The organism is Rhodoferax ferrireducens (genome assembly GCF_003347515.1).
Taxonomy (GTDB): Bacteria; Pseudomonadota; Gammaproteobacteria; order Burkholderiales; family Burkholderiaceae_C; genus Rhodoferax.
Window position 1 is genome coordinate 110,133 of the sequence record NZ_QEII01000290.1, and the last position, 113,242, is coordinate 223,374.

Here is a 113,242-nt window from a genome sequence, read left to right on the forward strand (position 1 = left end):
AGGTGATGTTCGCGCCGACCACCGAGATCAGCACATAGCTGCCGCCGTGGGCCACGAACTTGAAGCCCCGCTCCATGGCCTGGGGGTTGCCGGTGGCGTCAAACACCACGTCGAAGAACTCGCCGCCTGTCAGTGTGGCGAGCTGCGCTTCGTCGCTTTCGCCGAGCAGCACACCGGCATGAGTGCCCAGGGCGCTGGTGCAAAAGTCGACCCGGTCCTTGCGGCCGTCCAGCGCGGTGACCGACGCGCCGCGCAGTTGTGCAAAGATCATCGCGGCCATGCCGATGGGGCCGGCCCCCACCACCAGCACGCGTTGCCCTGAGCGCAGGTCCGAGCGCCGCACGGCGTGGGCACCGATCGCCAGGAATTCCACCATAGCGGCCTGATCGAGAGACACGCCTTCTGCCTTGTGCACGAACTGCTGGGGCACGGTGAGGTATTCGGTGAACGCGCCGTCGCGGTGCACGCCGAGCACCTGGATGCTCACGCAGCAATTCGTCTTGCCCGCGCGGCAGGCGACGCAGATGCCGCACGACAGGTAGGGCATGACGTAGACCGTGTCGCCGGGGCGCAGGGCGCCGTCCGCCGGGGCGCCTTCGACGATGCCCGAGAGCTCATGGCCCATCACGCGCGGGTAGCTCAGGTAGGGCTGCTTGCCGGTGAAGATGTGCAGGTCGGTGCCGCATACGCCCACGCGCTTGACACGCAGCAGCACGTCGTTGGCGCCGCGTTCGGGCATGGGGCGGTCTTGGGCCAGCAGGGTGCCGGGGGTTTCGCAGACTACGGTCAGCATGGAAAGTCCTTAAGTTCAAACAATGTTGTGTTCCGCCAGCTCGCTGCGGGTGGGCAGGCCTTCCATGTCGCCGATGACCTGCAGTGCCCGCGAGGCGATCCAGTTGGCGCGCCGCAGGGCCTGTGGCCAGGTCAGGCCCTCCAGTTGGGCGCTGATGATGCCCACGGCAAAAGCGTCGCCAGCGCCCACGGTGTCCACCACCACGGGCACGGGCACGCCGGGCACATGGCCGTGTTCGCCGCTGGCGGCGCGGAAGTAGGCGCCGTCGGCACCGAGCTTCACCACCACTGCCTTCGCGCCCCGGTCGATGTACCAGGCGGCGATGTCGGCGGGGGTGGTCTGGCCGGTCAGCAGCTTGCCTTCGTCGTGGCCGGGCAGAACCCAGTCGGCGTGGCGGGCAAGTTCGTTCAGGGTGTCGCGCATGGTGGCCGTGTCGGGCCACAGGCTGGGCCGCAGGTTGGGGTCGAACGAGACGCTGCGGCCCGCGCCGCGCAGGGTCTGCATGGCGTGGGCCACCAGCTCGCGGGCCGCGGGCGACAGGGCGGGGGTGATGCCGGTGGTGTGCAGATGCCGGGCCTTGAGCGCGTAGTCGGGCTTCAGGTGCGCCACGCCGAGCTGGCTGGCCGCCGAGCCGCGGCGGTAGTACTCGATGGCCGGGTCGCTGCCGTCCACGCTGCGCGACTTGAGCATGAAGCCGGTCGAGCGGTTCGGGTCCACTTCGACCTGCGAGGTGTCCACGCCTTCGGCTTCGATGGTCTGGCGCACATAGCTGCCAAACGAGTCGGCCCCCACGCGGCTGATCCAGCCCACCTTGAAACCAAGGCGCGCCAGGCCGATGGCGACGTTGCTGTCCGCACCGGCCAGCCGTTTGCTGAAGGTTTGCACCTGCGCCAGCAGCCCGGGCTCCTGCGCCACCAGCAGCGCCATGGTTTCACCCAGCGACAAGACATCGAGTTGATCGGGAGATGTGTTCACTCGGCCAGCTCCCCATGGTTCACGGCCACCAGCGTGGCCAGTACGCCGCGTGTCTGCAGCGATTGCAGGGCGCTCAGCAGGGCCGTCGCCAGCGGCGCATTGCCCGCCAGATCGCCAAACACCGGCGCGTAGGACAACATGGCCTGCACGGCTTCGATGCTGGCCCCCCGGCCCAGCGAGCGCTGGTACAGCGCCGTCAGTTCGGTGGCGTGGGGGTCGTCGATGGGGTAGGGCTGGCCCTGCTCGTCCACGCCGCGCAGGTAGTGCATCCAGGCCGCAATGCCCAGCGCCATGCGGGGCACCGGCAACCCGGTGGCCAGCCGGTCGCGCACGGTGCCGAGCAGGCGCTGGGGCAGCTTCTGCGAGCCGTCCATGGCAATCTGCTGCGTGCGGTGCGCCAGCGCGGGGTTGGCGTAGCGGGCGAGCAGGTTGGCGCGGTAGCCGGGCAGGTCCAGGCCGGGAAGCTCGGCCAGGGTGGGTTCGATCTCATCGCGCATCAGGGCTTCGATGTGCTCGCGCAGCGGCGCCTGGGCAATGGCTTTGTCCACCGTCTGCCAGCCCGCCATGGCGCCCAGGTAGGCGATGCTGGAGTGCGTGCCGTTGACCATGCGCAGCTTGAGCCGCTCAAAGGGTTCGGCGTCGGCCACGAAACGCGCGCCGCCCAGCGTCCAGTCAGGTCGGCCGGCCGCGAAGTCGTCTTCCACCGCCCAGTCAAAAAAGGGCTCGCCCAGCACCGGCCAGCGGTCTTCGATGCCCAGCGCCTGGCTCACGGCGGCGCGGTCGGCGTCGGTGGTGCGGGGCACGATGCGGTCCACCATGGAGCAGGGGAAGCGGCATTCGGCGGCGATGCGCTGGGCCAGCGCCGGGTCCACCGCTTCGGCACAGCGCAGCACGGCGCCGCGCAGCACGCGGCCATTGGCCGGCAGGTTGTCCAGCGACATCAGCGTGAGCGGCCCGTGGCCGCGCGCGTGGCGCAGCCGCAGCCCGTACACCAGCATGCCGATGGCCGAGCGCGGCGCCGCGGGGTGGGCCAGATCGTGGGCGATGTCCGGGTGGTCCAGCCGCAGCGCGCCGGTGGCCGGGTCGTGGCAGTAGCCTTTTTCCGTCACCGTCAGGCTCACGATGCGGGTGTCTGCCGCCGCGATGGCGTCCAGCACCGCTTGCGGGTTTTCGGGGGCCACCAGCAGGCTGCGCACGGCGCCAATCACCTGCAGGCGCTGGCGCGGTTGGCCCTGGGCGTCCGCGTCGCGGATCGCCAGCGTGTACAGGCCGTCCTGCGGCGCCAGGGCATCACGCGTGTCGGGCTGGCGCAGCGAGACGCCGACGATGCCCCAGCGCAGGTCGCCCGCGGCCAGGGCCGCCTCGGTGGCGGCGGCCATGTGGGCGCGCATGAAGGCGCCAATGCCCAAATGCACGATGCCACTTTGCAGGCACTGGCGGTCGTAGGCCGGGCGAGCCACCGCGGCCGGCAGTCTGGCCAGGTGTTGGGGGTGAAGACGATTCATAGGTGGTTCATGGGCGGCTCACCAGCTGCACAGCGTGCCGTCGTGCTGCAGGCGGTTCACTGGCAGGTAGGCGCGTTGGTAGGGGTACTTCGCGGCCAGTGCTTCGTCAATCGTCACGCCGTGGCCGGGGGCTTCGCCAGGGTGCATGTAGCCGTCCTTGAAGCTGTAGGCGTGCGGGAACACGGCGTCTGTCTCATCGGTGTGGCGCATGTATTCCTGGATGCCGAAGTTGGGCACCCACAGGTCGAAGTTCAGCGCGGCGCCCATGCACACGGGCGAGAGGTCGGTGGCGCCGTGCGATCCGGTGCGCACCTGGTAGAGCGCGGCCAGGTCGGCAATGCGGCGCAGGTGGGTGATGCCGCCGGCGTGGACCACGGTGGTGCGGATGTAGTCGATCAACTGGTTCTGGATCAGGTCCTTGCAGTCCCAGATGGTGTTGAAGATTTCGCCCACGGCCAGCGGCGTGGTGGTGTGCTGGCGGATCAGGCGAAACGACTCCTGGTTCTCGGCCGGCGTGGTGTCTTCCAGCCAGAACAGGCGGTAGGGCTCCAGGTCCTTGCCCAGGCGGCCGGCCTCGATGGGGGTGAGGCGGTGGTGGGCGTCGTGCAGCAAATGGATGTCGGGGCCGACAGCGGCGCGTACCTTGTCAAACAGCTCAGGTGTGTGGCGCAGGTATTTTTCCGTGGACCAGTCGTGTTCGCTGGGCAGGTCGGCATCGGCCGGCTCATAGAACATGCTGCCGCGGCCCACGCCGTAGACCTTCTCCAGGCCGGGCACGCCGCTTTGCGCGCGGATCGCCTTGTAGCCCATCTCCTTGTAGCGCAGCACTTCTTCCACGGTCTGGGTGATGTCTTTGCCGTTGGCGTGGCCGTACACCATCACGCCGGTGCGGCTCTTGCCGCCCAGTAGCTGGTACAGCGGCATGTTGGCGGCTTTGGCCTTGATGTCCCACAGCGCCGTGTCCACGCCGGCGATGGCGCTCATGGTCACCGGGCCGCGGCGCCAGTAAGCGCCTTTGTAGAGGTACTGCCAGATGTCTTCGATCTGCTGCGGGTCGCGCCCGATCAGGCAGGGAATGACGTGGTCGGTCAGGTAGCTGGCCACGGCCAGTTCGCGGCCGTTGAGCGTGGCGTCGCCGATGCCGGTCAGGCCCTCATCGGTCTCGATCTTCAGGGTCACGAAGTTGCGGCTGGGCGCGCACACGATGACTTTGGCGGCGGTGATCTTCATGGTGTCTTTGAGGGAGTGAGGGGGTTTACATGACGGCGCCCAGCGCCCAGGGCACGAACTCGTTCTGGCCGTAGCCGTGTTGTTCGCTCTTGGTCTTGCGGCCCGAAGCGGCGGCCAGCATTTCCTGGAAGATGCGTTCGCCCAGCTGCTCGACGGACTCCAAGCCGTCGATGACGGTGCCGCAGTTGATGTCCATGTCTTCTTCCTGCTTGGCCCACAGCGCGCTGTTGGTGGCCAGCTTGAGCGAAGGCGAGGGCGCGCAGCCGTAGGCCGAACCGCGCCCGGTGGTGAAGCAGATCAGGTTGGCCCCGCCCGCCACCTGGCCGGTGGCCGACACCGGGTCGTAGCCCGGCGTGTCCATGTAGACAAAGCCTCGTGCCGTGATGGGCTGGGCGTATTCGTACACGTCCACCAGGGGCGTGGTGCCGCCCTTGGCGATGGCGCCCAGCGACTTTTCCAGAATGGTGGTCAGGCCGCCGGCCTTGTTGCCGGCCGAGGGGTTGTTGTCCATCTCGGCGTGGTGGCGCGTGCAGTACTCGGTCCACCACCGCAGGCGGGCTTCAAGCTTGTCGGCCACGGCCTGCGACACCGCGCGCTGCAGCAGCAGGTGTTCACCGCCATAGATTTCGGGCGTCTCGGACAGCACGGCGGTGCCGCCGTGGCGCACCACCAGGTCCACCGCCGCGCCCAGCGCCGGGTTGGCGCTGATGCCGGAGTAGCCGTCCGAGCCGCCGCACTGCAGGCCCACCACCAGGTGGCTGGCGGGCACGGGCTGGCGCTGCACGGCGTTGGCTTCTGGCAGCAAGGCTTGGACGGTCTCGATACCGCGCGCCACGCTCCTGGCGGTGCCGCCCGTGTCCTGGATGCTGAAGGTCACCAGCTTGGCGCCTTCGCGCAGGCCTTCCTGCGCCAGCAGGCCCTGGATCTGATTCGTCTCGCAGCCCAGGCCCACCACGATGACGGCGGCGAAGTTGGCGTGCCGTGCGTAGCCGGCCAGCGTGCGGCGCAGCACGCGCAGGCCTTCACCCTCGCTGTCGGTGGCGCAGCCGGCGCCGTGGGTCAGCGCCACGATGCCGTCCACGTTGGGAAATGCTGCCAGCGCCTCGGGGTGGATATCGCGGCGGAAGTGGTCGGCAATGGCGCGCGCCACGGTGGCCGAGCAGTTCACGCTGGTCAGCACGCCGATGTAGTTGCGCGTGGCCACCCGGCCATCGGAACGCACGATGCCGTCAAAGGTGGCCGGAGTGGCCACATAGGCCACAGGCCGCACATCGCCGCCCACGGTGTGGCCGCGGTCAAAGCGGCTGAAGGCCAGGTTGTGCGTGTGCACATGCTGCCCGGGCGCGATGGCCTGGGTGGCGGTGCCGATGATCTGGTTGTAGCGGCGCACCGGTTCGCCCGCCGCGATGGCGTGCACCGCGATCTTGTGGCCCGGCGGAACCAGGCCCGACACGGTGATGCCTTCGGATTCGATGTGCGTGCCGCCCAGCAGTTGCTGGCGGGCGATGACGACGTCGTCGTTCGGGTGGATGCGGATGACGGGGTTCATGGTGGCCAGTGGGTTGGATGCGGTCTATTTCAGCAAGCCCATTTGCTGCGGCAGCCACAGCGTCAGGGCCGGGATGTAGGTGATGGCGATCAGCGCCAGCATCAGCGGCACCAGCCAGGGCAGGATGGCCATGGTGGTGCGCTCCACCGAGAGCTTGGAGATGCGCGCCAGTACGAACAGCACCATGCCCAGCGGTGGGTGCAGCAGGCCGACCATCAGGTTCAGCGTCATGATCAGACCGAACTGGACCGGGTCGATGCCAAGCTTGATCACGATGGGCAGCAGGATGGGCACCAGAATCGTGATCGCCGCGATGGTGTCGATGAAGCAGCCCACGAACAGGATCAGCAGGTTGGCCAGCAGCAGGAACACCCATTTGTTGCTGGTGATGGAGAGGATCCAGTCGGCCAGGGCCTGCGCGGCCTGCGTGGTGGTGAGCAGCCAGGCAAAGATGGACGCGGCGGTGACGATGAACAGCACCGAGGCGGTGGTCTCGATGGTCTCGAAGGTGGCTTGCGCCAGCGTTCGCAGGGTCATGGAGCGGTAGCGCACCAGGCCCAGGAACAGCGCCCAGATCACTGCGGCCACGGCGGCTTCGGTCGGGGTGAACCAGCCCATGGTCATGCCACCGATCAGGATGACGGGAGCCATCAGTGCCAGCACCGCAGAGAAGTTGTAGCGCCAGTCTAGCGCGATGAGTGCGACAAAGGCCGCACCCGCCGCCAGGTTGACCGACGCACCCGCCTTCACGGCCAGCCACACCGCCATCGGAAAGGCCAGCACCACCAGAATTTCCATGGCGGCGGCGCCCAGGCGACCCCAGTGGAAGGCCACGTCGCCGCCCCAGCCATTGCGGTGGGCAAAGTAAGCCACGGTGACCATCATCAGTACGGTCATGAACAGGCCGGGCAGGATGCCCGCCACGAACAACGCGCCGATCGAGACGTTGGCCATCATCCCGTAGATCACAAAGGGCAGCGACGGCGGAAAGATCGGGCCCAGCGTGGCCGATGCCGCGGTCACGCCCACCGCAAACTCGGTGGAGTAGCCGTGTTCCTTCATGGCCTTGATCTCGATGGAGCCCAGCCCCGCCGCGTCGGCGATGGCCGTGCCCGACATGCCCGAGAAGATCACCGAGCCGATGATGTTGACCTGCCCCAGGCCACCCTTCATCCAGCCGACCAGGGCCACCGCGAAGTTGTAGATGCGCCCGGTGATGCCGGCAATGTTCATCAGGTTGCCGGCCAGGATGAAGAAGGGCACCGCCAGCAGCGGGAAGGACTCGATGCCCGAGATCATGCGCTGCGCCAGCACGATGTCGGGCACGCTGCCCGAGACCAGGATGTAGATCAGCGAGCCGCCCGCCATGGCCACGGCCACCGGCAGGCCGCAGAGCATCAGCCCCAGGAAAGAGACGATCAGGATCAACATGGTGGGGGTTCCGTTCAGTGGGCAGAAGCGTCGAAGAAGCCGGGGTTCTGCAGCGCCGAGAAACCGCGCCGCCAGTTCTCCACGGCCACCTGCACGCCGCGCACGGTCATCAGGGCAAAGCCGGCAAAGGCCAGCCAGTACACATGGCTTTTGTTCCAGTTGATGGTGGTCATGGGTTCGTTGTCCACGGCCAGCGCGTAGCGCGCCACCAGCCAGGCACCGTAGCCATAGAAGACGATGGCCGCCACGTCTACCGCGGTCGACAAGGCCCGGCCCACCGGGGTGGGCAGGTAGCGGTACACCAGGTTGACCTGAATGTGCCGCACCCGCCGCACGCACATGGACGCACCGATGAAGACGACCGGCATCAGGCAGTACACGGCCAGCTCCTCGGTCCAGGCGAACGAGTCGTTCAGCACATAGCGGCTGAAGAACTGCAGGAACACCAGGCCGGCCATGGTCCAGAAGAAGCCGAGGCAGATCCAGTCTTCGATGCCGTAACCCGAGAGATCGACCGTGTGCTGGTCGGCCTCTGCGAAGCTGGCCACCAGCGCTTCCGCGCTGGTCTCGACCGGATGCGACTCCGCTGCACCTCCCGCAGCGGGCAGAGCGTTTTGAAGCAACATGCCGGTTCGCCTTACTTGACGGCCTGGATGCGGTCCCAGTCGGCCTTCTGGTAGCCGAACTGCTCGAAGGCTACGTTCTTCAGCACGGTGTCGCGGAACTCGCCGGTGTTCACCTCGGTCACGCTCACGCCTTTGGTGCGGAACACGGCGGCCAGTTCTTTTTCGCGTGCGGCCACTTCTTTCGATGCCTTGGCGGCGGCCTCCTGCGCCACTTCGGTGAACATCTTCTTGTCGGCGTCAGACAGCTTCTTCCACAGGCCGCCGGCCACCACGGTGTTCAGGTGGTCCACGATGTGGCCGGTCAGCACGATGTGCTTCTGCACCTCGAAGAACTTCTTGGCTTCGATGGTGGGCAGCGGGTTCTCCTGGGCTTCCACGGTGCCGTTCTGCAGCGCCAGGTACACCTCGGCAAACGCGATGGGCGAGGTGTTGGCGCCGCAGGCCCGTGGCATGGCCAGGTAGGCCGGCACATCGGGCACGCGCATCTTCAGGCCCTTCATGTCGGCGCACTTGGTGATGGGCTTGTTGCTCGTGGTGTGGCGGGTGCCGTAGTAGGTGGTGGCGATGATCTCGTTGCCGCTCTTTTGCTCGTAGCCGGCCGTCAGCTCTTTGTAGATGTCGCTCTTGGTGTAGGCCAGCAGGTGGTCCACGTCGCGGAAGGTGTAGGGGTAGTAGGTGACGCCAATGCGCGGGAAGGCCTTGGCCGCAAAGCTGGAGCCCGAGATGATGATGTCCACCGTGCCCAGGGAGAGGCCCTGGTTGATGTCGTTTTCCTTGCCCAGCTGCGAGGCGGGGTACACGTCGATCTGGTAGCGGCCACCGCTGCGCTTCTTGATTTCTTCGGCCGCCCACACGGATGCGGTGTGGAAAGGCTCGGATGTCTCGTACACGTGGGCCCACTTGAGCTTGGTCTGTGCAAAGGCGGGGGCGGCGACCACAAGGCTCGCTGCCAGGGCCAGGGTGATGCGTTGGAATGTCATGGCTTGTCTCCTGTTGTTGTCGATACGGTGTCAGCCGGCGCCTAGCCAGGGATGAGCTGCACCTTGGTGCTGCGGCTACGGTCCAAAGCCAAATCGAAGGCCGCCTTCGATTCGCTGATCGGGATCTGTGCGCTGATGAGCGGGCGCACGTCGGCGCGCCGGCTGCGGATGGCCTGCACGGCCCAGTCGAATTCAATGTCGGCGCGGAACGCACCGACGTAGTTCAGTTCGCGGGTCATGATGTCGTTGGCTGGAAAGGGCAGCTCGGGCGGCAGCGTACCGACCTGCACGATGCGGGCACCGCGACGCACCGCCGCCAGGCAGCCCGCCAGCGCGGCCGGATGTCCTGCCGCTTCGATCGCCACATCGACCTGGCCTTGCCACGCACGGGTGTCGGGCTGCGCATCGTCGGCGCCCACGGTGAGCGCCATCACGCGGGCCCGATCGCTCGGGTCGCTGCACAGCACACGGCCGGCGCCGGCCAGCCGCGCGGCGATCACCGCCATGCAGCCAATGGTGCCGGCGCCCGTCACCAGCACCGTGGCGCCCAGCAGCGAGCCGGCGCGCCGCACCGCGTGCAGCCCGACCGACAGCGGTTCGGCACAGGCGATCTCGCCCAGGCTCACGTCCTCGTCCTCGTCCACGGGCGTGAGTTGCGTGTCGGCGACCACGAACTGCTCTCTGAACAGGCCCGGCAGGTGCGGAAAGATCGCCGCACTGCCCAAGAACACCATCTGCTCGCATAGATTGCTGCGGCCCGCGCGGCAGGCCGGGCACGCGCCGCAAGGATGGGCCGGGTTCACAGCCACCTTCTGGCCCGCTCGCACCCGGGTGACCCCGGCCCCGACGGCCTCCACCACGCCCGAGGCCTCGTGGCCGGGCACGAAGGGCGCCCGGATGGCGAACGCGCCAGCGCGACCGTGCTGGTAGTAGTGCAGGTCCGAGCCGCAGATGCCGCCCGCGCCCAGGCGCAGACGCACCTGGCCCGCAGCCGGTTCGACCGGCGGCAGTTCCTCGACGCTCAGTTGCAGAGGGCCGTGCAGGGTGCAGGCCAGGCTCATGAAGCGCTCCTGTGGGCTTCGGTCTCAGTGGGTGCGGTCCAGCCGGCGGAGAAGCGCTCGTGGGAATGCTCCAGATGGCTGGTCATGGCGGCGCGGGCCGCTTGCGCGTCGTGCCGTGCGATGGCCTTGACCACGGCCCGGTGTTCGGTCACGGCCTGCTTCCAGGTGGTTTCGCGCTCGAAGTGGCTGCCCAGGCGCGCGAACAGCGGTCCGTTGCGTTCATCGAACAGCTGGGTGACGACGTCCAGCAAGGGGCTGTTGTCGCTGGCCTGGGCGATGCGCAGATGGAAATTGCGGTCGCCATGGATCGGCAGCGTCCGTGCGGCGATATCGCTTTCCATCTCGCGCAGGGTCTCTTCCAGATCGGGTACCAGCGTACTGTCTTCGCTGCGCGCGGCCACGGCGGCCAGTTCGCATTCGATCAACTGGCGCGCCCGGATGATTTCCAGCGGACCGTGGGCGTTGTCTAGCAACCGCACCGGCTCGCGGCCGATGACAACGATGCCTGAGCCCACGCGCACCTCGATGAGTCCCTGGACTTCGAGCGCGATCAGGGCTTCTCGCACGGATGGCCTCGACACCCCCATCTTCACCGCCAGATCGCGTTCGGCCGGCAGGCGCGACCCCACAGCGAATTCGCCGCTCTGGATGAGCTGGCGCAACTGATCGGCAATCTGGCGGTAGAGCCGGCGGGGCTCGATGGGTTGGAAGGGCATGGTTGGTAATTTGGTAAATTGGTCAGACCAATTGACCAGAGTATAGGCAGAACCTGTTGGGATGCGTATGGGGGTTTACCTGGGGGTGAGGAAGTTTTTCAGCAGTACTTCCTGCGCTGCGCTCACGCGCGCGCCGCGCTGCACGGCAAAGCTCCAGCCGCTGGGGCTGTTGATCTGGGCACTGATCAGCACGTTGCCGCGGTCATACACCCCCATGTGGCACGACTGCTCGGCCTTGCGGGTGAAGTCGTCCATGATGGGCAGCGCCTGGTTGATCAGGCGGTTCAGCGGGGGGTGCGAAGCCCTGGGAAGATACCCGTCGCAACAGCTAATTCAGACATAGCCTGAAATTGGCCTCTAGCCCTTAAGGAATAAGCGCATACAGCTATTAAAATTAGAGCATCAAGGTCTTGGATGGAATAAGTTGCTGTTTCTCGCCCGCCACGGCTGCTGCGCCCGATCTGTCGGCGTTGCTGACTTCCATCAATTTGCAGCGCTGGATTCGTCGGAACAATCGATGCAAGGCCGTGATGTGGCCCCTCAACCCTGAGCTGGAGGACGATCATGTTCGCTGGTGACCATGACATCGAGCATGCGGTCCTCGAACTGGAGGCCATGCTGCCCGAGCCCTTGCGGCCATTGGCGCGCGTGGCCTACGACTACCGCTGGTCATGGACGGCGGACGGCGCCGACCTGTTCGAGGCGATTGACCCCGAACGCTGGGCGCGTGCCGGACACAACCCCAGGCGCCTGCTGACCGAGACCCACCACGTCATGTTGGCGCGCGCCGCCGCCGATGCCAGCTTCGTCGGCTCGGTGAAGCGCATCGCCGCCGAACTCGCGGCCGACCGCGCCCGGCCCTGGCCCGCCGGGGACGCCAGCCCGCAGCACCCGGTGGCCTTCTTCAGTTGCGAGTTTGGCGTGCACGGCTCGCTGCCCATTTATGCGGGTGGCCTGGGCATCCTCGCCGGTGACATGCTGAAAGAGGCCTCCGACCAGGCGCTGCCGATGGTCGGCGTCGGCCTCATGTACCGCACCGGCTACTTCCACCAGCGCATCGACGTGACCGGTTACCAGCACGAATACTGGCTGGATGCCGACCCCGAACGCCTGCCGTGTGTCAAGGTGACCGGCGCCGACGGTCGCCCGGTTGTCGTCTCGGTGCCGGTCGACGACGAAGAGGTGACCGCGCACATCTGGCGGGTGGACGTGGGGCGCGTGCCGCTGTACCTGCTCGACACCGACCTGCCGCAGAACAGCCAGATGGGCCGCTGGATCACCTCGCGGTTGTACGAGAGCATCCGCGCGATCCGGCTGGCCCAGTACGCCATGCTCGGCGTCGGCGGCGTGCGGGCGCTGCGCGCGCTCGGTATCGAGCCCCGCGTCTACCACTTGAACGAGGGCCATCCCGCGCTCGGCGTGTTCGAGCTGCTGGTCCAGGCGCAAGCCCAGCCGGGTTGCGGGCCGGACGAGGCCTGGCGCCGGGTGCGGGAGCAGGTCGTGTTCACCACCCACACCCCGGTGCCGGCCGGCAACGAGACTTACCAGCGCGACGAGGTGCTGGCGATGCTGGGGCGCATTGCCGATGTGGTGGGTGACCGCGAGCATTTCCTGGCCATGGGTCGCATCGATCCGGCCAACACCGGGCAAGCAACGGGCTTGACGGCGCTGGCGTTGCGGGTCAGCCGCCATGCCAATGCCGTCAGCCGGCGACACGGGCAGGTTGCACGCGCCATGTGGCAGCCGTTGTTCCCCGGCCGCGCGGTGGAGCAGGTGCCGATCAGCCATGTCACCAACGGCGTGCATGTGCCGACCTGGCTGCACGGCCCGATGCGCGAACTGCTCGACCGCCACCTGGGCGAAGGCTGGCTGAGCCGGGCCGACCAGCCCGCCACCTGGGCGCCGGTGCTCAACATTCCGGCGGCGGACTTGTGGGCGGCACGCTGTGCGGCGCGACGCCAGCTGGTGGAGATGATCGCGCGCCGCGCCACCAGCGACCGGCTCAGTCGCGGTGACCCGCTCGACTATGCCGAAGCCCCCAGCAGCGGCTTCGATCCGGACCGGCTCACCATCGGCTTCGCCCGGCGCCTCGCCACCTACAAGCGCCTGCATCTGGTGGGCCTGTTGCCGGAGCGCGCGCTGGCCCTGATCGGCGGCGCCCAGCCGGTGCAATTTGTGTTCGCCGGCAAGGCCCATCCCGACGACAACGCGGCGAAAGACGTGGTACGCCAGATGTTCGCCCTGAAGCGCGCGCCCGGTGTGGCCGGGCGCGCGGCGTTTCTCGAAGACTACGACATTCCCCTGGCCGGTCACCTCGTCGCGGGCTGCGACGTCTGGGTCAACGTGCCGCGCCCGCCCAACGAGGCCAGCGGCACCAGCGGCATGAAGTCCTGCCTGGGCGGCGGCCTGCAACTGTCTGTGCTGGATGGCTGGTGGGCCGAGGCCTGGGATGGCAGCAACGGCTGGGCCATCAACGGCGATGTGGACGCCGATACCTCCGCGCAGGATCTGCGCGATGCGCGCGCCCTGTTCGACCTGCTGGAGCACGAGGTGCTGCCGATGTTCCACGAGCGCGACGCCGATGGCGTGCCGCTGCGCTGGGTGGCCATGATGCGGCGCAGCCTGCTGAGCAACGGCCCGCGCTTTTCGGCGACCAGAATGCTACGCGACTACGCTGATCAGGTGTATCGGCGCGAGGCCTCGTCCCGATGACTCGATGGCCTGTTCTTGTGCAGGCATCTCGTCCAGTTTGAAAACGCTGACCACCTGCGCCAGATGACCGGCCTGCTCCTGCAGGGACTGGGCCGCAGTGGCCGCCTGTTCCACCAGCGCGGCGTTTTGCTGCGTCACCCCATCCATGTGGGCAATCGCCTGGTTGATTTGCTCGATCCCCAAGGTTTGTTCCCGGCTGGCGGTGCTGATCTCGCCGATGATGACGGTCACGCGCCGCACGCTGGCCACCACCTCGCCCATGGTGGTTCCGGCCTGGTTGACCAGTAGCACGCCAGTGCCGACTTTTTCCACGGAGTCGTCGATGAGGTGTTTGATTTCCTGGGCGGCAGCGGCGGAGCGCTTGGCCAGATTGCGCACTTCGGCGGCGACCACGGCAAAGCCCCGGCCTTGCTCGCCGGCGCGGGCCGCTTCCACCGCGGCGTTCAGCGCCAGAATATTGGTTTGAAACGCGATGCTGTCGATGACGCCGATGATGTCAACAATCTTGCGCGACGATTCATTGATGGAGCCCATCGTGTCCACCACTTGCGCCACCACGGCGCCGCCCTTGACCGCAACCTCCGAGGCCGATACCGCCAGCTGATTGGCCTCGCGCGCATTGTCGGCATTGTGTTTGACCGTGGAGGTCAACTCTTCAAGGGAAGCGGCCGTCTGTTCCAGCGATCCCGCTTGTTGTTCGGTGCGGGCCGACAGATCCAAGTTGCCTGACGCGATCTGGCCGGAGGCACTGGCAATGGTGCTGGTGCCGGTGCGCACTTCACCGACGATGGTCAGCAAGCTGTCGTTCATGTCCTTGAGGGCTTGCAGCAGTTCCCCTGTCTCGTCCCTGGCCGTGACCTGAATGTGGCTGGTGAGATTGCCAGTGGCAACGCGCTTGGCGATGGCGACCGCCTCATGCAAGGGGCCAATAATGCTGCGCGTGATCAGGTGCGACAACCCGATGCCAAGCGCCACCGCCATCAGGCCGATCAGTGACAGCAGCACCATCAAATCCTTGCCCGAAGCGACGGCGCTCTCCATCAGTTCGTGCTCTTCGGTTTTTTGAAGATCGACCAGTTTGTTGATTTCCACCAGCACCTCGCGGTAAATCGGATCGATGCGGGTGGAGATGAGCTTGGCAACGGCCTCCGGGTTGAAGGCCAGCGCCTGGGAGATGGCATCGGAGGTCGGACCTTCCAGCGCCTTGTCGAGTCGCGCGATGTTCGCGAAAATCTGCTGGCCGGCCTCGGAGACACCCAGGGCCATCAATTGGTCGCGCGCCTCAACAAAGGTCTTGCGCTGGACCTTGAGCCGATCTTCTTCCTTGTTCATGGCTCCGACGTCCGTGTGCAGGCCGATGCTGCGAATCGCCACCACGCCTTCAAGCTGGGCGCTCTTCATGGTGGTGGTGAGTTCGACCTTGGCGTTGGCGGCCTTGAGACCCTCGAACAGGCTCTCCCGGTTCTTGATGCCAATGACGTTGTCCGTGATCAGCACGGCCACCAGCAGCGCCAGAATGGTGCCGAAACCTATGCGCAAACGGGTGCCGATGCGAAAGCCAGTCAATTTCATCATGTTATGTTTTCTCCCTGCTAACTTTCACTGAAGCGTCTCAAGGGCAAGGGCGTTCCCTTGCCCTTGTGGCTTACTTGTAGATGCCAACACCAATCAACACGTCGTCCACTTTTTCGACATAGGTCGACTTGTTTTCCACCGCCTTGGTGATGGTGTTCGGCCACTTGTAGTCGACCCAGCCCTTGCCTTTGCCTTTGGCAACTTCGATGAAGTTCTTGACGATGAAGACGCCGTTGGCATCCTTGATTTCGAGAAGGTTCTTGCCGATCAATTTGGGGTTGCCGCCGTGGGCTTTGTTGAGGCCTTCCATGTCATAGGCCATCACATACAAATCGCCTTTGATGAATTGCCCGGCGGGGTTGCTGAATTCGGCAAAGGCTTTTTCCTTGCCGTTTGCCTTGATGAATTCAACGCCTTTTTTAACCATGGCGGTGGCTTCCTCCGCCGTTCCCTTATCGGCAGCGAATGCGGCAGCGCCGATAGCCAGGGCGCACAGGCCGAATGTGATTTTCTTAAGAATATTTTTCATGTGAATCCCTTGTGATGCAGTGATAAAGACGGCTTGGCGCCGCATGAACCGAACATGAACCCAACCCCGGTCATGCTGACTCCGCTCTATTGTTGCGCTGCAGCATTACAAATATGTTACATATTTTTTGCGGCGCAACAGTCAAGTGAAATCGTTTGACCTTGTTTTTTGGGCTTCGGAGGGGCCAGGCTGCCCTTCTTTAATCCACTACGCAATATTTGGGCCCATTCATGACCGTGTTACGACTATGTGTGGTCTATCCTTGTCGCGATAGGTGTAACAAGGTGTTCTGACGTCAAGCAGGCCGTTCCTGTCGGGCACAACGCGCAAAAAAACTCAGACCGGCGTGTTAACACGGTGCGGCGCGCCGCACCAATAGGGTGAGCGGACATTTGGATGAGCCTCGGCATCATGGCCGTGTGACGTCACTTGCGCGCCTGCCACGCGCCAAAGCCGCCATGCAGGATGCGCACGTTCTCGAATCCGTCCATGCGCAAAGCCATCGCGACCTGGCCCGAAAACGAACCGGTGTTGCAGTAGACCAGGATGCTCTTGTCCTTGGGCAGTTTGGCGCGCTCAGCGAAGACCTTGCGCCACTCGATGTTGACTGCCCCGGGGATGTGCTCCTTGGCATATTGCCCGGCATCACGCACGTCGAGCAGGTAGAACTTTTTCCAGTCCTCGGCCGGAATCTGCTCGGCCATGATGGTGCCGCTGTTGTAGTCCACAAAGTCAAAGTACGACGCCACCGTCTCGGCGCTGGCCTCGTCCATCTGGGCCTGCGCGGCCATGGGAAGAAGGGCGGATGCGGCGATAAACGATGCCGCGAGCGTGACGCGGCGAGATGCGCGGGCAAAGGAAGTGAGTTTCAAAAGTTTGTCTCCTAAAAGGTCGTGGTTGAATTTCAGTGCGCGGGGTTGAGGCGGGGATGGGTCTCCTCGCCCCAGTGGTAAAGCACGGCGCCGGACAGCAGCATGGCCAGCGCCACGAACCAGAAGGCGCTCTCGATGCGCCCGCCCAGCGCGGCGGCGGCGCCCAGGCCCAGAGCGCCGATGCCATAGCCGAGGTCGCGCCAGAATCGATAGATGCCGATCGCGGACGCACGCCAGTTCGGGTGGGCAATATCGGCGACGGCCGCGCTCAGGTTGGGGTACAGCATCGCCATGCCCAGGCCGGCAACGGCGGCGGACAGGCTCCACCACGCGGCGCCAGATCCGAGCGGCATCAAGGCCACGCCGGCGCCACAAATCCACATGCCCCAGGCGTTCAGCAGGTGCCGGCCGACCCGGTCGGACAACCGCCCGGTGAAGAACTGGGCGCCACCCCAAGTGAAGCCGTACACGCCCACAATCCAGCCGATGGCGGGCAGGCCGACGCCTTGCTGGTGCAAATAGACGGGCCAGAACACCCAGACCAGCGCGTCCACAAACTTCTCCACCAGACCGGCCTGGCACAGCGCCGCCATGCGGCGGTCGCGCCAGCTCATGAGGGCAAACATCTCGCCGGTGCCGGGTTGCGCGCTGACGTTGGCCGGGTAGCGCGGACGAAAGGCCTGGCCTGACGGGTTGGCTGCATGGCGCTTGACTTCGGCATGGGCCCACGGCAGCGTCTCGTGCACCGCCAGCCAGGCGAGCAGCGTCGCCAGTCCGATCACCGCGCCACCAAACCACAACAGGCCGGCGCGCGGACCCAGCAGGGATGCGGCGTAGCCCGTGATGACGCCGGCAACTGCCACACCCAAGTAGCCGGAAAACTCGTTCAGCCCGATCACCAGGCCACGTTGATCGGCCCGTGTCAGGTCGAGCTTGGCGGTCTGTGTCATCGACCAGGTCAGGCCCTGGTTCACGCCCAGCAGAACGGTCGCCAGCACGATCCAGCGCCAGGAGCTGGCGAAGTAGATCAACGCGGGAACCGGCAGCGCCACCAGCCAGCCCAGCAGCAGCACCCGCTTGCGGCCGAAACGATCGGCCAGGCGACCGGCGACGAAGTTCATGCTGCCCTTCACAAACCCGAAGGCCACGACAAAGGCCACCAGCAGCATGAAGGAGCCGCGGGGCACACCAAACTCGGTCTCCGCCAAGGCCGGCACCACGGTGCGCATCATGCCGAGGGTCATGCCCACCAACAGCACCTGCAGCAAGTGATGCAGCACCTGGCGCAGGTTGACGCGAATGCCGTAATCCATCGGGCTTGCCTTCAGGCGTGCGCGAGATCAGGGACGACGCCGCGCAGATTGGCCTGGACCATGCGCGCCATGTCGGCCGGCGGCGGCGCGATATCGGCGGTGAGCGCATCGACAAAGGCCTCGCGCGACATCGACAGCATCGGGTTGAAGCGTTTTTCGAAGCCGAGGGTGGACGCCGGCTTGCCGGACAGGCCGACCCCGCACGCGCTGCCCGCCTGGTGACCGGGGTAAATTTCAAGCTCCGCCGGCAGGGTCAGCAGCTTGCTGTGCAGCGTGTCATAAAGCTGCGCCGCCATTTCGCGCTCGCGTCCTGCCAGGTCGGGCCGACCGACGGCGCCGACAAACAAGGTGTCGCCGGTGAGGACAAACCACGGTTCGTCGCCGCGCCGCAGATCGCGCACCAGCAGGCAGACGCTGTCCGGCGTGTGGCCCGGCGTGTGCAGCACATCGACCACCACATTGCCGGCCATCAGCCGCTGGCCATCGCGCAAGGCAGCGAAGTCAAACAACACGCGCCCGCGGTTGCTCTCGTGCAGGCCATACGGGGCGCCAACCCGGCGCGCCAGCTCGGGCCCGCCCGAGTAGTGGTCCGCATGCACATGGGTGTCAATCACATGGGTGATTACCGCGCCGGCTTGGTCGGCTTGCTGGATGAACCAGTCTTCGTCGCCGGCGACCACATCGACGGCGAAGGCTTGCGCCAGGCTGGCACAGCCGAACAAGTAGGACAGCGTGGCGTTGTCGGCGGCGCGTTGTTTGAAAAACATGTTGCTCTCCTGTAACTTAGAACACCAGAACCTTGTCGGCCCACAAGGTCCATTGGGCCAATTCGTCGAGGCTGCTGCGGTGCGATCCGGGCATGAGGTCTTCAGCCGACAAGCCGCGCGCATCCATGCAGGTTCCACACACGCCAATGACGCCCGCGTGACGGACGACCGAACCCAGCATGAGCTCAAGGTTGTAGAAGCCACTCGGCACTTTCTGCAGGCGATGCGCGGCCGCTGCCCCATCGCCGATGAGAAAGACACGCACTTCGTTGTCCGGCAGCTTGGCCAATGCGCCGGCCAGCCGGGCGCCGTTGTAGGTGCGTTCGCTGCCATAGGGCGCGTCGTTCAGGATGAAGAGGGTTTTCATGTGCGGGACTCCTTGTTCATGATTCGATCGGCAGCCCATGGGCGCGCCACTCCGCCACGCCATCGGTCAGGTGGAAGGCGCGGTAGCCTTTTTTCTTCAGCAGCTCGACCGCATCCCTGGCCATCAAGCAGAAGGGGCCGCGGCAATAAGCGACCACCAGCGTGTCTTTGGGCAGCTCGGCCAGTCTTTTTTTCAGCTCGTCCAAGGGGAGCGAGCGGGCGTGCGGCAGGTGGGCGCTGGCGTATTCGTCCTGCGGGCGAACATCCAGCACCAGCACTTCTCCCGCCTGGGCTTTTCTGAGAATGCTGTCCCGGTCCAGACTTTCGAGGTCGTCGCCATGGGCCACGATGGACGCCAGCGCAAGCTGCAGCTCCACCAGCCGTTCCTCGGCCTCGGCGCGCAAGCTCACCCACAGGTTGGCCACGCTGTGGCTCGCCAGCCGGTACAGGACGTATTTGCCGTCCTTGCGTGTCTCGACCAGCCGCGCCAACCGGAGCTCCTTGAGGTGCGCACTGGCGAGCTTGACGCTGATCTCGGCCTGGGCGGCCAGGACCTCGACTGTCTTTTCTCCCTGGCACAAGAGCTCTATGAGCTCCAGCCGTTTGGGACTGGCCAAGGCCTTGCCGATGCGGGCCACTTGTTCGTACAGATGGTTTTTGATGCTTCTCATGCCGACATTCTAATGAATGTTGGAATGTTTGCAAGCCACGTACACTGCGACTCCGCAATGGTTTGCGCAGAAAGAGGCTGGTACATGAAGTTGAAGATGGCGAAAAATTCCCTGTTTGCGATATTGCTGCGGTCGCCGTGGTGGATGAGTTTCGGGCTGGTGGCGGCGATTGCGCTGGCCGCGCGTGCCTTGTTGCCTGAGCCTTACGTCGTGTTTGGCGTGATCGGTGGATTTCCTTTTCTGGTCATCGGCATCATGGCCGCCTGGCGCCAGTGGCGCGCGCCCAGTGCGGCCCGCGTGGCTGAGGCGCTGAAGGTGGCGGGTGGTATGTCGTGGCGCGACTTTTCCAGTGCAGTCGAGCAGGGCTTTGCGCGTCAGGGATACGCCGTGACACGCTTGAACAGCCCGGCGGCCGACTTCAAGCTGGACAAGGGCGGGCGCCTCACCCTGGTGAGCTGCAAACGCTGGAAAGCGGCCAACCATGGGCTGGAGCCACTGCGTGATCTGGTGGCGGCCCAGGCGGCGCAAGATGCGCAGGGCAGTATCTACATCAGCCTGGGTTCGGTGACCGACAACGCCCGTCGTTTTGCCCAGACGCAGGGTATGGTGTTGCTGTCAGAGAATGACCTGGCGCAGCTGATTTTTGATTAAATTAGGCTCTAGCTCTTGTGAAATAAGCGCAATTAGCTATTAATAATATAGCAAACTGAGCGTGGCCAACGCCCTTTGTGGCCGCCAGCGCCGCAGTGGCCCCAATTGACGCCAGCCGCTTGCGCAGGGCTGCACTTGGTATCAGACTGGCGACCTCGTTCATTTATCCACGGAGGTTGTATGTCCAGTATGAGCCCGGAACAGATCAAGGCCGCGACCCGGCAAGCCTGGGAGAAATCGGCCGGCGGCTGGAACCGCCAAACCCCTCAAATCCATGCCTGGCTGGCGCCGGCCACAGCGGCCATGCTGGACGGAGCCCACATCAGCGCCGGCATGCGCGTGCTCGATATGGCCGCCGGCGCGGGAGACCAGACGCTGGACATCGCCCGGCGCGTGGGGTCGGGCGGCTCGGTGCTGGCGACGGATATTTCCGCGAGCATTCTGCAGTTCGCGCAAGAAAATGCGCAGCGTGCCGGCCTGGACAATGTCGAGACCCGCGTGGGTGATGCCGAGCAATTGAGTCTGGACGAGGCGAGCTTCGATGCGGCCGTGTGCCGCCTCGGCCTGATGTTCTGCCCCGAGCCCTTGCTGGCGCTGCGCCAGGCTTACCGCGCATTAAAACCGGGCGGGCACGCTGCCGTGCTGGTGTTCTCCGAGCCGCAACACAACCCCTGCATCGGCATCCTGATGTCCACCGCGTTGCAGCATGCGGGCCTGCCGCCGCGTGATCCGTTTCAACCCGGCAGCTTGCTGAGCCTGGGCAAGCCGGGACTGCTGGACGCCTTGTTCCGCGAAGCGGGATTTACCGACGTGACAACGTCGCGCATCGCCGCCCCGTTTCGACTGCCATCGGCAGAGGACTACCTGAGCTTCGTGCGCACGTCGGCGTCCCCGATCATGCAGATGCTGGGTCAGCTCGATGCGGCCGCGCAGGAGGCGGCGTGGGCCGCGATGAAGGACAAACTTCAGGCCTTTCAGTCGCCCAGTGGCTGGGTGGGGCCCAATGAGTTGTTGCTGAGCCAGGGGACCCGGCCGGCGCAGTGAGGTCGCCTTGCCCCCATTTGGTTTTTGCGCTTTGCGTGGGGTCGACGCCGTAGTTACAAACCGTTAACACCCAGGGGCTACAGTGTCCGAATGACAGTCCTTTACAAGAACAGGCCCCGTGAAGAAAATTAAACTGGCCTATGTGGCCCTGTTCATCGCACTGACCGGACTCTGGCTCATAGCTGATACCGTGTTGTCGACGGCGAACAACTTTTTTGCACTGCGTTCTTCGCTCATCAACTACAGCGGAATCCTCGGAATCGGGGTCATGAGTGTGGCCATGATCCTGGCCATCAGACCGGTGTTGTTCGAGCCCTATCTGGGCGGCCTGGACAAGATGTACCGGCTGCACAAGTGGTTGGGCATTTCCGGTTTGGTGATTGCCGTCATTCACTGGATGTGGGCGCAGGTGCCAAAATGGCTGGTCGGTTCCGGCCTGATCGAACGTCCCGTGCGCATACGAGCGCCCGAGGAAACCGTGGCGATTTTCAAGTACTTCCAGAGCCAGCGGGGCTTGGCGGAAAGCATGGGCGAATGGGCCTTCTACGCCGCCGTGCTGCTCATCATCCTGGCGCTGATGAAGCGGTTTCCCTACCGGCACTTCTTCAAGACCCACCGACTGCTGGCGATCGTGTACCTGTTCCTCGTGTTCCATTCCGTGGTGTTGATGAAGTTCGGCTTCTGGGGTGAAGCTATTGGCCCGGTGATGGCGGTTTTGATGATCGGGGGCAGCGTTGCGGCTCTTGCTGTCTTGTTCAGGCGGGTGGGGCAAAGCCGTCAGGCGGTGGGAGAGATCGAGGCTATCGCGCACCACAAGGACCTTCAGGTGATCGAGGTCACGATTCAGTTCAAGGGCCGTTGGGCCGGTCATGAGGCCGGGCAATTCGCCTTCGTGACCTTCGATGAGAAGGAGGGCGCGCACCCGTTCACGATCTCTTCCGCCTGGAACAACGACGGGCGCATCGCGTTCATCATCAAGGGATTGGGTGATTACACCCACACCTTGCCCACGACCCTGAAGGCTGGAGATGTCGTCAAGGTGGAGGGACCCTATGGCCGTTTCAATTTCGGTGGCAGCAAGCCGCGTCAGATCTGGGTGGGTGGCGGCATCGGCATCACGCCGTTCGTTGCCCGCATGAAGACCTTGGCAAACCAGCCAGACGGCACGACCATTGATTTGTTCCACACCACGGCGGTGCTCGATGAAACCGCCATCGGCAAGTTGCAGCGCGACGCGCTGGCCGCAAATGTGCGGCTGCATGTGCTGGTGGACGCCAGGGATGGCCGGCTAAGCACGGAGCGCATATGTGAGGCCGTTCCGCAATGGCAATCCGCCGACATTTGGTTCTGTGGCCCGACGGGTTTTGGTCAGGCTTTGCGCAAGGACTTCATCGCCAAAGGATTGGCCCCTGGCGATTTCCATCAGGAGCTGTTCAATATCCGGTAGCGTTCACAACAACTGAAACGCGAGCACCGCCACCAGCGTGGGCGGAATGGCGGCAATCAGCAAGCCCAGCGGGTGAATGGTCTTGTCCTCGAAGCTGCCGCGCAAAATGGCGACGCCAGCCGGGTTGGGCGCATTCGCGATCACCGTCAGGCCGCCACCCGTGACCGCCCCGGCAACCAGCGCGACCTTGAATTCCTCGCTCAGGCCTTCGACCAGTGAACCGAGATAGGTCAGCGCCGCGTTGTCGGTGATGGCGGTCATCACCGTGGCGCCGAAAAACACCGCCGTGGCATCCATGCCCATCAAAATCGGTTGCAGCCACCACTGCTGCAGGCCGCCCAGCACCACCAGGCCGGCCAGGAAGAACGCCACCAGCAGCGACTCCCGCAGGATCAAGGGGTTCTGATGGCGCTCGTAGGCGGTCGTAAAGCCCAGGAAGAAGAGGAACAGGCCCATGAACACCGAGGGGTAATGCGCGAATACCACCACGCCCAGCAGGAACATGAGGTGCACAAAAATCACCGACAAGGGAACCTGTGACTCGTCGCTCGCCTTTTGCTGCCCCATGGCGCTCAGCTCGTGGCGGAACAACAGCATGGCCGATCCGGCGTTGATGGCGACCGCAATGGCCGCCTTCCAGCCAAAGTTGGCGATCATGAACCAAATGTCCCAGTTCCATTTGGCCGCCACCATCAGCACCGGTGGCGCGGCAAAGGGGGTGAGCGTGCCACCGATGGAAATGTTCACGAACAGCACCCCGATGGTGACGTATTTCAGCTTGCTCGACACTTCCTTGGCAAACAGGGTGTCGCGCAGCATCAGGGCCGCCAGCGTCATGGCGGCGGGTTCCGTGATGAATGAGCCCAGCAAGGGCACAAAAGCCAGCATCAGAAAATACATGGCCATGCCTTTGTCCAGCGGCATGTGGCGCGCGACCCACATCACGATCGAGGCCGCGAACTGCAGGATGGGTCGGGTGCCGGCAATCACCATGATGGCAAACACGAACATCGGCTCGGTGAAGTTGCGTGTCTCCAGGTAGGCTGTGGCCTCCTGTTTGCCGCTGACCGCGAACATGAACAGCATCAGAATCATGGCCCAAAAGCCAAACACCACCTCGACTTCACCGAGCAGGTGCCACAGGCCGGCATGCTGCGGCCGGCGGTGCGCCAGGTTCTCAAACAACTTGGTCGAGAAGGTGTGGATGACGGCCAGGGCGAACAAGGCCGCACCGACGAGTTGGATGAAGGTTGGATCAGTCATGGCGACAAGCAGGTTTCAACGGATGCGCCGTAGCGCCGGTTCAGAGTTCAGCCAACGGAATCCCGCCGGCCTGTTCATCGGCTTTGAGCAGCTGAATCAACTGGCCCAGATCACTATCGAGCCGCACCAGGGTTTTGGGTGGAAGACGGTCAAGCGCCTCGGGCAACACCCCCTCAAATGGACCGGGCGCCTGGCCCAGCAGCGCCAGCCCGACGGGTGAAACGTGCAGTTGCACGTTACGCCTGTCCTCCAAGCCTTTGCTCATGTGGATCAGTTCTTTGCGCTGCAAGGTCTTGACGAGATTGCTGGCGGTGGACTGGTGAATGTCCATGTTTTTGGCCAGCACGCTCACGCCGATGCCGGGGTTGTCCCGGATGACACTCAGGGCCCAGACCTGCGCACCGCCCAGACCGACCTGTTTTTCAACTTGCTGAAAATGACTGCGCACCGCATTGAAGACCACGCGAAAGCGTCGCAGAACCTGGGCCGTCGTGATGGGATCGTCGTTGTTTTCAAGTTCGCGTGGCATCGGTGAAACGTCCTGTAACAAAATCCGCACCATGATAGGGCAGAAGTCCTGCCTGCCTGGCGTGTCGCGCCACCGAGTTTCAAGTCTCGGCGAACTGGGCGCGGACCTTGCGCATGAGCAGATCGTCAAAGGTATAAAAGCCTTTCTCACAAGTGGCGAGTTGGCTCAAGGCAAAGGCGGCACCGGTGCCGAAAGCCTTGCGTTCGATCGAGTTGTGGATGAGGCGAACCGTCTGGTACGGGAAGCCGAAAATCACCTCATGGTGGCCGACGATGCCGCCCAGCCGCAACGAGGTGATGCGCTCGTCGTCAATCGACAGGCTCTCGGCAATCTTGCGCGCCGTGCCGGACACCTCTGGCTTGTCCCGAAAATGCTGCTCCAGGATCTCCACATCGGCAAATGGCGCGATGCTGCGCAAGAGCTTGGCCGCCATGATCAGGAAATTGATGCCCAAGGTGATATTGGGCGAACACAACACCCGTGTATCGGCGCCCAGGCCTCGCATGTAGGCAAGCTGTTCTTCGTTGTAGGCGGAGATGGCGCTGACCAGCATCAGCTGGCGCTGGCGCACTTCTTCGCCGTACAACATGACGGTCTGCGGCTGCGAAAAATCAACCAGCGCGTCTACCGGGTGAGCGTCCAGCCAGTCATGCAGATTCACGCTGTCAAGGCCAATGACGGGAATATCAGTGCCTGGCACGGTTTCTGCGTCGGCCTGCGTCGTGCCGCGTGCCACCCAACACAGCTCGAAACGCGGGTCGGTGCGCAGCACTTCGGCCACCGCCTGACCGGCTTTGCCGTAGCCCATTAGTCCAACTTTGATCATGACTGAATCCTTTTTGTGAATACGCTTCTCCCTGCCGATTTTGGCAATTACATTTGGTGCAATGTAACATGCTTGCATTTGATGCAATGTAATTTGCAAAAAGCGGCCCTGTCACCCCGTCCGTTTCTTGTTGCCCCATAACTTTTCATTCGAAAGAGCGCCATGAGCCCGCACCCCCCTGTTTTTTCCGCCATCCGGCAGGAGCTCTACGACTGGCGGCTGTGGACTGGTCGCGGCGTGGTGCTCGCGTTTGCGGCTCTAGCCGGCTTGACGGTGGTGGCCTTCACTTGGATGACGGAGCGGGCCTTCGAGCATTTCACCGCGTTTGAGAAGGGGTCTTGGTGGGGTCCGCTGCTCTGGACACCGGCTTCCACCGCCGCGATTGTCTGGCTCACGCGGCGCTACATGGGGGGCGCGGCAGGTTCGGGAATTCCCCAGGTCATGGCCGCGCTGTCGCCTGATGTGCCCAAAACTTCCCGAAACCTTTATGTCTCCGTCAAACTGAGCGCGGCCAAAATGCTGCTGGCCACCTGGGGCTTGCTGGCCGGCTTGTCGCTCGGCCGTGAAGGCCCATCCGTGCAAATTGCAGCCGGCGTGATGCACCATGCGCGGCGCTGGCTGCCTACCCGGTCGCAGGTATCCGAGCACGGCCTGATGCTGGCGGGTGGCGCTGCCGGCATTGCCGCCGCCTTCAACACGCCGCTGGGGGGCGTGATGTTTGCCATCGAGGAGTTGTCGAGAAAGCCGGAGCAGCGCAGCAACGGCCTGCTGCTGGCCGCTATCGTTTTGGCGGGTTTGATGGCCGTTTCGGTGTATGGCAATTCCACCTACTTTGGCGTGATCCGGGTGCAAAACCTCGGTGCGGCGCTGCTGCTGCCCGGCCTGCTGGTGGCGCTGTGCAGTGGCGTGGCGGGCGGGCTGTTTGCCCGGCTGATGGTGATTTCTCTGGCCGGCAGATCAGGCGACTGGTTCAGCCGGTTTCGCCAGAAAGCCCCGGTACGGTTTGCGGCTGCTTGCGGCCTGGCCGTGGCGGTGCTGGGCGTGGTCAGCCACGGAGACACCTATGGCAGTGGCTACGGCCACACGCGCGACATGCTCGAAGGCAACGGCGAGGCGTCTCCGCTGTATGTGCTGCTGAAGTTTGTCGCCACCTGGATCACGGCCTGGGCCGGGGTGCCGGGCGGACTGTTTGCGCCGGCGCTGGCCATCGGCGGTGCTTTGGGCAACGACATTGCGCATCTGACCTCCTATGCGAATGCGCCCACGCTCATCGCGCTGGGCATGGCCGGCTTTCTGGCGGCGGTCACCCAGGCGCCGCTGACTGCGTTCATCATCGTCATGGAAATGGTGGACGGTCACGCCCTGGTGCTCAGCCTGATGGCCAGCGCGCTGATTGCCAGCGGTGTCTCGCGTCTGATCAGCGTGCCCCTGTACACGGCTTTGGCTGAATTGCAGTTGCTGCGCTTGCCGGCGAAGCCGACATAAAAAAGGAGCCCCGAAGGGCTCCAAACTCGTTTTGTTGCTCTCGCCGCTTAAACAAGATCAACGCGTTCAGTGTATTTGAACAAATGCAATCAACTCCTAGGGAGTTTCCCTAGAAAGTTCGACCTTGATCGAGCGGCCGGTGCTGTTGTCTGAGTGTTTTCAACTGTTGCAGCAAGCTGTCTCGCAGCGCATAGAGTTCACCCAGTCTGGACAGCGCCTCAGCCCTGTGGCCTTTGGCCTGCAGCGCTACCAGTGTCTCCGCCAGTGCATGTATCTGCTGGTGCAAAGGTTCGATGGCCTGGAAGCTGGCGTGCGCCCCATAGCGGGCCAGACCCTCTGTATTCAGCCACTGGCCGAATCGGCAGTGGTTGAGCTTCTGGGGCGCAAGGGCTTCAAGTTCTCCCTTGAGAAAAGCCGTCACCGCCACAACCCAGGCGCGGTGCTCGACGCTGGCAAACAGCAGCGGCAAATCGTCACGGTTCACCGGCGGCAGGTCAGCCCAGGACGGATCGGTGCGCCAGTCCGCTGACCAGCCGGGCAGATCGGCGGCGGGCATAGGGCGGGCAATGCCATAGCCCTGCGCCTGCTCGCAGCCCAGCTGCAGCAGCATGGCGCCGTGCGCCACCGTCTCCACCCCTTCGGCGATGACCTGGCGGCGAAACGCGCTGGCCAGGCCGATCACGCCTTCCAGAATCGCCAAGTCATCCGGGTCGTCCAGCATGCCGCGCACAAAGCTCTGATCGATCTTGAGCAGCGTGACCGGCAGGCGCTTCAGGTAGGTCAGGGAGGAATAACCGGTGCCAAAGTCATCCAGCGCAAACATGACGCCGATCTCGCGGCAGGCCTCGATGACGTGGGACACATGCGCCAGGTCTTCCAGTGCGCTGGTTTCCAGCACCTCCAGCTCCAGATCACCCGGCTTGACCTGCGGATGCGCCGACAGAATCGCACGCAGGCGCTCGACGAAGTTCACCTGCTGCAACTGGCGCGCGCCGATGTTGACGCTGACCGGCATGGTCAGGCCGCCCTTCCGCCAGCGCTCCATCTGGGTCAGCGCGGCGTCGATCACCCACTCGCCGATGTCGATGGCCAGCGGATGGTCTTCGATCACCGGCAGGAACACCGAAGGGGCCAGCAGCCCCTTGTCCGGGTGTTGCCAGCGGATCAGGGCCTCGGCGCCAATGACCGTTCCCTTGCGCATGTTGACCTTGGGCTGGTAATAGAGCATGAACTCGCCCTCAGCCAGCGCGCGGCGAATGCGCTCCACGCTTTCGTGGTGGCCGCGCACGCTGCGGTCCTGCTCGGCATCGAAGACGTGGTAGCGGTTCTTGCCGGCCAGCTTGGCCTGGTACATGGCCTGGTCGGCCTGGCGCAGCAATAGATCTGCATCGGCGTCTTCGGCCTGCGGGTAGAAGGTGACGCCCAGGCTGGCCGAGACCTGGAGCACCAACTCGCCGAAGTGCACCGGCTGGGCTGCGGCGGCGAGCAGCCGGTTGAGCATGGGCACGCTGGCCGCCACATCCGGCAGGTCGAGCAGCACGGCGACGAACTCGTCGCCGCCGATGCGAGCCAGGGTGTCGCCTTCACGCAGCGCCTGCTTCATGCGGCTGGCCAGCGCGATCAGCAACTGGTCGCCGGCCTCATGCCCGTGGCGGTCGTTGACGGACTTGAAGCCATCGAGGTCGAGATAGGCCACCGCCAGCAACTGGCCGCGCCGCTGTGTCTGCGCGATGGCCTGGTGCATCCGGTCGGCCAGCAACACACGGTTGGGCAGACTGGTCAGGGCATCGAAATGGGCGATGTGTTCCAGTTGTTTTTGATGCGCCTTGAGCGCGGAGATGTCGGAGAACAGGGACACGTAATGCAGGGGTTTGCCATGGGCATCCAGCACGGTGCTGATGGTTTGCATCTCGGCGAACACCTCGCCATTCTTGCGCCGGTTCCAGACCTCGCCGTACCAGTGGCCTTTGTCGATCAGGCCGCGCCACATGCTGGCGTAGAACGCCTGGCTCTGCCGGCCGGAACTCAGGATGCGCGGGTTCTGGCCCAGGACTTCGTCCCGGTGGTAACCGGTGATATGCGTGAACGCGTCGTTGACATCGATGATGGTGCCGTCGGCGGCCGTGATCATGATGCCTTCGCGGGAGTGGGAGAAGACGCTGGCGGCGAGGTGGAGTTTTTCTTCGGCCAGCCTGCGCTCGGTGATGTCGCGCGTGACGCCAATGAAATGCTGCAGGCAGCCCGCGCCGTCATGGGAGACGGTGATGGTCATCTGGACGTCGTAGATGCCGCCATCCTTGCGGCGGTTGATCATTTCGCCCGCCCAGACACCGTCCCGCAGCAGGTGGCTCCAAAGGTTCTCATAGAAACCCTTGTCCTGCTGTCCCGACGCCAGCAGCCGCGGATTGCGACCCATCACTTCGTCCGCGGTGAATCCGGAAATGCGGGTGAAGGCGGCGTTGACTGAAATGATGTTGGCGTTGAGGTCGGTGATGATGATGGCCTCGGCGCTGGCGTCAAACACCGTGGCGTTGATGCGCTGCAGCCGCTCCGCCTCGACGCGCTGCGCGGCAAGCAGCAACTGGCGCCGGTAAAACGCGATGGCGAGCAGGGTGATCAGCAGCAGCGAGGGAATCACGGTCCCCAGCAGGGTTTTGGCCTCGGTCCGCCAGGACTGCAGGGCGGCCTCGCGATGGAGATGGGTGACCACAACAAACGGATACAGGTGCGAGGCGCGAAAGGCGGTCAGAAACTGCCGTCCATTGCCATAGGTCTGTTCGAACTTGCCCGACTCAACCGCCGTCAGTCGCAGATCCCGCACGACATCCGCGTGCAATGAACCGGGCAGTGCCGTGGGATCCGTGTCCAGCAGCAGCGTGCCGTCGTAACGCAGGATCTCGACCGAACCCTCTTTGGCATCAAGCGCCTGCGTCATGTGATGAATGAAGTAGTCGGGATTGAGCGCGACGAGTAGCGTCATCCAGCGTTCACCAACGGCCAGCGTCCGCGTCACGGGAATGAAGCTTTGCGCGTCGGCTTGTACCGGTGTCTGGGCGGTGGCCGGCCGGCCATCTGCGAAATCGCGCCCGGCCCAGGGCCGGCCGATGCGCAGGATTTCCTGCGTTTCGCTCGCCGCTGGCAGGTAGCTCTGCGTCGCCACGGTCAGTCCGATATTGGCAGGGTTGGAGCTGGCGACGATGCGGCCGCTGTCATCCAGCAGCGACATCGACCGCAGATAGGGCGCGCGGCGCAGTGTGGCGGCGAGGCCGCTCTCGACGCGGCGCAGGTCAGGCGCTCCGTCGTCCGGCGGCGCGATGTTGGCGGCCGCCAGCTCGGTGACATGCAGGCTTTGCGTCAGAAAATCCTCGAAGCTGCGCGCATGCATCTCTGAGATGTTGAGACCGTTGCCCACCGCTTCGGCGTGCAGCCGCCACAGCGTGTAAGTGGTTACCGAGAGCATGCCGCCGATGAGCAGCGCCAGACCCAGGAAGAACGTCTGGCGCAGTTGCCGGGCGCGACGCGTCATGGGGCGACGATGGGGTCGAGCTGGTAGCGTTTGGCCGCCGTCAGCAGGCGGCCATCGCGTTTGACGTCGCTCACAAAGCGCTCAAGGCGCGCATGCCAGGCGTCGTCGCCGGGCTTCATGGCATAGGCGTAGGGCGTGACGTGGTAACTGCCCGGTGGCGACACCAGGCGCGCCCAGTCGGCATTGGCGAGAAAGCGCTGGCTGTAGGGATAGTCGGTCATGAAGACGTCGGCGCGGCCGGACTGCACTTCCTGCTCGCGGGCAAAGGGCGTGTCGAGCACGAGCAGTTGCGCATATCTGAGCTTGTCCTTCATGACCGGTTCATGCAGCGTGCCCTTGGCAACGGCCACAACCGCGCCGGGCTTGTCGATGTCTTCCCAGCTTTTGATGCGGTGATTGGTCTTGGTGGCGATGGCGTAGATGTCGCTGGCGAGGTGGGGGCGGGTGAAACGCAGCTTTTGCGCCCGCCCCGGTGTGATGCCGACCGCGAACATGGCGATGTCGCAGCGGTCCTGGGTGACGTCGTCAATGAGCTTGGCGAAGGAGCTGTCGACGAACTCGACGGCGGCGCCGAGGTCTTTGCCAAGCGCCGTGGCCATGTCAATATCGATGCCGGACAGCTGCTGCGTCTTCGGGTTGCGGTAGGTGATGCTGTAGTAGTCGGGCCAGATGCAGACGCGCACATTTTTGCTGCTCTGGATGCGTTCCAGGCGACTTGTGGTCATGTCCTGGGCTGCAGACGGCAGGAAGAAGACACTGGCGCCGGCGAGCACCATGAGCAGGGAAAGGATGCGCAATCGGGGACTCCTCAATAGGAATGAGAATTTTACAGGCCGTATTCAGGTTCCAAGCTCTTGGGAGCAGGCCTGGTCGCGCGGGGGGCTCCAAACCACGGTACCATGAAATTTGTAACGCAAAAGGTGATGTTGATGTCAACTCAAGCACTTCCCCCGGTGAAGAATTTCCCGATTGTTTGCGTCGGCGGGTCGGCCGGCGGCCTTGATGCCTATGTCCGGCTGCTGCAGAACTTGCCGGCTGACATGGGGGTGGCCGTTGTCATCGTGAACCACATCACGATCATGCCGACCCAGTTGCATGAAGTACTTCCGCGCTTCACAACGATGCCGGTTGAGCTGATCACGGAAAGTCTGCAGATCGAACCCAACCGTGTCTTCATCATCCCAGCCAATCGGGATTTGCACGTCGCCCATGGCGAGTTCCAGCTCAAGCCCATTTCCAAGCCGCGTGGCTGGCCGGATGTCATCACGGTGTTCCTGCGTTCACTGACCGATTGCTGGGACGGCAAGCTGATTGCCGTGATTGTGTCGGGCTACGACGGCGATGGCGCTGCGGCCCTGTGCGGCATCAAGGAAGTCGGCGGCATCACTATCGCGCAAAAGCCGAGTACGGCGAAGCAGCCCGACATGCCGGAGAGCGCCATCGACAGCGGTTGCATCGATTTTGTCCTGTCGCCAGAAGACATCGCGCAGGAAATCGTGCGCATTGCGCGTGTTGGTTTATAAGAAATAGGCCTCTAGCCTCCGTCCACATTGCGTAAGTAGCTATTATTTATATAGCTATTCATGTTCATTCACCTTATTACTGTTTCGCGCCCAGCGTCTGAGCTATCGGTGGCGTGGCCACGGCGTGGTCAATGCTTGGTCGCGCCAAACATATGTTGGCGCGCCGCCTGGCTGATCGCCACGATCGCCGGATGGCTGAGGCGGCGTTCAGTCGTGATGGCGTAGAGTTGCTCGACCACGGAATCGATGCGGCCGATGGCCGCAACTTTGTATTGCTCGCAGACATGGTCCGTGATCACGGTGGGGGCGACGAACAGTCCTGCGCCGGCCTGACCGAAAGCCTTCATCAGGGCGCTGTCGTCAAACTCGCCGACGATGCGGGGCCGCAGGTTGTTAGCTTCCAGCCACTGGAGCAGCTTGGAGCGAATGGTGACGTCCTCGCCTGGAAGCAAAAATGGGGCGTTGTCCAGACTGGCCGGAAAGCTGCCTGAGAGCGTCTTGGTCAGGCGGCGGGTGCCGAACACCGTGAGTCCGCTCTCGCCCAGCAGGTGGTTGTAGCCACGTACGTTCAAATGGGTTGGCATGGGTCGATCGGCGATGATCATTTCGAGCCGATGCACGGCAAGCTCAGCCAGCAACGGCGCCAGCCGTCCCTCGCGGCAAACCAGTCGAACGGGCTCCCCGAGCTTGAGCGCGGGCTCCAGGAGTCGGTAAGCGATTGCCTTTGACACGGAATCGGCGATCCCGACCCTGAACGGTACTGACCTGGCCGCCGTTTGGTCGCGCAGCACTTCGAGCAGTTCGTCGCCCGTGGTGAAGATGTCTTCCGCGTAACTCAGAATGCGTTGCCCGGTGTCGGTCAGTTCGAGCTTGCGTCCGGAGCGACGAAACAACTCCACGCCCAGCGTTTGCGCGAAATCGCTCAGTTGTCCGCTGATGGCGTGCGGCGTCAGGTGCAGCTGCTCGGCGGCGCGCGCAATGCTGCCGGTTTTGGCGACCATCCAGTAATAGCGCAAATGTTTGTAGTTAAGTGAAGACATGGTGTCCTGTCGATCGGGGCATCCACCGTGGGCCCCAGCTGTGTTTCGACGCTGTCGGGCGCAGTTTGTAACATCTGTTTATTCGATGTAATGCGTCATCATATTCGATTTGCCAGATGATTGAAGGCCTCCTAAGATCACGGTTGTGTTCAACGAACCAGGAAAAAAGACGCATGCGTATCGACATCCAAACGAACGGATTCATTCTCACGGATGGCTTGCGCGAGCACGCCACGCGGCGCTTGCAGTTTGCCCTTAGCTGGGCCAATCATGACGTGCACAAAATTGCAATGCGTCTGTCGGACATCAACGGGCCACGCGGCGGGAGCGACAAGCGCTGCCAAATTCAGGTCCGACTTTCGGGCGGGCAGGACGTGGTGATCGAGGACACCGAGGCCGATCTTTATGTCGCCATTGACCGTGCCGCTGATCGCGCAGACCATGCGGTGGCGCGCCGGTTGGAACGCTTGCGTGAGCATCACCATGAACGCCTCCAAGGCGCCGAATTGAAAGAAGCTCTGCTATGAATTCCTCCATCTCCATTGGAGAACCCTGGATGTGGGCTGCTTTCATCGCCTTCGTGCTGATCATGCTGGCGCTGGACTTGTTCGTGTTCGGCGGCAGAAAAGCGCACAAGGTGAGCGTCAAGGAAGCCGCCCTATGGTCGCTGGTATGGGTGAGTCTCGCGCTGGTGTTCAACGCCGGTTTGTGGTGGCATCTGAGCGGCACCGTCGGCCCTGAGGTTGCCGACCGCAAGGCGCTGGAATTCCTGACCGGCTATCTGATCGAGAAATCGCTGTCGGTAGACAACGTGTTCATCTTCCTGCTGATTTTCTCGTCCTTCCACGTCGCCCCTGAATATCAGCGCCGGGTGCTTATCTATGGCGTACTGGGCGCCATCGTCATGCGTGCCATCATGATTCTGGCCGGCGCCTGGGTGGTGCGGGAGTTCAACTGGGTGCTCTACATCTTCGGCTTCTTCCTGGTGGTCACGGGCATGCGCATGCTGGTTATGGCAGAGAAGGAGCCCGATCTCACCAAGAACCCGGTGCTGCGGTTCGCGCGCCAACATCTGCGCATTGCAGACGGCGACCACGGCGAAAAATTTACCGTGCTGAAGGATGGCGTGCGACATTTCACGCCGCTGTTTCTGGTACTGATTCTGATCGAGGTCACTGATCTGGTGTTCGCCGTGGACTCCATCCCGGCCATTTTCGCCATCACCACCGACCCGTTCATCGTTTTTTCATCCAACATCTTCGCCATCATGGGCTTGCGTGCCCTGTATTTCCTGCTGGCCGATGTGGCGGAGCGTTTTCATTTGTTGAAATACGGCCTGGCCATGGTGCTCACCTTCATCGGTACCAAGATGCTCATCATGCCGTGGTATCACGTGCCGGTGGCGGCCTCGCTGGCGATCGTTGCGGTCTTGATCGGGTCCAGCGTAATCGCCAGTTTGATCGCCACCCGCAACGGACCCCGTCCGCGTCCCTGATTCAAGAACTCGCTGGAGGCTTCGAGCATGAACCCTGAACAACAACGCGCCATCCTCGCCATCGCCCTGTATGCCGCCTTTGCCGACGATGCCAAGCATGAGCGCGAGCGCGAGGAAATAATTCGCATCGCCGAATCCCTGGGCAATGAGCCTGGCGCACCCGATCTCGCGGGTCTTTATCAGGATGTGCTGCTCAAGCGGCTGAGCCTCGACAGCGCGGCAGCGATGTTGCAGGATCCCGCCGAGTGCCAGTTGGCTTATGAAATGGCCGTGTGCGTGTGCAATGCTGACGGTCGCCAGAGCGAGGCGGAGCGGCGTTTCCTGGATAAGCTGAAAACCCTGCTCAAGCTGGATGCCGTGCAGACCGAGGTCATCGAGGGCGAGGCGGATGCCATGGTCGATCTGAGCGAGGCCGCCGCGCAGCCGAATGTGCCGCAAGCCGAACTGGACCAATCCATCCTTAATGCCGCCCTGCTCAACGGTGCGCTGGAGCTGCTGCCACAGTCCTGGGCGTCCATGGCGATCATTCCGCTGCAGATCAGACTGGTTTATGGCATCGGCAAGGCCCACGGGGTCGAACTCGACCAGGGTCATATCAAGGAATTCATCGCCGCCGCCGGAGTCGGCCTTACTTCACAATACCTTGAGCAGTTCGGCCGCAAATTGCTGGGTGGGCTGCTTGGTAAGGTGGCAGGCAAGACCTTCGGCCAAGTCGGCGGCGCCGCCACGGGCATGGCGGTTTCCTTTGCCACCACTTACGCGCTGGGCCAGCTCGCCAAGCGCTATTACGCCGGCGGGCGGGTAATGAACACGGCCGTGCTCCGCGGCACGTTCCAGAACTTGTTGGGGCCGGCCAAACAGATGCAGACGCAATACTTGCCGCAAATCCGGCAGCAGGCCGAAACGCTCGACTTGGGGCGGGTGATTGCCATGGTGCGCGGGGGCTGAGCGCCATGCTGATCTACCGTTGGCAGGCATGAATAAGGAACGGTATACCGCGGGTGTTTCATGTGGTGCGCGTGTACATTCAGAATTGCATCATCGTGTTTTTCGCTCTCGGTCCCTGGTGACGGTTGGCAATTGGAAAGGAAACAGCATCATGATGAAAATACTCGTTCCGGTCGATGGCTCCAGCAGCGCGCTTCATGCAGTGCGGCACGCCATCAATGAATTCAGGAATAACGCGGCGCTGGAAATTCATCTCTTGAACGTTCAGGTGCCGTTTGACCAGTACATATCTCGATTCGTGAGCAGGGAAGATCGCGATGCTTTCCGTCGCGACCAGGCCGAACGAGCACTGCTGCCAAGCAGGCAGATGCTGGACCGGTTTGGCGTGCCCTATGAAGTGCACAGGGAGCTTGGGGATAAGGCATCCGTCATTGCCGCTGCGGCGCGGCGTCTTCGCTGCGACCATATCGTGATGAGCACCGCGCGCAAGAACTCGCTGCTCCGGATGGTCGAGAATTCGACCACCAACAAGGTGATTGAGTTGACCACCGTTCCGGTTGAAATCATAGCCGGGGACGCACCGTCCAAGGTGGAACGCTACGGCGTTCCGGCCGGCGTCGGTACAGTCCTGGCGTCCTTGTTCCTCGCCGCCGCTGAATGAGCGCCGCGGGTCGCTGGCCTTACAGGGCGAAGATGTCAAGGAACGGACGCAACCGAAAATGAACGCAAGCAAGCTGAGCATAAAAGCAACTGTGCAACCAACCGTCACGAGCAAGGCATCGGCCATGGAGGGTGACGCCAGCGGCGCCGCAGCCGCGCCGGATCGGCCATCGTGGCACGCCCTGAGTGCAGACGAGGTGATGCGGCACCTCGAGACGCGTCCCGAAGGCCTCGATAACGCGGAGGCCGTCGAGCGTCGCAAGACCCACGGAACCAATGTCATCCCCCGCGGGAAAGGGGACACGGTCCTGGGCCTGCTCTGGCGGCAGATCCACAACCCATTGATCTGGGTGCTGATCGCGTCGGCCGTGGTGGCGATGGCTGTGGACCCTACCGGCGGGATCAAGAACGGGCTGGTGATTCTGGCGGTGGTGGTGCTCAATACCCTCATCGGGTTTGTGCAGGAGTTCAAGGCCGGCAAAGCCATCGAGGCGCTCAGCCGCATGGTGCCGGAGAACGTCTGCGCCTTGCGCGAAGGACGCAAATTAACTCTTGCGGCTGCAGACCTTGTCCCCGGCGATGTGGTCCTGCTCGCCAGCGGCGACAAGGTGCCCGCGGATATGCGCCTGATCCAGTTGCGCAGCCTCCAGGTTGAGGAAGCGGCGCTTACCGGCGAGTCGGTGGCGACGCATAAGCAGCTCGCCCCCGGGTTGGCCGAGGCGGGCATTGGCGACCGTAGTTGTATGGTGTTCGGCGGCACGCTCGTCACCTACGGGACCGGGACCGCAGTGGTCGTCGAGACCGGTGCCAGTACCGAGCTCGGCCGCATCTCCACCATGCTCAAGGAGACGACCGACCTGCAGACCCCGCTCACCGCGGCCTTGGCGAAGATCGGCTGGTACATCACCGTCGCGATCATCGTCATCGCGCTGGCGATGCTGGTGCTCGGGACCTGGCGGGCCATGGCCGAGACGGGAGTCTCATGGGTCCCGGCCTTGCGTGAGTCGGTCATCTTCGCCGTCGCGCTGGCGGTCGGCGCCATCCCCGAGGGGCTGCCGGCGATCGTGACCATTGCCTTGGCGATTGGCGTGCAGCGCATGGCGGCGCGGCGCGCCGTGGTGCGCAAGCTCCCCGCCGTCGAGACGCTTGGCTCCACCACCGTCATTTGCTCCGACAAGACCGGAACGCTCACCCGCAACGAGATGACCGTGCAGGAAATCTGGACACCCTCGTCCGGCGCCTTTGCGGTGTCGGGCGTCGGCTACGAACCCCAAGGACAATTGCTGCGCGATGGGGCGGCCGTCGCGACGGCGCCAGCGGCGGTGGCCGATCTGCTGCTGGCCGGGGCGCTGTGCAACGATGCGTCGCTGGCGAACGAGGAGGGGCGCTGGAAGATCCATGGCGACCCCACCGAGGGTGCGCTCATCGTCTCCGCCGCGAAGACCGGACTCGACGTGGAAAAGGCGCGGGCGCAGCACCCGCGTCTGGACGCGATTCCGTTCGAATCCGAGAACCAGTTCATGGCTACCCTGCAGGCACAGGACGAAGGGCGCATCCTGCTTAAAGGCGCCCCGGAGGCGGTGCTCAAGCGCTGCACCGGCGCGGCGGGCGGCAGCGAGTTCGACGCAGCGGCAGTGCTGCGCGAGGTCGAAGCGCTGGCCGTCAAGGGAATGCGGGTGCTGGCGTTTGCCGCCAAGCCCGCGCGCGCGCAGACCGATATCGAGATGAGCGATACACAAACCGGTTTTACCTTTCTCGGGCTGCAAGGCATGATCGATCCGCCGCGTCCGGAGGCGGTCGCCGCGATCAAGCTCTGCCATCAGGCCGGGATCACGGTGAAGATGATTACCGGCGATCACCAGGCGACGGCGCAGGCGATCGCAGCGCAACTCGGCATCCTCCCCACTGAGCCTAGCGCGCCCAAGGCGATCACCGGCGCCCAGCTCGCGGCCATGTCGGACGCGCAGTTGCGCGTTGCGGCGCTCGCGTGCAACGTCTTTGCACGCGTTGCGCCGGAGCACAAGCTCAAACTGGTGCGCGCCCTCCAAAGTAGCAACGCGGTGGTGGCGATGACCGGCGACGGTGTCAACGACGCCCCGGCGCTCAAGCAGGCCAATATCGGCGTGGCGATGGGCATCACCGGCACCAGCGTCTCCAAGGAAGCGGCAGGAATTGTCCTGGCTGACGACAACTTTGCTTCCATCGCCGCCGCCGTCGAGGAAGGGCGGCGCGTCTACGACAACCTCATCAAGTCCCTGGCCTTCGTGCTGCCGACCAACCTCGGGCTGGCGCTGATCCTGATGGGGGCAGTGGCCTTTTTCCCATTCGTCGATGTCACTTACCTCCTCGACGGCGCGACGCAGACGGTGCGCGAGCTATTGCTGCCGATGGCCCCGGCGCAGTTGCTGTGGATCAATCTGGTGGCTGCGGTGGCGCTGGCGTTGCCCCTGGCGTTCGAGGCAAAAGAGCCTAACATCATGAGCCGACCGCCCCGCGACCCGGACGCGCCGGTGCTCAGCGGTTTCCTGATCATGCGCACCTTTGTCGTGGCGATCCTCATGACCGCTGGCGCAATCGGGCTCTTCCTGTACGAGTTCCGGGCTGCGGCGGGCGGTGGGCCCGAAGCGCTGGCCAAGGCGCAGACGATGGCCGTCACCACGGTGATCATGTTCCAGATCTTCTACCTGCTGAACTGCCGCTCGCTGCAAAATTCGATCCTGAGTATTGGGATGTTCAGCAACAAGACGGTGTTCGTCGGGATTGCGGCGATCATCGCGCTGCAGGCGATGTTCATCTACGCCCCGTTCATGCATACGATCTTTGCATCCGCGCCCCTCGCCCCCGTCGACGTGCTTGCGAGCATCCTTGTCGGCGCTGCCATCTTGCCGGTGGTCGGTCTGGAAAAGTGGTGGCACCGGCGACGCGCGCGAAAAATTGTCATCGGCGCATCATGATCGACGTCGTTGTCCTGTTTTTCCTGTTCGGCCTGGCAGCGGGCCTGGTCCGTTCGGAGCTCAAGTTGCCCGCGGCCCTTTATGACTCCCTGTCGGTATTTTTGTTACTGGCCATCGGCCTCAAGGGCGGAGAAGGCCTGGCGAAACAGGCACTTGGGCCGCTGATGCCGCAACTGGGTGCGGTGATCCTGCTGGGGGTGGTGCAGACGCTGATCGCCTTCGCCATTCTGCGCGCGCTGGGACGCCTGGGCCGCGCCGACGCAGCGTCCATGGCGGCCCACTACGGCTCGGTCAGCGTGGCCACCTTTGCCGTGGGGGTCAACTGGTTGTTGACCCGAAACATCAGTTTCGAGCCGCAAATGGCAATTTTTCTCACCGTCATGGAAGTGCCGGCCATCATGGTCGGCATCGTACTGGCGCGCGGCGTGGGCAAGCAAACCGACTGGCGCGGGCTGGCGCACGAGACCTTCCTGGGTAAGGGCGTGACCCTGCTGCTGGGCGGCATGGCGATTGGCTGGGCGGCGGGTCCGGAGGGGCTGGCGCCCATCAAGGGCTTGTTCTATGACCTGTTCAAAGGCGCCCTGGCTCTGTTCCTGCTGGAGATGGGGCTGATTGTTAGCCGTCAGGTGGGTGAGCTGCGCCAGCGCGGCGTGTTCATGATCGCCTTTGGCCTGCTCATGCCGCTCTTGTCGGCGCTGCTGGGACTGGGCTGCGGCGTGCTGCTCGGGCTGTCGGTCGGCGGTGTCACGCTTCTCGCCATTTTGGCCGCGAGTGCTTCTTATATTGCGGTACCGGCCGCCATGCGTCTGGCGGTGCCAGAGGCCAACCCGACGCTTTCGCTGGCCGCCGTGCTCGGCGTGACCTTTCCTTTCAACATACTGGTTGGCATTCCGCTTTACCATCAGCTGGCTATGAAACTCGTCGGAACTACGCCATGACCCTGCTGATCGAAAAACGAACTGTGCTCACCGTGATCACCGAAGCCGGCATTGAGAAAACCCTGTTGCGCGATCTGGAGCAGCTGGGAGTGCGCGGCTACACCGTTTCGGATGCCCGGGGCCGGGGCAGCCGTGGCGTGCGCGATGCGGCGTGGGGCGAAGCGGCCAACATCCGCATCGAGGTGATCTGCCCGCGCGCCCAGGCGGAGATCGTGCTTGGCCACATCCAGGCCCGCTATTACGCCGACTATGCGATGGTGGCTTTTTTACAAGAGGTTGAGATTCTGCGACCGGAGAAGTTCTGATCATGCGCGAACTGACCGGCAGCGCCTTGACCCGGCTCGTGTTGCTGGGACTGTTTCTCGCCCTGCTGGGCACCGCCGTGGCGGCGGTGCTGGCGCCCTTTGTCGTGTCGATGCTGTGGGCGGGCATTCTCGGGTTTGCCTCGTGGCCGCTATATGTGCGCCTGTTGCGTGGTTTGGGCGGCCGTGCCTGGCCCGCCGCGCTGGGCATGACCCTGTTCATGTCCGCCATCGTGGTGCTGCCCACGCTCTGGTTGCTGTTGTTGCTGCGCGCCGATGTCGGGCAGTTTGCCGACCACCTGGCGGCGGAACTGGCCGCTGGCCGCCTGCGTCCACCCGCCTTCGTGGATGATCTGCCGTTGGTGGGCCCGGATATCGCCGCTTGGCTCAACGCCGTGCTGGCCGAGCCCGCGCGGCTGAAGATGGAACTCAGGGCACTTTTTGGCAGGTTGGATACTGAGGCCCTGGCGTTGCTGGGCGGGGTGGGGAGGAATCTCGCGAAGCTGGTTTTCGCCTTGCTGACGCTGTTTTTCGTCTACCTGGGCGGACATAGCCTGGCGATGCAGGTTCGAACCCTACTCAATGGCATATTGAGGGAGCGTGCCGACGGGTACGTCGAGGCGGTGGCGAGCACCACGCGTGCCGTGGTGTATGGCATCGTAGTGACCGCACTGATCCAGGGCGCGGTTGCGGGCCTGGGTTACTGGGTGGCAGGTCTTTCCGCGCCAGTCACCTTGACGGCGGTGACGGTGTTGCTGGCGCTGATTCCGTTCGGCACCCCGGTGGTATGGGGCACCGCTGCCCTGTGGTTGCTGTTCACCGGGCAGACGACGGCTGGTATTGGCCTGCTGCTGTGGGGCACCCTGGTGGTGTCCTGGATGGACAACATCGTGCGACCGATGTTTCTTTCCAGAGACGGGAACATCCCCTTCATCCTGGCCCTGTTCGGGGTGCTGGGAGGGCTCGCCGCCTTCGGCATGGTGGGCCTGTTTCTCGGCCCGGTGATCCTCGCGGTTGCCCTGGCGGTGTGGCGGGAATGGCTGGAGGTGAGTTCCGGGAAGGGGTAAAAAATCTAGCAGTTTGGCTTGTTGCCCGACTACTGCTTGGCCCCCAGCGCCAGCGCTGCAGCCCGCGAGGCCGCCAGTGCGTGCGCATCCGGCCCGGCCTGCGTAGGCCAGCCGGCCAGATGCTGCAGGGTGAGTTCACACAGCGCGGTGATCCAGACCGGGTCATTGTTCAGGGCCGGGATGTAGTGAAACACCTTGCCGCCGGCTTTCAGGAATGCGGATTTGCCCTCCATGCCAATTTCTTCCAGCGTTTCCAGGCAGTCGCTGGTGAAGCCGGGGCACACCACGTCCACCCGCTTGACGCCCGCCTTGCCCAAGGCGATCAGCGTGGGTTCGGTGTAGGGCTGCAACCACTTGGCGCGGCCCAGGCGCGACTGGAAGGTGACCTTGAATTGCCGGTCGTTCAGGCCCAGTTCTTCGGCCAGCAGCCGGGCCGTCTTGAAACATTCGCAGTGGTAGGGGTCGCCCAGTTGCAGGGTGCGCTCGGGCACGCCGTGAAAGCTTATCACCAGTTGCTCCGGCCGGCCATGGGTCTTCCAGTGGCGCTGGATGCTCACGCCCAGCGCCGCGATGTAGCGGGGATCGTCGTGGTAGTGGTTGACAAAGCGCAGTTCGGGGATGGCGCGCACCTTGCCGGCCCAGGCGTAGACCGCGTCAAACAGGCTGGCGGTGGTGGTGGCCGAATACTGCGGGTAGGCTGGCACGATCAGCACGCGGGTTGTGCCGGCGGCTTTGAGCGCATCGAGCTGCGAGGCGATGGAGGTACTGCCGTAGCGCATGGCGTAGCGCACCTGCACATCATGGCCACGTTGGGCCAGCCAGCCTTGCAGCAGCTTGGCCTGTTTCTCGGTCCAGACCTTGAGCGGTGAGCCCTCGGGCGTCCAGATGCTGGCGTATTTGGCGGCGGATTTGGCGGGCCGAAAGCGCAGGATGATGCCGTGCAAGATCGCCATCCACAGCAGGCGGGGGATTTCAACCACGCGCGGGTCGCTCAGAAATTCACGCAGAAAACGCCGCACATCGGCGGTGGTGGGGGTGTCCGGGGTTCCGAGGTTGCAAAACAAAACTGCGGTGCGCGGCGCCTGGCCATGCTGGAAGGGGGGTTCTTTGGCGAAGGGGCCGAACTTGAAAGAGGTCATGCGGTATTCTCCCGCACCTATGCTGGATATTTCAAAAATCAGGGCAATAACGCTCGATCTCGATGACACCCTGTGGCCGATCTGGCCGGCCATCGAGCGTGCCGAGAACGCGCTGGCGGCCTGGCTGGGGCAGCAGGCGCCCGGCGCGGCCGCTGTGTTTGCCGACCCCGACGCCCGGCTGGCCGTGCGCCAGGAGGTGGTGCGCTGCCGGCCAGAAATCGGTCACGATTTGGGTACGCTGCGGCGCGAGTCGATCCGCCTGGCGCTGCACCGTGCCAATGAAGACACAAGCCTGGCGGAGCCGGCCTTTGAGGTGTTTTTTGCCGAGCGCATGCGCGTGGACTTTTTTGACGATGCCCTTCCGGCGCTGGCATTTCTGGCGGCGCGCTTTCCGATGGTGGCGCTGTCCAATGGCAATGCCGATCTGGGCCGGGTCGGCGTGGCCGAGTTTTTTGTCGCCGGCTTGAGTGCCTCCGAGTTTGGTGTCGGCAAGCCCGACCCGCGCATCTTTCATGCGGCCGCCAGCAGCGCCGGCGTGGCCGCCGATGCGGTGCTGCATGTGGGCGACGATGCCGCGCTGGACGTGCTGGGCGGCTTGGGCGCCGGCATGCAAACCGTGTGGGTTAATCGCAGCGACCACCTGTGGACGCACGACGTGCACCCGCATGAAACGGTGACGACACTGAGCGCACTGTGTGATTTGCTGCGCGCGGTTCCGGAGCGGGCTCAGTAAGCCGGCCGCACGCCCGGTTCTGTAACGTTCAGTCGCGCACCAGCTGCCCGTCGGTGGACAGGGCGTAGGGCACATGCTGCGGCACCATCAGTACCCCTTGGGCATTCGGGATGGCCTCGATGGTGATGACCGGGGCGGCCCCGATCACACCACCGAAGATGGTGGCAAAAGCCGCGTCGGCGGCGTCGCGCCCGGTGCCAAAGCGCAAAAAGCCCATTGGAATCGCCACGCCTGAGGGGTCGAAAATGTACCAGCGGTCGCCCACATAGACCTCGACATAGGCGTGAAAGTCCGTTGGCCCCAGGACAGGGTCGGCGCCATAGTCAATGCCGGTGGCAAAGCGGGCCGGGATGTTGACGGCACGGCACAAGGCAATCATCAAGTGGGCGAAGTCGCGGCACACGCCCATCTCTTCCACCAGGGTATCGACCGCCGTGGTGTTGCCGGTGGAGGTGTTCGACTGGAAGGTCACGCGGTTGAGCACCCAGTCGCGGATGGCCTGCACCCGGGCGTAGCCCTGCCACAAATGGCCAAATTCCTTCACCGCCAGCCGGTGCAGCCGGTCGGACTGGCAGTAGCGGCTGGGGTAGATGTAGGGCAGGACCGGCCCCGGCAGGTTGGCCACCAGCACTTCGCCAAGCTGATCGGGCTGCGCCGTGTAGTGATCGAGGTCCACTGTCGCGTCGTAACGCACCATCAGGGGGCCGGCCTGCGCCTGCATGCGCAGAAAGCGGGTGTGCGTGACCGGATCGGTGTAGAGATTGGTTTGCAGCGGCTGGCTGATGCCCAGCGATTCCGTCACCACGATCTGGTGCGGCGTTTGCGCGGCGTGGATGCTGAAGATGAAATCACATCCAGGTTGGGTGATTTCGTAATTCAGCTCAATGGAGAATTTCAATCGGACCATGGGACGCTTTCCTTTCAGTGGCTGAGTGTCTTGGGCAGGCACGCAGGAAGCGTGCCGATCAGAGGGGGCCTCAATCCATTGTGCGGCCAGATGAATGCTTGCGTCTCAGCGTGGGGGTATGAGGGTCAGCGTGCTGCGGGTATTGGCCTTGACATCGGCCTCACTCAGGTGCTGTGCCACGTAGCCCCCCTCAACAAAGGTTTGCGCCTGGTCCTGATAGTGCGTGTCGAACAACACGCCGCTTTGGCCCACGGGATTGATGCCCAGTGAATGCGCCGGGTCGGCAAAGTCGATCAGGCGCCGGGTCGAGGGGCCATAGCGCACGGTCCAGGGCGCCGGTCCTATCGGGTACGACAGATTGTTGGGCGTTTCGCGCCCCCCTGGTGTGGCAAAAGGCCCCACGTTGAACAGCAGGTTCAGCGGCTTCTGCGCCGCCAGCAGATGGCCGTGGGTCAGCGTGTGGGCCTTGCCCCAGCCCCAATCCGCCGGGTCTTCGCCCAGCGTGGCCTGCAGGTGGTCGATGGTGGCGCGCCAGACCACCTTCAGGGTGTCCGCGCGGCGCTCGACTTGCGGCGTGTTGCGCTTGTCCCACCAGGGGGAATCGGCATCCTCGGCCAGCCGGGGCAGGGCGAAGTCCAGGGCGCGGGTGTTCAGCAGGTTTTTGAACTGCACCTCACCCATCTCATCGGCCATGGCGCCGCGCGCCAGTTCATATAGAAATTGATTGAAGACCGTGGGCGTGATGCTGTTGAGCGTATGGTTGCCGTCCCAGCGGTACAGGCTTTCCAGCAGGGCGTGTTCCCGTGGCACGGTAACGAGGGCATTCAATTCCTCGATCAAGGGCCTGAGCACGCGCGGGCCATAGCCGCTTTGGCTGTCCAACTGCAAGGCCTGGCTGTTCTTGAGGTCCCACTTGACGGCGTCATCGCGCAGGCGTTCGTCCAGCCGCTGGGCACGCTCGGGCAGGTTGTAATAGCCGGCAACGGGCACGCCGCTGTTCGGCTTGGGTTGGTGATTGGCCGAGACGATGTAGCCGCGCGCCGGGTTTTCTTCCCCAGGGTTGTCGCGGAAGCGGTAAAAACCCGGCTTGTCGGCCTCGCCGCTGCTGCCGTCCAGGATGAAGCTGGGGTTGACGTTGTCTGGACGAATCGGCAGTTTGGCGGCGGCCCACCAGCCGATGTCGCCGGCGGCGTTGGCCCACACCACGTTCAGGCCGGGCGCGTGAATCTTGCTGGCGGCGCTGCGCGCTTTGTCCAGCGTGTCGGCGCGGTTGAGTTCATAAAACGCCTCCTGTATCGGATTCTCGGTGGCCAGAAAAGCCCACCACATGGCGACCGGCGTCGTGCCCAGGCTGTCCTTGAAGGCGTCGGTGATGATGGGTCCGTGCGGCGAGCGCCGCAGGATGAGCTTGACCGGCGCTGCGCCCTTGACTTGAATGGTTTCCTCGCGGCTCTCAAGCTCGACCCACTGGCCCTGGACCCAGATTTGGTTGGGGTTGTCGGGATTGGTTTTTTCGGCGATCAAGTCCATGTCATCGTTCTGGAACATGGTCAGACTCCAGCCAAATTGCGCGTTGTGGCCCAGCATGGCCATGGGGATCAGCGCCTGGTGGTGGCCATACAAGTCGAAGCCGGGCGCGGACAGGTGCGCCTCGTACCAGACCGAGGGCGCGGCAAAACCGATGTGCGGGTCCCCCGCCAGCAGCGGCTTGCCGCTCACCGTGCGCCGGCCCGACAAAGCCCAGGCATTGCTGCCCTCGAATTGCGGCACGCCGGCCGCCGCCAGCGCTTGTTGGCTGAGCTGGGCGATGTGGTCCAGCGCCTGCCAGTCGCGCGGGTTCAGGGCCGCCGTCGGGCCGGCCGTCACGACGCCCTCGGCGTGCCAGTCGAGATCAAACACCTTCAAATACTCGGCGCCGAGCTGGTCGCGCACATGCGTCAGAGCGGGCTCGGTCCGCAAGGCGGCGGCCAGGCTGTAGGCCAGGTAGCCGGTCACGGCAATGGTGTCCTGCGCGGTGAAGGGTTGTTTGTGGATGCCCAGCAGGTCAAATTCGATCGGTGCGGCGTGGCTGGCCTGGTACTGGTTGATGCCATCCAGATAGGCGCTCAGCACCTGGGTCGCGGGGTTTTGCGGGTCCAGTTTTGCGGCTGTGGCTTGCGCATGGGCGCGGATGCCGAGGGTGCGAAACAGACGGTCCACGTCGATCATCTTGGGGCCGAGGACTGCGGCCAGTTCACCTTGCGCCACGCGACGCAGCATCTCCATCTGAAACAAACGATCTTGCGCGTGCACATAGCCCAGCGCGCGGTACATATCGGCCTCGTTGTCGGCCCGGATGTGCGGCACACCGCGCTCATCAAAGCGCACGCTGACCGGGGCGACGAGGTGGGCCAGGTTCAGGGTCCCCGAGCGTTGCGGCTGTTTGCCGTGGACGTACCAGGCGGCTGCGCCCGCTGCCGCCACGAGCAGCAGGGCGAGCAGAAGGGCAATAATTTTCAGGGAGCGTTTCATCGGGCGGGCGCTTGGATGCTTGAGTTTCTCGTCGAAGGATCATAGACGGACACCCCCGAAATTACCGCCACAGCCAGCCTGCAGCACCGGCATAATTGGCAAAAAACGCAGGGAGTGTCATGAGTTGGTTTGATCCAGGGATGGGCGCGGTGACGCGCGATATAAGAAAACTGGCCGCGACGGTTGCGCTGCTGGCGGCTGTCACCGCGCAGGGCGCCGACGGCGTCACGGCGCAGCAAATTCTGATTGGCCAGAGCATTACGCTGCAAAGCGGAAAGAACGACTACGGCGCAGCCGTCGTCGCTGGCATGCAAACTTACCTTGATGGCGTCAACGGCCGGGGCGGGGTGAATGGTCGCCAGATCGCGCTCAAGACACTGGACGACGATAACAAGACTGCCACGGCAGAAGCCAATGCGCGGCAACTGGTCGAGCAAGACAAGGTCTTCCTGCTGTTTGGCTCCATTGAAGGCGGGCCATCCACGGCGGTGATGAAAGCAGCGACCGATCTCAAAGTGCCGTTTTTCGGCCCCATGGCCGGTTCACCGACGCTGCGCCGGCCCTACCAGGCCCTGGTGTTTCCGGTGCGTGCGGAACACCGTGAAGAATTTCGCATGCTCATCGGGCACGCCAAGAGCCTGGGCATGCACAGAGTGGCTTTTCTGCGGTCAGATTCCGATGTGGGTGCTCAGCACCTTGCCAACGTCAAGCTGCTTTGCCAGGAGCTTGGCATGGAGTTGGTGGCCGATCTGCCCTTCAAATCAGAGGTGACTGATGTTCAAGTCGACCAGCTGGCACAGCAGCTGGAGCGGGCTGGCGCGCACATGGTGTTCAATCACGGCAGCATTGGCATCTACGAAAAACTGATTCGCAAGGCCCGCACCAAGGGCGTACGCACCGCTTTTTACGGCGTCAACTCTGCCTCCGCGCAGTTGGTGCAGCACTTGGGCGACCTTGCCCATGGCATGATTTTCACGCAGGTGGTGCCCAGTCCGTGGGAGCGCAAAACCGCGATCACCCGCGAATACCAGGAAGCGTTTTCACGCGTCAAACCAGGGCAGGACTTTTCTTACGGCAGTCTGGAGGGTTATGTGACGGCCAAGGCTTTGGTGCTGGCACTGCGTCTGGCCGGCTCCAATCCAACGCGCGAAAGCTTCGTCGCCGCACTTGACGGTGCGACGCTTGACCTGAATGGCCTGAAAAGCAGCTACATGCGTGACAACCACCAGGGCCTAGCCTTTGTTGATCTCGCGATCGTGACGCGCGAGTCCCGGTTCCGTCACTGACCCCCGCTGCTTCGCAAGTCGGCTGTGGCGAGGTGGACCGCGGCGATGCCGCTGCGCACAGCCCCTTCCAGCGTGGCCGGGTAGGGCCCATCCACGTAGTCGCCGCAGGCCAGCAGACCGGGTGCAATTTGCAGGGCAGGGCGCTGCAGGCCGGGCGTGCAGGCAAAAGTGGCGCGTTTTTCGACAATGGTTTGAACCGCCTGCAGTTGCAGGCCGAGTTGCTGCTGCGCTTGCATCAGCACCTGCGACTGCAGCGTCTCGCGCTCGCCCGTGCTGGCACTGATCACAAAGGCGAGCAGGCCTGGCGGACCGCCGAGCTGACCGCGGTCAAACACAAACTGCGCTGGCGCGGGGGGCGCATCGGTGGACGATGTGGTGGCGCCGGCGCTGCTGCTGCGCAGGGTCAGCATCGGGTGCGGCAGGGCCGCACCGGCGCCCCAGGCATAGACGGTGGTGATGGCTTCAAACTGCAGGCTTCGCGTCACGCCGGTCCATTGCCAGATTTTGTTTGCTATTGAATCAGGAGCTACCTGAGCACTGTTTTCCAGGGCTCTGGTTGATTCTGATGCTGATGTGGCGAAAATCACGGTGTCGAACACTTCACCGTCAAGCTGCCACTGCGCAGCCAGCGGCACGACCGCCTCCAACCGTGTGCCCAGTCGCATCTGCCCGCCCTGCTGTGTCAACCAGTGCGCCGCGGCAGCGGGGAAAAGTTCGGACAGATCCACACGCGGCAGCAGCAGGCGGGAGCCGCCCTGCACGCCAAACAGGGCATCTTGCAAAACGCGCAAAAACACCTGCGCGCTGGCCCGCCCGGCCGGCGTGTTGAGGGCTGATACACACAGCGGCTCAATCAATTCGGCTATCACACGCGGGCGCAAGCCCTGGCAAAGTTGAGTGACCGAGGTGCTGGCCTCGCACTGAAAGCCTTGACGCTGCCAGCCCGTGGCGGCGCGCAGCAAGGACCACTTGTCCGCCACCGTCCAGCCGCGCGCCGACACAATGCCGGCCAATGCGTCCAGCGGCGTCGGCCAGCTGGAAAAGCGCAAGCCCAGGCCGTCCGGAAACAGCAGCGTCATGGGCAGTTGCAGCAGGGCAGTTTCCGCTTGTACGCCGACCCGGCGCATCATGCTGAGAGTCTCGGTATAGGCGCCAATCAGAATATGCTGGCCGTTGTCCAGCGTCACCGGGGTGCCGTTGGGTAATATGCTGTTTAAGACCCTAGCCCGCCCACCGACTGCGCGAGATGCTTCAAAAACAATAGCATGATGACCGGCCTGCGTGGCCTCGACCGCAGCGGCCATGCCCGCCCAGCCGGCGCCGATGATGGCAATTTTCATTTATGGGTGCGGGGCAGCGCCACAGTGGCCAGCGTGAGGGCCATCAAATTCTTCCCAACGCCTGCACCTTCCACGCCAGCCACAGCTTGCGCAAGGGCGTGAGGCTGACGCGCTGGTGCAGCACCTGGAAGTTGTCGCGTTCAATCTCGCTCAGCAAGGCGCGGTAGATGCTGGCCATCATCAGCCCCGGTTTTTGCGCGCGGCGGTCGGCGGGCGGCAGCAGGGCCAAGGCCTCGTCGTACAGGCCCTGGGCGCGCTGCGCCTGGAACTTCATGAGGGCCGTGAAACGGTCCGAGTAAGTGCGCTTGAGGATTTCATTCGCCTTGACGTCAAACTGCTGCAACTCGTTCATGGGCAGGTAGATGCGCCCGCGCAGCGCGTCTTCGCCGACGTCGCGAATGATGTTGGTGAGCTGCAGCGCCTGGCCCAGCTTGTGCGCGTAAATCGTGGTGGCGGGCTGCGTCTGACCGAAGATATTGGCCGCCACTTCGCCCACCACGCCGGCCACCAGATGGCAGTAACGCTGCAGACCGGCATAGTCCAGGTAGCGAGATTGCGCCAGGTCCATCTGGCAGCCTTCGATCACAGCCTGCAGGTGGCGTTGCTCGATCTGGTAATCGGCGGCCAGTGGCATCAGCGCTTTCATGACCGGGTGGCTGGCTTGGCCGGCAAACGACTGGGCCACTTCGCCCTGCCACCAGGCCAGCTTGGTGGCTGCCACGCCGGGGTCGACCATGTCGTCCACCACATCGTCGACCTCGCGGCAAAAGGCGTAGAACGCGGTGATGGCGGCGCGCCGGGGCTTGGGTAAAAATAAAAAAGCGTAATAAAAGCTGCTGCCGGAGGCGACAGCTTTTTGCTGAACATAGTCTTGTGGAGTCATGGAGGGTTCTGGCTAAGGCGCCTAGTTTAATCAGCGCGCGTGACATCAGACCGCCAGTCGGCCTGGCATGCGGGTCATGAAGTCGGCCAAGTAGTTGGCCTCCGCGGAAGCACCGGCGCGGGCGTACAGGCCAATCCCGATCTGAATCGCGGTTGGGAATTCGCGCGCGGCGGCCAGCACGCGGCAGCCGGGTGGAATGGTGGCTGAAATCATGGGCCCGATACCAATGCCAACCTGCACGGCGGTGGCCATCGCCACCAGCGTCGAGGCCTCGCACACCATGTTCCAGTTCAGTTCGCTGTCGGCCAGCGAGGCCATGACACGGGTGCGCCAGGGACAGCCGTCGGTGAACATCACCACCGGCAGCGCATCGTCCGGCACCAAGGTCAGGTCGGAGCGCACCACCCACAGCAACTGCTCGGGCCATTCGACCAAGGGCCAGTGCGCGACTTCCTGGGTGTCGCAGATCAGCAAGTCGAGTTTGTCCTGTTCAAACAGCGCGGCCAGTTGCCGGTTGCCGGCAATGATCAGGTCCAGATGCACCTTGGGGTTCTGGTCGCGGAAGGACTTCAAAATGTCAATCAAGCGCGTCGCGGCAAAGTCTTCCACCACCCCGAGCTTGACCCTTCCTTCCATGCGTTGGCCGCTGATGCGCTGCCTGGCCTCATCACTGAGTGTCAGAATTTCACGCGCATAGGGCTCCAGGACCCGGCCCTCGGCATTGGCCGTCAAGCCCTTGGAGGAGCGCTCGAACAAAGGGGCGCCAGCGATATCTTCCAGGCGCCGGATCTGCATGCTGACGGCGGCCTGGGTGCGATGCAGCGCCGCAGCGGCGCCGTTGACGGTGCCCACGTCAATCACCGACAAAAATGCACGCAACAGGTGCGGGTCCAAGTCTTGCATTCAGTTTTATTGATAGGGGTACGACAATTTTATGGCTATCGCCACTTTAGCAGAGCCATTACGATTGCTTTGAGATTTTTTGACGGCTTTGGAGGCGAGATTTCTCAGGGCAGCAAAATATTCTTATATCCATTCACAGGAGAAAGCAACATGACACACGACATCAAACGGCGCACCCTGGTCAAGGCCGGTGCAGCGTTGGCTTCAACGGCTTTGGGCTTTCCGGCCCTCAACGCGCTGGCGCAAAATCGCCGGTTCGCTGGCAAGACCGTGCGCATCCTGACCTGGTCGGACGACACGGGCCTGGCCGTGCTGCGCAACATCTGTCAAACGTTCGAGGAACAAACCGGCGCCAAAGTGATTGCCGACCGCACCGGCAGCACCTCCGAGATGGTCGCCAAGCTCAAGGCCGGCGGTAGCCGCCCGCAATACGACGTGATCACGCTGGCCGGTGTGGGCGCCGTGACCCTGGCCAAGGCCGGACTGCTGGAAAAACCCGACCTGAACCAGTTGCCCAACCTGCAAAGCGTCGACCCGCGTTTTCGCACCGGCGCCGATGGCCATGGCATTGGCTACCTGTTGTGGACCGGCGGCATGCTCTACAACACCCGCACCTTCAAAGCGGCGCCGACCAGCTACGAGGAAATGTGGAACCCCAAATATGCCAAGCGGGTGTTTTTGCCGCCAGCGACCTGGACCGATTCCCTAGACACCATCGTGGCCGCGGCCATGCTGACCGGCGGCAGCGCGACCAATGCGGAAGGCGGCTTCAAGAAGCTGGCCGAACTCAAAGACCGGGTGCTGACCTTTGGCGAGAACCCGACGCAGATTGCCGAGCTCTTCCGTTCCAACTCGCTGGACATTGGTGCCGTGTACGCGCCGGCGTTTTTTGCGAAAGAGCTCAAGGACCCGAATTCCGGCCTGGGTGCCACCTACAACCTGAAGGAAGGCTTTTTTGCCGACCTGATGTACACCATCATGCCCAAGGCCCATCCCGGTGAGTCTTCCGTGATTCACGCCTTCCTCAACCACACGCTGGACCCGGTGGTGCAGGGAAAAATGGCGGAAGACGTGCTCAACGGTCCGGTCAACCTGAAAGCCGTGCTGTCAGCCGAGGCCAAAAAGAGCCCCTTCATCATCAAGCCCGAGCAACTCGGCTCGACGGCGGTGATCCATGACAAGGCGGTGATCGCCGGTGTGCGCGACAGCTGGATCAAGCGCTACACGCAGACCTTCTCCTGATCGTCTGCTGATCGTCCGCTGACCCTTCCTGTTCTTGCCACACACGACCGGATCGCCTGATGGCGGTCCGGCCGTCAGGAGAATCTCACCATGTCCTCATCCTCTTCCGGGCGCCTGCGGCTGGCGCTGCTGGCCCTGCCGGCCATCGTGCTGCTGCTGCCATTTTTGATGGCGGTGCTGTTTGTGCTGCGCTTTTCCTTTTCGGCGGAAACGCAGGAGATTGCGGGTTTCAGCCTGGAGCGCTATGCGGGCCTGCTCGACCCGTTCTTTCTGCGCTCCGTGCTCCTCACGCTGAAACTGGCGGCACTCAGCACCGTCATTTGCCTGGTGCTGGCGGTGCCGGTCGCCATGCTGATGGCGTCGATTCAGCAACCGATCTGGCGGCGGGTTGTCACGAGTCTGATTCTGCTGCCCATGATTTTGAATCTGCTGATTCAGTCCTATGGCTGGATCATGGTGCTGGGCCCCAACGGCATCATCAACGGGGTGCTGCTTAAGCTGGGCCTTGTTGACCGGCCCATTCAATTGCTGTTCAACGAAATCGGTGTGCTGGTCGGCCTGGTGCAAACCGCTTTGCCGCTGGCCGTGTTTCCGATCCTGGGCTCGATGCGCGCCATCTCGGTGCAGTACCTGGAAGCCAGCGCCAGCCTGGGGGCTCAGCCCTGGCGCTCGTTCCGTGACATCACGCTACCACTGCTCAAGCCGGGGCTGATAGGCGCGGCCTCGATTGTGTTTGCCTTCAACGCCAGTGCCTTCGCCGTGCCCCTGCTGCTGGGTGGACGCCGCGTCCAGACCATGGGGGTGGCCATACGCGACATGATTTCACCGATGTTTGACTGGGCTGGCGCAGCGGCGGCCGGCGTGTCGCTCATCGCCATCACGCTGATCAGCCTGTCGGCCGCCACCTGGCTGTCCACACGCGCCACGCAATGGCAGGGAGCACGTTGATGGCCACCACAACTTCAATCACGCCGCCAACCATGTCTTCCACCACGTCCTCCACCCCGTCTTCAGCCCGCGCTCACACCGGGCGCGGCTCGTTCGGGCTGGTCATGGGCACGCTGGCGGGGCTGGGCCTGCTCATCGCCGCGCTGCCCGTGGTGATCATCCTGATCATGTCGTTCTCGGGCGGCACCAACCTGGACTTTCCACCCAGCTCGCTCTCGCTGCGCTGGTACGGTGCCGCCATCGATGTGCTGTTTGGCGAAAAAAGCGAGGGCACGATGTCGGCCTTCAGTGCCATGAGCAGCAGCTTTATCGTGGGCCTCGTCACCATGCTGGCCAGTGTCTGCGTGTGTGTGCCACTGTCCTATGCCCTGGTGCGCAGCCTCGGGCGCTGGCGCCAGCTGGCCGAGCTGCTGTTCACCCTGCCCATCGTGTTTCCGCTGGTGGTGCTGGGCGTGGCCTATCTGCTCATGACCGAAGCGCTCAGCCGCGAGACCGGTGTCGATCTGGGTCTGTTTCGCCTGGCCATTCCGCACATCACGCTGGCGCTGCCTTTTGTCCTGCGCAATTGCCTGAGCGCCATGAACGGTGTCGGGGTGGACCTGGAAGAGGCCGCCATGTCGCTGGGCGCCTCGCCCCTGCAGGCGATCCGGCACGTGGTCGTGCCGCTGATGAAGCCGGGGATCATGGCCGGCCTGATCTTCGCCTTCATCATTTCATTCAACGAGTTCACGGTGACTTTCTTCATGTACACGATCGACGTGCGCACCTTGCCGATCTGGATGTACAGCCGCACCGTGTCCTCGCTGGACCCCACCACCCTGGCCATTTCGACCCTGATCATCGCGCTCGACGTGGCCTTGATCGCCTGGGTCGACAAGCTCGTGGCAGGCAAAGGCAGTCTGTTTTGAGCACCGCCTCCCAAAACCTGATCAACGAAAGAACTCTGCATATGGACAAACATCTGGAACTTCGGGGCATCGGCAAGCGCTTCGGCGCGGCGGAGGTGCTCAGCGACGTGAACCTGAGCATCGCGCGCGGCGAATTTGTGTGTCTGCTCGGACCCTCGGGCTGTGGCAAGACCACGCTGCTGCGCATTGTTTCCGGCTTCGAGCATGCCAGCAGCGGCCAGCTCTTGCTGGACGGTCAGGACATCAACCACGTGGCGCCGCACCGGCGCGGCTTTGGCATGGTGTTCCAGTCGCTGGCGCTGTTTCCGCACATGACGGTGGCCGAGAACATTGCCTACGGCATGAAGCTCAAAGGGGTGGCCCCGGCGCAGCGCGCCAGCCGCGTCGAGGAGTTGCTGCACATGGTGCAACTGCCGGCGATTGCCGACCGTCCGGTGTCGGCGCTGTCGGGCGGGCAGCGCCAGCGCGTGGCGATTGCGCGCGCGCTGGCCGTGCCGCCCAATCTGTTCTTGCTGGACGAGCCGCTGTCGGCCCTGGACGCCCAGCTGCGCGACAGCATGCAAATCGAGCTGCGCCAGCTGCAGCAGCAGTTTGGTGTGACCACCATCGTGGTCACACACGACCAGCACGAAGCCATGATGTTGTCGGATCGCCTGGTGGTGCTGAACGGCGGGCGCATCCAGCAGTGCGATACGCCCTCGCAGGTCTACCGCCAACCGGCCAATGCGTTTGTCGCCGAGTTCCTCGGGGCCGCCAACCTGCTGCCCGGCGTGGTGCGCGGCCCGGGCGTGATCGAGGTGCTGGGAAGCCCGCTGGCGCTGCCCACGACTTTGTCCGCCGGCAGTCGGGTGACCGTGGCGGTGCGCTCCGAAGATATCCAGTTTGAAGCCGCCCAGGCCCATGCAGTGCAGCGAGCCAACAGCATCGCCGGCGAGATTGATTTCCTGCGCGATCTGGGCGCCAAGTCCGAACTGATTCTGCGTTGCGGCGCGCAGCGCCTGCGGGCCCACGGCAGCAGCGCCCAGTTTCAAAGCGCCCGCTGCGGGCAGCGCGTGGATGTGCTTTTCGATGCCGGGCGCTGCTCGGTGTTTGCGGCTTGAACGAAAAATAATCTATGAACACCTCTGAACTTTCAAGCGCGCCTGTTTTTGTCGACGCCGCGACCGTGGCCCGGTGTTTGCCCTGGCCAGAGCTGCTGCAGGCTTTGCAAAATGCCTTTGCAGCGACCGACCTGAGCACTCCCACGCGGGGCCACTACCACATGGAGGGCATGGGCAGCGGCAGCAGCACGCCGGTCTTGCTGTCCATGCCGGCCTGGAGCACCGGCCTGGGCGTGGGCGTCAAACTGGTGGCGGTCTACCCCGACAACCACCAGCTGAGCCTGCCCTCGATCCACGGCCTGTATGTGTTGATGGACGGCGCCAGCGGCCGTCCGCAGGCGGTGCTGGAGGCCGGTGAGTTGACGGCGCGCCGCACGGCGGCGGCCTCGGCCCTGGCCAGCCGCTTTCTCTCGCGAGCCGACAGCCGCACCTTGTTGATGGTCGGAACCGGCCGTCTGTCGCAGTACCTGCCCCTGGCCCATGCCCAGGTGCGCCCGATCGAACGGGTGCTGGTGTGGGGCCGCTCGCCGGCCAAGGCACAAGCCAGTGCCGACGCCTTGCAAGCCCTGGGTCTGAACGCTGAACCCGTCACCGCGCTGGAAGACGCCTGCGCCCAGGCCGACATCATCAGTTGCGCCACCTTGTCCAAAACCTCCGTGCTGCACGGTGCCTGGCTGCGCCCGGGCACGCACGTCGACCTGGTCGGCGCCTTCACGCCGCAAATGCGCGAGGCCGATGACGCCGTGTTCGAACGCGCCGCCTCGGTCTGGTGCGACACCCTGGCCGGCGGTCTGGCAGAGGCGGGCGACCTGGTCCAGGCGCTGGCCTCGGGGGCCCTGGCGCGTGCCCGCATCCGGGGCGAGCTGGCCGATCTGTGCCGGGCCGCCACCCCGATGGCGCGCGCTGACGCCGACATCACCGTTTTCAAATCCGTCGGGGCGGCGCTGGAAGACCTCGCCGCCGCACGCCTGTGCCTGGACCGGCTGTCGCGCAGCCGCCCAGCGGTTTAACTTTTTCCCAACATGAACCCTTCCATGACTACCAACGCAGAACACCTGGCCCGCTTGCGCGCCCGCTATGCCGACGCCTCGGGCGCCGACATGTTTAACCCGGCTTTCAAGGCCGTGGCGGAGCAGATCTTCAGCAGCTCGGACGGCCGCAAGTGGCCGTTTTCCGATGTCAGCACGTTTCTGGACGCCCCTCACCGGCCGGACGGCCTGGCCCAGCCCAGGCCCAATCTGGCGGGTCTGGATGTGGCGCTGATCGGCGTCCCCATGGACCTGGGCGTGACCAACCGCGCCGGCGCCCGTCTGGGACCCCGCGCCGTGCGCAATGTGGAGCGGATCGGACCGTACGAACACGCGCTGGGCATGGCGCCCATCACCCGGCTGAAAATGGCCGATGTGGGCGATGTGCCCATGCGCAGCCGCTTCAACCTGGACGAATGCCATGCCGATATCGAGGCCTGTTTCAACCAGGTCGTGCAGGCCGGCGTGATTCCGCTGGCCGTGGGCGGCGACCATTCGATCACCGGTTCCATTCTGAAAGCGGTGGGGCGGGATCGGCCGGTGGGCATGGTGCACATCGATGCGCATTGCGATACCGCAGGCAGCTACGAAGGCTCCAAATTCCACCATGGCGGGCCGTTCCGCGAAGCGGTGCTGGCGGGCGTGCTGGACCCGCGTCGCTGCATCCAGATCGGCATCCGCGGCGGGGCCGAATATTTGTGGGAGTTTTCCTTTGATTCCGGCATGACCGTGATCCACGCCGAGGAGTTTTCCAAAATGGGGGTGGAGGCCGTGATCCGGCGCGCCTGGGAGGTGGTGGGCGATGGCCCGACCTATGTGACGTTTGACGTGGACAGCCTGGACCCGGCCTACGCGCCGGGTACCGGCACGCCCGAAGTGGGTGGACTGACGCCGCGTGAAGTGCTCACCTTGTTGCGTGGCCTGGCCGGCCTGAACATCGTCGGCGGCGACGTGATGGAGGTCGCGCCGCAGCACGATCCGACCAGCAACACCGCCCAGGTGGGCGCCCAGATGCTGTTCGAAATCCTGTGCCTGGTCGCTTTGTCACCGGCGATGGCCAGGCGCTGACCGAGAGATGAGCACGCAATGGCCAGACCGTAGTCAAGCGATCCCCAGAGCTACACTTTTGCATCTTTCTTTAACTTTTAACTTCCAGGAAAATTATGTCCATCCAGCGCATTGAAACCGGTCCCCGCATGTCACAAGCCGTGGTGCACCAGAAAACCATTTACCTGGCCGGCCAAGTGGCCGACCACGATGCCGGTCCCAGCATCTTCACCCAAACCCAGCAGGTGCTGGCCAGCATCGATCGTTTGCTGGCCGCGGCCGGCAGCGACAAATCTCGCATATTGAGTGCCACCATCTGGCTCACCGACATGGACACCTTTGCCGACATGAATCGCGCCTGGGAAGCCTGGGTCGTGCCAGGCACCACGCCGGCACGGGCCACGGTGCTCAGCGCGCGTCTGGCGGGCCCGGAGTACGGTGTGGAGATTGGGGTGATTGCCGCCCAGCCCTGAGGCTTCAGCTCATACGCCAGGCGCGCCACAGCATCACGGGAAAGTCCCACCACTTCAAGGTGGGGCGGTGCTGAAGCGTGGCAAATTGCAGGGCTTCTATGCGGTCCAGAATGCGCAGGCCGCCTTGCACCACCAGCCGCAGTTCCCAGCCGGCGCGGCCCGGGATCTGGTGCACCAATTTAGAGCCTTTTAGCATCCTGGCCCTCGCCGAATGTGCGCAGGAAGCTATTAATTTTGTAGCATTCTGGGTTTGCCTGCAGGCCAACAGGTCGGCCGGCGCAACGCCCAGCCGGGTGCAGTCCTCTTGCGGAAAGTAGTAGCGCCCCCTGGGAATGTCCACGCTGGGGTCCTGCCAGAAATTGATCAGTTGCAAGGCGGTGCAGATGTCATCGCTGCGGGCCAGGGCCTGCGCGTCGGTCACGCCGTAGAGGTGCAGCAGCAGCCGCCCCACCGGGTTGGCCGAGCGGCGGCAATAGTCCAGCAGTTCCGACTCGGAGGCATAGCCTGCACCGTCCCGGCTTTTTTCCACATCCTGCACAAACGCATCCAGCAGATCGTGCAAGGCCTGCACGGGGAGCTGGTGCGCGTGAATCGCGAATTGCAGCGGGCCGAACACTTGCGCCCAACGCGGGCTGAACGTCTGCTTCTCATCCGTGCTGGGGCTGGCGGGTCGACAGGCGGCCGTCAGTTCCCGGCGGTAGGCCTGCAGGTCGTCCAGGCGCTGCTGCGGCGTGGCGTCGCCTTCATCCGCCAGGTCATCGGCGGTACGGGCGAAGTGGTAGATGGCCGCGATGGGGGCTCGCAAGTGCGCAGGGCACAGAAAGGACGCCACCGGAAAGTTCTCATAGTGCTGGATCGGGGCGGGCGGGGCGGCGGGTGCGGGTTGGAGCATGGGTCGATTTTGCCCGCAAGCCGTTCGCCGTCGATATGACGCCTCCTGTCTCTTGACAGCGATTTGCGTTTACACTAAATTACTAACCAGTTGGTCATTAGTAGGTATTGGCCAGTCTCTCCTTCCCACCTATTCATACGTATTCACCATGCCCAACAAGTCAATTCAAACAGGGGCGATGCTCATAGCGGCGGCGTTTTTAGTGGCCGCCTGCTCCAAGCCTGCGCCGCCAGAGGAGCCCATTCGTGCCGTGAAAATCACCACGGTGGGCTTGGACAGCATGCGCTCCGGTGCCGAATTCGCCGGCGAAGTGCGGGCACGCGTCGAGTCCCGGCTGGGGTTCCGGGTGGGCGGCAAGATCGTGCGGCGCCAGGCGGAGCTGGGCCAGCGGGTCAAAGCCGGTGATGTGCTGGCGCAGCTGGACCCGCAGGACTACCAGCTGGCGGCGCAAGCGGCGCGGGCGCAGGTGGCCGCGGCCCGGACCAACCGTGATTTGGCCGCCGCCGATTTCAAGCGCTACAAGGAATTGCGCGACCAGAATTTCATCAGTGGCGCGGAATTGGAGCGGCGTGAAACTACTTTGAAAGCCGCGCAGGCCCAACTGGAGCAGGCGCAGGCGCAGTTGTCGGGCCAGGGCAACCAGGCGTCTTACACCCGGCTGGTGGCCGATGTGTCTGGCGTGGTGACGGCGGTGGAAGCCGAGCCGGGTCAGGTGGTCACGGCCGGCACGCCGGTGGTACGGATTGCGCAGGATGGCCCGCGCGATGCGGTGTTTGCCGTCCCGGAAGACCGGGTGGCGCTGATCAAACCCGGCTCGGGCGTGGACGTGCGGCTGTGGTCGGCCAACACCACGCTCAAGGGTGTGGTGCGTGAGGTCGCGGCCAGTGCCGACCCGATTACCCGCACCTTTGGCGTGAAAGTGTCGCTTGACGTCAAGGACGCCGTGGCCCTGGGCACAACCGTGACGGTCGTGCCGCAGGCTTTCGACCGCAGCGGTGTGCAAGTCATCAAGCTGCCCACCAGCGCCTTCCGCCAGGATGGAAAACAGTCCGCCGTCTGGGTGCTGGAGCCCGCCAGCATGACGGTCCGGCTGCAGCCGGTGCAAATCGCCACCGCGGACGGCAATGAGGTGGTGGTCGCCGGTGGCCTGCAGCCTGGTATGCGAGTGGTAGTGGCCGGCGTGCATGTGCTGTCGCCCGGTCAAAAAGTCACAATTTATAAGGAAATACAGGCTGTAGCCCCCGTTGATACTGCGCAGACGGCTATTAATTCAGTAGCGTCCATGGCACCCGCCAGCGCCCCGGCGGCAAAGTGAGACAGCCATGAGCCTGGAAAAAACCAAAGAGAGTTTTAACCTCTCCAAGTGGGCGCTGGACCATCCTGCGTTCACCCGTTATTTGATGATTGTCCTGATGCTGCTGGGCCTGGCGGCCTACTTCCAGCTGGGGCAGGACGAAGACCCGCCGTTCACCTTTCGCGCCATGGTGGTGCGCACCTACTGGCCGGGCGCCACCGCCCAGCAAGTGGCCGAGCAGGTCACCGACAAGATCGAGCGCACGCTGCAGGAAGCACCGTACGCCGACAAGATCCGCAGCTATTCCAAGCCGGGCGAGTCGCAGATCATTTTCCAGATCAAGGATTCCTCCAGGGCCGCGGACGTTGCCAACGTCTGGTACACGGTGCGTAAAAAAGTGGGCGACATGCGCGGCACGCTGCCCGCCAACGTGCAAGGGCCTTTCTTCAACGATGATTTTGGCGATGTGTATGGCGTGATCTACGCGCTGGAATCCGATGGCTTCAGTTACGCCGAGCTCAAGACCTTTGCCGACGATGTGCGTCAGAAGCTCTTGCGCGTGCCGGACGTGGCCAAGGTGGAGCTGTTTGGCGCACAGGACGAAAAACTCTTCATCGACATCTCCCAGAAGCGCCTGGCGCAACTCGGCCTGGACATGACCCAGGTGCTGGCGCAGCTGGGCCAGCAAAACGCGGTGGAGTCGGCCGGTGCCGTGCAGACCCCGCTGGATGTGGTTCAGGTGCGCGTGGCCGGGCAGTTCAACCGGATTGAGGACCTCAAGGCCATGCCGATCCGGGGTTCCTCGGGGAGTCAGCTGCGACTGGGCGACATTGCCGACATTCAGCGCGGCTATGTCGACCCGCCAGCGGTCAAGGTGCGGCACCAGGGCCGGGAGGTGATCGCGTTAGGCGTTTCCATGGGCAAGGGCGGCGACATCATTGCCTTGGGCAAAGCACTGAAAACAGCGACGGACGGCATCGAAAAAAGCCTGCCCGCGGGCGTCAACTTCGTGCAGTTGCAGGATCAGCCCAAAGCCGTGGCGAAGTCGGTCAATGAGTTCGTGAGCGTGCTGATCGAGGCCGTGCTGATCGTGCTGGCGGTGAGTTTCATCGCGCTGGGCTTTCACCGCCGGCCCGGCCAGCATCCCCTGTGGAAGCGCTGGTACGTGGACATGCGTCCGGGCCTGGTGGTGGGCATCACGATTCCGCTGGTGCTGGCCATCACCTTTCTGGCCATGAATTACTGGGGCATCGGCCTGCACAAGATCTCGCTGGGCTCACTCATCATCGCGCTCGGCCTGCTGGTGGACGACGCCATCATTTCGGTGGAAATGATGGTGCGCAAGATGGAGGAGGGCTATGACAAGGTGCGCGCTGCCACCTTTGCCTATGAAGTCACCGCCATGCCCATGTTGACGGGCACGCTGATCACGGCGGCGGGCTTCCTGCCCATCGGCATGGCCAAATCGGTGACGGGTGAATACACCTTTGCCATTTTTGCCGTGACGGTGATCGCGCTGCTGGTGAGCTGGCTCGTCTCGGTGTATTTCGTGCCTTATCTGGGTGTCTTGTTACTCAAGGCGAAGCCCAAGGCCGCCAATGGCGAAAACCACCACGAGCATTTCGATACGCCGTTCTACAACGGGTTTCGCCACGCCGTGAACTGGTGCGTGCAGCACCGCTGGCTGACCATCGGCGCCATGATCCTGATTTTTGCCTTGGGCATCGTCGGCATGGGTCGGGTGCAGCAACAATTCTTCCCGGATTCGAGTCGGCCAGAAATCCTGGTGGACATCTGGTTCCCGGAAGGCACCTCGTTTGCCGCCAACCAGCAGGTCGCCCGGCGCGTGGAAGCGCGCTTCATGCGCGAGGCCGGTGTCGACACGGTCAGCACCTGGGTTGGCTCGGGCGTGCCGCGCTTTTACCTGCCGCTGGACCAGGTGTTTCCGCAAAGCAATGTGTCGCAGTTCATCATCGTGCCCAAGGATTTGAAGGTGCGCGAGTCGCTTCGCGTCAAGCTGCCGGCCTTGCTGGCGACGGAATTCCCCGAGGTGCGTGGCCGCGTCAAGCTCTTGCCGAATGGCCCGCCGGTGCCGTTCCCGGTGCAGTTCCGCGTGGTGGGCCTCGACCCGCTGGTACTGCGCGAGCGCGCCGACGAGGTGAAGGCGCTCATGCGCGCCAGTCCCAACACCCGCGGTGTCAACGACAACTGGAACGAGTCGGTGAAGGTGATACGCCTCGACATAGACCAGTCCAAGGCGCGGGCGCTGGGCGTGACCAGCCAGTCGATCGCGCAGGGCGCGCGCGTCCTGCTCGCGGGCTCGACCGTGGGCCAGTTCCGTGAAGGCGACAAGTTGATCGACATCGTGCTGCGCCAGCCGCTCGATGAGCGCAACGCCATCACCGACATCGGCAATGCCTACCTGCCCACCGCATCGGGCCGTTCGATTCCGCTGACGCAAATCGCCAAGCCGGTCTTCACCTGGGAACCCGGCGTGATGTGGCGCGAGAACCGCGACTACGCCATCACGGTACAGAGCGACATCGTCGAAGGCCTGCAGGGTGCGACCGTCACGAGTCAGTTGCTGCCCAGCTTGAAGGCACTGGAAGCCAAGTGGCTGGCTGCGGGGCAAAGAGGCTATCGCATCGAGGTGGCGGGGGCGGTGGAGGAAAGCTCCAAAGGCTCCGCCTCCATCGTCGCGGGCGTGCCCATCATGCTGTTCATTACGTTCACCTTGCTCATGTTGCAACTCCACAGTTTCAGCCGCTCCATGCTGGTGTTCCTGACCGGGCCGATGGGGATTGCCGGTGTGGCAGGCGCCTTGCTGCTGCTCAATCGCCCCTTCGGTTTCGTCGCGCTGCTGGGTGTCATCGCCCTCATGGGCATGATCCAGCGCAATTCGGTCATTCTGATTGACCAGATCGAGCAGGATCGTGCCCGGGGTGTTCCGGCCTGGGATGCCATTGTGGAGTCCACGGTGCGACGGGCCCGCCCGATTGTGTTGACGGCGGCGGCTGCCGTGCTGGCGATGATCCCCCTGTCACGCTCCGTTTTTTGGGGCCCCATGGCGGTTGCCATCATGGGCGGGCTGATCGTGGCCACGGTCTTGACGCTGCTGGCCTTGCCTGCCATGTACGCGGCCTGGTACAGGGTCCGCCGGGAGGCTCCCGCCGCAGGTTAAAATAATCAGTTGACCGATTTCAAGGGGGTGGTCTTTAAGACCTCCCCCTTTGTAATTTGCGCGGGTGGCGAAATTGGTAGACGCACCAGGTTTAGGTCCTGACGCCAGCAATGGTATGGGGGTTCGAGTCCCCCCCCGCGCACCAGTGATGAGAATTTGCGGGACAGTCCGCAGTCGCGTAGCGACAAGCTCTGTCCTCTACTATTTAAAGATTTTGGAGAACCCATATGGCTGTTACCGTTGAAACCCTGGAAAAGCTGGAACGAAAAATCACGCTGACCCTTCCCGTCGGCACGATCCAGACTGAAGTCGCCACGCGTCTGAAAAAGCTCGCGCGCACCATCAAAATGGACGGTTTCCGCCCGGGTAAAGTGCCCATGAACGTGGTCTCCCAGCGCTACGGTTACTCGGTTCACTACGAGGTCATGAACGACAAGGTCGGCGAGGCCTTTGCCACCGCCGCCAACGAAGCCAAGCTGCGCGTCGCTGGCCAGCCCCGCATCACCGAGTCAGAAGCGTCGCCTGAAGGCGAAATGGCTTTTGATGCCGTGTTCGAAGTCTATCCAGAAGTCAAAATTGGCGATCTGACCACGGCCGAAGTGGAAAAAGTCACGGCTGAAGTCACCGACAGCGCCATCGACAAAACCCTGGACATCCTGCGCAAGCAGCGCCGCACCTTCGCACAGCGTCCTCAAGATGCCGCAGCGCAAGACAGCGACCGCGTGACGGTTGATTTTGAAGGCAAGATTGACGGCGAAGTCTTCTCCGGCGGCAAGGCGGAAGATTTCCAGTTCATCATTGGCGATGGCCAGATGTTGAAAGAATTTGAAGAAGCCACCCGTGGCATGAAGTCCGGCGAAAGCAAGACCTTTCAATTGGCCTTCCCCGCTGAGTACCATGGCAAGGATGTCGCCGGCAAGACCGCTGACTTCATGGTCACCGTCAAGAAAATCGAAGCCGCCCACCTGCCCGAAGTGAACGAGGCCCTGGCCAAATCACTCGGCATTGCTGATGCAACAGTTGAAGGCTTGCGCGCTGACATCAAGAAGAACCTGGAACGTGAAGTCAAATTCCGTTTGCTGGCCCGTAACAAGCAGGCTGTCATGGACGCCCTGGTAGCCAAGGCCGAACTGGACCTACCCAATAGCAGCGTGCAAGCGGAAATCAGCCGCCTGCTGGAAGGCGCGCGCGCCGACCTCAAGCAGCGCGGCATCAAGGACGCCGACAAAGCCCAGATTCCTGACGATGTGTTCCGTCCGCAAGCCGAACGCCGTGTGCGTCTGGGCCTGGTGGTTGCTGAACTGGTTCGTTCCAATGAACTGCAAGCCAAGACCGAGCAGATCAAGGCGCACATTGAAGAATTGGCTGGCAGCTACGAAAAACCGGCTGATGTGATGCGTTGGTACTACAGCGACAACAATCGCCTGGCCGAAGTCGAGGCCATCGTGATCGAAAACAATGTGACCGAATTCGTGCTGAGCAAAGCCAAAATCAACGAAAAGACCGTGTCCTTTGACGAGTTGATGGCGCAAAACTGACGTTTAAGCCGCTTCGGTGTGGCTGCAATGGGGCTTATGCCGGGCTTGTAGTCTTGGATGTAAGCCCCATTTTCTTTGTGAGTCTTTTTTTTCTGTACAGTAACGTCATATTTGGAGACAGCATGAACGTGCGATTTGGTGGAATGGAAACGCAGGCCTTGGGCATGGTCCCCATGGTGATTGAGCAATCAGGTCGCGGCGAGCGGTCTTATGACATTTATTCGCGCCTGTTGAAAGAGCGCGTCATCTTTCTGGTGGGCCCGGTCAACGACCACGTTGCAAACTTGGTTGTCGCGCAGTTGCTATTCTTGGAAAGCGAGAACCCGGATAAGGATATTTCCTTCTATATCAACTCACCGGGTGGTTCGGTCAGCGCGGGCATGGCGATTTACGACACCATGAACTTCATCAAGCCAGCTGTCTCCACCCTGTGTACGGGTATGGCAGCCAGCATGGGTGCGTTTTTGCTGGCCGCTGGAGCCAAGGGCAAGCGCTTCTCTTTGCCCAACTCCAAAGTCATGATTCACCAGCCATCGGGCGGTAGTCAAGGTCAGGCGACCGAGATCGAAATTCAGGCTCGCGAGATCTTGAAGACGCGCGAGCAGCTCAACAAGATTTTGGCTGAACGCACCGGCCAGCCCTTGGAGCGCATTGAACGCGATACAGAGCGTGACTACTATATGTCCGCTGATGAATGCAAGGAATATGGGCTGATCGACCAGGTTATCTCGAAGCGGGCATAACGACTCTGAAAGGGCGCTTGACGCATTGGCGTTGCGGCGCAGGTTGGGCCGGTTTCGTCACGATCGCGGTGCTTTCTGTAACAGAACGCACCGTTTTTATTTGAGTATCATTCGGTAATCTTCCGAAAAGGGTGTTGTTCACATGGCCGAAAAAAAAGGCTCCTCCAGCGAAAAAACTCTTTATTGCTCTTTCTGCGGCAAAAGCCAGCACGAAGTCAAGAAGCTCATTGCTGGCCCGTCGGTATTTGTCTGCGACGAGTGTATTGACCTCTGCAACGAGATCATTCGTGATGAATTGCCCGCGACCACCGAGGCGCGTGGCGCGGGTAGCGAACTGCCAACACCTTCCGAAATCAAGGCCAATCTTGACAGTTACGTCATCGGTCAGGAGCCGGCCAAACGGACGTTGGCGGTTGCGGTTTACAACCACTACAAGCGCTTGCGTCACAAGGAAAAAGCCAAAAAAGACGATGTCGAACTGGCTAAAAGCAATATCTTGTTGATTGGCCCGACTGGTTCGGGTAAGACGCTGCTGGCCCAAACACTGGCGCGCATGCTGGACGTGCCCTTTGTCATGGCAGACGCCACCACCCTGACTGAAGCCGGGTATGTGGGTGAAGACGTTGAAAACATTGTGCTCAAGTTGCTGCAGAGTTGTAACTATGAAGTCGAACGTGCGCAGCGCGGCATTGTCTATATTGATGAAATCGACAAGATTTCCCGCAAGTCTGACAACCCCTCCATCACGCGTGACGTGTCGGGTGAAGGCGTGCAGCAGGCCTTGCTCAAGCTGATTGAAGGCACGATGGCGAGCGTGCCACCGCAAGGTGGACGCAAGCACCCCAATCAGGATTTTGTTCAGGTCGACACCACCAACATACTCTTCATTTGTGGCGGGGCGTTTTCCGGTCTTGAGAAAGTGATCGACAACCGCACGGAGTCGTCTGGTATCGGCTTTGGCGCCACGGTCAAAAGCAAGGAACAACGCAGCCTGACCGAAGTCTTCAAGGAAGTTGAACCTGAAGATCTGATCAAGTTCGGTTTGATTCCTGAGCTGGTGGGTCGTATGCCCGTGGTGGCCACGCTGGCCGAACTCAGTGAAGATGCGCTGGTTCAGATTTTGACGGAGCCAAAAAATGCCCTGGTCAAGCAATACGGCAAGCTTCTGGCCATGGAGGGCGTTGAACTTGAAATTCGGCCTTCGGCCTTGAAAGCCATTGCGAAAAAGGCTTTGGCGCGCAAGACCGGTGCCCGAGGCTTGCGTTCGATTCTGGAGCAGGCCTTGATTGACACCATGTACGAGTTACCCAACGTCTCCAACGTCGACAAAGTCGTCGTGGACGAGTCCACCATTGATGAGAACAAGCCGCCTTTGCTGGTTTATCGCGAGGCCGCCAAGAAGGCTTGATTTGGCCCGTCTTTGTAGGCGTTTACTCAAATTTGAGGCTCAAGCAGTCAGTCAATAATCAGTCGCGGGTTGAAAATCCGCGTTGAAGATCCATATTTAACAGGTAACAAAAAGGTTTCCCCATGTCTGGTCATACCCCACTGCCTGCTACTCCCATTGATTTGCCATTGTTGCCCTTGCGCGACGTGGTTGTTTTTCCGCATATGGTCATCCCGCTTTTTGTGGGCCGACCCAAAAGCATCAAGGCACTGGAAGCCGCGATGGAATCTGAGCGTCGCATCATGCTGGTCGCGCAAAAGGCCGCAGCCAAGGACGATCCCTTGGTCACCGACATGTTTGATGTCGGCTGTGTCTCGACCATTCTGCAAATGCTCAAGCTGCCCGACGGCACGGTCAAGGTGTTGGTCGAAGGCCAGCAGCGCGCCCGCGTCAACAGGATCGAAGAAGGTGAGTTGCACTTCTCAGCCAATGTCACGCCGGTTGAAGCCGTGCCAGCGTCCGAGGCCAAGCCACGCGGCAAAGCCAGTGAAGTCGAGGCACTTCGCCGCGCCGTGATGCAGCAGTTTGACCAGTACGTCAAGCTCAACAAAAAAATTCCGCCCGAGATTCTCACGTCTATTTCAAGCATCGATGACGCCGGCCGTTTGGCCGACACCATCGCCGCCCATTTGCCACTGAAGCTGGACAACAAGCAGGCCGTGCTGGATCTCGCGGGCGTGAAAGAACGTCTTGAAAACCTGTTTGAGCAGATTGAGCGTGAAGTTGACATCCTCAATGTTGACAAGAAGATCCGTGGCCGCGTCAAACGGCAGATGGAAAAAAACCAGCGCGATTTCTACCTGAACGAACAAGTCAAAGCCATTCAGAAAGAGCTGGGCGAGGGTGAAGAGGGTGCCGACATCGACGAGATCGAGAAAAAGATCAAGTCCGCCAAGATGCCCAAAGAAGCGCTGAAAAAGGCCGAGGGCGAACTGAAAAAGCTCAAGCTCATGTCACCCATGTCCGCCGAAGCCACGGTGGTGCGTAATTACATTGATGTACTCACCGGCCTGCCATGGTCTGGCAAGACCAAGATCAAACACGACCTGGGTAATGCCGAGCAAGTGCTCAACGAAGACCATTACGGCCTTGACAAGGTGAAAGACCGCATTCTTGAGTATCTGGCGGTTCAGCAACGTGTTGAAAAAGTGAAGGCGCCCATCTTGTGTCTGGTCGGCCCGCCGGGCGTGGGCAAGACCTCTTTGGGGCAGTCCATAGCCAAGGCCACCGGACGCAAGTATGTGCGCATGGCTTTGGGCGGCATGCGCGACGAGGCTGAAATTCGCGGTCATCGCCGTACCTATATTGGTGCGATGCCGGGCAAGGTGCTGCAAAATCTCTCCAAGATCGGCACGCGCAACCCGCTCTTCCTGCTGGATGAAATTGACAAGCTGGGAACTGACTTCCGGGGCGATCCATCGAGCGCTCTGCTGGAGGTGCTGGACCCTGAGCAGAACCACAAGTTTGGAGATCACTACGTCGAAGTTGACTTCGATTTGAGCGACGTCATGTTTGTGGCAACCTCCAACTCCATGAACATTCCTTCGGCATTGCTGGATCGAATGGAAGTGATTCGTCTGTCGGGTTATACCGAAGACGAAAAAACCAATATTGCGATCAAGTATTTGCTGCCCAAGCAGCTGAAGAACAACGGCGTTTTGCAAGAGGAATTGTTGATCAGCGACGAGGCCGTGCGCGACATTGTTCGTTACTACACCCGCGAGGCCGGTGTGCGTTCGCTGGAGCGCGAACTCTCCAAAATCTGCCGCAAGGTGGTCAAGGGCTTGCTGCTCAAAAAGATGGTGCCGCAGGTCAAGGTCACGGCAGACAATCTCAATGATTTTCTCGGTGTTCGCAAGTTCAACTATGGCCGCGCTGAGCAACAAAATCAGGTAGGCCAGGTTGTAGGTTTGGCCTGGACCGAGGTGGGTGGCGATTTGCTGACAATCGAGGCGGCCATGATGCCTGGCAAGGGTGTCATCACGCGTACGGGTTCACTCGGCGATGTGATGAAGGAATCCGTCGAGGCCGCGCGCACCGTGGTGCGCAGCCGCTCACGTCGCTTGGGCATCACGGACGAGTACTTCGAGAAGAGAGATATTCACATCCACGTGCCCGACGGCGCCACGCCCAAGGATGGCCCCAGCGCAGGCGCTGCGATGACCACAGCCTTTGTTTCTGCCATGACCGGTATTCCGGTGCGGGGAGATGTTGCCATGACCGGTGAAATCACCTTGCGCGGAGAAGTGACTGCCATTGGCGGCCTGAAGGAAAAATTACTCGCCGCCTTGCGTGGCGGCATCAAGACGGTATTGATTCCTGAGGAAAACGCCAAGGACTTGCAGGATATTCCTGAGAACGTGAAGAACGGTCTCGAGATCGTACCGGTGCGCTGGATCGACAAGGTACTGGAAATTGCGCTGGAGAGAATGCCAACGCCTTTGCCAGATGAGGAGCCGGTCGTGGTGGTCGCCGCTCCAGCGGCTACCCCTGAGCTAACGGGATCTGTTAAACACTGAACGCATTTCGCGTCGGCTTGTCAAAAGACGTGAATAAATGCGCTATAATTTGAGGCTTGAATCGCGGGAGTAGCTCAGTTGGTAGAGCGCAACCTTGCCAAGGTTGAGGTCGAGAGTTCGAGACTCTTCTCCCGCTCCATTCTTAAAAATGGAGCTTTCAAGTTTTGATTTCGCGGGAATAGCTCAGTTGGTAGAGCGCAACCTTGCCAAGGTTGAGGTCGAGAGTTCGAGACTCTTTTCCCGCTCCAAATTCTAAAAAGGGAAGCAAGCGCTTCCCTTTTTTGTCAGGAACATGGCGCGATAGCAAATCGGTTATGCAACGGATTGCAAATCCGTCTAGCCCAGTTCGACTCTGGGTCGCGCCTCCATAAAAAAATACACGTGAAAACCTACGACCTCTACGCCATCGGCAACGCGCTGGTTGACTCAGAATACGAAGTCACTGACGCCCAACTGCGGTCCATGGGCGTGGACAAGCGGCACATGACCTTGATTGATGCCGCGCGGCGCTCTGAGTTGTTGGGGCATCTCCAAGCTGTCAGTTCGCGACGCACGGGCGGCGGTTCGGCGGGCAACACTGTGGTTGCCTTGGCGCAGCTCGGAGGTCGGGCGTTTTACTCGTGTCGTGTGGCTGATGACGAGCTGGGCTTGTTTTTCACTCAGGATTTGATCGCTAACGGCGTGGCCACCAATCTCACTCACACCCCGCCTGCAGCCGGTCAGACCGGTAGCTGCATGGTGATGGTTACGCCCGATGCCGAGCGCAGCATGAGCACCTTTCTGGGCGCCACCGCCGACTTGGATCACACCGCCCTGCATGAGCAAGAAATTGTTAGATCCAGGATCTATTACATGGAAGGCTACCTCGCTGCATCGCCTACCGGTCTGCAGGCGGCCTTGCAGGGGCGCCAAATCGCCCAAGAGGCTGGCGTTGCCCTGGCTACCACCTTGAGCGACGTGAGCATGATCAGCTATTGCCGTCCGGGTCTGGAAGCCATTCTGGGACAAGGGCTGGACTATCTGTTTTGCAATGAAGAAGAAGCCCAGGTCTGGTGTGGTTCGCAAGACCTGCAACAAATTTGCCAGCAAATCAGTCAACTCGCTCGCACGGTCTGCCTCACGCGGGGCCCCCATGGGTGCATGGTGTTGGAAGGTGCCCAACAAATCGCGGTGCCCGCCGCCAGTGTGAAAGCGTTGGACACCAACGGTGCCGGCGATATGTTTGCCGGTGCTTTTCTTTTTGCCGTTACAAACGGCCATAGTCACGTGCATGCTGCTTGGTTGGCTAACCAGGCAGCAGGGCAGGTGGTTAGTCAGTATGGCAACCGGCTCACGCGTGAACGCATGGGCGGTATCAAGAGCCACTTTGAAGAGCATATAGGGTCAAACTCGGCTCATTCGTAGAGTTACAATGCCTTCACGAATTCCGGCTAAGTTTCGATCACAAAAGCCTCGCCAGTCGATCTGACGAGGCCTTTTTGTTTCACAATAGCAGCCGTGCCCGGGTGGTGGAATTGGTAGACACATCGGACTTAAAATCCGCCGCTTTCCTGCATAAGGGGCGTACCGGTTCGATTCCGGTCCCGGGCACCACTACACTCCTACTCCATGCCACGCTATAACGCTCCTTTTGAGATCCATGTTCATGGCCAGTTGGCCTTGCGCGCCGATGTTGTTTTTGAGCAGTTGCAGGAAGCACTTAAACCCTTATGGAAGTACGCGGGTGCGCGCTCCTTGACGGATGCGGCCAGCAGTTCGTATGAAGACGAGCCCGGCATCAAGTTTGACCAAGAAGAACATCTGCTGCAGATGTGCTGGACCGTGGCGGGCGACGACGATTTTCGTCAGGTGCTGGATGAAATGTGCATGAACCTCAACGAGCTGGCGCAGGCCGGTGCCGCGATCGAAGTCACTTTCTATGACGCCGAGTTTGATGATGAAGACGAAGAGTCGGACGCCGAGTCGCGCGATGATTTCGTGATGCTCTTCGTCGGGCCAGACCCTGCCGCCATCATGCAGGTGCAGCGCGATTTGCTGGTGCAGGATGTGGTGAACATGATGGAGCGGCATTTTGATGGCGCCGAGTTGGGTGGCGTGGTGGCTGAAATCGACAAGCTGTTCAGCCAGCGTTTTGATGACTTGGTGAACTCGCTGCAACTGGGCAAGCCCCCGCGTGGCTCGGGTGGCGGCCACGGTGGGCAGGGCCATGGTGGCGGGCGCAAACCGCGGCATTTGCACTAAAGCTTCGCATAAATATGCATCTAGCCCTCGCCTTTAGTGCGTAGCGTGCTATTATTTTTGAAGTTATTTAGTTCAAGGAATGGTCCATCAATATGGCAACAGCAGCCCCTCTCGCGCAGACCATTCCTCCTCCTTCGCCTCCCGCACCTGGTCGACCTGAGAAGCTGCGGCTCGGCGATGTGCTGGTGCAGCAGCGGCTTATTTCACAGGAACAACTGCAGCAAACACTCGAGTTGCAGCGACAAACCGGCAAGAAGGTCGGACGCCTGCTGATTGAAACCGGCATCATTACCGAAGAACTGCTGGCCAATGGCCTGGCGCGCCAGTTGCGCATTCCGTTCGTCAATCTCAAAACTTTTCCCTTTCGTGCCGATGTGGTGCGCCTGCTGCCGGAGTCGGCCGCGCGTCGTTTTCGTGCCTTGGTGCTTGAAGACAAGGGTGACACTTTGCTGGTGGCCTTGGGCGACCCGTTGGATTTATTCGCATTTGATGAGTTGACCCGCCTGCTCAAACGCACGATTGCCATTGCGGCCGTGCCCGAGAGTCAATTGGCGTTGGCGTTTGACCGTTTGTATCGCCGCACCGAAGAGATCAGCGGTCTGGCTCGGGCGCTGGAGAAAGACCTGGGCGATGCGGTCGACTTCGGTGAACTTACCGCCACGGTGGGCATAGAAGGCGCCCCCGTGGTGCGCCTGCTGCAGTCCTTGTTTGAAGACGCCATGCAGGTGGGCGCGTCGGACGTGCACATCGAGCCGCAAGAAGCCGGTCTGCAAATTCGGGTGCGCGTGGATGGCGTCCTGCAGACCCAGACCATGGCGGACAAGCGCATTGGCGGTGCGCTGGCCCAGCGACTCAAGCTGATGGCGGGGCTTGATATTTCTGAAAAACGCCTGCCGCAAGATGGCCGTTTCAGCGTGCGCCTGAAAGAGCACACCATTGATGTGCGCCTGTCTACCTTGCCCACCACCTACGGCGAGTCGGCCGTGATGCGCCTGCTGAATCAGGGCGCGGGCATGAAGCGCCTGGACAATATTGGCATGCCAGACTTCATGCTCAAGCGCTTTCGCGAAGTCTTGGGGCGCAGCGCGGGGCTGGTGCTGGTGACGGGGCCGACCGGGTCCGGAAAAACTACGACGCTGTACGCAGCACTGGCCGAGATCAATGCTGCTGAACTCAAAGTCATCACCGTCGAAGACCCGGTGGAATATCGCTTGCCAGGCATTACCCAGGTGCAGATCAACGAGAAGATAGAACTCACCTTCGCCCGCGTGTTGCGGGCCACCTTGCGGCAAGACCCTGACGTGATTCTGGTCGGCGAAATGCGCGACGCCGAAACCGCTGAAATCGGCCTGCGTGCCGCCATCACCGGGCACCTGGTACTGTCCACCTTGCATACGCGCGACGCGATCAGCACCCCGTTTCGCCTGCTTGACATGGGCGTGCCGCCCTTTATGGTGGCGACCTCTTTGCAGGCCGTCATTGCACAGCGGCTGGTGCGTCTCAATTGCGTTGAGTGCGCCGAACCTCAGGAGCCCAGCCCGCAAGAGCAATCCTGGCTGAGCAACATGATTGAAACCGGGGAGCAGGTGTCACCCAAACGCGGTCGGGGTTGCTCGTCCTGCAACGGCACCGGTTATTCAGGGCGGCAAGGCGTGTACGAATTGCTTGAAATGGACGCGGTCCTCACCCAAGCCGCGTCGCGCTCTGATCCGGCCGCATTCATGAAGCTGGCACGCGAGCGCATGAAGGGGCAAACCATGGCCAACCATGTGCTGCAACTCGTGCGCCAGGGCCGCACCTCCCTGGCCGAGGGGCTGCGCATCGGCTTTGACGCGGACGAACAGGACTAACCCGCCATGGCTGTCTATGCATGGCGTGGGCGTAACGCCCGTGGCGAGGCGGTCCAGGGCCAGCTGGACGCCATGAGCGAAGGCGGCGTGGCTGACCAGTTGATGTCGATTGGCGTGGCGCCTATTCACATCGCCATCGCGGTGGCGCCGGCTGAGGCCAACGCTGACAACTGGCTGGCGCGATTGAACCGCAAGCCACTGGTGCTGGAAGATATTCTGGTGTTTTCGCGCCAGATGTACACGCTCAATAAAGCGGGCGTCCCCATTTTGCGGGCTTTTGCGGGTCTGCAGGCCTCGGCCACCAAGCCCGCCATGGTGGAGTTGTTGAAAGACATTCGCTCAAGCCTGGACCAGGGGCGCGAGTTGTCGGCGGCCATGGCGCGCCATATTGACGTGTTCGGCGCCTTCTATATCTCCATGATCAAGGTGGGCGAAATGACCGGCCGGCTCACCGAAGTGTTCTTGCGCCTGAACGAGCACATGGAGTTTGAGCGCGATGTGCGCGAGCGCATCAAGCAGGCCATGCGCTACCCGATTTTTGTGATGATCGCCATGGCCATCGCGGTGGTGATTCTCAATATTTTCGTGATCCCCGTGTTCGCCAAAGTATTTGCCGGCTTCAATTCCGAGTTGCCCATCATTACCCGCGGGCTGCTGGCGTTCTCAAGTTGGATGCTGGCCTGGTGGCCCTTGCTGATCGCTGGTGTCATTGGGGCGACCGTGGTGATACGCGGTTATTTGCGTACCCCCCAGGGGCGTTATCGCTGGGACGCCCGCAAACTCAAGTTGCCCATCGTGGGCGATATTGTCTTGAAAGCCACCCTGGCCCGCTTTGCCCGCAGCTTTGCCCTGTCCAGCCAAAGTGGTGTCCCGCTGGTGCAAGCGCTGACCGTGGTGGCGCAAACCGTGGACAACGCCTTTATTGGCAGCCGCATCGAGCAAATGCGCGACGGCATTGAACGCGGCGAAAGCATCTCGCGCTGCGCCGCCGCCACCGGCGTGTTCACGCCCGTGGTGTTGCAAATGATTTCGGTGGGTGAAGAAACTGGCGAGCTCGATTCGCTGCTGTTTGAAATTGCCGACATGTACGAACGCGAAACCGACTACAGCATCAAGGGCCTGTCGGCTGCCATCGAGCCCATTTTGCTGGCCTTGATTGGCGTGCTGGTGCTGCTGCTGGCGCTGGGGGTTTTCCTGCCCTTGTGGAACCTGGGCCAGGCCGCCATGGGCAAAGGCGGCTAGCGGTGGCCATCGATCGGACGGCCCCCCAGCAAGCGCCGCTGTGGAGCGTCCGCATGCTGGAGTGGTCACTGCTGGCGGCGGTGCTGGTGGTGCTGGTCTTGTTATTTGCCCGGCACGTGCGAGTGATAAAAGGGCAGGGCGAACTGGCGGCGGTCAGGTCAACGCTGGGCGCCTTGCGCACGGCCTTGGTGATCGGTCATTTGAAAAAAAATGTGGTGATTGAGAGTTCATCTGTAGCATCGACGCAACGCAACCCGTTCGACTTGCTTCAGCGTCACCCGGCGAATTATGTGGGTGAGATGACCCCGGCTCAGGCTGTGGCGGCCCCGGCTGGCAGCTGGGTATTCGACCCGGTTTGCGCCTGCGTTGGCTACCTGCCGATGGACCCCCAATGGTTCGACAGCCCCAGTGGCGGCGCCATGGCCTGGTATCAATTGCAGGGTGCGCCGGGGCCCTTGCAACTGGTTGCCAAAGAGGCTTATGTCTGGCAAGGTCTGGTGATGAACTAGCGCCCACAGGCTTAGTCCGACGTGCGCGGGTTTACACCTGTCTTGATTTGTATCATGTACTGAGTCCTCAACTTTATGCACAGCCAGAGATTGATGACCTAAAATTTGCTCGTTATCAACGTGTTCTTGGGGATTTTGGGTTTGGATCAATTCCTTGAATCACGATTATTTATTTTTACAAGGCGGACAAGATGAAACAAGTGCAACGTGGTTTTACTCTGATTGAGTTGGTGATGGTGATTGTGATTCTTGGTGTGCTGGCCGCCGTCGCGATTCCGAAGTTTGTTGATTTGAAGGGGGATGCCCAACAGGCAGCTATGACCGGGGTTGCCGGTGCTGCGGCTTCAGCGTCGGCAATCAACTATGGCGGCTGTGCGATTGCAACGGCTGCAAGTCAGCCGAACAAGTGCAAAGTAGTTAATTCCTGCGACTCCATTAAGAACGCAATGAGTGGCAGTGATTGGCCTGCGGGCTATAGCACCACTGGAGCAGGCTCCACAACGAACGGCACCGTCACGACTTGTACGTTGACCTTGGCCGGTTACACACCGTCGCCTGCGGTTACTTTTGATGTGGTGGCTGCCGGTAACTAACCCTTGACGCTGGTTTCTGTATAGCGTGAGGCCACTCACCCCTGTTGTTGGCGGCGTGACCGGTTATTAACAGTAAGGTACTAAACACGCGAGGGTTTCATCATGAACCCTCGCGTTTTTTTGTTTTTGCCCATTCGCCCCTAAGTATTGTCTGGAAGTCGGGTTAACGTGCTTTTATACGTCAAATACGCCTCTAGCCCACGTAGATATTGCGTAGATAGCTACTAAATATATAGCGTACAATAATTTGACAGCCATGACAGTTCATCGCCGCGACTATGACGTGATGCTTGGGCAGCCATGCCGGAGTCCGCATCAGCGTGGCTTTACGCTGATTGAACTGATCATGGTGATCGTTTTGCTGGGGGTGCTGGCCGTGTTTGCCGCCCCGCGAATATTCAACAGCGATGATTTCAATGCTCGGGGTTTTCACGACGAGACGCTCTCTTTGTTGCGTTACGCCCAGAAAACGGCTATTGCACAGCGGCGTACGGTGTGCGTCAATTTGAATGCGACCGGCGTGACCATGACCATGGATACGAACACCCCACCCGACGGAGGCTGCGATGCCGCACCCACTTTGCCCAACACGCCGCGGGGCGGCAGCGGGCTCGCCGGCTCTGTCGTGGCGTTTCAATTTAGGCCTTTGGGCAGCACCAATCAATCTACTGCGGTCACCATCACCATACTCAACAGCAACGGCATCACGGTAGAGGCGGAGACCGGGTATGTCCATGACTAAGTCACGTCAACGCGGCTTCACGCTGATCGAACTCATCATTTTTATCGTGGTGGTCTCGGTCGGCCTGGTCGGGATTCTCAAGGTGATGGACGTCACAGTCAAATCCAGTGCCGATCCCATGGTGCGCAAGCAGACGATTGCCATTGCCGAGTCTCTTTTGGAGGAGATTTTGCTCAAGGACTATGCCAATCCTACAGGGGGTGACACCGGAACCGTTCGCGCCTTGTTTGACGACGTTGATCAGTACGCTGGCTACATCACTACAGGCATCAAAGACCCGCTGGGCGTTGATGTCCCCAGTTTGAGTAGCTACAACATTTCCCCGGCAGTTACAGTGGGAACGACCACACTAGGCGGTTTGACCGTCAAGATAATTACCGTATCGGTCACGGGTCCGCAGGGCATGATCAGCCTGACGGGCTACCGTGGAAACTACTAGCCATGCGCTGTACCAAAACCGCTTCCCGATGCCAAAGTGGGTTTACCCTGGTTGAGTTGATCATGGTGATCGTCATCATGGGGGTCATCGGCGGCATCGTGTCGGTGTTTATGAAAAGCCCCATTGATGCTTACTTCGCCAGTGCCCGCCGCGCCGCTTTGACTGACGTGGCCGACACTGCAGTGCGCCGTATCGCACGCGATATTCGCAAAGCCTTGCCCAACAGCATTGGCACCTCCGTTGACAAGAAATGTATAGAGTTCATCCCCACCAAGACGGGCGGGCGCTATCGGGCCGAAGAGACCATCGCTGGTGACGGGAGCAGTCTCGCCTTTGGCACCGCCGATACCACTTTCAATTTGTTTGGCAGCAACGATGATCCGCTGCCTGCGGACCAGCGAATTGCTGTAAACGACGTGATTGCGGTGTCCAATTTTGGCTTTGGTGTGGCAGATGCCTATGCGGGCAGCAATACAGCGCTGATATCCGGTGTGTCGAACGCCCCGGAGACCGTCATTACCATCGCAAGCACGACGTTTGACGTTGCGTTGGCCTCGCCCAACTACCGATTTCAGGTCATTCCCGCGAACGAAAAAGTGGTTGCGTTTGTTTGCAGCGGAAACAACTTGTACCGGGTCGCGAGCACTACGCTTGCCCATGTCTGCCCCGTAACGGTGGCATCGACCGATCCCATCCTGGCCCGCAACGTTACCTCTGCTGAATGCAGTTTCGACTACAGCGGCTCAAACCTGCAGCGCAACGCTCTCGTCAGCATGAAGATACAGATGACGGACAGTGGTGAGACGGTCAGCCTGCAGCACGAGGTTCATGTGAACAACACGCCATGAGCTACGCCCGGTTTCGCCCCCAGCAAGGCTTTGCCGCCATAGCTGCCATTTTTCTGGTCGTTGTGTTGGCCGCTTTGGGTGGTTTTATGCTGACGTTTTCCAATACCCAGCAACTCACCTCCACGCAGGATGTGCAAGGAACACGTGCCTTTTGGGCGGCGCGGGTCGGGCTGGAGTGGGGTGTAGCTGGGGTTTTTGCTCAACCAGCCGCCACGGCCAACTGTGTGTCTGCCAGTCAGACTTTGCCTGGTGGTGTGGCAACTTTCGATGGTGGTTTTACGGTGGTTGTTTCATGCTCTCGACAGATTTTTGTCGAGGGTGGTGTGGATCGAAAGATTTTCCAGTTCACCTCAGTGGCGTCGTCTGCAGGAGGCGTTGGGACCGTGGGGTTTGTGGAGCGCAGCATGTCTGCGTCCGTGGAGCGATGAATCCATGCCCTCGAATCGCAGATTGGAAGATTCCATGAATACTATTTTTGCCACATGCTTTAACCGTGGGTTTCTTTCGCGCAGCCATGAGGCATGGCCAATGCTCAGGCGCATGTTCTTGGTTGTACTTGCGTTGGTGGGCTTGTTTGGGTTTGCCGAAATGGCCCAAGCTGCCAGAACAATTAACTCGGTCACCCTTGACGGCGCCTCCAGCACCACGGTTGCACCTGGTGCCACTATTTCCGTTTTGGTCAATGTCACGACCGATTCAAGCGGTGGCAGTAACCCCACACGGTGGCGCAGTACCGGCTGGCGCATTTCAACCACCGGGCCCGGCACGTTGACTTGCGAAAACCACGCCAATCATGATTCTTCGGGAGCATACAACGAGACCTTTGACATTGCCGCGCCCAGCACGCCAGGAACCTACAACGCCTATTTCGTTGCCTATGGCAACGACAGCTGCAGCTCGGGCGCGAGTTCGACGACCGTTTTGGCCAGTAGTGTCATCGTCGTGGCACCGCTGGTTATTAACTCGGTGACGCTAAATGGTATCGCTAGCGTTACAGTGGGCACTGGCGAGGCCATCACGGCAGTGGTCGACGCCACGACCAATTCCAGTATGGCGGGATACCAGTGGAGATCCACCGGCTGGCGCATCTCCAATAGCGCGCCAGGTGCCATGATCTGCGTGGACCATGCCAACCACGACACGGCCGGAACCTTTAGCGAAACCTTTAGCATCACGGCGCCGGCCACCTCTGGCACCTACAACGCGTATTTCATAGCCTATAACGACAATAGTTGCGGTGCCGGAGCCAGTTCTACCGAGCTGATGAGTGGCGCCGTCACTATCCTGTCGCTCACCGAGTTCAATTCTTCCGGTGGAACCACTGCTACCAATGGTTTGCACTTCTACCTGGAGGACACGACCAAGATCCAGGTTCGGCGGCTCAACAATACCGGGCAGGTCTATGCACCCGGGTCCATACCACCCAGCAACAGTCTGGACAATGGGGTTTTTATCCGCGCCAATGGACTGGTTTACGGCCCCAGCCACACGGTGACTACGTTCAACCCCAGTGGTGGCATGTACAACTTCTATTCCATCACGCCGGCATCGCCCGCCAATCCGTCGTCAATTGGCGTCCAGCAGACCGCCACAGGCACCTTTGGCATTACCGCAGGCCCCCAAGTCTCGGTGCTGTGGAAGTACACCACTCCGCTGGATTTTTTGATCGCCGAGGTGACGCTCACGATTCCTACCGGGTATGCGGTCAGCGCGGCCAATCCAGTGCGCTACTACCATGTGTTCGACACCTACCTGGGTGGCAGCGACAGTGGCTGCGGTGTTTCATTTCTCGACGGTGGCAAACGCGTTATTGGTACCTATCCACCGGCGTCCGGCACTTGCACATCCAGTACTAGCATCCCGGCGGGCGTGTCGGTGGTGGAGTCATTTCGGGAGCGCAGCGGTCAGGCGTTTTCGAACTACTGTGCCGCAGGCTGGGCTAGTTTTTTCAACACCGGCTCACCCAATTGTTCGGTTCAGCAGTCTGCCGTGATGAGCAATACGGTGGTTACAAGCTACCAGGACACCGGCATTGGCGTGGAGTTGGATTTCACTGCACCGGGTACCTACACCTTCAGCTACGACTTTGTGATCGGTTCGCCCAATGTGCCGCCCTACGACCACCTGGAGATTCGGCATGACGGTGCTGGCACCCTGTGTCCTGACACCGTCACGGTGCTGGCTTGCACGTCTTCGGCGGTGCCGTGTCCAGCGCTTAGCATCGTCAATACCGGCACTTTGACCGGCGCAGTCACTACAACTCCGGCTGCACCCGCTATCACCAAGACGCCGGCCACTTTTACACTGGGCACCAGCAATTCGACCCAGGGCGTCGTATTGCAAGCGGCTGGGGCTGGCCCCGTCACTCTGGGCACCAGCGGCCTGAGCGCGATCCCCGTGAACGGCACCAAATGCTGGAACACGACGACCTTGATCGAAAGCTGCACTTTGACCTTTGCCAACACACCGTGCGTCGGTGGTTACGAGTGTCTGGAAATCGGGGCAACGTATAAGAATTTGGTCACAACGCCCACTGACCGCAACCCTCTCTACACCAAGCTGAGCGGAACCAACTTCAAGTTTGATGTGGTCGCCTTGCAAAGCGGTGGCGCACAGGCCTCCACATACACTGCCGCTGCCAATGTGACGGTGGAACTGTTTGCTGACAGCGCGTCACCAGCGCCCAACTGCAGCGCCTACACCAGCCCGATTGCCACCCAGTCCATCACCTTTGCTGCAGGTGACTCCGGGCGGAAGACGCTGAGTACAAACTTTAACCTGGCCAATGCCTATGGCAAGGTGCGCTGCCGTGTGAGCGATGCCAATCTGTCACCCACGATTTATGGATGCTCGTCGGATGATTTTGCCGTTAGGCCCCAGCAGCTGACGGTGACCGCACCGACCATGAACAATGGAACCCTCGCCGGTGACCCCAAGGCCGCAGCGGGAACCTCCTTCACGATGGATGCGGCGGCCGGGGTTACTGCCGGCTACACGGGCACCCCCGCGCTGGACACCAGCAAGGTCCAGGACCATGCCAGCGTGGCCATTGCTGCGAGCACGCTGTCAGGGTCGTTCTCCGCGGGTGCCGGTACCAAGGCTAGCGGAGCCGCGTTCAAGTATCTGGATGTGGGCAATATCAAGTTTCTGGCCGATGCGGTGGTTGACAGTGGTTTTACCAGCGTGGACCAAACGAACGATTGTGTTGCGGGCAGTACATCGAATACGCTGTCTGGCGGCAAGTACGGGTGCAACATCGGGAGTGCTGCGTCCGCCACAATGGGTCGCTGGTACCCCAGTCACTACTCTTTCACAGGCAGCTTGACACCCGCTTGTGTGGCAGGCAGTTTTACCTATATGGACAATGATGCCCTGGGCGTGGCGCTGACCTTGAAAGCGCATGCATCCAGCGGGGGCGTTGCGTCTGCAACAGATCCGGTTACCAGTCGCTACACCACGGGATACACCAATCTTGCCGCAGTCACCATCAGTGGCGACAACAACGGAGCGGCCGTGGCCGTGGCGCGACTCGGCAGCCCCTCATTCCCCGCCATGCCCAATACCGCTTTGTGGACGTCAGGCCTGTGGATGCTCAATGACACCTATCAGTTCTCCAAGCTCGCTGCGCTTGACGGGCCCTATGAATTGTTCAAGCTCAAAGCGGCCATTAACGACCCGGACCTGAGCGCTTTGATAGGTGCGGCGATAGCGCAGGAAACTGGCACGACGCGGGTACGCTCCGGTCGAGTACGCATGCAGAACGCTTATGGTTCAGAGCTTTTGGACTTGCCGGTAGTATTTCGAACCGAATACTTGGCAGCCCTTCCCAACGACTGGCGAATTAATAGCGCGGACTCTTGCACGGCTTCAACCTTGACCTTTGCCGCCGTCGGCACGGATATCACCGCCAATACTTGTGTCTGGGATGATCCCGCCAGTCCTGCCAGCGGCAAGGCCTGTGTTTCGGCGCCTGCGATCGCAAACCGTAAGTATCTGGAAACCGGAGTGACGGGTACTGACAGCAGCGGAGTTGCTGGATTTGCGGGCAATTTCAATCTCTGGCTCAAAGCACCTGGCACCGGGCACGCAGGTTCCATAGACATCACGGCAAACGTTCCGGCTTGGCTGCAAGGTGCCACGGGGAACCCCAAGGCGCGCGCCACTTTTGGCGTGTACAAAAGTCCTTTAATCTATCGTCGGGAAAACTATTGAACATGTTGCACTTTTGTGGGCTATTCGACAATAAGCGCCATCCATTTTATTGTTGCCCCGATTGCGTCACCAGCTATTAAAATTAGAGCAAATTTGTGCTGCATATAAGTCTTCTCCATGATTGAAATCCTGACCCCCATTGACTTGTCCTTGTCACGAGAGATCGTTTGACCATGCGCTGGCCCTGGATACGTCAAGGCTCGAACGAACAGCTGGTGGTGTCGTGGTCACGGCAAACGCTTGTCTATGTGCTCGCGCGCTCAGGCGCCGGTGGCGTGCATCAGGTCCTCAAATTTGGTGTGGAGCGCCAGGGGGCTGACAGCATGGAAGACTTTGTCCGCCGGCTGCACGCCTTGGGGCTCAAGGGTTATGAAGCCCGCGTCATGTTGCGGCCAGAGCAATACCAGTGGCTGCAGATTGATGCACCGGCAGTGGCGCCTGATGAATTGCGTTCGGCCGCCCGTTACCAGATCAGGGAAATGCTGGAGTCGCATGTGGACGACGTCACGCTGGACGTCATGCGGGTCGGCGATGGTCAGCAAAAAGGGACTGGCCATCTCTTTGTGGTGGCGGCGACCAATGCGGTGTTGCGCGGGGTGCTGGACCTGGGTGACGCGATGAACTGGACGGTGTCCGTGATTGACGTTCAGGAAACCGCACAGCGCAACCTCCAGAGCGCATTGGCGACGCGTGATGGCGGCGCGGACCGCGCCAACGCGGCTTTGGTGTTGGTGGACGGGCAGCAGGCGGTGTTGACCATCGCTGCCAACGACGAGTTGTTTTATACGCGGCGGTTTGAACTGCCCGAAGGATTTTTGGCGGCGTCCTGGGGGCATGGCGACGATGCAGCTGCGGCGGCGGCCAATGCCTTCACGCCCGTGGACGAATACGTGCCCGACTACAGCGTGGGTGGCGTTTCCTATGGCAATGACTACACGGGTACATCCGCTGCCCAGCCCGCATCGCCGGCCGGCGGCTCAATGGATGATGACAAGGCGCAGCGCTTGCTGGTGGAGGTGCAGCGTTCGCTGGATGTGTGGGATCGGTCCTGGTCCAGCATGCCGCTCAACGGCATGCGCGTCTACGCCGGCGAGCGCAGTGAGGAGTTGTCAAAATGGCTAGGCACGCAGCTGGGGCAGACGGTTGCGCCGCTGGATGTCAATGCCTTGTTTCCAGGGTTCGAGGGCGGGGCGGTGGCTGATCAGGCACAGTGTCTGCCTTTGCTGGGCGTTCTGATGCGGACCGAGAGCCGCAAGCTCTGAATTCACTCTCTTAATAGCCGTACGCCCCTGCCACCATGTCTCAGCAAATCAACCTCTGCGCTCCGATTCTGTTAACGCAGAAACGTTATTTTTCGGCCCAAACCATGGTGCAGGCTCTGGCCGTTTTTGTGGTTTTGGGTGGCGGCTTGTGCGCCTATTGGGTGTGGAGCCTGAATGTTGCCAGTGAAGGGTTCAAGACAACGCTGGCAACGCAATCGCGCGAGCTTGAAAGCCTGCAATCAGCCATAGCGCAAGGCAAGGCGGGTGCGGCACCCGTGGATGCGTCCCTGACGCAGGACCTTCAGCGCCGTCAAGCAGAGTTGCTGCAGCGTGAAGCGCTGCGGGATGCGTTGCAGCGTGGCCTATCCCGGCCGGGCTGGGGTCATGCGGCCCGGCTGCAACTGGTGGCCCAGAGTATTCCTTCCCAAGTGTGGGTGACGGAGGTGAAAGCCGATGAATCCCAACTGGACGTCAGCGGCTTTACCCTTGAGCCCTCCGCGCTCAACGACTGGGTGCTCAAACTTGCCACAAGCCCTCTCCTCAAAGGGCAAAAATTGTCAACGGTCAAGGTCGAGAATGCCAGTGTGGCCTTGATAAAAACCGTGAACGGCGCGACAGTGCCGGCCGTGCCAGCGGCGTCGTCCACCGTGGCCGCCACGCCGCGTCCCATGTGGTCTTTTAATCTGATGAGTGAATTGGGCAAGCCTTTGGCACCGGCCTCAATGGGGGGCAAGCCATGAAACGTTGGTGGGAAACGCAGTCTGCGCGCATCAATGCCTTGAGCATGCGCGAGCGCGTGTTTTTGTTCTTGTCCGTCATCGCCTGCTGCATGGCCTTGGCCGATGTGTTGTGGCTGTCACCGGCGCAAATGGCGCATAAACAATTGACGCAGCGTTTCGAAAAACAAAGCGCTGAGTTGCAGCGTGCGCGCAATGAGCTGAAAACCGTCGCCACGCCGGTGGATACCAACAAGGCGGTGCGCGATGAAATCGCTGCCGTCAAAACCCGTGTGGACAGCGTGAACCAGAACATCAAGGACGTGTTGCCCACTACAGCGCAGACCACGCCTCTCGCGCAGGTGCTTGCGCATTTGTTGCAGCGGCATGCTGGATTGACATTGGTGCGTACCGCCACCATGCCTCCCGAGGCAGGCGTCGGCCCAACCGCTGGGACGGCGGCCACGGCGGCGCCCGTGGGTCTCACGCGCCAGGGCGTGGAGTTAACCGTGTCGGGGCCCTATTCCGATTTAACGCAATACGTGCAGACGCTTGAGAAGGCGCTGCCGCATGTGCGTTGGGGCGCCATGAAACTTAAAAGTGAAAAGTTGCCTCCTGAGCTGACGCTGCAATTGTTTTTGGTCGGGGTGCAGCCATGATGCATTTTTTTAACTCTGCCATGACCAGGTCGTCGCCGCTCGGCTGGCTCATGGGCCTCTTCCTGTTTCTCTCGTTCAACCAGGTTGACGCACAGGGCCTGCGCGATCCGACGAAGCCTCCGGCCGAGGCTGGGCCTGCCAGCACCGCAACGGGTGAGAGATCGTTGAGCATTGAGCCTGGCGCCATGACCATCATCGTGCGCGATGGCCGCCCCTATTTGGCGGTGGGTACGCGTCTGTATGCCCGGGGAGAAAAGCTGGGTCAGGCCCGTATTGAACGCGTCAGTGAAACAGAAGTGTGGTTGCGCGAAGGTGGCGTGTTGCGCAAAGTGTCCCAGTTTCCCGGCGTCCAGCGTCGCACGGTGACTCCGCTTGCCGCGATGCCTGTCTGCAAAGCCAGGTCCTCCAAAACATCGTCCCCCGCCGCTCCTTGCGCCGACGTTCAACCGTGATGTCTATCTCAATGACCCGAAAAGCCCCCGCCATGATCGACATTTTTCAACCCATACAAGGGGGCCGTGTAGCGCGGACGCGCCCGTGCGCAATCACCGCCTTGTGTTGTGCGATGGGCCTTGGCATGCTCGCGGGCTGTGCCGCTGATCGGCCGCTGCGCACGCCTGATGTGGGGGCGGCCGTTCGAGCCGATTTGCCACCGGCCGCGATGCCCAAACCGGTTGCCGTGCCGTCGCGCATCAGCGACGCACTGGCCGAGCCGGCGCCGCCTGTGGTGCCTTTGTTGCCCGAGCCCAAGTTGGATTTGCTGGTGAACAATGCTCAGGCACGCGAGGTGTTTTTGGCGATTGTGGCTGACACGCGCTACAGCATGCTGATGCACCCGGATGTGTCGGGCACGCTGTCGGTGACCCTGCGCGGGGTGACGGTGGCCGAAGCGCTGGAGGCCATTCGCGATGTCTATGGTTACGACTACAAGATGGAAGGTCGACGCATCATCATCTATGCGCCGACGCTACAGACCCGCATTTTCACGATCAATTATCCGACCTCCCAGCGTACGGGCAACAGTGAGTTGCGAGTCTCATCGGGTGCAGCGATCCAGTCCAACCCATCAGGCGGCGCTACGTCGGGCACGGGCTCGCCCGCATCGGGGGGCAGTCAGCAGCCAGAGGGCAGCCGGGTCTCAACCACGTCCAAATCTGATTTCTGGACCGAACTTGCGGGGGCCGCGCGCAGTCTGATTGGCAGCGGCGAGGGTCGCAGTGTCACGTCCAGCCCGCAGGCCGGCATCATGGCGGTGCGAGCCATGCCCGAAGAATTGCGACAGGTCGACAAATTTCTCAAAGCAGCGCAGATTGCCGTAGAGCGCCAGGTGATGCTGGAAGCCAAGGTGGTGGAGGTTGAGCTGCGCGACGGTTACCAAAGCGGTATCGATTGGTCGGCGCTGAAAAATGGGGGAGGCGCAACGGGCTCGATGGGCGTGCTCAGCGGCAACACGACCAGCAATACCTTGGTCGGCGGCGTTCAGACCAACCTGCCTGGCTTCTCTGCCAGTACCGCATCCTTGCTGGCCGATGGTGTCTCGCTCCCGGGGGCCGGCGCCGGCTTGTTCGGACTGGCATTTGCCAGGGACGGCTTTCAGGCCGTGCTGGGCTTTCTGGAAACCCAGGGCGATGTGCAAATTCTCTCAAGCCCGCGCATCGCCACCCTGAACAACCAGAAAGCGGTGCTCAAAGTGGGCGCGGAAGACTTTTTTGTGACCGGTGTCACCAGCGGTACCACGACCACGTCCAGCACGAATTCGAATAACGGGACAACGCTGCCCACACTCACGCTGACCCAGTTCTTTTCCGGCATTTCGCTGGACGTCACGCCGCAGATTGACGAGGGCAGAAATATCATGCTGCACGTTCATCCCTCGGTTACGGCCGTGACGGAAAAGAACAAACAAATCGATCTTGGCAGCGCCGGCAATTTCCGTTTGCCGCTGGCGTCGAGCAGCGTGAATGAGACCGATACGCTGGTGCGGGTTCAGGATGGCAATATCGTGGCCATCGGTGGCTTGATGCAAATTGAATCCAATCGCCGGTCTTCCGGTTTGCCGGGGACCAGTGATGTTCCGGTGTTCTCCACCCTCTTTGGCAACCGTGCCAACACCGGGCGGAAAAAAGAAGTGGTGGTGCTGATCAAGCCCACCATCATCCGCACGGAGCAGGACTGGGAAGCGCAAACCCGGCGCACCCGCGCGGCGCTGGATGATATGGATACGACCCGCGCGCGCGTGATTCGCATGGACGGCACCGTGGAAGACGCCAAACCCAAAAGCCCCGTGAAGTGATGTATTCGCGCCATTTTTCCCTGCGGGAGGCGCCGTTCTCGATCACGCCGGACAGCGCTTTTTTCTACCCCCATGAAGGCGCGCAGGCCGCGCTCAACATGTTGTTGGTCGCGCTGCGCAGTGGCGAAGGGTTTCTTAAAATTGTGGGTGAGGTCGGGTGCGGCAAAACGGTGCTGTGCCGTCAACTGCTGAAAATCCTGCAAGGCGAATGTGTCACGGCCTATATCCCCAATCCGGACATGGGGCCGGACGATCTGCTGATGGCCCTGATCCATGAGCTGGGGGTTGAGGTCGCGCCGCCGCTGAACCGCCACAAGGTTCTCAACGCCTTGCGTGACTGCCTGCTGCGCCATGCCGAGGCGGGGCGTCGCGTGGTGGTGTGCATAGACGAGGCGCAGGCGATACCCGTTCGCACGGTGGAGAGTCTTCGCCTGCTGTCGAATCTGGAGACTGAAAAGCAGAAGTTGCTGCAACTCGTTTTGCTGGGGCAACCCGAGCTTGACGAGAAGCTGGCGCGCCCTGAGATTCGCCAGTTGTTGCAACGTATCACCTTCAGTGAATACCTGGGGCCCATGATGGCCGACCGGGTGCCGGCCTATCTGGCGCATCGCCTGGCGACAGCGGCCATCAGCGACGCCACCGATACCCGCGTGTTTGAGGCCAATGCCGCGCGGGAAATCGCCCGCTTCAGCCGGGGTGTGCCGCGGCTGGTGAATGTGTTGGCAAACAAGTGTTTGATGCTGGCGTATGGGGAGAACGAACATCGCGTGAACGTGCGCCATGTGCGCCTGGCCGCGGCCGATACGCCGGGCGTGTGGGTACCGGTGTCGTGGTGGGTGTCGTCCTGGTTGCGCTGCAAGGGCCTCTGGCGCGACAGGAGGTCACGCGTCACCAAGGCTACGGCATCGGTCAAACCGTTCAAAGATGATTTTTCCGGAGAGTCGCCGTGAGCGTGATCAACAAGATGTTGCGTGACCTGGACAGCCGGCAGGGCGCTGGCGCGATCCCGGCTCAGGCCCTTGAGTCGCGAAGAGGCCTGGCCAGCGGGACGGTGATTGTGAATGATCCAGACCGAACCGGGCGCAGACCTGTTTCGCGGCGTCTCGCGGTCGCATTTGCCGCGTCGATCACCTTGTTGGGTGCCGTGTTGGCGGGCTGGTGGTACTTGGATCAACACGAATTTCTGCAGCGCAAAGCGGATCAGGCGGCCCCTGTACCGACACCGGCAGTGACCGTACCGGTGAGCGCGGTCGTGCCGGTGGTCGTACCTGTTGTTGCCGCCAGTGCAGTGCCTGCCCTTGTCGCACCCGTTGAGGCGCCGCAAACGGCGGTGATAGTCGCGGCGCCGGTTGTCCAAAAGGCGCGGGTGTTGGAGCCGGCCGCGGCCCCAGCGGATATGTCGCTGAAGATGGACAACACCTTCAAGGGCTTGCCAAGCCCTGCCACGCCCTCCCGAACGGGTGCAGCCAGCACGGCGCAAGCGGTGCCAGAGCGTTTGCCGACGGAGCGGCCGCGCAATGAACGGACCGTGACCTCGACCACGCCAGCGGTCGCCGTGGACCTTCCTCCAAGCCCGCAGCGCAGGTCGCCTGCGCTGGAAGCATTGGCCCAGGCGCAGAGTCTCTGGAGCGCGGGCTCCCGCGAAGCTGGCATGGAACTGCTTCGCGACGCGCTGGCCGCGGCCGAGCGGGAAAATCGTAGCGGCACGTCAACAGGCAGCAATTCGGTGCTGGCCTCTCTGGCCCGTGAACTGGCGCGAATGGAGCTGGCAGAGGGGCGGGTGAGCCACGCCTTGGAGATGCTCACCCGACTGGAGCCTGCGTTATCTGGATTTGCCGATGTCTGGGCGATTCGGGGCAATGCCGCGCAGCGCCTTGGGCGCCATGAGGAGTCAGCGGCGGCGTATTTGATGGCTTTGAAGCTTCGACCGGATGAGCCACGCTGGATGTTGGGTGCCGCCGTATCGCTTGCCGCACAGGGGAAAACTGCCAATGCGGCCGAGTGGGCAGAGAAGGCCCGTAGCGGTGGTGTGCTCAGTCCTGAAGTGGCGACCTATCTGCGCCAGTTGGGTGTTCCATTGCGTGAGCGCTGAGTCCTATACTTTGACAGGCTTGCGTACCGTCCATGCTCAAACGTATCAGCGTTAATCAACTCGTCCTCGGGATGCACCTCAAGGAGTTTTGTGGCTCCTGGATGGAGCATCCGTTTTGGCGGACGGCTTTTGTTCTGACTGATCCCAAAGATATTGAAGCGATCCTGAGCAGCAGCATCAAAGAGGTTTGGATCGACTGCGACAAGGGCGTGGATGTCGCTCCTGGCGAATCAGCAGTGTCCGAGGCTGAATCTGAAGCCCAGGTGGAGGCCGCGTTAAGGCAGGTGGTCGACGCGCAGCGGCAAATTGCACCGGTTCCCGCTGCCCTTGAAATTGAACGCGCCACCCGAATCTGCCTGCAGGCCAAGCAGGCGGTGGTCTCCATGTTTGAAGAAGCGCGTATGGGCAACACTGTCGACGTGGACGGCGCGAAGCTGCTGGTTGAGGAAATAGCCGATTCGGTGGCTCGCAACCCCGGCGCGATCATCAGTCTGGCTCGTCTCAAAACGGTGGACGACTACACCTACATGCATTCGGTGGCGGTGTGCGCCCTGATGGTGGCATTGGCCAGGCAACTGGGTTTGGATGATGCGCAGACGCGATCCGCCGGCCTGGCCGGCCTGTTGCACGATCTGGGCAAAGCAGTCATGCCGATGGCGGTGCTCAACAAGCCGGGCAAACTCACGGAGGCCGAGTTCACTGTCATCAAGAGCCACCCGGTGGAGGGGCACAAGATGCTGCTGGGCGGCATCAATGTCGATCCCATGGCGCTGGACGTCTGTCTGCATCACCACGAAAAAACGGATGGTTCCGGCTACCCGAAAGGCCTGAAGGGTGATGAGATCAGTCTTTTTGCCAAGATGGGCGCGGTGTGTGATGTGTATGACGCCATCACTTCGAATCGCCCCTACAAGGCCGGCTGGGATCCGGCCGAGTCTTTGCGCAAAATGGCCGAGTGGACGCGCGGTCATTTCGACCCCACGGTTTTTCAGGCGTTTGTGAAGAGCATCGGCATTTACCCTGTGGGCTCGCTGGTGCGTCTGAGCTCCGGACGGATTGGGGTCGTGGTGGAGCAAACGGCCAAGTCCTTGACGACGCCCTGCGTCAAGGTTTTTTACTCCACCAAATCGAATATTCGCATCGTGCCGCAAGTCATCGATCTGTCCAGTCCCGACATCAACGACAAGATAGCCACCCGTGAAGATCCGGCCCAGTGGCATTTCCTTGATCTGAACGAGCTGTGGTCAGGTCTGCCCGGTGCACACTGGTGAATTGCAATTTCAACGTTTCTGATACTGGGTCTTGCCGAACAGAATGTCGCGCTCCTTGTCGCCGGTGAGGGGCTGGCGCAGCTCGGCCAGCACGGCAACGCCGCGCTTCACGGCGGGTCGGTCCGCGATTTTGTCGAACCAGGCCTTGAGCTGCGGGTAGTCAGCCCAGTCAATGCCCTGGTTCTTCCAGCTGCGCAGCCAGGGGAAGATGGCGATGTCGGCAATCGAATAACTGTTGCCGGCGATGTAGCGGTGTTGGGTCAGCTGCCGGTTCATCACGCCGTAAAGACGCTTGGCCTCATTGGTGTAGCGGTTCACCGCATACCCGATCTTCTCTGGCGCGTACATGCGGAAATGATGGGCCTGGCCCAGCATAGGGCCGACGCCGCCCATCTGGAACATGAGCCATTGCAGCACTTCGAACTTCTGCCGGTCGCTCTTGGGCAGGAACTTGCCGGTCTTGGCGGCCAGGTACAAGAGGATGGCGCCGGATTCAAACAAGGCGATGGGTTTGCCATCCGGACCCTGCGGGTCAGTCAATGCCGGAATCTTGTTGTTCGGGCTGATCTGCAGGAACTCCGGCTTGAACTGGTCACCCGCGCCAATGTTGATGGGGACGGCTTGCCAGTCATGCCCCAGCCGCAGGCCGCACTCTTCCAGCATGATATGAACCTTGTGCCCGTTGGGGGTGGGCCAGGAGTAGACCTTGATCATAAATCTAGCAGCCGCGCGTGATGGGCATCTCGATCGGCTTGGGATTGAGCGCGTACTTGCCCAGTTCCATTTTGGCAATGGAGTTGCGGTGCACCTCGTCCGGACCATCGGCAAAACGCAGGGTGCGTGCACAGGCATAGCTGTAGGCCAGCGGAAAATCATCGCACATACCGCCACCGCCATGCACTTGTATCGCCCAGTCGATGACCTGGCAGGCCATGCTGGGCGCCACCACCTTGATCATGGCGATCTCGTTTTTGGCAAATTTGTTGCCGGCCATGTCCATCATCCAGGCCGCCTTGAGGGTCAGCAGCCGGGCCATGTCGATGTTGCAGCGGGCCTCGGCGATGCGCTCCTGGGTCACGGTCTGCGAGGCGATGGTCTTGCCAAAAGCCACCCGTGACGAGGCGCGTTTGCACATCAATTCCAGGGCGCGTTCCGCCAGACCGATCAGGCGCATGCAGTGGTGGATGCGGCCTGGGCCAAGCCGTCCTTGCGCGATCTCGAAGCCGCGGCCTTCGCCGAGCAGGATGTTGGAAGCGGGCACGCGGACGTTTTCAAACAGCACCTCCATGTGGCCATGCGGCGCGTCGTCATAACCCATCACATTGAGCGCGCGCACCACGGTGATGCCGGGCGTGTTGGCCGGCACCAGCACCATGCTTTGCTGCGAATGGCGCGGTGCATCCGGGTTGGTCTTGCCCATGGTGATGTAGATGGCGCAACGCGGGTCGCCCGCGCCGGAGGTCCACCACTTGCGGCCGTTGATGACGTAGTCGTCGCCCTGGCGCTCGATGCGGGTTTCGATATTGGTGGCGTCACTGGACGCGACATCGGGTTCGGTCATGGCAAAGGACGAGCGGATCTTGCCTTCGAGCAGGGGTTTGAGCCAGCGCGCCTTGTTTTCCTCGGAGCCGTAGCGGGCAATGGTTTCCATGTTGCCGGTGTCGGGCGCCGAGCAGTTGAACACTTCGCTGGACCACATCACGCGGCCCATGATTTCGGCCAGCGGCGCGTATTCCTGATTGGTCAGGCCGGCACCGGTATAGCCGGAGGCGGCGGCACTGTCCACCGGCAAAAACAGGTTCCACAAGCCCGCGGCCTGTGCCTTGGGTTTGAGGTTTTCGATGGTCTGCAATGGTGTCCAGCGTTTGCCAGCCACGGTGTTGGCCGCGATCTCGGCGTGATAGGCGCCCTCGGCGGGGTAAATGTAGTCATCCATGAAGGCCTGTAATTTGCCTTGGAGTTCTTTTGTTTTGGGTGAGTAGTCAAAGTCCATGGGGTCTCCGGTTGTGTCGGTTGAAAAGGGTGCGAATTGACGGGTGATTTATGCCTGCTGGGCGAATTTCCAGGCCATCTGGGCCAGCGGCTTGGCACCGGCAGCCGAGCTCACGGCCTGCGCACTGGCGGCGGTACCCATCTCTACACGCTTGGCGATGCCCTGCAGGATGGCGGCGATGCGAAACAGGTTGTAGGCCATGTAGAAATTCCAGTCTGCCTTGAGCTCTTCGGGTGTGGCCAGGCCGGTGCGCTCACAGTACAGGCGGATGTACTCGTCCTCCGTGGGAATACCCAGGCTGGCCACATCCAGCCCGCCGATGCCTCGAAATGCGCCCGGTGGAATGTGCCAGGCCATGCAGTGGTAGCTGAAGTCGGCCAGGGGATGCCCCAGCGTGGACAGCTCCCAATCCAGCACCGCCACAATGCGCGGCTCGGTCGGGTGAAACATCAGGTTGTCTAATCTGTAATCGCCGTGCACGATGCTAACCATGTGCTCAGCCCGCGCCATCGCCGGAATGTGCTGCGGCAGCCAGGCCATGAGCTGGTCCATCTCGCGAATCGGCTGGGACATGGGGCCCGCTCCGTCGGCGGAGGCGACATATTGCTTGCTCCAGCGACTGATCTGGCGGTCGAAGTAGTTGCCGGGTTTGCCGTAAGCGGCCAGGCCACGATCCACGAACTTGACTGTGTGCAGGGCGGCGATGACGCGATTCATTTCGTTGTATATCGCGCCGCGTTCAACCGTGGACATGCCCGGCAGGGTCTGATCCCAGAGGATGCGGCCCGGCATGAATTCCATGATGTAGAAGGCCCGGCCAATGACGCTTTCGTCTTCGCACAGGCAGTGCATGCGGGGCACCGGCACATCGGTGCCATGCAAGCCGCTCATGACGGCGAACTCGCGCTCAATTGCATGCGCCGAGGGCAGCAGTTTGGCCACCGGTCCGGGCTTGGCGCGCATGACGTAGCTCAGCAAAGGGGTGTTGAGTTTGTAGGTCGGGTTGGACTGCCCCCCTTTGAACGATTCCACTGTCAAAGGACCACGGAAGCCGGGCAGGTTTTGCGCCAGCCAGGTGGACAGCGCGCCAACATCAAACGCCTGTTTGTCGCTAACGGCCTGGGTGCCTGTGAAATGATCGAAATCGCTCATGGTGGGGTATGTCCTGGTTTGCTCTAGGTGTCGGCTTCAATGATGCGCATCAGGGCGTCGCGGTCGCGAATCACCAGACCACCCGGTTCGATGCGAATGGCGTCCTCGCGCTCCATGGACTTGAGTTCCTGGTTGACACGCTGGCGGGATGCGCCCAGCAACTGCGCCAGCTCTTCCTGTGCCAACTGCAGGCCGATGCGCACCTCGGAGCCATCGCTCAAAGATGGCACGCCATAACTTCGAGCCAAATGCAGCAACTGCTTGGCCAGTCGCGCCCGCAGCGGCAGGGTGTTGAGATCTTCCACCAGACCGAACAGCTGCCGAATGCGGCGTGCATGCAGCCGTAGCAGCGCTTCGTAAAGCTCGGTGTGCAGCGCCAGAATTTTCTTGAAGTCGGCTCGGGCTACGCACAAAGTCGTGGTGTCGCCATGGGCATAGGCATCGTGGGTGCGCCGGTCGCCGTCGAAGATGGCCACATCGCCAAACCAGATGCCCGGCTCCACATAGGTCAGCGTAATCTGCTTGCCCGAAATGGAGGTCGAGCTGACCCGCACGGCGCCCCGCGCACAGGCAATCCATTCGTCCGGCGACTCGCCGCGCGCTGCGATCAGTTCGCTGTCTTTGTAACGTTTGACGTAGGCGCATCGGAGAATGTCGTGTCGCAGTGAGGGTGAGAGGGTTGAGAACCAGCGACCGGAATTGATCGCCTCGCGTTCATCGATGGTAAGAATAGGATCGTCCATGGCCTGTCCTTTGGGTGACTGAAAACGTCCCCATTGTCGCGCTGGGGACGAACCGCTGGGCTAAGGGTTGTCACCTGCGCGTCTGCAGCGCGGGTATTCGAAATGCTGGACGCAGGCACACGGTAGCGGCCTGGGCGGCCAAGTATTTATTCTTCTTCGTGTAGCAGGCTCAGTCCGATGGCGCCGCGTCGGCGCAACCAGGGGCTGGGACGATAGCGCGGGTCGCCGTACACGGTTTGCATGTTGAACAGGACTTCCAGCACATTGGTAGGTCCATGTAGATTGCCCATGGCCAGCGGTCCCATCGGGTAGCCCAGACCCAGGGTCACGGCGGTTTCAAGGTCAGCGGGCGAACAGATATTTTGCTGGCACATGTCGGAGGCGATGTTGACGATGGTCGCCACCACCCGTTGGGTGACAAAGCCGCCGCTGTCCCGGATGACACTCACGGCCTTGCCGTCACGGGCCATCAGCGCATGGGCCGCCCGGCGCATGTCGGGCCGGGTCGCAGGATTGGTGGCCAACACGCGCCGCCGGGTGGTGGCATCGTCCACCAGCATGTCTATGCCGAGGGTGCGTGCCGGGTCGAGCCGTTCGACCACCGCCATGGTGGTGATGTCAAAACCAAGTGGCGCTACCAAGGTGAGGGCCAGCTCGGAGGGGGCGCTGCCGGTCTCGATTTTTGCGCCCAGGTTCTTGAGCAATAAAAGCAATTCGGCCCGACGTACTGCGCGGGGTGACACCCACACGGGCGGCATCTCGTCCACCTGTGGCGGCGCCGGTTCCAGACTGATCTGGGCGACACCGTCCTCATAGCGGTAAAAACCTTCGCCCACTTTTTTGCCAAGCATGCCCCCGGCCAGTCGCTGGGCGGTGATGACACTGGGCCGGTAACGCGGCTCTTCATAGTACTGGTGATAAACCGACTCCATCACGGGATGGGACACATCCAGTCCGGTCAGGTCCATCAGTTCAAAGGGCCCAAGTTTGAAGCCGATCTGGTCTTTCAGAATACGGTCAATGGTGGCGAAATCGGCGATACCTTCACTGACGATGCGCAGCGCCTCGGTGCCATAGCCCCGACCGGCGTGGTTGACGATGAAGCCGGGCGTATCTTGTGCCTGCACCGGCGTGTGCCCCAATTGCTTCGCGTAAGCCGCCAGGTCGGAGCAGACGCTGGCACTGGTTTTGAGCCCGGCGATGACTTCCACCACCTTCATCAAGGGGACCGGGTTGAAGAAGTGAAAGCCGGCAAACTGTGCCGGCCGCTTGAGGCGCGCCGCAATAGCGGTCACTGAAAGCGAGGAGGTATTGGTGGCCAGCACCGTGCTGGGACTGAGCTTGTCTTCGAGCTCGGCGAACAGATTCGTCTTGACCTCCAGACGCTCAACCACGGCTTCCACGATCAGATCGCAGCCGACCAGCGCCCCGAGCGTGTCCGCGCAATGCAGGCGGGATTTACAGGCACTGACCTGGGCCGCGTCCAGACGGCCTTTCTCACAGAGCTTGTCCCACTGCAAAAAAACCGTCGCCTGTGCCGCGCGTGTAGCTTCAATCTGCATATCAAACAGAAGCACGGTGCTGCCCGCCTGAGCGGCAATCTGGGCAATTCCGCGGCCCATGGCACCGGCACCAACGATGCCAACGTTAAGAAAAATGGGTTTCATGCGGAGAATTATGACGCGGTACGGCGTTGCGTTTCGTGCCGTCCATTGTGCGAATATCATGGGTGTCCGCGACTGTTTGCTTGCGGGCCAGCAGCTTCAACCCAACCTATTCAATGCCATGACTCTCAAACTCTGCGGTTTTGCGGCCAGTAATTACTACAACAAAATCAAACTCCAGTTGCTGGAGAAGGCGGTTGTTTTTGAGGAGGAACTGGTCTGGACGGGCCAGGCCCACGCCACCTTGATCGACCGATCGCCTATGGGTAAAGTGCCGTTTTTGCAAACCCGAGACGGCCCGATCTCCGAATCAATGGCCTGCGCCGAGTACATCGAGGCCGTCTACCCCCAGAACAAGCTGCTGCCCGCGGACCCGTATGCCGCAGCCAAGGTGCGCGAGTTGGTTGTCTATATCGAACTGCATCTGGAACTGGTCGCCCGCCAGCTTTATCCGGAGGCTTTTTTCGGCGGCAAAGTCAGCGACGGCACCAAAGAGCGTGCCCACAAGCTGCTGGTCCAAGGCATAGCAGCTTTTGCCAAATTGGCCAAGTTTGCGCCCTTCATCGCAGGCCCGCAATTCACGCTGGCAGACTGCGCTGCCATCGTTCACTTGCCCGTGGTGTCGAGCGCCTGCAAGATCATTTATGGGGAAGATTTGCTGGTCGCGTTGCCGGTGAAAGACTATCTCCGGGCGATGGGGGAACGAGCGACAGTGAGAACGGTCAATGCGGACCGCAAGACCAATACCGAGATTATGTTGACCACGCGTCCAAAAAAATAAGGCTGGACCCGTCTAGCGACGGACCTGCAAGGCACCCGGATTGACGATATTGGTCGGCGTGCCTTTGATGAAGTTGATCACGTTGTCAAACGCGGCACCAAAGTACATCTCATAGCTGTCCTGCTCGACATAGCCAATGTGCGGCGTGCAAATGCAGTTCTCCAGGCGCAACAGGGCATGGCCTTGCAAAATCGGTTCGGTCTCGAATACGTCGACCGCCGCCATGCCGGGTCGGCCACGGTTGAGTCCGGCGATCAAGGCGTCGGGCTCGATCAATTCGGAGCGCGACGTGTTCACCAGCAGGGCGGTGGGCTTCATGCGCGCCAGATCATCGAGCCGGACAATACTGACGGTTTCATCCACCAGCCGGAGATGCAGTGACAGCACATCACATTGCGCAAAAAACTCGTCCCGGCTGGAGGCGGCTTCAAACCCGTCCAGAAAGGCTTTTTCGCGTGAAGGTGCCCGGCCCCACACCAGCACGCGCATGCCGAAGGCCTTGCCGTAGCCTGCCACCAGCTGGCCTATCCTGCCGTAGCCCCAGATGCCGAGAGTTTTACCCTTGAGGACAGTCCCCAAGCCAAAATTTGGTGGCATGGAGCCGGCTTTCAGGCCCGATTGCTGCCAAGCGCCATGCTTGAGATTGCCGATGTACTGCGGCAGGCGACGCATGGCGGCCATGATCAGTGCCCAGGTGAGCTCTGCCGGCGCCACCGGCGAGCCGGTCCCCTCGGCCACGGCAATGCCGCGTTCGGTACAGGCGGCCACGTCAACATGCGGGCCAACCCGGCCGGTTTGCACAATGAGCTTGAGCTTGGGCAGTTTCTCGATCAGCTGGCGTGTTATATGGGTGCGCTCGCGGTTGAGCACAATCACGTCGGCATCTTTCAGTCGGACCGACAACTGGCCCAAGCCCTTGACCGTGTTGGTGTACACCTTGGCCTGGTAGGCTTCCAGCGTGGCGGCGCATTCGAGCTTTCGAACCGCGTCCTGGTAATCATCAAGAATCACAATATTCATAAAGAGTGATTGTGCCTTGGGCTTACCAGTGATTCTGACGACGGGGCTGTCTTCCTCCCGTTACGGTATGTAAATAGTGCGATTGATCCGGTTCAGTGAAGTGCCGCTTCGCGCGCCGCCAGGCGGTCCAGCTCGGCGCACACATCGGCCATGCGGCCCGAGATCACCATACGCCCCACGTTGGCGGGCGCCTGGCCGGCTTCCAGGATGCGCACGACGCGTAGCGGTCTGCATGTTGATGTCTTAGACACAGTATGAAGCTCAGCCCCTGCGCGACGGCTGTTGAGAGCTATTGAATTTATAGCAATTTCGCGACCGCGTTTGTCCAGGCGTGAGTGCGATGTGGCGGGCACGAGCCAGCGCCACAAACCCTGCAGGGGGGCCAAAACGCCGGGAACAGCAAATAATGCAGTACTCATTTGATACCTTTCTATCAATGCCTACATCAGCATGGTGTTGCGAATGAGGCCAACCGCCAGACCTTCAATTTCAAACGGTTCCCCGGGCTCAACCACAATGGTCTGGTAGTCGGGGTTTTCAGGGTGCAGTTCGATCACATCTTTGTTGCGCCTAAAGCGTTTAACGGTCACTTCATCGCCCAGGCGAGCCACCACAATCTGGCCATTTTTGGCTTCTTTGGTGGATTGCACCGCGAGCAAGTCACCGTCCATGATGCCGGCGTCTCGCATGGACATGCCGCGCACCTTGAGCAGGTAGTCCGGCTTGTGCTGGAACAGGCTGTTCTCCAGGTAATAGGTCTGGTCGATGTGTTCTTGCGCGAGAATGGGGGAGCCTGCTGCGACCCGTCCAATCAGGGGCAAGGCCAGTTGGGTCATGCCTGGCAGCGTTAGGGAGTATTGCTTGTTACGGGATTCATTGATGGAGCGCAGGGCGTCACTCTTGAGGCGGATGCCACGCGAGGTACCACTGACCAGCTCAATCACGCCTTTGCGCGCCAGGGCCTGCAAGTGCTCTTCGGCCGCGTTGGCGGACTTGAATCCCAGTTCGGAAGCGATCTCGGCCCGGGTGGGCGGGGCACCGGTGCGGGCAATGGCACTCTGGATGAGGTCCAGAATCTGTTGCTGGCGGGCTGTGAGTTTCGGGCTTTCAAGCATGGTGACTCCTTTAAAGTAGGGTAGGGTCTTACTGTCGGTCTATACACACTGTCTTGATATCCAGTAACTGTATTTTTAACCAGTTTTTGAAAGTTTGCAAGTGACGTCAACCAACGTGAATGAAAAAGTTGTTGTTTTGGGCACGGGAGGCACGATTGCCGGTACCGCGTCCAATGTTTCCGACAACATTGGGTACACCGCCGCCCAGGTGGGTGTCGACCAGTTGCTGGGCGCCATTCCCGGTCTGTCAAAGGTCTTGGCAGGCCGCTTGCTGGTGAGCGAGCAAGTTGCCCAAATCGACAGCAAGGATATGAGTTTTCCGGTCTGGCAGCAGCTGGCCTTGCGGGTGAACCATTACCTGATGCAAGCGGATGTGCGTGGCGTCGTCATCACCCACGGCACCGATACGCTGGAAGAAACCGCTTATTTTTTGCATGCCGTGCTGCCCTCGGCGCTGCTGGCCAGCAAACCGGTGGTGTTGACCTGTGCCATGCGTCCGGCCTCCAGTGCGGCGCCTGACGGTCCGCAAAACCTGATGGATGCCGTGGCCGTCACCCTAACGCCGGGGGCGTCTGGCGTGGTCGCCGTGTGTGCCGGCACCGTTCATGGGGCGGTGGATGTGCAAAAAATCCATACCTACCGGGTTGATGCCTTCAATTCGGGCGACGCGGGCCCCCTGGGTTATATCGAGGAAGGACGCGTTCGTTTGCTAAGAAATTGGCCTCTAGCCCAGGCGGCTAGTGCGCAAGTAGCTATTGAAAAACTAGCAAAAATGAGTCTCTGGCCGCGCGTGGAGATTGTGATGAACTACGCTGGCGCGAGTGGCGCCATCGTGGATGCCCTCGTTTCTCATGGGTCCCAGGCTTCGCAAAATGGCGCACAGCATTCGGATGTGGCGCCCTTGCGTGGACTGGTGGTGGCGGCCACCGGCAATGGCACCGTGCACCGCGACCTTGAAGCGGCCTTGCTCAGGGCGCACGCTGCGGGTGTGACGGTTGTGCTGGCCACCCGCTGCGCCAGCGGGCGCGTATTGCCCACGCCGGCCAGTGCCTTCCCCGATTCGCGGGGACTTTCGCCCGTGAAGGCGCGAGTGGCATTGATGCTCGCGTTGATGCGTTGATGCCGACCCGCTACGGCCGGTTGCCGCAGTGATCAGCTCGCCAGTGCGGCAAAGGCCCTGGCGGTGATCTCATCCACGCCACCGGTGCCGCTGATGGCGCGATATTTGGGGGCAGTGCTAGGGTCGGCCTTGGCCCAGTTGGCGTAATAGTCGACCAGCGGGCGGGTTTGGGCGCTGTATACGTCCAGGCGCTTCTTGACGGTTTCTTCCTTGTCGTCCGCGCGCTGAATCAGGGGTTCACCGGTGAGATCGTCCACGCCTTCAACTTTGGGCGGGTTGAACTTGACGTGGTAGGTGCGACCCGATGCCGCGTGCGAGCGGCGTCCGCTCATGCGCTCGACGATGGCCTCAAACGGCACGTCAATCTCCAGCACGTAATCGAGCTTGACGCCGGCGGCCTTCATGGCATCGGCTTGCGGGATGGTGCGTGGGAAGCCGTCAAACAGGAAGCCCGCTGCGCAGTCGGGCTGGGCAATGCGCTCCTTCACCAGGTTGATGATCAGGTCGTCGCTGACCAGACCACCTGCGTCCATCACTTTTTTGGCTTCAATGCCCAAGGGCGTGCCGGCCTTGACGGCGGCGCGCAGCATGTCACCCGTGGAGATTTGTGGAATGCCGTATTTCTGGCAGATGAATGTGGCTTGCGTGCCTTTGCCAGCGCCGGGTGCGCCCAACAGGATGAGTCTCATGGATGGCCTTAGGAATTTATTGAAATCAGGCAGTATTGCCGTGGCCTTGTCCAAGCCGACCGCAATACTTCGTTTATTTCGAGAATAGCATGCGACAGCTTCTGGCTGCCTTACAGCCGGTATTCAAGAGCCGAACAGGCGACGCACGCGCTCCAGGTCTTCGGGTGTGTCTACCCCGGGGCCGGGCGCATGCGCTGCCACGTGAACCGCAATTCGATGACCATGCCACATGGCGCGCAGCTGCTCCAGCGCTTCCGTGATCTCGATGGGGGCTTGCGGCAGGCTTGGAAACTGCCGCAAAAACCCCACCCGATAGCCATAGATGCCAATGTGACGCAAGGGCGCCGGGCTGGGCAATGTGCCTGGCTGATCCCGCCAGTAGGGGATCGGCGCACGAGAGAAATACAGGGCCAGCCCGCGTGCGTCAAGCACGACCTTGACGACATTGGGGTTGGTGAAGTCGACCCAACTGTCAATGGCGTGTGCTGCCGTGCTCATGCTGGCTTCCGGCCGCTGGGTCAGCAATTGCGCGACCGCGCCCACCAGCGAGGGATCAATCAGGGGTTCGTCACCCTGAACGTTCACCACGATTTCCTCGTCACCGAGCCCCAGCAACTGGCAGGCCTCCGCCAGCCGGTCACTGCCGGAAGGGTGGTCGGCACGGGTCAACAAGGCATCAATGCCGTGGGCCTGACAGGCGCTGATGATCGAGGGACTGTCAGCAGCCACCACCACCCGAACGCGGCCCGAAGCGCCTGTGACCGACATGACCCGCTGGGCCACCCGCACCACCATGGGCGCGCCACCGATGTCGGCCAGCGGCTTGTTGGGCAGACGGGTCGAGGCCAGCCGGGCCGGAATGAGAACGGTGAAATTCAAAGCCCGAGTTCCTCGTCGGTGAGCGTGCGTGCCTCACTCTCCAGCAGGATGGGGATGCCGTCTCGCACCGGGTAAGCGAGGCGCGCGCTGCGGGAGGTCAACTCCTGTTTTTCGCGGTCGTATTCGAGAGGTCCTTTGGTGACCGGGCAAACCAGCAGTTCAAGAAGTCGTGTGTCCATGGGGAGATGATAGCGTTGGGTTCAATCGGGTCGCCAGCAAAACTGACAGCAAGCCGTCGAGCTTGGCGAGGAAGGCCGGCTCGGGAGTGAAGACCAGGGGCACGGCCAGCGCATCGGCCTGTTGATGCCACAGCTTGACAGCGTCTTTTTCGGTACAAATCAGGGTGTAGCCCGCGTATTCATTGCGCAACCAGCTATCAAAAGAATAGTGATCCGGCAGCGCGATGGTGCGCGCCAGCGGCAGACCCTGAGCGTGCAGCATGGCAAAGAAGTCTTCTGGCTTGGCGATGGCCGCCACCGCCAGCAGGGGTCTTGCGCCACCTTGCGCCAGGTCGGCCAGTCGGACCTGGCTGCCATCGGCCCGCAGCGCGTGTCGGGCCAGTGTGCGTTGGGCGGTGAAACCGCCAAAAGCTGGTTGGGCACCGGTGTGCAGCACCAGGTCCGCCGCGCGGGGCCAGGGTTCGCGCAACGGACCGGCCGGCAGCAAAAAGCCGTTGCCGATGCCCCGGTCGTCAAAAACGCAGATTTCCAGGTCGCGCTGCAGACCCAGGTGTTGCAGGCCATCGTCACAGACGATGATTTGCGTATCCGGGTAGGCCGCCAGCAGCGCTCTCGCGGCCTCGATACGGCGGGCCGCCACAAACACGGGGACGGCGGTGGCGTGCTTGATCAGGGCCGGCTCATCGCCCACGTCCTCAATCGGGCTGTCATCCAGAACTTCGCGGCAGTCTGTTGCCTGGCGGCCATAGCCGCGCGAAATCACGCCTGCCTGCAGACCACGGGCCTGCAAATGCCGCACCAGCGCCATGACGACCGGCGTCTTGCCGGACCCGCCCGCCACCACGTTACCGACGACGATCACCAGGGCCGGCACGCGCTGAGTCTTGAACAATCCGGTGCGATACAGGCCACGTCTGAGCGCTGCGAGCGCGCCAAACAAGAGCGCGACCGGCCACAAAAGCCAAGCCAGCCAGCCCCGCCGGGTCCAGGCGCTGATCAGGATGCGCTGCAACCGGGATTGCTGCAGGGCCCCCGTCATGAATTTACTTCGACCCGACCCGGGTTGCGGACTGGGTGGCAAAGGTAATTTGGCTCAGGCCCGATCGGCGGGCGGCTTCCATCACTGTGACCACGGCCTGGTGCTTGGCGCTGGCATCGGCGCTGATGATCACCACCGATTCCTTGCCCGCCTTGGCGCCATCCAGCAGCGCTGCGGCAAGGGCATCCACGCTGCGGCCCGCCACGGATACCTTGTTGATCGCGTAGGCCCCGTCGCTGGTCACGGTGACCAGCACCTCTTTCGGGTAGTCGCGCTGTGCGTCGGCGTCGGCCACGGGCAGCGTGAGTTGCAGTTCGGTGAACTTGCTGTAGGTGGTGGACAGCATCAAGAAGATCAGCACCACCAGCAGCACGTCGATGAACGGGATCAGGTTGATTTCGGGCTCTTCACGCAGCCGGGGACGAAAATTCATGCTTGGCCTTCGTGCGGGGTCATCATTTGCGCAGGTTATTCAGGTGACGTACCAGCCGTTCGGATGCCAGTTCGAGTGTCATCAGGTACTCATCGACCCGTCCCCGAAAGTAGCGCCAGAAAATCAGGGAGGGAATGGCCACGATCAGGCCAAAGGCGGTGTTGTACAAGGCAATGGAAATGCCGTGCGCCAGCTGCGCCGGGTTGCCCCCGGTGGCGCCGCCGGCTGGCGTCTGCGAACCGAAAATCTCGATCATGCCGATGACGGTGCCAAACAGCCCCATGAGTGGCGCGGCCGACGCGATCGTGGCCAGTGCGTTGAGATAACGCTCCAGACGGTGCGCAACCACCCGGCCGGCGCCCTCCATGGAGGAACGAAGGTCGTCCTCGCTGCAGCGCGGGTCGGTATTGAGGGCCCGAAAACCACTGGCCAAGACCTCGCCCAAGGCAGAGTTTTGCTCCAGTTGCGTCACTACATCTGGCGCCGGCACGGAAGCGCGCGAAACACTCAACACCTCGTCGAGCAATTTGGGGGGTGCTATCTTGGCGGTCTTGAGGCTGACAAAGCGCTCGATGACGAGGGCCAAGGCCAGGATGGAGCAGGCAACCAGTGGCCAGATCGGCCAGCCTGCGGCTTGTATGATTGAAAACAAATGGAATCTCCGCGCAGATGAAAAGCCGCGCAATTATCGCCCAAGCCTCCGTAATTGCCGAAGCATTGGCGCTGGTTCGTGTCGCATCCTGCAGCGTTACATTTGCTTGCACTTGACCCCAGATTCTGTGGATAACTTTGTGGGCAAGTGGCTTGCGATGTAATGCAAAGCCACGGCGGGCTTGGCTTATGACAGATTGCTGACAAATTAGGCAATGAAATATTCAATGAAATCAATGACATATACCATGGGATCAAGCAAGCAGCGGGTTGCTTCGCGTCCAAGCTGGCAGTGGCAACTGCTGTGGAGAATTCATTCCTTCAATTCCGCCGAAACCCTTGTTGCCATTGATGTTTGAGCCCCAATCTCCCGTATTGACGCCACGAATCTGGCAAGTTGGGGCGCTGTGCCGCGCCATTGCTGACGCGCTGGATGCCAGATTTAACCCGGTCGCCGTGCGCGGCGAGATTTCGGGCTTTTCCCGCGCGTCCAGCGGGCATTGCTATTTTTCCCTGAAGGACGAAAGTGGCCAGATTCGCTGCGCCATGTTTCGCCGTGCCGCTACCTTGCTGGATTTTTCTCCACGCGATGGTGAACTGGTCGAGGTCCGTGGTCGCTTGGGCGTGTACGAACCCCGCGGTGACCTGCAGCTGATTGTGGAAAGCGTGATCCGGGCCGGGCAGGGTGCGTTGTTTGAACAGTTTCTCAAGCTCAAGGCCAAACTGGAAGCCGAGGGTCTGTTTGACACCGCCCGCAAACGCCCGCTGCCGATGATGCCGCGTGGCATTGGCGTGGTGACCTCGCTGGGTGCCGCGGCGCTGCACGATGTGATGACGGCCTTGCAGCGGCGTGTGCCACACATTCCTGTGGTGGTGGCGCCCGCCTCGGTCCAAGGCGGCAACGCGCCGGCGGAGTTGATCAGGGCGCTATCAAACTTATATCTACTCACGCCCGAGGTACGGGGGCTAGAGCCTGATTTAGCTAAAAAAACAAGAAAAAAGGCCGATGATTCTGCCCCGGTCATCGACGTGATTCTGCTGGTGCGGGGCGGCGGCTCGATTGAGGATTTGTGGGCTTTCAACGACGAGCAACTGGCACGCACCATGCTGCAAAGTCCGGTGCCCATCATCTGTGGTGTGGGGCACGAGACCGACTTCTCCATTGCCGATTTTGTGGCCGACCTGCGGGCCCCAACCCCCACCGCCGCAGCCGAGCTGGTCGCACAACCGCGCGAAGTCTGGCTAGGCGCCATCGATGGCGCGGCGCGGCGCCTGCAGGACGCGGTGTTGCGGCGCCTCGACCAGCAAAGTCAGCGTCTTGACTTGACCTCTTCCCGATTGGGCCGACCATCCGCACTGGTCGGCCGGCAACGCCTGCGACTGGCAGCCAGCGCACAGCGACTGCAGTCCTCGTCACTCCATTTTTTGAAGCAGAGGCAGCAGGATCTGCAACGCCTGCAGAACGCTTTGCCAGACGCGATGCAGCGGACATTAAGCCGCCGGGACGAGCGGCTGCAGCGAGCGGCGCTGCGCCTGGGCTTGCTGGACCCGACTCTGGTGTTGCAGCGCGGCTATGCCTGGCTGACCAGCGCCGAAGGCAAAACCATTACCAGCGTGCGGCAAACCCAAGTTGGTCAACTGGTGCGGGGCAGCCTTGCAGATGGCACGGTTGAATTGACAGTGGTAAAAATCGATTAAGCTAAGTTTCTACAATCAAAATTTTTCGTTCAACCAACTCAAGAGGTCATCATGGAACACACCCTGCCCCCCCTGCCGTACGCAATTGACGCCCTGGCGCCGAGCTACTCCCAGGAAACCCTGGAATACCACCATGGCAAGCACCACAACGCTTATGTCGTCAACCTGAACAACCTGCAAAAAGGCACTGAGTTTGAGAGCATGACGCTGGAAGAGATCATCAAGAAGTCCAGCGGCGGCATCTACAACAACTCGGCGCAAATCTGGAACCACACGTTCTTCTGGAACTGCATGAAGCCCAGCGGCGGTGGCGAGCCAAGCGGTGCGCTGGCGGCCGCCATCAATGCCAAGTGGGGCTCTTATGCTGCGTTCAAGGACGCCTTCGTGAAGTCCGCCGTAGGCAACTTCGGTTCCGGCTGGACCTGGCTGGTGAAGAAGGTGGATGGCTCGGTGGATATCGTCAACATGGGCGCCGCCGGTACACCGCTGACCACGGCCGACAAGGCCCTGCTGACGGTGGACGTGTGGGAGCACGCTTACTACATCGACTACCGCAATATGCGCCCCAAGTATGTCGAAACCTTCCTTGACAAGCTGGTGAACTGGAGCTTTGCCGAAGCCAACTTCGCCTGAGTTTCACCGTCATCAAAAAAGCCACCGTGATGCGGTGGCTTTTTTATGCCTCATTGGCCTCTGGCGCTTAAGAGTAGGGCGCATGATGCTATCTATAGGGTAGCATCACTTGGTCTCAAACGGTTTCCCGCCAAGCTTGAATCCGGCCTTGATTCCCTTTTTGGCGAACCAGCCCTGGTTCATTTCCAGCACATAGCGAACCGGCTGCGCGGAACAATGCGAATCGGTGGTCTGTGGTTTCATGTCGGCCAGGTTGACAATGGTGCCGTCGTCCGCCACAAAGGCTGCGCTCAAGGGCAGCACCGTGTTTTTCATCCAGAAGCACTGCTGAGCCGCCTGTTCGAATACAAACAACATGCCTTCGGAAGTCGGCATGTCTTTGCGGAACATGAGTCCGATCGATCGTTGTTCGGGGGTTGCAGCCACTTGCGTGTCTATCAGGTGCATGCCCGCCGACAGCTTGACGCGCTGAAGATCCATTTGCGGTGCGTTTTGCGCGTAGCTTGAATGGCCCAGGGTGAGGGCCAATCCGAGAAGTCCAATAGAGATGTGTTTCATAGGTACATTTTGACGTAACTATCAAAAAGATTCAGCCATAAAAAATGCCCGCTTCAAGCGGGCATTTTTCGATCAAAGCGCCAAGAATTAGTTCTTGGCTGCTCTTTACTTGGCAGCAGCGGGGGCTGAAGCAGCGGCCTTCTTGGCGGCAGCTTTTTCAGCTTTAGCAGCTTTGGCAGCAGCAACTTTTTCGGCCTTGGCGGCCTTGGCAGCAGCGGCTTTTTCAGCTTTTGCAGCCTTGGCGGCAGCCGCTTTTTCGGCTTTGGCGGCCTTGGCATCTACCTTGGCGGGGGCAGCAGCAGACGCGGCGGCAGCGGGGGCTGCAACAGCAGCGGGTGCAGCAGGTGCTGCAGCTTTGGCAGGTGCCGACGCTTGAGCGAATGCGCCAGCGGCGAAGAGACCAGCAACCAAAACGGCGAGAAGTTTGTTCATTTGCAATTTCCTTGAGATATCGGTATTTCGAAACTCCTTCCATGCATTGGAAGGTCTGTCCGTAACGGGGTTGATTTGCCCCGGGTTGACAGAAATTGGTAATTATTTGGGACTAAAATTTAAAAGCGTCTTCGAACCAGGCGGAAGCAGCATTTTTGTTTGGTTCCAGCACCCAAAATCGCGCAAATTGAACCCATTCATGGAGACCTCACTACATGTACCAGCACATCAAGGTGCCCTCAGAAGGCCAAAAAATTACCGTCAATGCGGACTTTTCACTCAACGTGCCTGATCAGCCGATCATTCCGTTCATTGAAGGCGATGGCACTGGTCTGGATATCACGCCAGTGATGCTCAAGGTCGTTGATGCGGCTGTGGCCAAGGCATACGGTGGCAAGAAGAAAATTCACTGGATGGAAGTCTATGCCGGTGAAAAGTCCACCAATGTGTACGGTCCCGATGTGTGGCTGCCAGAAGAAACCATCAAAGTCCTGCGCGAGTATGTCGTGTCCATCAAAGGTCCGCTGACCACGCCTGTCGGCGGTGGTATTCGCTCACTCAATGTGGCGCTTCGCCAGGAATTGGACTTGTATGTTTGCCTGCGACCGATCCAGTACTTTGACGGCGTGCCCAGCCCGGTGAAAGAGCCCCACAAGACGAACATGGTGATCTTCCGTGAAAACTCCGAAGACATTTATGCCGGTATCGAATTTGAAGCTGAGTCCGACAAGGCCAAGAAGTTGATCAAGTTCCTGCAAGATGAAATGGGTGTCACCAAGATCCGCTTCCCGAACACATCCGGCATTGGCATCAAGCCAGTTTCGCGCGAAGGCACTGAACGCCTGGTACGCAAGGCACTTCAGTACACGATCGACAATGACAAGCCTAGCCTGACTATCGTGCACAAGGGCAACATCATGAAGTTCACCGAAGGCGGCTTCCGTGACTGGGCTTACGGTCTGGCTCAAAAGGAGTTTGGCGCCGAGTTGATTGATGGCGGCCCCTGGATGAAATTCAAAAATCCAAAAACGGGCAAGGACATCATCGTCAAGGACGTGATTGCCGACGCATTCCTGCAGCAAATTTTGTTGCGTCCTGCGGAATACAGCGTGATTGCAACGCTCAACCTCAACGGCGACTACGTATCCGACGCGCTGGCGGCTCAAGTGGGTGGCATTGGTATTGCCCCAGGCGCCAATTTGTCTGACTCCGTAGCCTGTTTTGAAGCAACCCACGGGACGGCGCCCAAATACGCGGGCAAAGATTATGTCAACCCCGGCTCCGAAATCCTGTCTGCCGAGATGATGCTGCGGCATATGGGCTGGTTTGAGGCAGCGGACCTGATCATCAGCTCGATGAAAAAGTCAATTGACAGCAAGAAAGTTACCTATGATTTTGCCCGCTTGATGGATGGCGCGACGCAAGTCAGCTGTTCTGGCTTTGGTCAAGTAATGATCGACAACATGTGATCCTGTCCCCCGACGTCTCATAACGTCCTGTAAGCCCTTGATTTTCCTAGTGAAATTCAAGGGCTTTTGTTTTAGCTCGTCCCATACGTAATCACGAAATCCCTTCATTTGTTAGGGCAATCGTAAGGGTAATCCGTAAGGAAATCCTTCAAATTCCTCACTTGTGAGGAACGTAACTTGGACTGGCTAGGACACCATGAGACACACAAACTACACCCTTTCACCGACCCGAATCAACAATGCCAAGCCGAAGGCGAAGCCTTACAAGCTGACCGATGGCGGTGGGCTGTACCTGCTCATCATTCCCAGCGGCGCGAAGAGTTGGCGTTACCAGTACAAACTGGGATGCACCCGAGGCGAGGTATCGATCGGGAAATTTCCAGAGATTGGCGTCGCTGACGCCCGGGACCGCCACTTCGAGTGCCGGGCCATGGTTGAACGCGGAGAAGATCCTGCCGAACTTCGGCGTAAGGAGCTGGAGGAGCGTAAAGATCGAAATCTGAAAGCCAAGCAAGGTGGCGATGATGATTTCGAGGCATTCTCCAAGCGGTGGATCACTGAGCGGTTGAAAACAAAGTCAAAGACTTATCGAGCGCAGATTGAATCGCGACTGGAGCGGTTTGTCTGGCCGGAGATTGGCGCAAAAGCATTGAATACGGTCAAACCCCTGCATGTTTTGGCCATCATCGAGGCGCGGCGTGCCACCCCCAATACGGCGGAGGGGGTGCGCATCATCATTCAACAGGTCTACAACTACGCCATCCAGAAACTGCTGGTAGAGGTCAATCCCGCGCTCCCTTTGCGCGGCGTGATCGAAGTGCCAGCTGCGGCACATCACAAGCACCTGAAAGAGGCAGAACTCGGTGCCTTTTGGCGATCCGTGGAAAAGCAGGGGGCTCATTTCGTCACCATTGCGGCAACCAAGATGCTGATGTATAGCATGTGCCGAAAGTCGGAGGTCCTGCGCGCAACGTGGGATGAAATTGACTTGGATAAGGCTGTTTGGGAGATCCCAGCCGGTCGGATGAAGATGAAGCAGCCGCATCGGGTGTACCTGTCCAGTCAGGCACTCGAAATATTCAGGTTTCTCAAGGCGATTGGTGAGGCGCGGGGCTATGTTTTTCCATCGGTGTTGCGCGGGGCGGTTCCTCTTGGCGATGTCACGCTGAATCATTTTTTCAAACGCCTTGATTTTGGCGTCGAGGAATTTTCCCCGCATGGCACACGGGGGACTGCGGCGACTCTCCTGCGAGAGCATGGGTTTGGTCGGGAAGTTGTCGAACTGCTGCTTGCCCATGCGGAGCGAAACCATACCGCAGCGGCTTACCATCATCACGAACTGCCAGAGGAGCGGCGCCGGGCTCTTCAATACCTTGCCGATCAGATTGATCGGCTTGCCGCGACCAGTGCAGTCGATCAGCAGAAGGTCGCAGAAACAGTCCAACAATCATCTTTGTTGTATACAGGGACAGAAGGCTGATCGGTGCAGATGTTGAAGGGCGGTGCTCGCTCTGCCTCTACGATGAATATTTTTAGAATTCAATCGCGAAATTTGAGTTTCTGGCAACGCCTGTCTGCCTTGATTTCCTTTTTTATTTTGTATAAAATTTTGTACAATCGGAAGTGCCATGAGTCGCCATGAAGCAGACAAAGAGATTCGCTGACTAGGGTCCTCATATGGAGACTTATTGGCGTTTCCCAGCGAACCCAGGAAAAAGGCTGGTTTTCAGTTGGGTAAAGTGCAAGCTGGCTTGGAGCCGGAGGACTGGAAGCCGTTTGACGATGTGGGCGCGGGTACGAAAGAAATCCGCATTAAAGACAGTCAGGGCATTTACCGTGTCATGTACGTCGCGAAGTTCGAAGAAGCTGTGTATGTCCTGCATTGCTTCCAGAAAAAGACGGAAGCGACGACCAAACATGACAAAGACATCGCCGAGGCACGCTACCGTGCCGTTGTGAGAGAAAGAAAGGCCAAGAAATGACGATTGATATCAAAGTCCGTCACGTTACGAAGCCCGGGGTGAACCTGTTTCGTGAATTGGGATTTGCTCCAGATGAAGCTGATAGGCTCCAGATGGAATCGCAACAGCAGATCAATGACACGAAGGTGCTGAAAGAGCAGTTGATGGTTGAATTATCCAGATGGATCGCAGACAACCATCTGAAACAGGCTGATGCAGCGGAAATTTTGATGGTTTCACGGCCGCGAGTGTCAGACGTGGTGAACATGAAGGTTAGCAAGTTCACAATAGACACACTGGTCAATATGTTGAGTCGTGTGGGGAAGCCGGTTCGGTTGGCTATTGGGTAAAAGTGCGCCACAAGCGTAAGACCAATATTGTGTGTTGCATGGACAATAAAAGAATAGGTTTTGCGAAGATTGTTCAAGGCCTCGAAAATATTCGATCTCTCAATAAAAAAACAAGGCTTAACTGGTGCTACTTCTTCATCTTTCAGATATTCATTTTCGAAGGGAGGAAATTGGGACTCCAATGGACCCCAATTGTCACCTTCGCAACGAACTCCTCCGCGATGCCGAGAATATGTGCCAGCGTTTGGGCAAGGCACCATCCGCAATATTAATTTCTGGAGACATCGCGTACGCCGCTCATGCCGACGAGTATGCGTTCGCGCTCTCATGGCTTGAAAAACTGGCCACGAACTGCGGCACCACGACCGAGAGCGTTTTCGTCATTCCAGGTAATCATGATGTCGTTCGAAGCATGGCGTCTAAACCAATGGTTCAGGCGCTTCATGAACAAATCAAATCCACAAATCCGTTATTCCTCGATGGAGTACTGCGGGGACTTCTTCTTGACTCAGAGACGAGTCGAGTACTGTATGCGCCTCTAGATGAATTTAATCTGTTTGCGGGTCAATTTTTTTGCGACGTGAGCGCGCCGATGCAGACAATTGCCAGACGAGATTTGAAATTGAACGATGGGTCAACTTTACGACTCACTGGGTTGAATTCCGCAATTGTCTCAAGTCATGCCGACAAGGCTGGCGACTTGTATGTCGACCCTGCTTGCTTCCAGATAATAAGGGAGCGTGGTGTAGAACATGTGGCCCTTTGCCATCATCCGTTCACATGGCTCAAGAATGGAGAAGTATTGAAAGACCACCTCAACGATGTTGTGCGAATTCAATTGTTTGGTCATGAGCATACAAGCCGAATCGAACAACATCATGACTCCGTTCGCATCTCGGCCAGTGCTGCTCACCCTGATCGCACCGAACCTGGCTGGGAACCGGGCTATAACCTCATCGAATTGGAAGTAAACAATTCTGGTCCGGAACGTCAACTCATCGTAACCGCACATATCCGAATCTGGCAATCCAGGCCCGGGCAGTTTCGAGCCAAGATGAAAGGTGATAAAGATGTTTTTCAGCAAAAATTCAGTCTTGATGGTTGGACAGCAACCCCAGCGCAAGCAGCCGGCACAGCAAGCACTACGGAGTCGGCACATTCTGAAGTCGACGGTCCGACGGTGGAGCTACAAACCGCAGGGAGAGACCCCATGGATACACTGCGAAACATCAGCGTACGTTTTTTCAAGCTAACTTTTAGTCAAAAATCTGCAATCGCAGGGAAGTTAGGTCTGCTTGAGGATGAAGACTTGAATCAGCCTGATTTTGTCCGTTTCCGTCGCGTGTTCGAGCGCGCTCGGGATCGAAATTTGATTGGTGACTTGGATACTGAAATCACCGCAGCGACAGCAATGGTCAGTAAAAATAAATGAGGAGACGACACAATGCCCAGTTATAACTTCGCGGATCAATACAAAGCGGCTGGACTTGCTCCGGGACCGGAGATCATCCGGTTGCGGCAAGCGCCCTTCGATAAACTGCGAAAGGATATCGGCTCAAATGCGTTGCTGGACCTGACTAGGTTGTACTTCGGTCTTCCCGTGCCAGATGGAACTGATTGGTTCCGGGATGCGTTTTTGGAGACGGATCCCAGCTTTAGCATGCTTGACAATGAGCGCGAGGCTTCGGTTCTTTCAGCCTGCCTACTCGCAGCAGCATTGGAAGATGGCAATGTCCTTGCTGGCCTAGCACCTGTTGTGACCGCTCTAGGTGGAAATCGAACTCCGCTGGTACACCCTGAGTTCGTTGAAGACGCTCGGCAAGCAATCGCCGCCAACTCGGTCGCATCTCGGCAAAAAAATGCCGCTGATGTCAATAAAATCAAACAACCCGCAAAGGGTAAGCTTGCTGCATCAGTAGACGTTCTTTTGACAGCGCCTGACTGGCCCAAAACCGGTGAAGCTATAAAGTTAGCCGGCAGTGAATCTTTCGAAGCATCCAATGCCCTTGCCAGTCAGGTTTTCTCCGTGATTTCTCCATTGGCCGAGCAGGTGCGCGACCTGAGGGAAGAGGTCAGCATGCTGTGGTGGTACATCGGTGGTTGGAGCCGTTCCCTTGATAAGCCATTCGCAGATATGGACGTGGGCCTGGCTGCCCTCATGGCGGGACTTGATCTGGCGCATTTGACTCAAGGAAAAAGTGGACCTGCGGCTGCTCCCGCTATCTTGCAGCGTCTTGTAATCGGCTCTCGTTCTGGAGGAGACGAAAAAATATCCTTGAGATC

Annotated in this window: 105 protein-coding genes and 5 tRNA genes (2 of these 110 only partly in view); 63 read left to right on the forward strand and 47 right to left on the reverse strand. The window is 61.2% G+C overall.

Going from position 1 to position 113,242, the window contains the following annotated elements:
* From C5P05_RS18100 to C5P05_RS18150, 11 genes are all read right to left on the reverse strand, one after another.
* Positions 1-793 carry the 5' portion of a zinc-binding alcohol dehydrogenase family protein gene (locus C5P05_RS18100; RefSeq protein WP_114971229.1) on the reverse strand. 215 nt of this gene lie to the left of the window's left edge, so only the first 793 of its 1,008 coding nucleotides appear in the window; the start codon lies at positions 791-793; its stop codon lies beyond the left edge, outside the window.
* Positions 794-808: 15 nt separating this feature from the next.
* On the reverse strand, positions 809-1,768 hold the full coding sequence (locus C5P05_RS18105) for a sugar kinase (protein WP_114971230.1): 960 nt from the start codon (positions 1,766-1,768) through the stop codon (positions 809-811).
* A complete protein-coding gene (locus tag C5P05_RS18110) occupies positions 1,765-3,273 on the reverse strand; it encodes a mannitol dehydrogenase family protein (protein ID WP_114971231.1) in 1,509 nt (502 codons plus the stop codon). Before C5P05_RS18110 ends, C5P05_RS18105 begins: the two co-directional genes overlap by 4 nt.
* Positions 3,274-3,291: 18 nt before the next feature.
* Positions 3,292-4,503 carry a D-mannonate dehydratase ManD gene (gene manD / locus C5P05_RS18115; protein WP_114971232.1) on the reverse strand — a complete coding sequence of 404 codons (1,212 nt, stop codon included), beginning with the start codon at positions 4,501-4,503 and terminating at the stop codon, positions 3,292-3,294.
* Positions 4,504-4,528: 25 nt separating this feature from the next.
* Positions 4,529-6,052, reverse strand: coding sequence for a UxaA family hydrolase (locus C5P05_RS18120; protein WP_198674769.1), 1,524 nt, complete (start codon positions 6,050-6,052; stop codon positions 4,529-4,531).
* A gap of 24 nt (positions 6,053-6,076) precedes the next feature.
* Positions 6,077-7,483, reverse strand: a complete 1,407-nt coding sequence (locus C5P05_RS18125; RefSeq protein ID WP_114971234.1) for a TRAP transporter large permease — start codon at positions 7,481-7,483, stop codon at positions 6,077-6,079.
* 14 nt (positions 7,484-7,497) lie between these two features.
* Positions 7,498-8,109, reverse strand: a complete 612-nt coding sequence (locus tag C5P05_RS18130; RefSeq protein WP_114971235.1) for a TRAP transporter small permease — start codon at positions 8,107-8,109, stop codon at positions 7,498-7,500.
* An 11-nt stretch (positions 8,110-8,120) separates the two neighbouring features.
* Positions 8,121-9,089 carry a sialic acid TRAP transporter substrate-binding protein SiaP gene (locus tag C5P05_RS18135; RefSeq protein ID WP_198674770.1) on the reverse strand — a complete coding sequence of 323 codons (969 nt, stop codon included), beginning with the start codon at positions 9,087-9,089 and terminating at the stop codon, positions 8,121-8,123.
* A gap of 41 nt (positions 9,090-9,130) precedes the next feature.
* Complete coding sequence (locus C5P05_RS18140; RefSeq protein WP_114971236.1) at positions 9,131-10,150, reverse strand: L-idonate 5-dehydrogenase; 1,020 nt, start codon at positions 10,148-10,150, stop codon at positions 9,131-9,133.
* Positions 10,147-10,866: a FadR/GntR family transcriptional regulator gene (locus tag C5P05_RS18145; RefSeq protein WP_114971237.1), complete on the reverse strand. Its 720-nt coding sequence runs from the start codon at positions 10,864-10,866 to the stop codon at positions 10,147-10,149. Before C5P05_RS18145 ends, C5P05_RS18140 begins: the two co-directional genes overlap by 4 nt.
* 75 nt (positions 10,867-10,941) lie before the next feature.
* The gene (locus C5P05_RS18150) at positions 10,942-11,121 is read right to left on the reverse strand and encodes a hypothetical protein (protein ID WP_198674771.1); all 180 of its coding nucleotides are present in this window, start codon (positions 11,119-11,121) and stop codon (positions 10,942-10,944) included.
* 309 nt (positions 11,122-11,430) lie between these two features.
* Between C5P05_RS18150 and glgP the strand changes: the two genes are divergently transcribed.
* Positions 11,431-13,578, forward strand: a complete 2,148-nt coding sequence (gene glgP / locus C5P05_RS18155) for an alpha-glucan family phosphorylase (protein WP_114971238.1) — start codon at positions 11,431-11,433, stop codon at positions 13,576-13,578.
* Here the strand turns inward: glgP and C5P05_RS18160 are convergent.
* From C5P05_RS18160 to C5P05_RS18190, 7 genes are all read right to left on the reverse strand, one after another.
* On the reverse strand, positions 13,528-15,153 hold the full coding sequence (locus C5P05_RS18160) for a methyl-accepting chemotaxis protein (protein WP_269813945.1): 1,626 nt from the start codon (positions 15,151-15,153) through the stop codon (positions 13,528-13,530). The two genes, glgP and C5P05_RS18160, sit on opposite strands and share 51 nt — an antisense overlap.
* A 70-nt stretch (positions 15,154-15,223) precedes the next feature.
* Positions 15,224-15,682: a cache domain-containing protein gene (locus C5P05_RS18165; protein ID WP_114971239.1), complete on the reverse strand. Its 459-nt coding sequence runs from the start codon at positions 15,680-15,682 to the stop codon at positions 15,224-15,226.
* Between the two features lie 425 nt (positions 15,683-16,107).
* A complete protein-coding gene (locus tag C5P05_RS18170) occupies positions 16,108-16,554 on the reverse strand; it encodes a rhodanese-like domain-containing protein (protein WP_232834559.1) in 447 nt (148 codons plus the stop codon).
* Positions 16,555-16,586: 32 nt separating this feature from the next.
* The gene (locus C5P05_RS18175; protein WP_114971240.1) at positions 16,587-17,867 is read right to left on the reverse strand and encodes an MFS transporter; all 1,281 of its coding nucleotides are present in this window, start codon (positions 17,865-17,867) and stop codon (positions 16,587-16,589) included.
* An 11-nt stretch (positions 17,868-17,878) separates the two neighbouring features.
* Positions 17,879-18,634 (reverse strand): MBL fold metallo-hydrolase, encoded by a 756-nt coding sequence (locus C5P05_RS18180; RefSeq protein WP_114971241.1) that lies wholly within the window; start codon positions 18,632-18,634, stop codon positions 17,879-17,881.
* 16 nt (positions 18,635-18,650) lie between these two features.
* Positions 18,651-19,001, reverse strand: coding sequence for a DsrE/DsrF/TusD sulfur relay family protein (locus C5P05_RS18185; protein ID WP_114971242.1), 351 nt, complete (start codon positions 18,999-19,001; stop codon positions 18,651-18,653).
* A 16-nt stretch (positions 19,002-19,017) separates the two neighbouring features.
* Positions 19,018-19,671 carry an ArsR/SmtB family transcription factor gene (locus C5P05_RS18190; RefSeq protein ID WP_114971243.1) on the reverse strand — a complete coding sequence of 218 codons (654 nt, stop codon included), beginning with the start codon at positions 19,669-19,671 and terminating at the stop codon, positions 19,018-19,020.
* 96 nt (positions 19,672-19,767) lie between these two features.
* Between C5P05_RS18190 and C5P05_RS18195 the strand changes: the two genes are divergently transcribed.
* The 3 genes from C5P05_RS18195 to C5P05_RS18205 all read left to right on the forward strand — a co-directional run bounded on the left by C5P05_RS18195 (position 19,768) and on the right by C5P05_RS18205 (position 22,813).
* On the forward strand, positions 19,768-20,322 hold the full coding sequence (locus C5P05_RS18195) for a restriction endonuclease (RefSeq protein WP_232834560.1): 555 nt from the start codon (positions 19,768-19,770) through the stop codon (positions 20,320-20,322).
* Positions 20,323-20,502: 180 nt separating this feature from the next.
* A complete protein-coding gene (locus C5P05_RS18200; protein ID WP_114971245.1) occupies positions 20,503-21,366 on the forward strand; it encodes a class I SAM-dependent methyltransferase in 864 nt (287 codons plus the stop codon).
* Between the two features lie 118 nt (positions 21,367-21,484).
* A complete protein-coding gene (locus tag C5P05_RS18205) occupies positions 21,485-22,813 on the forward strand; it encodes a ferric reductase-like transmembrane domain-containing protein (RefSeq protein WP_114971246.1) in 1,329 nt (442 codons plus the stop codon).
* Positions 22,814-22,816: 3 nt separating this feature from the next.
* Here the strand turns inward: C5P05_RS18205 and C5P05_RS18210 are convergent, their stop codons facing one another.
* The 3 genes from C5P05_RS18210 to C5P05_RS18220 form a co-directional block, all read right to left on the reverse strand.
* Positions 22,817-24,076 (reverse strand): putative Na+/H+ antiporter, encoded by a 1,260-nt coding sequence (locus C5P05_RS18210; RefSeq protein WP_114971247.1) that lies wholly within the window; start codon positions 24,074-24,076, stop codon positions 22,817-22,819.
* 40 nt (positions 24,077-24,116) lie between these two features.
* A complete protein-coding gene (locus tag C5P05_RS18215; protein WP_114971407.1) occupies positions 24,117-24,605 on the reverse strand; it encodes a MarR family winged helix-turn-helix transcriptional regulator in 489 nt (162 codons plus the stop codon).
* A gap of 79 nt (positions 24,606-24,684) precedes the next feature.
* Positions 24,685-25,431, reverse strand: a complete 747-nt coding sequence (locus C5P05_RS18220; protein ID WP_114971408.1) for a 4-hydroxy-tetrahydrodipicolinate reductase — start codon at positions 25,429-25,431, stop codon at positions 24,685-24,687.
* Between the two features lie 162 nt (positions 25,432-25,593).
* Here C5P05_RS18220 and C5P05_RS18225 point away from each other — a divergent pair, with 162 nt between their 5' ends.
* Positions 25,594-26,916, forward strand: a complete 1,323-nt coding sequence (locus C5P05_RS18225; RefSeq protein ID WP_114971248.1) for a chloride channel protein — start codon at positions 25,594-25,596, stop codon at positions 26,914-26,916.
* 109 nt (positions 26,917-27,025) lie between these two features.
* On the opposite strand, the gene C5P05_RS18230 is transcribed toward C5P05_RS18225, so the two are convergent.
* On the reverse strand, positions 27,026-30,442 hold the full coding sequence (locus tag C5P05_RS18230) for an EAL domain-containing protein (RefSeq protein WP_198674772.1): 3,417 nt from the start codon (positions 30,440-30,442) through the stop codon (positions 27,026-27,028).
* Positions 30,439-31,239 carry an ABC transporter substrate-binding protein gene (locus tag C5P05_RS18235; RefSeq protein ID WP_232834561.1) on the reverse strand — a complete coding sequence of 267 codons (801 nt, stop codon included), beginning with the start codon at positions 31,237-31,239 and terminating at the stop codon, positions 30,439-30,441. The genes C5P05_RS18230 and C5P05_RS18235 overlap by 4 nt, the downstream gene beginning before the upstream one ends.
* Positions 31,240-31,371: 132 nt before the next feature.
* Here C5P05_RS18235 and C5P05_RS18240 point away from each other — a divergent pair, with 132 nt between their 5' ends.
* Positions 31,372-31,965 carry a chemotaxis protein CheB gene (locus tag C5P05_RS18240; RefSeq protein ID WP_198674773.1) on the forward strand — a complete coding sequence of 198 codons (594 nt, stop codon included), beginning with the start codon at positions 31,372-31,374 and terminating at the stop codon, positions 31,963-31,965.
* A 128-nt stretch (positions 31,966-32,093) separates the two neighbouring features.
* Here C5P05_RS18240 and nhaR read toward each other — a convergent pair whose 3' ends face one another.
* The gene (gene nhaR, locus C5P05_RS18245; protein WP_114971250.1) at positions 32,094-33,005 is read right to left on the reverse strand and encodes a transcriptional activator NhaR; all 912 of its coding nucleotides are present in this window, start codon (positions 33,003-33,005) and stop codon (positions 32,094-32,096) included.
* A 173-nt stretch (positions 33,006-33,178) separates the two neighbouring features.
* On the opposite strand from nhaR, the gene C5P05_RS18250 reads away from it, so the two are divergent.
* The 8 genes from C5P05_RS18250 to C5P05_RS18285 all read left to right on the forward strand — a co-directional run bounded on the left by C5P05_RS18250 (position 33,179) and on the right by C5P05_RS18285 (position 41,369).
* Positions 33,179-33,532, forward strand: a complete 354-nt coding sequence (locus tag C5P05_RS18250) for an HPF/RaiA family ribosome-associated protein (RefSeq protein ID WP_114971251.1) — start codon at positions 33,179-33,181, stop codon at positions 33,530-33,532.
* Positions 33,529-34,500, forward strand: coding sequence for a TerC family protein (locus C5P05_RS18255; RefSeq protein ID WP_157979379.1), 972 nt, complete (start codon positions 33,529-33,531; stop codon positions 34,498-34,500). The genes C5P05_RS18250 and C5P05_RS18255 overlap by 4 nt, the downstream gene beginning before the upstream one ends.
* A gap of 27 nt (positions 34,501-34,527) precedes the next feature.
* Positions 34,528-35,448 carry a YcjF family protein gene (locus tag C5P05_RS18260; RefSeq protein ID WP_114971252.1) on the forward strand — a complete coding sequence of 307 codons (921 nt, stop codon included), beginning with the start codon at positions 34,528-34,530 and terminating at the stop codon, positions 35,446-35,448.
* A gap of 151 nt (positions 35,449-35,599) precedes the next feature.
* Positions 35,600-36,109: a universal stress protein gene (locus tag C5P05_RS18265; protein WP_114971253.1), complete on the forward strand. Its 510-nt coding sequence runs from the start codon at positions 35,600-35,602 to the stop codon at positions 36,107-36,109.
* 58 nt (positions 36,110-36,167) lie between these two features.
* On the forward strand, positions 36,168-39,062 hold the full coding sequence (locus C5P05_RS18270; RefSeq protein ID WP_198674774.1) for a cation-translocating P-type ATPase: 2,895 nt from the start codon (positions 36,168-36,170) through the stop codon (positions 39,060-39,062).
* The gene (locus tag C5P05_RS18275) at positions 39,059-40,000 is read left to right on the forward strand and encodes a sodium-dependent bicarbonate transport family permease (protein ID WP_114971413.1); all 942 of its coding nucleotides are present in this window, start codon (positions 39,059-39,061) and stop codon (positions 39,998-40,000) included. Before C5P05_RS18270 ends, C5P05_RS18275 begins: the two co-directional genes overlap by 4 nt.
* Positions 39,997-40,305 (forward strand): DUF3240 family protein, encoded by a 309-nt coding sequence (locus C5P05_RS18280; RefSeq protein ID WP_114971254.1) that lies wholly within the window; start codon positions 39,997-39,999, stop codon positions 40,303-40,305. Before C5P05_RS18275 ends, C5P05_RS18280 begins: the two co-directional genes overlap by 4 nt.
* A gap of 2 nt (positions 40,306-40,307) precedes the next feature.
* The gene (locus C5P05_RS18285) at positions 40,308-41,369 is read left to right on the forward strand and encodes an AI-2E family transporter (RefSeq protein WP_114971255.1); all 1,062 of its coding nucleotides are present in this window, start codon (positions 40,308-40,310) and stop codon (positions 41,367-41,369) included.
* Between the two features lie 29 nt (positions 41,370-41,398).
* Here C5P05_RS18285 and hemH read toward each other — a convergent pair whose 3' ends face one another.
* A complete protein-coding gene (gene hemH / locus C5P05_RS18290; RefSeq protein ID WP_114971256.1) occupies positions 41,399-42,508 on the reverse strand; it encodes a ferrochelatase in 1,110 nt (369 codons plus the stop codon).
* Between hemH and C5P05_RS18295 the strand changes: the two genes are divergently transcribed.
* Positions 42,507-43,241, forward strand: coding sequence for an HAD family hydrolase (locus tag C5P05_RS18295; RefSeq protein WP_232834562.1), 735 nt, complete (start codon positions 42,507-42,509; stop codon positions 43,239-43,241). The genes hemH and C5P05_RS18295 overlap by 2 nt on opposite strands.
* 28 nt (positions 43,242-43,269) lie before the next feature.
* Here the strand turns inward: C5P05_RS18295 and C5P05_RS18300 are convergent, their stop codons facing one another.
* Positions 43,270-44,148: a transglutaminase-like domain-containing protein gene (locus tag C5P05_RS18300; protein WP_114971258.1), complete on the reverse strand. Its 879-nt coding sequence runs from the start codon at positions 44,146-44,148 to the stop codon at positions 43,270-43,272.
* Positions 44,149-44,253: 105 nt separating this feature from the next.
* Complete coding sequence (locus C5P05_RS18305; protein ID WP_114971259.1) at positions 44,254-46,659, reverse strand: penicillin acylase family protein; 2,406 nt, start codon at positions 46,657-46,659, stop codon at positions 44,254-44,256.
* A 119-nt stretch (positions 46,660-46,778) separates the two neighbouring features.
* On the opposite strand from C5P05_RS18305, the gene C5P05_RS18310 reads away from it, so the two are divergent.
* Positions 46,779-47,945: an ABC transporter substrate-binding protein gene (locus C5P05_RS18310; protein ID WP_114971260.1), complete on the forward strand. Its 1,167-nt coding sequence runs from the start codon at positions 46,779-46,781 to the stop codon at positions 47,943-47,945.
* Here the strand turns inward: C5P05_RS18310 and hpnE are convergent.
* From hpnE to C5P05_RS18325, 3 genes are read right to left on the reverse strand one after another with little or no spacing between them, the layout of a single operon-like run.
* Positions 47,939-49,285: a hydroxysqualene dehydroxylase HpnE gene (gene hpnE / locus C5P05_RS18315; protein WP_114971261.1), complete on the reverse strand. Its 1,347-nt coding sequence runs from the start codon at positions 49,283-49,285 to the stop codon at positions 47,939-47,941. The genes C5P05_RS18310 and hpnE overlap by 7 nt on opposite strands.
* 43 nt (positions 49,286-49,328) lie before the next feature.
* Positions 49,329-50,168 (reverse strand): presqualene diphosphate synthase HpnD, encoded by an 840-nt coding sequence (gene hpnD, locus C5P05_RS18320; protein WP_114971262.1) that lies wholly within the window; start codon positions 50,166-50,168, stop codon positions 49,329-49,331.
* Between the two features lie 45 nt (positions 50,169-50,213).
* Positions 50,214-51,071 (reverse strand): LysR family transcriptional regulator, encoded by an 858-nt coding sequence (locus C5P05_RS18325; RefSeq protein ID WP_114971263.1) that lies wholly within the window; start codon positions 51,069-51,071, stop codon positions 50,214-50,216.
* Between the two features lie 150 nt (positions 51,072-51,221).
* On the opposite strand from C5P05_RS18325, the gene C5P05_RS18330 reads away from it, so the two are divergent.
* The 7 genes from C5P05_RS18330 (at position 51,222) to C5P05_RS18360 (ending at position 57,817) form a co-directional block, all read left to right on the forward strand.
* Positions 51,222-52,313: an ABC transporter substrate-binding protein gene (locus C5P05_RS18330; protein WP_114971264.1), complete on the forward strand. Its 1,092-nt coding sequence runs from the start codon at positions 51,222-51,224 to the stop codon at positions 52,311-52,313.
* 90 nt (positions 52,314-52,403) lie between these two features.
* Positions 52,404-53,261 carry an ABC transporter permease gene (locus C5P05_RS18335; protein ID WP_114971265.1) on the forward strand — a complete coding sequence of 286 codons (858 nt, stop codon included), beginning with the start codon at positions 52,404-52,406 and terminating at the stop codon, positions 53,259-53,261.
* Entirely contained in the window at positions 53,261-54,169 is a 909-nt protein-coding gene (locus C5P05_RS18340; protein ID WP_232834563.1) for an ABC transporter permease, read from the forward strand. The genes C5P05_RS18335 and C5P05_RS18340 overlap by 1 nt, the downstream gene beginning before the upstream one ends.
* A 41-nt stretch (positions 54,170-54,210) precedes the next feature.
* Positions 54,211-55,269, forward strand: coding sequence for an ABC transporter ATP-binding protein (locus tag C5P05_RS18345; RefSeq protein ID WP_232834564.1), 1,059 nt, complete (start codon positions 54,211-54,213; stop codon positions 55,267-55,269).
* A gap of 14 nt (positions 55,270-55,283) precedes the next feature.
* On the forward strand, positions 55,284-56,279 hold the full coding sequence (locus tag C5P05_RS18350) for an ornithine cyclodeaminase family protein (RefSeq protein WP_114971268.1): 996 nt from the start codon (positions 55,284-55,286) through the stop codon (positions 56,277-56,279).
* Positions 56,280-56,303: 24 nt separating this feature from the next.
* The gene (gene speB, locus C5P05_RS18355) at positions 56,304-57,365 is read left to right on the forward strand and encodes an agmatinase (protein WP_114971269.1); all 1,062 of its coding nucleotides are present in this window, start codon (positions 56,304-56,306) and stop codon (positions 57,363-57,365) included.
* Between the two features lie 95 nt (positions 57,366-57,460).
* Complete coding sequence (locus C5P05_RS18360) at positions 57,461-57,817, forward strand: RidA family protein (RefSeq protein ID WP_114971270.1); 357 nt, start codon at positions 57,461-57,463, stop codon at positions 57,815-57,817.
* Positions 57,818-57,821: 4 nt separating this feature from the next.
* Here the strand turns inward: C5P05_RS18360 and hpnC are convergent, their stop codons facing one another.
* The gene (hpnC, locus tag C5P05_RS18365) at positions 57,822-58,709 is read right to left on the reverse strand and encodes a squalene synthase HpnC (protein WP_114971271.1); all 888 of its coding nucleotides are present in this window, start codon (positions 58,707-58,709) and stop codon (positions 57,822-57,824) included.
* A gap of 148 nt (positions 58,710-58,857) precedes the next feature.
* On the opposite strand from hpnC, the gene C5P05_RS18370 reads away from it, so the two are divergent.
* The 30 genes from C5P05_RS18370 to C5P05_RS18515 all read left to right on the forward strand — a co-directional run bounded on the left by C5P05_RS18370 (position 58,858) and on the right by C5P05_RS18515 (position 90,400).
* The gene (locus tag C5P05_RS18370) at positions 58,858-60,024 is read left to right on the forward strand and encodes an efflux RND transporter periplasmic adaptor subunit (protein WP_114971272.1); all 1,167 of its coding nucleotides are present in this window, start codon (positions 58,858-58,860) and stop codon (positions 60,022-60,024) included.
* Positions 60,025-60,031: 7 nt separating this feature from the next.
* Positions 60,032-63,184 carry an efflux RND transporter permease subunit gene (locus tag C5P05_RS18375; RefSeq protein WP_114971273.1) on the forward strand — a complete coding sequence of 1,051 codons (3,153 nt, stop codon included), beginning with the start codon at positions 60,032-60,034 and terminating at the stop codon, positions 63,182-63,184.
* 58 nt (positions 63,185-63,242) lie between these two features.
* Positions 63,243-63,329: transfer RNA gene (locus C5P05_RS18380), tRNA-Leu, on the forward strand.
* A gap of 82 nt (positions 63,330-63,411) precedes the next feature.
* Complete coding sequence (gene tig, locus C5P05_RS18385) at positions 63,412-64,722, forward strand: trigger factor (protein ID WP_114971274.1); 1,311 nt, start codon at positions 63,412-63,414, stop codon at positions 64,720-64,722.
* Positions 64,723-64,844: 122 nt separating this feature from the next.
* Positions 64,845-65,465 (forward strand): ATP-dependent Clp endopeptidase proteolytic subunit ClpP, encoded by a 621-nt coding sequence (gene clpP / locus C5P05_RS18390; protein WP_269813947.1) that lies wholly within the window; start codon positions 64,845-64,847, stop codon positions 65,463-65,465.
* 142 nt (positions 65,466-65,607) lie between these two features.
* Positions 65,608-66,873 (forward strand): ATP-dependent Clp protease ATP-binding subunit ClpX, encoded by a 1,266-nt coding sequence (gene clpX, locus C5P05_RS18395; RefSeq protein ID WP_114971275.1) that lies wholly within the window; start codon positions 65,608-65,610, stop codon positions 66,871-66,873.
* A 122-nt stretch (positions 66,874-66,995) separates the two neighbouring features.
* The gene (gene lon, locus C5P05_RS18400) at positions 66,996-69,431 is read left to right on the forward strand and encodes an endopeptidase La (protein ID WP_114971276.1); all 2,436 of its coding nucleotides are present in this window, start codon (positions 66,996-66,998) and stop codon (positions 69,429-69,431) included.
* Between the two features lie 63 nt (positions 69,432-69,494).
* Positions 69,495-69,570: transfer RNA gene (locus C5P05_RS18405), tRNA-Gly, on the forward strand.
* Between the two features lie 33 nt (positions 69,571-69,603).
* Positions 69,604-69,679: transfer RNA gene (locus C5P05_RS18410), tRNA-Gly, on the forward strand.
* A 46-nt stretch (positions 69,680-69,725) separates the two neighbouring features.
* Positions 69,726-69,799: transfer RNA gene (locus tag C5P05_RS18415), tRNA-Cys, on the forward strand.
* Positions 69,800-69,812: 13 nt separating this feature from the next.
* Positions 69,813-70,835: an adenosine kinase gene (locus tag C5P05_RS18420; RefSeq protein ID WP_114971277.1), complete on the forward strand. Its 1,023-nt coding sequence runs from the start codon at positions 69,813-69,815 to the stop codon at positions 70,833-70,835.
* Between the two features lie 95 nt (positions 70,836-70,930).
* Positions 70,931-71,024: transfer RNA gene (locus C5P05_RS18425), tRNA-Leu, on the forward strand.
* Between the two features lie 15 nt (positions 71,025-71,039).
* Complete coding sequence (locus C5P05_RS18430) at positions 71,040-71,672, forward strand: DUF6806 family protein (protein ID WP_114971278.1); 633 nt, start codon at positions 71,040-71,042, stop codon at positions 71,670-71,672.
* Between the two features lie 92 nt (positions 71,673-71,764).
* Positions 71,765-73,522 (forward strand): GspE/PulE family protein, encoded by a 1,758-nt coding sequence (locus C5P05_RS18435; protein WP_114971279.1) that lies wholly within the window; start codon positions 71,765-71,767, stop codon positions 73,520-73,522.
* A 6-nt stretch (positions 73,523-73,528) separates the two neighbouring features.
* Positions 73,529-74,764, forward strand: coding sequence for a type II secretion system F family protein (locus tag C5P05_RS18440; protein ID WP_114971280.1), 1,236 nt, complete (start codon positions 73,529-73,531; stop codon positions 74,762-74,764).
* Between the two features lie 53 nt (positions 74,765-74,817).
* Positions 74,818-75,273 (forward strand): hypothetical protein, encoded by a 456-nt coding sequence (locus C5P05_RS18445; RefSeq protein ID WP_114971281.1) that lies wholly within the window; start codon positions 74,818-74,820, stop codon positions 75,271-75,273.
* 191 nt (positions 75,274-75,464) lie between these two features.
* Positions 75,465-75,866 carry a pilin gene (locus C5P05_RS34995; protein ID WP_114971282.1) on the forward strand — a complete coding sequence of 134 codons (402 nt, stop codon included), beginning with the start codon at positions 75,465-75,467 and terminating at the stop codon, positions 75,864-75,866.
* 256 nt (positions 75,867-76,122) lie between these two features.
* Positions 76,123-76,608 carry a pilus assembly FimT family protein gene (locus C5P05_RS35000; protein ID WP_114971283.1) on the forward strand — a complete coding sequence of 162 codons (486 nt, stop codon included), beginning with the start codon at positions 76,123-76,125 and terminating at the stop codon, positions 76,606-76,608.
* Positions 76,601-77,047, forward strand: a complete 447-nt coding sequence (locus tag C5P05_RS18460) for a type IV pilus modification PilV family protein (RefSeq protein WP_198674775.1) — start codon at positions 76,601-76,603, stop codon at positions 77,045-77,047. The genes C5P05_RS35000 and C5P05_RS18460 overlap by 8 nt, the downstream gene beginning before the upstream one ends.
* A gap of 2 nt (positions 77,048-77,049) precedes the next feature.
* Positions 77,050-77,895 (forward strand): PulJ/GspJ family protein, encoded by an 846-nt coding sequence (locus C5P05_RS18465; protein ID WP_114971285.1) that lies wholly within the window; start codon positions 77,050-77,052, stop codon positions 77,893-77,895.
* Positions 77,892-78,323: a hypothetical protein gene (locus C5P05_RS18470; protein WP_114971286.1), complete on the forward strand. Its 432-nt coding sequence runs from the start codon at positions 77,892-77,894 to the stop codon at positions 78,321-78,323. Before C5P05_RS18465 ends, C5P05_RS18470 begins: the two co-directional genes overlap by 4 nt.
* 34 nt (positions 78,324-78,357) lie before the next feature.
* Positions 78,358-82,107: a DUF6701 domain-containing protein gene (locus C5P05_RS18475; protein ID WP_198674776.1), complete on the forward strand. Its 3,750-nt coding sequence runs from the start codon at positions 78,358-78,360 to the stop codon at positions 82,105-82,107.
* A gap of 167 nt (positions 82,108-82,274) precedes the next feature.
* Positions 82,275-83,369: a hypothetical protein gene (locus tag C5P05_RS18480; protein ID WP_157979382.1), complete on the forward strand. Its 1,095-nt coding sequence runs from the start codon at positions 82,275-82,277 to the stop codon at positions 83,367-83,369.
* Positions 83,370-83,404: 35 nt separating this feature from the next.
* Positions 83,405-84,109, forward strand: coding sequence for a PilN domain-containing protein (locus C5P05_RS18485; RefSeq protein ID WP_114971289.1), 705 nt, complete (start codon positions 83,405-83,407; stop codon positions 84,107-84,109).
* Positions 84,106-84,744, forward strand: a complete 639-nt coding sequence (locus tag C5P05_RS18490; protein ID WP_114971290.1) for a hypothetical protein — start codon at positions 84,106-84,108, stop codon at positions 84,742-84,744. The genes C5P05_RS18485 and C5P05_RS18490 overlap by 4 nt, the downstream gene beginning before the upstream one ends.
* Positions 84,741-85,196, forward strand: coding sequence for a hypothetical protein (locus C5P05_RS18495; protein ID WP_114971291.1), 456 nt, complete (start codon positions 84,741-84,743; stop codon positions 85,194-85,196). The genes C5P05_RS18490 and C5P05_RS18495 overlap by 4 nt, the downstream gene beginning before the upstream one ends.
* Positions 85,197-85,309: 113 nt before the next feature.
* Entirely contained in the window at positions 85,310-87,037 is a 1,728-nt protein-coding gene (locus C5P05_RS18500) for a secretin N-terminal domain-containing protein (RefSeq protein WP_198674777.1), read from the forward strand.
* Positions 87,037-87,987, forward strand: coding sequence for an ExeA family protein (locus C5P05_RS18505; RefSeq protein WP_114971293.1), 951 nt, complete (start codon positions 87,037-87,039; stop codon positions 87,985-87,987). Before C5P05_RS18500 ends, C5P05_RS18505 begins: the two co-directional genes overlap by 1 nt.
* Positions 87,984-89,129, forward strand: coding sequence for a tetratricopeptide repeat protein (locus C5P05_RS18510; protein WP_114971294.1), 1,146 nt, complete (start codon positions 87,984-87,986; stop codon positions 89,127-89,129). The genes C5P05_RS18505 and C5P05_RS18510 overlap by 4 nt, the downstream gene beginning before the upstream one ends.
* A gap of 32 nt (positions 89,130-89,161) precedes the next feature.
* Positions 89,162-90,400, forward strand: coding sequence for an HD-GYP domain-containing protein (locus C5P05_RS18515; RefSeq protein WP_114971295.1), 1,239 nt, complete (start codon positions 89,162-89,164; stop codon positions 90,398-90,400).
* A gap of 9 nt (positions 90,401-90,409) precedes the next feature.
* On the opposite strand, the gene C5P05_RS18520 is transcribed toward C5P05_RS18515, so the two are convergent.
* From C5P05_RS18520 to C5P05_RS18540, 5 genes are all read right to left on the reverse strand, one after another.
* Positions 90,410-91,114 (reverse strand): glutathione binding-like protein, encoded by a 705-nt coding sequence (locus C5P05_RS18520; RefSeq protein WP_114971296.1) that lies wholly within the window; start codon positions 91,112-91,114, stop codon positions 90,410-90,412.
* A 4-nt stretch (positions 91,115-91,118) separates the two neighbouring features.
* Positions 91,119-92,393 carry an acyl-CoA dehydrogenase family protein gene (locus tag C5P05_RS18525; protein WP_114971297.1) on the reverse strand — a complete coding sequence of 425 codons (1,275 nt, stop codon included), beginning with the start codon at positions 92,391-92,393 and terminating at the stop codon, positions 91,119-91,121.
* Positions 92,394-92,441: 48 nt separating this feature from the next.
* Positions 92,442-93,545, reverse strand: a complete 1,104-nt coding sequence (locus C5P05_RS18530) for a phosphotransferase (protein WP_114971298.1) — start codon at positions 93,543-93,545, stop codon at positions 92,442-92,444.
* 23 nt (positions 93,546-93,568) lie between these two features.
* Positions 93,569-94,288 (reverse strand): Crp/Fnr family transcriptional regulator, encoded by a 720-nt coding sequence (locus C5P05_RS18535; RefSeq protein WP_114971299.1) that lies wholly within the window; start codon positions 94,286-94,288, stop codon positions 93,569-93,571.
* Positions 94,289-94,434: 146 nt separating this feature from the next.
* Complete coding sequence (locus C5P05_RS18540; RefSeq protein WP_114971300.1) at positions 94,435-95,955, reverse strand: 3-hydroxyacyl-CoA dehydrogenase; 1,521 nt, start codon at positions 95,953-95,955, stop codon at positions 94,435-94,437.
* Between the two features lie 118 nt (positions 95,956-96,073).
* Here C5P05_RS18540 and C5P05_RS18545 point away from each other — a divergent pair, with 118 nt between their 5' ends.
* Positions 96,074-96,733 carry a glutathione S-transferase gene (locus C5P05_RS18545; protein ID WP_114971415.1) on the forward strand — a complete coding sequence of 220 codons (660 nt, stop codon included), beginning with the start codon at positions 96,074-96,076 and terminating at the stop codon, positions 96,731-96,733.
* A gap of 12 nt (positions 96,734-96,745) precedes the next feature.
* On the opposite strand, the gene C5P05_RS18550 is transcribed toward C5P05_RS18545, so the two are convergent.
* The 3 genes from C5P05_RS18550 to lexA all read right to left on the reverse strand — a co-directional run bounded on the left by C5P05_RS18550 (position 96,746) and on the right by lexA (position 98,868).
* Positions 96,746-97,753 carry a D-2-hydroxyacid dehydrogenase family protein gene (locus tag C5P05_RS18550; protein ID WP_114971301.1) on the reverse strand — a complete coding sequence of 336 codons (1,008 nt, stop codon included), beginning with the start codon at positions 97,751-97,753 and terminating at the stop codon, positions 96,746-96,748.
* Between the two features lie 92 nt (positions 97,754-97,845).
* Positions 97,846-98,004: a hypothetical protein gene (locus tag C5P05_RS34605; RefSeq protein WP_232834565.1), complete on the reverse strand. Its 159-nt coding sequence runs from the start codon at positions 98,002-98,004 to the stop codon at positions 97,846-97,848.
* Between the two features lie 189 nt (positions 98,005-98,193).
* Positions 98,194-98,868, reverse strand: a complete 675-nt coding sequence (gene lexA, locus C5P05_RS18560) for a transcriptional repressor LexA (protein ID WP_114971303.1) — start codon at positions 98,866-98,868, stop codon at positions 98,194-98,196.
* Between the two features lie 100 nt (positions 98,869-98,968).
* Here lexA and C5P05_RS18565 point away from each other — a divergent pair, with 100 nt between their 5' ends.
* Positions 98,969-99,988: an asparaginase gene (locus C5P05_RS18565; RefSeq protein ID WP_232834566.1), complete on the forward strand. Its 1,020-nt coding sequence runs from the start codon at positions 98,969-98,971 to the stop codon at positions 99,986-99,988.
* Positions 99,989-100,020: 32 nt separating this feature from the next.
* Here C5P05_RS18565 and adk read toward each other — a convergent pair whose 3' ends face one another.
* The 6 genes from adk to C5P05_RS18595 form a co-directional block, all read right to left on the reverse strand.
* Complete coding sequence (gene adk, locus C5P05_RS18570) at positions 100,021-100,677, reverse strand: adenylate kinase (protein WP_114971304.1); 657 nt, start codon at positions 100,675-100,677, stop codon at positions 100,021-100,023.
* A 123-nt stretch (positions 100,678-100,800) separates the two neighbouring features.
* On the reverse strand, positions 100,801-101,556 hold the full coding sequence (gene kdsB / locus C5P05_RS18575) for a 3-deoxy-manno-octulosonate cytidylyltransferase (protein ID WP_114971305.1): 756 nt from the start codon (positions 101,554-101,556) through the stop codon (positions 100,801-100,803).
* Positions 101,553-101,735 carry a Trm112 family protein gene (locus C5P05_RS18580; protein ID WP_114971306.1) on the reverse strand — a complete coding sequence of 61 codons (183 nt, stop codon included), beginning with the start codon at positions 101,733-101,735 and terminating at the stop codon, positions 101,553-101,555. The genes kdsB and C5P05_RS18580 overlap by 4 nt, the downstream gene beginning before the upstream one ends.
* The gene (gene lpxK, locus C5P05_RS18585; protein WP_114971307.1) at positions 101,716-102,774 is read right to left on the reverse strand and encodes a tetraacyldisaccharide 4'-kinase; all 1,059 of its coding nucleotides are present in this window, start codon (positions 102,772-102,774) and stop codon (positions 101,716-101,718) included. Before lpxK ends, C5P05_RS18580 begins: the two co-directional genes overlap by 20 nt.
* A 4-nt stretch (positions 102,775-102,778) precedes the next feature.
* Positions 102,779-103,207, reverse strand: coding sequence for an ExbD/TolR family protein (locus C5P05_RS18590; RefSeq protein ID WP_114971308.1), 429 nt, complete (start codon positions 103,205-103,207; stop codon positions 102,779-102,781).
* 22 nt (positions 103,208-103,229) lie between these two features.
* Positions 103,230-103,859 (reverse strand): MotA/TolQ/ExbB proton channel family protein, encoded by a 630-nt coding sequence (locus C5P05_RS18595; RefSeq protein ID WP_114971309.1) that lies wholly within the window; start codon positions 103,857-103,859, stop codon positions 103,230-103,232.
* 350 nt (positions 103,860-104,209) lie between these two features.
* Here C5P05_RS18595 and xseA point away from each other — a divergent pair, with 350 nt between their 5' ends.
* Both xseA and C5P05_RS18605 read left to right on the forward strand, forming a co-directional pair.
* A complete protein-coding gene (xseA, locus tag C5P05_RS18600) occupies positions 104,210-105,556 on the forward strand; it encodes an exodeoxyribonuclease VII large subunit (RefSeq protein WP_114971310.1) in 1,347 nt (448 codons plus the stop codon).
* Between the two features lie 51 nt (positions 105,557-105,607).
* A complete protein-coding gene (locus tag C5P05_RS18605; RefSeq protein WP_114971311.1) occupies positions 105,608-106,189 on the forward strand; it encodes a superoxide dismutase in 582 nt (193 codons plus the stop codon).
* Between the two features lie 105 nt (positions 106,190-106,294).
* On the opposite strand, the gene C5P05_RS18610 is transcribed toward C5P05_RS18605, so the two are convergent.
* Both C5P05_RS18610 and C5P05_RS18615 read right to left on the reverse strand, forming a co-directional pair.
* Positions 106,295-106,747 carry a DUF192 domain-containing protein gene (locus C5P05_RS18610; RefSeq protein ID WP_114971312.1) on the reverse strand — a complete coding sequence of 151 codons (453 nt, stop codon included), beginning with the start codon at positions 106,745-106,747 and terminating at the stop codon, positions 106,295-106,297.
* Between the two features lie 105 nt (positions 106,748-106,852).
* Positions 106,853-107,179, reverse strand: coding sequence for a cell envelope biogenesis protein TolA (locus tag C5P05_RS18615; protein ID WP_114971313.1), 327 nt, complete (start codon positions 107,177-107,179; stop codon positions 106,853-106,855).
* Positions 107,180-107,394: 215 nt separating this feature from the next.
* Between C5P05_RS18615 and icd the strand changes: the two genes are divergently transcribed.
* The 6 genes from icd to C5P05_RS18645 form a co-directional block, all read left to right on the forward strand.
* The gene (gene icd, locus C5P05_RS18620) at positions 107,395-108,648 is read left to right on the forward strand and encodes an NADP-dependent isocitrate dehydrogenase (protein WP_114971314.1); all 1,254 of its coding nucleotides are present in this window, start codon (positions 107,395-107,397) and stop codon (positions 108,646-108,648) included.
* 196 nt (positions 108,649-108,844) lie between these two features.
* Positions 108,845-110,128 carry a tyrosine-type recombinase/integrase gene (locus tag C5P05_RS18625; protein ID WP_114971315.1) on the forward strand — a complete coding sequence of 428 codons (1,284 nt, stop codon included), beginning with the start codon at positions 108,845-108,847 and terminating at the stop codon, positions 110,126-110,128.
* Between the two features lie 208 nt (positions 110,129-110,336).
* Entirely contained in the window at positions 110,337-110,630 is a 294-nt protein-coding gene (locus tag C5P05_RS18630) for a type II toxin-antitoxin system RelE/ParE family toxin (protein WP_232834567.1), read from the forward strand.
* Positions 110,627-110,959: a helix-turn-helix domain-containing protein gene (locus C5P05_RS18635; RefSeq protein ID WP_114971316.1), complete on the forward strand. Its 333-nt coding sequence runs from the start codon at positions 110,627-110,629 to the stop codon at positions 110,957-110,959. The genes C5P05_RS18630 and C5P05_RS18635 overlap by 4 nt, the downstream gene beginning before the upstream one ends.
* A gap of 124 nt (positions 110,960-111,083) precedes the next feature.
* Positions 111,084-112,391, forward strand: coding sequence for a metallophosphoesterase (locus C5P05_RS18640; RefSeq protein WP_114971317.1), 1,308 nt, complete (start codon positions 111,084-111,086; stop codon positions 112,389-112,391).
* 12 nt (positions 112,392-112,403) lie between these two features.
* Positions 112,404-113,242: the 5' portion of a GTPase-associated system all-helical protein GASH gene (locus C5P05_RS18645; RefSeq protein ID WP_114971318.1), read on the forward strand. 244 nt of this gene lie beyond the right edge of the window; 839 of the gene's 1,083 nt are visible here — the first part of the coding sequence; the start codon lies at positions 112,404-112,406; its stop codon lies off the right edge, out of view.

What these genes read in the sequence shown, in the direction of transcription:
- C5P05_RS18110 (WP_114971231.1), bottom strand. Translation starts at nt 3,273, where the DNA reads ATGAATCGTCTTCACCCCCAACACCTGGCCAGACTGCCGGCCGCGGTG.
- manD (WP_114971232.1), bottom strand. Translation starts at nt 4,503, where the DNA reads ATGAAGATCACCGCCGCCAAAGTCATCGTGTGCGCGCCCAGCCGCAAC.
- C5P05_RS18120 (WP_198674769.1), bottom strand. Translation starts at nt 6,052, where the DNA reads ATGAACCCCGTCATCCGCATCCACCCGAACGACGACGTCGTCATCGCC.
- C5P05_RS18125 (WP_114971234.1), bottom strand. Translation starts at nt 7,483, where the DNA reads ATGTTGATCCTGATCGTCTCTTTCCTGGGGCTGATGCTCTGCGGCCTG.
- C5P05_RS18130 (WP_114971235.1), bottom strand. Translation starts at nt 8,109, where the DNA reads ATGTTGCTTCAAAACGCTCTGCCCGCTGCGGGAGGTGCAGCGGAGTCG.
- C5P05_RS18135 (WP_198674770.1), bottom strand. Translation starts at nt 9,089, where the DNA reads ATGACATTCCAACGCATCACCCTGGCCCTGGCAGCGAGCCTTGTGGTC.
- C5P05_RS18140 (WP_114971236.1), bottom strand. Translation starts at nt 10,150, where the DNA reads ATGAGCCTGGCCTGCACCCTGCACGGCCCTCTGCAACTGAGCGTCGAG.
- C5P05_RS18145 (WP_114971237.1), bottom strand. Translation starts at nt 10,866, where the DNA reads ATGCCCTTCCAACCCATCGAGCCCCGCCGGCTCTACCGCCAGATTGCC.
- C5P05_RS18150 (WP_198674771.1), bottom strand. Translation starts at nt 11,121, where the DNA reads ATGGACGACTTCACCCGCAAGGCCGAGCAGTCGTGCCACATGGGGGTG.
- glgP (WP_114971238.1), top strand. Translation starts at nt 11,431, where the DNA reads ATGTTCGCTGGTGACCATGACATCGAGCATGCGGTCCTCGAACTGGAG.
- C5P05_RS18160 (WP_269813945.1), bottom strand. Translation starts at nt 15,153, where the DNA reads ATGATGAAATTGACTGGCTTTCGCATCGGCACCCGTTTGCGCATAGGT.
- C5P05_RS18165 (WP_114971239.1), bottom strand. Translation starts at nt 15,682, where the DNA reads ATGAAAAATATTCTTAAGAAAATCACATTCGGCCTGTGCGCCCTGGCT.
- C5P05_RS18175 (WP_114971240.1), bottom strand. Translation starts at nt 17,867, where the DNA reads ATGGATTACGGCATTCGCGTCAACCTGCGCCAGGTGCTGCATCACTTG.
- C5P05_RS18180 (WP_114971241.1), bottom strand. Translation starts at nt 18,634, where the DNA reads ATGTTTTTCAAACAACGCGCCGCCGACAACGCCACGCTGTCCTACTTG.
- C5P05_RS18185 (WP_114971242.1), bottom strand. Translation starts at nt 19,001, where the DNA reads ATGAAAACCCTCTTCATCCTGAACGACGCGCCCTATGGCAGCGAACGC.
- C5P05_RS18190 (WP_114971243.1), bottom strand. Translation starts at nt 19,671, where the DNA reads ATGAGAAGCATCAAAAACCATCTGTACGAACAAGTGGCCCGCATCGGC.
- C5P05_RS18195 (WP_232834560.1), top strand. Translation starts at nt 19,768, where the DNA reads ATGGCGAAAAATTCCCTGTTTGCGATATTGCTGCGGTCGCCGTGGTGG.
- C5P05_RS18200 (WP_114971245.1), top strand. Translation starts at nt 20,503, where the DNA reads ATGTCCAGTATGAGCCCGGAACAGATCAAGGCCGCGACCCGGCAAGCC.
- C5P05_RS18210 (WP_114971247.1), bottom strand. Translation starts at nt 24,076, where the DNA reads ATGACTGATCCAACCTTCATCCAACTCGTCGGTGCGGCCTTGTTCGCC.
- C5P05_RS18215 (WP_114971407.1), bottom strand. Translation starts at nt 24,605, where the DNA reads ATGCCACGCGAACTTGAAAACAACGACGATCCCATCACGACGGCCCAG.
- C5P05_RS18220 (WP_114971408.1), bottom strand. Translation starts at nt 25,431, where the DNA reads ATGATCAAAGTTGGACTAATGGGCTACGGCAAAGCCGGTCAGGCGGTG.
- C5P05_RS18225 (WP_114971248.1), top strand. Translation starts at nt 25,594, where the DNA reads ATGAGCCCGCACCCCCCTGTTTTTTCCGCCATCCGGCAGGAGCTCTAC.
- C5P05_RS18230 (WP_198674772.1), bottom strand. Translation starts at nt 30,442, where the DNA reads ATGACGCGTCGCGCCCGGCAACTGCGCCAGACGTTCTTCCTGGGTCTG.
- C5P05_RS18240 (WP_198674773.1), top strand. Translation starts at nt 31,372, where the DNA reads ATGTCAACTCAAGCACTTCCCCCGGTGAAGAATTTCCCGATTGTTTGC.
- nhaR (WP_114971250.1), bottom strand. Translation starts at nt 33,005, where the DNA reads ATGTCTTCACTTAACTACAAACATTTGCGCTATTACTGGATGGTCGCC.
- C5P05_RS18250 (WP_114971251.1), top strand. Translation starts at nt 33,179, where the DNA reads ATGCGTATCGACATCCAAACGAACGGATTCATTCTCACGGATGGCTTG.
- C5P05_RS18255 (WP_157979379.1), top strand. Translation starts at nt 33,529, where the DNA reads ATGAATTCCTCCATCTCCATTGGAGAACCCTGGATGTGGGCTGCTTTC.
- C5P05_RS18260 (WP_114971252.1), top strand. Translation starts at nt 34,528, where the DNA reads ATGAACCCTGAACAACAACGCGCCATCCTCGCCATCGCCCTGTATGCC.
- C5P05_RS18265 (WP_114971253.1), top strand. Translation starts at nt 35,600, where the DNA reads ATGATGAAAATACTCGTTCCGGTCGATGGCTCCAGCAGCGCGCTTCAT.
- C5P05_RS18270 (WP_198674774.1), top strand. Translation starts at nt 36,168, where the DNA reads ATGAACGCAAGCAAGCTGAGCATAAAAGCAACTGTGCAACCAACCGTC.
- C5P05_RS18275 (WP_114971413.1), top strand. Translation starts at nt 39,059, where the DNA reads ATGATCGACGTCGTTGTCCTGTTTTTCCTGTTCGGCCTGGCAGCGGGC.
- C5P05_RS18280 (WP_114971254.1), top strand. Translation starts at nt 39,997, where the DNA reads ATGACCCTGCTGATCGAAAAACGAACTGTGCTCACCGTGATCACCGAA.
- C5P05_RS18285 (WP_114971255.1), top strand. Translation starts at nt 40,308, where the DNA reads ATGCGCGAACTGACCGGCAGCGCCTTGACCCGGCTCGTGTTGCTGGGA.
- C5P05_RS18295 (WP_232834562.1), top strand. Translation starts at nt 42,507, where the DNA reads ATGCGGTATTCTCCCGCACCTATGCTGGATATTTCAAAAATCAGGGCA.
- hemH (WP_114971256.1), bottom strand. Translation starts at nt 42,508, where the DNA reads ATGACCTCTTTCAAGTTCGGCCCCTTCGCCAAAGAACCCCCCTTCCAG.
- C5P05_RS18300 (WP_114971258.1), bottom strand. Translation starts at nt 44,148, where the DNA reads ATGGTCCGATTGAAATTCTCCATTGAGCTGAATTACGAAATCACCCAA.
- C5P05_RS18305 (WP_114971259.1), bottom strand. Translation starts at nt 46,659, where the DNA reads ATGAAACGCTCCCTGAAAATTATTGCCCTTCTGCTCGCCCTGCTGCTC.
- C5P05_RS18310 (WP_114971260.1), top strand. Translation starts at nt 46,779, where the DNA reads ATGAGTTGGTTTGATCCAGGGATGGGCGCGGTGACGCGCGATATAAGA.
- hpnE (WP_114971261.1), bottom strand. Translation starts at nt 49,285, where the DNA reads ATGAAAATTGCCATCATCGGCGCCGGCTGGGCGGGCATGGCCGCTGCG.
- hpnD (WP_114971262.1), bottom strand. Translation starts at nt 50,168, where the DNA reads ATGACTCCACAAGACTATGTTCAGCAAAAAGCTGTCGCCTCCGGCAGC.
- C5P05_RS18325 (WP_114971263.1), bottom strand. Translation starts at nt 51,071, where the DNA reads ATGCAAGACTTGGACCCGCACCTGTTGCGTGCATTTTTGTCGGTGATT.
- C5P05_RS18330 (WP_114971264.1), top strand. Translation starts at nt 51,222, where the DNA reads ATGACACACGACATCAAACGGCGCACCCTGGTCAAGGCCGGTGCAGCG.
- C5P05_RS18335 (WP_114971265.1), top strand. Translation starts at nt 52,404, where the DNA reads ATGTCCTCATCCTCTTCCGGGCGCCTGCGGCTGGCGCTGCTGGCCCTG.
- C5P05_RS18340 (WP_232834563.1), top strand. Translation starts at nt 53,261, where the DNA reads ATGGCCACCACAACTTCAATCACGCCGCCAACCATGTCTTCCACCACG.
- C5P05_RS18345 (WP_232834564.1), top strand. Translation starts at nt 54,211, where the DNA reads ATGGACAAACATCTGGAACTTCGGGGCATCGGCAAGCGCTTCGGCGCG.
- C5P05_RS18350 (WP_114971268.1), top strand. Translation starts at nt 55,284, where the DNA reads ATGAACACCTCTGAACTTTCAAGCGCGCCTGTTTTTGTCGACGCCGCG.
- speB (WP_114971269.1), top strand. Translation starts at nt 56,304, where the DNA reads ATGACTACCAACGCAGAACACCTGGCCCGCTTGCGCGCCCGCTATGCC.
- C5P05_RS18360 (WP_114971270.1), top strand. Translation starts at nt 57,461, where the DNA reads ATGTCCATCCAGCGCATTGAAACCGGTCCCCGCATGTCACAAGCCGTG.
- hpnC (WP_114971271.1), bottom strand. Translation starts at nt 58,709, where the DNA reads ATGCTCCAACCCGCACCCGCCGCCCCGCCCGCCCCGATCCAGCACTAT.
- C5P05_RS18370 (WP_114971272.1), top strand. Translation starts at nt 58,858, where the DNA reads ATGCCCAACAAGTCAATTCAAACAGGGGCGATGCTCATAGCGGCGGCG.
- C5P05_RS18375 (WP_114971273.1), top strand. Translation starts at nt 60,032, where the DNA reads ATGAGCCTGGAAAAAACCAAAGAGAGTTTTAACCTCTCCAAGTGGGCG.
- tig (WP_114971274.1), top strand. Translation starts at nt 63,412, where the DNA reads ATGGCTGTTACCGTTGAAACCCTGGAAAAGCTGGAACGAAAAATCACG.
- clpP (WP_269813947.1), top strand. Translation starts at nt 64,845, where the DNA reads ATGAACGTGCGATTTGGTGGAATGGAAACGCAGGCCTTGGGCATGGTC.
- clpX (WP_114971275.1), top strand. Translation starts at nt 65,608, where the DNA reads ATGGCCGAAAAAAAAGGCTCCTCCAGCGAAAAAACTCTTTATTGCTCT.
- lon (WP_114971276.1), top strand. Translation starts at nt 66,996, where the DNA reads ATGTCTGGTCATACCCCACTGCCTGCTACTCCCATTGATTTGCCATTG.
- C5P05_RS18430 (WP_114971278.1), top strand. Translation starts at nt 71,040, where the DNA reads ATGCCACGCTATAACGCTCCTTTTGAGATCCATGTTCATGGCCAGTTG.
- C5P05_RS18435 (WP_114971279.1), top strand. Translation starts at nt 71,765, where the DNA reads ATGGCAACAGCAGCCCCTCTCGCGCAGACCATTCCTCCTCCTTCGCCT.
- C5P05_RS18440 (WP_114971280.1), top strand. Translation starts at nt 73,529, where the DNA reads ATGGCTGTCTATGCATGGCGTGGGCGTAACGCCCGTGGCGAGGCGGTC.
- C5P05_RS18445 (WP_114971281.1), top strand. Translation starts at nt 74,818, where the DNA reads ATGCTGGAGTGGTCACTGCTGGCGGCGGTGCTGGTGGTGCTGGTCTTG.
- C5P05_RS34995 (WP_114971282.1), top strand. Translation starts at nt 75,465, where the DNA reads ATGAAACAAGTGCAACGTGGTTTTACTCTGATTGAGTTGGTGATGGTG.
- C5P05_RS35000 (WP_114971283.1), top strand. Translation starts at nt 76,123, where the DNA reads ATGACAGTTCATCGCCGCGACTATGACGTGATGCTTGGGCAGCCATGC.
- C5P05_RS18460 (WP_198674775.1), top strand. Translation starts at nt 76,601, where the DNA reads ATGACTAAGTCACGTCAACGCGGCTTCACGCTGATCGAACTCATCATT.
- C5P05_RS18465 (WP_114971285.1), top strand. Translation starts at nt 77,050, where the DNA reads ATGCGCTGTACCAAAACCGCTTCCCGATGCCAAAGTGGGTTTACCCTG.
- C5P05_RS18470 (WP_114971286.1), top strand. Translation starts at nt 77,892, where the DNA reads ATGAGCTACGCCCGGTTTCGCCCCCAGCAAGGCTTTGCCGCCATAGCT.
- C5P05_RS18475 (WP_198674776.1), top strand. Translation starts at nt 78,358, where the DNA reads ATGAATACTATTTTTGCCACATGCTTTAACCGTGGGTTTCTTTCGCGC.
- C5P05_RS18485 (WP_114971289.1), top strand. Translation starts at nt 83,405, where the DNA reads ATGTCTCAGCAAATCAACCTCTGCGCTCCGATTCTGTTAACGCAGAAA.
- C5P05_RS18490 (WP_114971290.1), top strand. Translation starts at nt 84,106, where the DNA reads ATGAAACGTTGGTGGGAAACGCAGTCTGCGCGCATCAATGCCTTGAGC.
- C5P05_RS18495 (WP_114971291.1), top strand. Translation starts at nt 84,741, where the DNA reads ATGATGCATTTTTTTAACTCTGCCATGACCAGGTCGTCGCCGCTCGGC.
- C5P05_RS18500 (WP_198674777.1), top strand. Translation starts at nt 85,310, where the DNA reads ATGGGCCTTGGCATGCTCGCGGGCTGTGCCGCTGATCGGCCGCTGCGC.
- C5P05_RS18505 (WP_114971293.1), top strand. Translation starts at nt 87,037, where the DNA reads ATGTATTCGCGCCATTTTTCCCTGCGGGAGGCGCCGTTCTCGATCACG.
- C5P05_RS18515 (WP_114971295.1), top strand. Translation starts at nt 89,162, where the DNA reads ATGCTCAAACGTATCAGCGTTAATCAACTCGTCCTCGGGATGCACCTC.
- C5P05_RS18520 (WP_114971296.1), bottom strand. Translation starts at nt 91,114, where the DNA reads ATGATCAAGGTCTACTCCTGGCCCACCCCCAACGGGCACAAGGTTCAT.
- C5P05_RS18525 (WP_114971297.1), bottom strand. Translation starts at nt 92,393, where the DNA reads ATGGACTTTGACTACTCACCCAAAACAAAAGAACTCCAAGGCAAATTA.
- C5P05_RS18530 (WP_114971298.1), bottom strand. Translation starts at nt 93,545, where the DNA reads ATGAGCGATTTCGATCATTTCACAGGCACCCAGGCCGTTAGCGACAAA.
- C5P05_RS18535 (WP_114971299.1), bottom strand. Translation starts at nt 94,288, where the DNA reads ATGGACGATCCTATTCTTACCATCGATGAACGCGAGGCGATCAATTCC.
- C5P05_RS18540 (WP_114971300.1), bottom strand. Translation starts at nt 95,955, where the DNA reads ATGAAACCCATTTTTCTTAACGTTGGCATCGTTGGTGCCGGTGCCATG.
- C5P05_RS18545 (WP_114971415.1), top strand. Translation starts at nt 96,074, where the DNA reads ATGACTCTCAAACTCTGCGGTTTTGCGGCCAGTAATTACTACAACAAA.
- C5P05_RS18550 (WP_114971301.1), bottom strand. Translation starts at nt 97,753, where the DNA reads ATGAATATTGTGATTCTTGATGATTACCAGGACGCGGTTCGAAAGCTC.
- lexA (WP_114971303.1), bottom strand. Translation starts at nt 98,868, where the DNA reads ATGCTTGAAAGCCCGAAACTCACAGCCCGCCAGCAACAGATTCTGGAC.
- adk (WP_114971304.1), bottom strand. Translation starts at nt 100,677, where the DNA reads ATGAGACTCATCCTGTTGGGCGCACCCGGCGCTGGCAAAGGCACGCAA.
- C5P05_RS18580 (WP_114971306.1), bottom strand. Translation starts at nt 101,735, where the DNA reads ATGGACACACGACTTCTTGAACTGCTGGTTTGCCCGGTCACCAAAGGA.
- lpxK (WP_114971307.1), bottom strand. Translation starts at nt 102,774, where the DNA reads ATGACGGGGGCCCTGCAGCAATCCCGGTTGCAGCGCATCCTGATCAGC.
- C5P05_RS18590 (WP_114971308.1), bottom strand. Translation starts at nt 103,207, where the DNA reads ATGAATTTTCGTCCCCGGCTGCGTGAAGAGCCCGAAATCAACCTGATC.
- xseA (WP_114971310.1), top strand. Translation starts at nt 104,210, where the DNA reads ATGTTTGAGCCCCAATCTCCCGTATTGACGCCACGAATCTGGCAAGTT.
- C5P05_RS18605 (WP_114971311.1), top strand. Translation starts at nt 105,608, where the DNA reads ATGGAACACACCCTGCCCCCCCTGCCGTACGCAATTGACGCCCTGGCG.
- C5P05_RS18610 (WP_114971312.1), bottom strand. Translation starts at nt 106,747, where the DNA reads ATGAAACACATCTCTATTGGACTTCTCGGATTGGCCCTCACCCTGGGC.
- C5P05_RS18615 (WP_114971313.1), bottom strand. Translation starts at nt 107,179, where the DNA reads ATGAACAAACTTCTCGCCGTTTTGGTTGCTGGTCTCTTCGCCGCTGGC.
- icd (WP_114971314.1), top strand. Translation starts at nt 107,395, where the DNA reads ATGTACCAGCACATCAAGGTGCCCTCAGAAGGCCAAAAAATTACCGTC.
- C5P05_RS18625 (WP_114971315.1), top strand. Translation starts at nt 108,845, where the DNA reads ATGAGACACACAAACTACACCCTTTCACCGACCCGAATCAACAATGCC.
- C5P05_RS18635 (WP_114971316.1), top strand. Translation starts at nt 110,627, where the DNA reads ATGACGATTGATATCAAAGTCCGTCACGTTACGAAGCCCGGGGTGAAC.